The sequence below is a fragment of the Bacteroidota bacterium genome (assembly GCA_016713925.1).
GTDB lineage: Bacteria > Bacteroidota > Bacteroidia > AKYH767-A > OLB10 > JAJTFW01.
In genome coordinates this window covers 1,038,085-1,153,427 of sequence record JADJOH010000002.1, presented here as the reverse complement: position 1 = coordinate 1,153,427, position 115,343 = coordinate 1,038,085, and the positions used below count along the sequence as shown (strand labels likewise).

Sequence of the window (115,343 nt, the reverse complement as noted above, 5' to 3'; positions counted from 1 at the left end):
TAAGTTCTCCGTTATTAAAGTTGGTAATGCATATTGTCAATCAAACGCGGACCTTCCGTAAGTACCGCAATACATCCTTGTATCTCTTTTACACCCTCCCAATGCGCTATCGGTTGAAGAGTATCAGGATCTACGAGATCGAAATACTGTACCTCTAAAAATTTACTCTGATTGATAAAGCGCGTGACCAGCTCTTGTACAGCGGCTGGTGAATGATGAGGAATGAATGTGTTTACCATCTGAAGGCCCTTATAAATCAAGGGAGCCGCCTTACGTTGTTCCGGGCTAAGAAGCATGTTTCTGGAACTCATCGCCAATCCATCGGCTTCACGAAGGGTTTCACAACCAATAACGGTGATGGGTAGCCTAAGTAAAGCGGTCATTTTCCGTACGATGGCGAGCTGCTGAAAATCCTTCTCGCCGAAATAAGCACGGTCCGGCTGTACAATCTCAAATAACCGGTGAACCACGGTTGCCATTCCTTTAAAATGTCCCGGGCGGTAGGCGCCTTCCATCACACTTTCCAGTGTCCCGAAATCCAGATCGAGAAGGGTCGGCCCGGCAGGGTAAATTTCTTTTACAGAAGGTAAGAAAACATAATCGCAATGCACACTATCCAATAATTGAATATCCTGCTCCGGCATTCTCGGATACTTTTCGAGGTCCTTCGCATCGTTGAACTGGGTGGGATTTACAAAAATGCTGCACACTACCTTATCATTCTCTGCCTTCGCTCTATGCAGCAGAGAAAGGTGTCCTTCATGCAAGGCTCCCATGGTGGGGACAAAGCCGATGCTTTTTCCGGAGGATTTGTCTTCGTGCAGTTGTTCCCGAAGTGAATCAACAGTAGTGTAAGGTGGTACCAACGTGATGGAGATTTAGAGGAAAAGGGTAACTAACGGATAGGCATAGCTGTATTCCGCTATTTATAATTCATCTTTTCCCGATACCATTCATTGAATGATTTCTCTTTTACAGCTGTGGGCATTTTGCGCAAACCGTTTTGTGATTTATACAAACCCTCCAATACATGTTTGCGTGCACTGATACCTGTCCAGCTCATGATTTCCCGTTTGAGCATCGCTTTCTTCCAGGCAAAATAAAACCAACGCTCCGTTCTGGTGGAATCTCCCTTTTCAACAAAATATCTTCTGTTTTCCAGAAGGAGTCGGGGGATATCAATTTTTACCGGACACACATCCTTACATGCACCGCAAAGTGTTGAAGCCTGACTGAGATGTTTATGATCTGTGCCCATCAATGGCAATGTTACAGCGGCAATAGGAGAAGGAAATTCCGCTACACCGGCCGTGCGATATACCGGACAAACGGATTGACAGGCTCCACATTTAATACAGGTCATCGCCTGACGCTGCTGTTCATGGCCCAGGACTTCACTGCGTCCATTATCGAGTAAAATCACATAGAGTTCATCCGGTCCGTCATGTTCCTCCTGCTGACGCGGACCGCTGATGATGCTGTTGTAGGTGGTCAGTTGCTGACCTGTTCCGTAAGTACTTAACAGTGGAAGGAACAAATCGAGATCTCCTAATGTAGGAAGCATCTTATCAATGCCGGCAAGTACGATATGTGTTTTAGGCAGGGAAGAGGTTAATTGTGCATTCCCTTCATTTTCTACAATAACAATCGCACCCGGATCAGCAACCAGAAAGTTGCAACCTGTTATACCGGCACCGGCATTACGAAAAGCCGGCCGAAGGTGATCACGGATAAGTCCTACCAGTTGCTCTGCTTCTGCATTTGCAGGAACATTCAATTTTTCATTTAATACCCGGGCAATTTCTTTAGAAGATTTATGCAAAGCAGGCATCACCATATGCGAGCCATCTTCTCCCGCAGCCTGTACGATGAAGTCACCGGTATCGGTCTCTTTGTATTGAATGCCCTGACTTTCGAGAAAAGCACTTAAGCCGATTTCAGTAGCGGTATTCGTTTTTGACTTGATGACTTCTTTAACATTTGTCTTCTTGAGAATCTCAAGTATCGCTTCAAGGGCATCACTTGTATCTTGCGCCCAGATCACTTTCCCGCCGGACTTTATAAAATTGGATTCAAATTCGATCAGGTATTTATCGAGGTTTTCAATCGTTTTCCATCTCGTGAAGGCCGCCCTCTCCCTGGCCAGTTCCAGATTGCTGTATTGCCTCGCCCCTGCATCCAACTGCATTTGTTGCATTTTCGCAGCCGATACCGCCCTTTCAGACCACGTATCTCCCTGAATGCCAGTCGTATCAGTTTTTGGGTTTTCCAAAATCAGCTCCATCATAGTTTCATACAAACCTACAGTAGTACGGGCATAGAAACAAGGAGAAAATAGGTTCATTTCTTAATCTTATCGCCCGTTTTATGTGAATAATATAGAATTATGGATTTCGTAAACGAAGTGACGCCATTGTAATACCGATGTTGTTCTGAAACCAATCCAACTAACTTACTTTAGTTCACCTGGAACCAGGATAAATTAAATCACTTCTTTATAGGTTGTGTAATCCTTTTTTCTAATTTCATTAAATCATGATGCCGGCGATTCTAATCATTATCCTACTATTTATTGCCTTTGCCGGATCTGACCTTTTGGCTTATTTCAGACAGATATGGCTAAATAAGGAATCCGGTGAAATACGGAAACTTTTACTCCGCCCTCCTTCTGTATTTGAAGAGAAGAGACGTTTAATGGAGCCGGTACTATTGAAGCATATTGATTTTTACCGACACCTTTCTCCCGTTGCAAAAGTAAAATTCTTGTACCGTTGCGCAGCGTTTATGCAGCGAAAGCGATTTATCGGCAAGGAGGAACTGGAGATTACAGAAGAGATGAAGGTATTGATTTCCGCAGCGGCTGTTCAACTCACTTTTGGACTCCGTGAATTTCAGTTGCAGCATTTTAATACGATAATCGTTTATCCGGGCGTATATACATCACCGTTAACCGGTGCAAATCATTTAGGGGAAACCAGTATTAAAGGGGTGATTGTACTCTCCTGGCAACATTTTCTCGAGGGCTATCAAAGCAACAGCGATAAAATTAATCTCGGACTTCATGAGATGGCACATGCGCTGGATCTGAGCCGGATGGTGAAGGCCTCAGATCCTTTCTTTCATGCATACTTCGTTAAATGGCATGCGGTGGCAGGAGATACTTTTAATGAAGTGAATCAGGAAGAAGAACATTTTTTACGCAAATATTCCGGTACAAATGACCGGGAATTTTTTGCCGTAAGTGTTGAACATTTTTTTGAGGATCCACAGGAATTCAAAAAAAATCTTCCGCATCTGTATCGTCATTTATCCATTTTACTTCGACAAGATCCTGTAGCATTAGGGCTGTCTCAACATACCCTGCTATCCTGGGTATCCAACCAACCTACATGGAATAAACAAGATGATCACGTGATGAAACATTTCCAAAGTGATTTTCCCTTTTGGTACGCTACAAAATGGATGATGTTGCCTTTGGGTTTTTTCATACTTATTTCGGCAGTGAATTCCGGTGAAGATCTTCGGTTCGCCACACTACTTTTAACAAGTAGATTCTTCATTGGGGTCATTCAGTTCTTCTTTCGCTCCAGAATAGTGGAGGTGATCAATAATTTTGTGGTAGTGCGTTCTGCTGTTTTCCCTTTTATGACGAAAAGTTTTGCCATGGAGAACATAATCAGCATTCGCTATGATCTGCATCGCAAAGGGTCGGTTCATCTCGTTTACTTGCAGGAGGGAGAAGTACATTCGGCGGTATATCCGATTGGACTAAGTAGGGAGGATTATGAATCTTTTAAAAATGCCATGAGCAATAAAGATGTAAGTATGAGCTATTGATCTAACCGAAATAGGGGATTTTAACTACCAGCGCTTTTTTTCGCGTGCTCCTCGCCTTATCTTTCACAAATGAAATCTATCCGAACAGCCATGACTCGAAAATTGTATATAATAATTGGAATCATCTTCCTTCTTTTCTCCCAACAATCAAAGGCACAATCGCCTTCCTTTACCTATGAAGCAGTATATATTATAGAAGAAGCGAAGACCGCCCTGATTTTGAAGAAAAAGGGTGCAGGATTCATAGGGTATTTCGCGAACGAAACAGAAGCAAAGAAAATCACCGGCGCATTTCAGGACGATGTGCTTACTTTGATTTTGGCAGAGGGCGAAGATAAAACTGCAAGTTATGCGGCATTGGATGAAGGAGGGAATTTGCTGATTACAGACGATAACCTTAACATGGCCTATTTTACCAGAACAGATGCCAATGTGGATGAAGTCATTGCAGGAATAGAGAAAAAAAATACTGCCACGGAATCTAATTCTAATTCAAATACCATCTCTACATCCCCTGTTGAGGAGCAACCGGCTGCTCATGAAACATCGACTGCGGCTAAACCCGCTAAAGGAAAAGTCTCCACCAAATATGCCAATAAAAAATTCCTGCATATGTATACCGGGAATGGTTTATCGGAAAAGTGGGCCTATTATTTATATGAGGATGGTCGTTTTTACTATAAGAACTTCACTACATATATGAGCAATGATTCCTATTCCAACTTCAGCTCTGTGATGAAATCGGACGATGCCGGTTACTGGGCAGTGGAACTAATCAATGGTGTGGAATACCTGAACCTGAACTGGAACGATGGAAAAGTTGGTCAACTAAAAATTCAAAAGATGGAAGTTGGTTATATGTTAAATAATAATAAATATTTTCTCGTCGGACATTCTGAATATGAATAAACTTTTTGCTTCCGGCTTCCGGCCACCGGCTTTCGGCTTCCGACCTTGGGCTGAGGGGTAAGGGTGGGGAGGCTTCCATTTCCATCAATTGAATTCTCATTCATTTATAAACATTCATCCTTCCGAGGTTTCGGGACAATTTTCATCAACTCATTCGCGAGGCTTTGCTCGCGATCACGAGCCAAGGCTCACGACAATTCATTCCAAACCATTCCTCACTTAAATCCCAAACTTTCAAACCCACCTTCATTAAAAAACACTCATCAATTCAACCATTCAACAACTCAACAATTCCATTTTGGTCACTACAAGTTAGATGTAACAACTATTCTACTTCTACGACCAAATCTTCTGACTCCACCAGACTTCCTTCTTTCAATAATGAGATGTCGTACTTTAAGATCCATAATCCTATTATTAGTGCCTTCCATTAAAATAATTTAAAACCCTCCTTCACTAAAAAACACTCATCAATTCATCAATTCAACAACTCATCAATTCCATTTTGGTCACTACAAGTTAGATGTAACAACTATTCTACTTCCACCACCAAATCTTCTGACTCCACCAGCGTTCCTTCTTTCAGGGAGATGTGACGAATTTTTAAATCCCGGGTTGCAGTAATCGTGGTTTCCATCTTCATAGCTTCGATGGTAAACAAGGGTGCATTTTTCTTTACGGTTTGTCCGGGTGCAACAAATATTTTACTCAATAATCCTTGCAGAGGCGTCCCAATTTGTTTTTCGCCGGAAGCCTTTGTATGATGTACTTTCAGAACAATAGCCTTTTTATCGGGCACATCAATCGCTCTGGTCTGGCCGTTCAACCGGAAGTATACGGTACGATGTCCGTTTTCATCAGCATCACCTACATAGAGTAGCCGTATAAGAATATTTTTTCCTTTGCCTATTTCAACCAGAATTTCCTGATTGTTTTTCATTCCGTAAAAGAAGGCCGGTGTAGGAAGATTACTGACATCGCCAAATTCTTTTCTGAAATTAAAATATTCTTCAAATACTTTCGGATAGAACTTCCACGAAAGGAAATCAGTGAAACTAACGGTGTCGCCGAACCGAATTTTAAAATCCTTAAATGCTTTTTCAAAATTGACCGGTTCCAGATGGGCATTGGGTAAGTCGGTATAAGGCACATCATCTTTTAAAATGATGCGTTGCAGTACTGCCGGAAAGCCTCCGGGAGGTTGTCCGAGGTCACCTTTAAAGAAGCTTTTTACACTTTCAGGAAAGCTTAATGTCTCTCCACGTTGCATCACATCCGCCGGACTCAAATTATTACTCACCATATACAGCGCCATATCGCCAACTACTTTCGAACTGGGTGTCACTTTAACAATATCACCGAAAAGTTGATTGACATCGGCATAAGCCTGTTTGATTTCTGTCATCTTATCTCCAAGTCCGAGCGAAACAGCTTGCGGCCGCAGGTTGGAATATTGACCTCCCGGAATTTCATGGTCGTATACTTCGGCAGTCCCGGCCATCAATCCACTCTCAAAAGGATAATACCATTCGCGAATGGTTTCCCAGTAATTGCTGTGTTCATTAAGATGTTTACTGTCAAAAGCAACTTCATGCCGTGTGTTTCTCAATACTTCCACCATACTATTAAAGTTAGGTTGCGAGGTGAGCCCGCTCATGGACGCAAGTGCCACATCAATCACATCTACTCCGGCTTCAATGGCTTTTAAATAGGAGGATGATTGAACCGATGAAGTATCATGTGTATGAAAGTGAATGGGGATATTGATGACCTTCTTGAGTTCAGTGATGAGAAGTTCCGCAGCATAGGGCTTGATAAGACCTGCCATATCTTTGATGCCAAGGATATGTGCACCTTTATCTTCCAATTCTCTGGCTAAATCCAAATAGTAGTTTAAATTGTATTTTGATTTTTTCGGATCGAGAATATCTCCTGTATAGCTGATACACGCCTCCGCGATACCACCTGTTCTTTCCCGAACGGCTCTGATACTGACTTCCATTGATTTTGTCCAGTTCAGCGAATCGAAAATCCTGAAAATATCAATTCCGTTTTTCGAACTTTCTTCGATAAATCGTTCGACCAGATTATCCGGATAGGCGGCATAGCCAATGGCATTATTTCCGCGAATGAGCATCTGCAGACATATATTCGGAATAGCTTCACGTAACAATTGCAGACGTTTCCATGGACATTCATGCAGGAAGCGCAAAGCAACGTCAAAGGTGGCACCACCCCATACTTCCATGCTGAAGGTTTGTGGATGATGCAAGGCATAATTATGTGCGACTTTGAGAAAGTCCATCGTACGGACGCGGGTAGCCAACAGGGATTGATGCGCATCACGATAGGTCGTATCCGTAAATTTTACTTTCTTCTCCTGCTTCAGCCATTCCGCAAATTTTTCCGGTCCCTGTTCAAGAAGCCGTTGACGTGTGCCTGGTGGCGGTGTTCCCTGTAGCCTTGTAGAGGGCATACGTGGAGCATCAATAGTCCGGTGGGGATCAATACGGCTGACATCAGGATTGCCGTTCACTATAACGTGAGCGATATACCGAAGAACACGTGTGCCGCTGTCTTGCTTTTTTCTGAAGACAAACAGCTCCGGATATTTCTCAATGAACTTCACCGTGGCTTTTCCATTCTGGAAGATCGGATGGTTGATTACATTTTCCAAAAAGGGAATATTGGTTTTCACTCCACGTATTCTGAATTCCATCAAGGTGCGGTACATCCTTCTGCTGGCTCCTGTGAGTGTACGTCCCTGCGCAGTTACTTTCACCAGCATCGAATCGAAGAACGGAGAGATTTTTACACCCTGATAAGAAGAGCCCTCATCTATACGAATACCATAACCGCCTGCATTGCGATAAGCGATCAATGTACCGTAATCCGGTTTAAAATCATTCTCGGGATCTTCTGTGGTGATACGGCATTGAATCGCAAATCCCCTGCATTGTACATCTTCCTGCCTGACGATATTGATCATAGGCGAGGACAAAGGATCTCCATCAGCAATCAGTATTTGTGAGCGAACGATATCAATACCGGTCACCTGCTCCGTCACGGTATGCTCCACCTGAATTCTGGGATTTACTTCTATGAAATAGATATTCTCCTCATCGTCGAGCAAAAATTCCACTGTACCCGCATTATCGTATTTTACTGCTCTTGCAATTTTAAGCGCATAGGCGTAGAGATTATCTTTTGTATCCTGACGTAAACTCGGTGCGGGTGCTACTTCCACTACCTTTTGAAATCGACGCTGCACGGAGCAATCTCTTTCAAAAAGATGCACGAGGTTGCCATGATGATCTCCCAGCAGTTGGACTTCTATATGTTTGGGGTCATCAATAAATTTCTCAATGAAAATGGTATCATCACCAAACGCATTTCCCGCCTCGCGCCGCGCTTCGCTGAACGCTTTTTCTAACTCCCCCTCGGCGCGAATTATTCGCATTCCCCTGCCACCACCACCTGCGCTGGCTTTGAATATAACGGGGAAGCCTATCCGCTTCGCTTCCTGCAATGCAATGGCCGGCGAGGTGAGGACTATAGTATTGTCTTCAATTACCGGAACTCCTGCGGCTCTGGCTACCCTTTTACTGGCAACTTTATCTCCCAGTTGCTCCATGGCTTCAGGAGAAGGTCCGATGAAAATGATTCCTTCCTCCCTACAGCGCTTCGCAAAGCCAACATTTTCAGAAAGGAATCCATAGCCGGGATGAATGGCATCAACACCGTTTTCTTTTGCGGTGCAGATGATTTCTTCTATGTCCAGATAAGGTTTTAAGGGTTCATTGTCCTTTCCGATTTGATAGGATTCATCTGCTTTGTAACGGTGCAACGAATAGCGGTCTTCATAGGTGTAAACGGCTACTGTTCGTATGCCCAGTTCAGCTGCAGCGCGAAGGGCCCTTATTGCAATCTCTCCGCGATTAGCTACCAGGAGTTTATGAATTCGACGCATAGGAAGGTGTTTTATCAGGATGTGGTGAGGTTACCGTTTCGGCAGTGCTCGTTATAAATTCTTAGAATGAATGTTGAATTGGTCTGGCTTGAATTAATTAATATTGAATATTTTACGTATTAAATTGGGATTCGTTTCAGGTAGTTCAACTTCAACGCTTAAAATTAGGCTAAAACAGTATTTCGATGTAAGTAAATTATAAACAGGTGTGATTTGATAATTCCAAAATTTATTTGGTGAACAAAGTAATTTGTGGGGTTAAATCAGCTATATTGCATATATAAATTAGGCGATACTGACTCAATTGACGGTATCTTTGCCTCACGTAAAAAAATGTAATGAAAAAGTTATCCATTTTCCTCTTATGCCTGTTCTTCTCTGTTGTTTTACAGGCCGGCAATTTCGACTGGTATCGTTTGGTTCAATTCAGTCAACGTAGTCATTTTGCTAATGGTATATCCACCGACGCAAACCGTAATGTTAATGTGACAGGCAGTTATTATCCCTGTCTGGTGTGCAATGCCGTCGGTTTTGTTGCCAGTTATGATTCACTTTCAGCGCCGAGATGGTCGGTAGTGGCCAGCACATTTGGAATTATAAATATTGAATTTTCCAGACCGTTTAATGACAACGACGGGAATATTTATACTTCGATATATATTCCGCAAGGTGCTTTAAGTGGACCTCAATTGAGCGTAAATTCAGTCTGGATCGGCGGTCCCGATACTTCCGGTTACGTGGTCATATTCCGTTTTTCAACCTTAGGAAATTTGGATTGGTACCGGGTGATTCCTACGTCTAATCCTGTTGTCCATTATGCGGATGAACCCGGGAACACGTATTTCAGTAACGGAGATACGACCTGGAAGTATAGTCCCGGTGGTATTTTATCCTGGAGGAATACTGGAAAGGGAGGAAGTTTCCTTTCTGTTGGCGGGTCAGATGTATATGTGGGTAACGGAACCACTGTAGAACGTTTGTCAGCGGCAACGGGTATATTTAAATCAACATGGACACTCCCAACCTACAGTGATATTGAAGCCGGTAGCGGAGGAGTGATTTTTGGAACCGGTAATCAGGGTACATTTAAAGTGCAGAATGGAGCTGTTATTTATCAAAATGCAGGTGTTAAGGGAACCGGTATCAGTAAACGAAGTTCCGATATGTGGGTAGTTGAAAATTTTCCTGCATTGAGCGGATTAGCCGGAACAATGACATTAAAGCGTTTGTCCGCATCTAACGGTGCCGTCCTTGAAACACAAAATATCAATGATGTGGAGCCCAGTGGTAGCCGTGGAAATATAGCGATTGATGCATCAGGTTCTGTGCATGTCTCCTTCCGTGGATATGATGGAGCAGCTTATTCTTATTTAAAATTATTTCCATTTGTCGTCTGGAGGGATTATCAGAATTACGAATCTCTTTTTCTTGCCAAGTTCAGAACGAAGTTTCTTAGTCCGGTACTCGGATTCACCAACTCCGTATGGACCAACGGGGAGTTCGGCGTAGATAAATGGAATGAAAGCGATATCGGAGCGAAAAAACCGTGTTCAGGTGTGAATGGATTTAATGTTGGCTATTCACTCAGGAATACCACCTTTTTAACCGGCAATAGTGTAAACGTAGAGATTTCTGATTCGGTCGGCGATTTTACAAATCCAACAGTTATTGGTACCAAACAAACTACATTGGCAACGGATTCCGTGTACTGTGATATCCCTTTTAATCTTCCTAACGGCCCTAACTACCGCCTTCGTCTTCGTACGACTAATCCTGCCCTCTACAGTATTCAGGAAGGCAATCCGGTTGGAATTTATGCCCCAAAATCTACGCTGTCCAGCAATGGCCCGCTATCATTTTGTAAAAATTCGCAAGGTGCTGAAATCATTTGTGTGAATGATAAAGCATCTAACACTATTTTATGGGAGAGAAATGGCATTATCAACGGGGATTTGATTGGTGCAAATATTTTACCTGTTAAAAGCGGTATTTACAATGCACTTGTTGCTGATGTAGACGGTTGTGCGCGTCGGTCCGATAATATTATTCCTATAACAGTTTGGCCTATACCCAAAGCCCAATTGAATCTTGTCGGAAGTAATATTATATGCAAGGACTCCTCTCTTCAACTTCAGGTCAATGCACCGACCGCAGTCAGCTACCAATGGTTACGGAATAATATTCCACTCTCCGGTGTAAATGATAGTGGCTACACTACCGGTTTGGGAGGTACGTATAAAGTGCAGGTTACAGATGTAAATGGTTGCACAAAAACGTCACTGAATGCAAAGGTGATCGTTTACAGGGCCGAGATTAATGCTGAAAGTTCACTTTCATTTTGTGTCGGGGATAGTGTTATTCTTATCGGACCCGTTACCAATACAACGACGTATCAATGGAGAAAAAACGGAATTGAAATTCCAGGTGCAAATAGTATCAATTACACTGCCAAGGATCCCGGAAGTTATACTGTTGTTACTACAGGAACCACAGGCTGCACTGCCCTTTCTCCTGCAAAAATTGTCACTGTCAATTGCAGAGAGGGCAATGTAAATGCCAGAGCATGGAACGTTTATCCGAATCCTGCAGCTGATCTCCTTTTTGTAGAATGGGGCACTTCTTCCGGCAATGGAATATTGGAACTTACAGACATCAGCGGGCGCGTATTGCATAGGGAGAGTTGCTCCTCCACGATCCCGCTTCTTAGTATTAATCTCAAATCATTTACCTCCGGACTTTATATGGTACGTTTTATAGGAGATGATGGTTATTCTGAAACCAGGAAGATTGTAAAAAATTGATAGGGTTGATGGAGTAATTACTAATGAAGTTTCCGGAATTATTGTGAAATTCTTGACGCCAGTCTCGTCAGAATTAAATCGTCTCGTCATTACTCATCTCCTCACAGACGAGAAGTAGCAAGACGAGACGAATTAAGAATGACGAGACATTCCCCCCGGCGAAGCTTTCCTTTTACAAGCACTCTGATTTATTGTGCAGTTTTAAGATTTGTTTTGTCAAAATTTTGTCATTCATCTCCGGCTCATACGGTCTTCACTAAGCTTTCATGGGGTACTTCTCAACTTTGTCATGTCGCTCATGCGATGAATTAAACGTTCTTATCTCAGATAGTTTTCAATCAATAGGGTTGTTGATTGGTTAGGTTAGAGAGCTCCCGGAAACGGGGGCTTTCTTTTTGTCTGATAGTTTTTCACCGAATTAGGTGATTGGTTAAGAAGTGATGTTAGGGTATTTTTGGTACTCTTATTTTACATAAAGTCGATATAACTAATCTCAAATATTCCCATGAAAAAAGTACTCTTCGTGATCATTCTGTTCTTAGTATCATCCTATGCATCAAAGGCAGCCGTCAGTCGTGTGTTTGTAGCACTCTCAAATGAAGCTTTGTCTACAGTTCCGGTGCAAGGAAATTTAACCTGGTCAACGTATCTCGGCACTTCAAAACTTGCCTTTGCAAAGGGGTATACTTACTTAATAAAGATTGAATTTTCAAGTGGTTCTCTCGGTACATTTAAATCCACTTCAACGCAAGCCACCATTTCCGGGTTGGTGAAGTCTGGAACAACCTATCAATTCAATTTGACTATATCACCCACTGCCACCAGACTTGCCACATTTAATATAGGATTAGAATCGCTGAATCCGCTCCTGACATCTAATTTGATTCCTTGCGAAATTGTTGAAATTGGCAAATTTTATTCATTAATTCTCCGCGATACATCTAATACTATGCGCAGTCTTGCCACAAAGTCTCCCGGCATGCCTACCATTGTATTTAAAAATTTGACAGGGAAGAAGTCAATGAAATTTAGTGGTTCAACTTTGACTAATGCAAAATTCAGTAGTTCCGGCAATTCATATATTTCCAGTGGATTAACCGTGAATCCTGCGAGCCTAAGTAATATAAGTTCCACTAGTTTTAGTATTGAATTTTCAGCAACCTCCATCAATTCCACAACAAGTGCCATCAAGGATGTACTCTTGTCGCGAGTAGTTGATGCGGCCGCTGACAAAGCTTACCCATGGGTTTCCTATAAATATGCGTTGATGATACCACCAAGCGGACAAACACCCCCGCCGGTAACCAGTACGGGTGGATCAGGGATCTTGACCGGTTCAACTGTTAATTTCGAAATCTTACCCGGGAAATGGCAGGTGTTGGACCAGTACTCTGTTGGTTATAATATTTTCCTTGACGGAAGATATATGGTAGATTAAGTTTCTAAATGGAGTGCCGATGGAATCGTTTGAACATTTAGCAGCACTCCATGAAATTTATTAGTATAAGTTGTAATCGATTTTGAAAACTTAAATTAGTACGCAGGAAGTTTGCTATTTGTGGTAATGGGTACTTTTATAATTTGTGCGGAATGGCATCTCCCCGAATTAGGTGATGAATTGTACTTCCATCTTTGGAAGAGGATTTAGAACAAATTAGCAAATGGTGATGAAGATAGAATATGTTAGTTTTTAAAATGGGTGAAATTATTTAAGGAAGTTTAGCAGTGAACCCACTATTTTTATGGAGGAGATGAAGAATGTTGATCATAACCTTTAAGAATCTTTTGACTAAGTATATTCTAAATTCATACTGACAGCCTTTTTGAATGATACCACCGTTTTCGGGCATTTTTTCCGCAAAACCGAAAGCTACTTTTGCCGGTAGTAATTCAAAAGTATACATGAACTTCTTCCCCTTAATCAATATGAAACGTATCCTTATCCTGATGCTGTTGAGCATTGCATCACATCAAATGAATGCAGCTATAAGCAAAGTCTTTGTAGCTGTGGCTAATGAAAATTTTAGTTCCACTCCTGTTAATGGGAACTTGAATTGGTCAACTTATATTGGACTCTCTAAACTGTCTTTTGCGAGAGGGTATTCGTATAAAGTTAAAATTGAATATACAAGCGGATCGGCTGGTGGAATACGTTCTACCTCCACAAATGCCCTCATCTCCGGAATAGTAAAGACAGGTGATACCTATGATTTCAAGTTGGATATCCCTTCGTCTGTACCACGATTGTCGACGTTTAGAATGGGTCTTCAAACATTGAACGCGAGCCCGGTACTTAATTCAGATATGATCTCATGTGAAGTTGTAGAGATAGGTAGATTTTATTCGATGATCATCAGTGACTCTTCTGCCACGACACGCTATACCCGCGGCACACAAAATATGGAAGTGACCACCATTACATGGAAGAAGGGAACAGGTCCAAAGTATTTTCGATTCGCGGGTGGTGGTTTTACCAATGCGAAGTTTCTACCTGCTACTACCGCTTATTCAATGAGTGGTATTACGATTGATCCGTTCAAAATTACACGTGCAGATATCAATTATATAGAATTTATGCTTAAACCGACAACGATTAACAGTTCGCCTGCTTCACTAAAGGAAGTTATTCTGGCTAAGATCTTTGATGCAGCGGTTGACAAACCCTACCCCTGGGTATCCTATAAATATGCCGAAATGTATTCACCATCGGGATTTCCTAACCAAGGTTTTAATCCAAAAGACAGAACCATTGAACATATGTATGGGCTTATATATACACTAGGGGTATATGAAGAGGGCTTTAATATTTTTCTCAATAGTAATTTCGTAGTGGATTAATGGTAGCGAAATTTATTGAATTGGATTCCCTTGTTGGTAATTGAATAGTTGGAAGAAATTTGATAGCTCCATCTCCACCCGATTTCGAGTGTGAAATAACACTACCGGAATGGAGATGAAGACTATTCCATTACTTCACAATTTTAAACTGAAACATGGGTGTTCCCATTGCTGCATAAAGTCGTACCCAAACCGGGAGTATTTGCTCGGTGCCACGGGCTGTAGTAATATCACCGAGATCGATAAGGTGGTTTGCACCCCAGCCGAAGGTTTGTAGTAAGGCACTTACTTTTTCTTTTGCCTCCTTGCTGTTTCCGCTCAGGAAGATATCATGATCACCGTTGTTGACCAATTGCGGATTGACCATGAGGTTCGCCGTTAACGTGTTTAATGTTTTTACAACATAGGTGTCCGGTACGAGTTTTTGAATTTCCTCACCCAGCGAATTGTCATTGACGATGAGTAACGTAGGAGGCATGCCTTTGCTGAAGTCGAGCGGGTTCGAAATATCAATGAGGATTTTTCCTTTCAGGTTTTCATTGCCGGCAAGTCGAATCACTTCCAATGCTACTTCTCCTTTGGTGCAGTTGAAGATTATTTCTCCTGCAGCTGAGGCTTCCGCGAAGGTGCCCTGGGATGCGGATGGACCGTTTTTGCTGATCCATTCGGTTGCTTTTTCGTTATGGCCTGACCGTGAGCCCATTTTTACTTCATGACCAAGTTGGATGAGTTTGGTGGCGATGGTTTGTCCTACCATGCCTGTACCAAGAACAGCTGTTTTCATTATAGTATTTATTTATATTTAGGATTCTGATATTGAACGCAGATAAAACGGATATTCCGGATTGTCCGATAGCTATCGGACGCGGATGAATGGTTTGTTGTTTATTTATTAGTTAGACTGATAAACCGGTTGGAAGACGTTTGTTGTAAATTCTTCGATGGTTGTGGGTGTGGTAGAGGTATTGTCTCTTTTCTCCAGATTGAAGACTCCATGATTGATTCCATCACTTAATCCGATGTAGGCATCAGCGAAGCTTTCGTTCAAACCCATTTGCATCATGCCTTGCTTTGCCTGATCAAAGGGAAACTGCACGTAGGGTAAATTCGGCTGCCCGATAGCGTTAGAGAGCACGGAGGTCACTTCATTCATCGTATAATCTTTGGGTCCCAATAGTGGCTGAACTGATTTCCCGCTCCAGGTGGCTGAATCCAGCTGTTCCGCTGCAGCACGTGCCACATCTGCGGTAGCGATAATAGGGAAGGCACGGTCAGCAGCAATGGGTGAACCATTCACATGCATATTTTTAATGATGGGAATATTTCCTAAAAGATTTTCCATGAAATAGCTCGGGCGCAGATGAAGGACATCTACATCCGTCAACTCATTGAGTCGTTTTTCCTGGCGCGCCAGACCTGCTACAATTCCGGTTTTCTCCTCGGTATGTCCCCCGACTGAACTGAGGTTGAGTACTTTTTTCACACCACTTTTCTTAATCGCATCAATGATCGCAAGACCGAGTTTATCCTGATATGCTCCGATGTTTACCGCGGTGAAGTCTGCCGGCATCATCAGGAATACCACATCAGATCCTTTCATAACCCGGGAAAGGAAGTCGCTGTCTGTAGCTGTTCCCGAATGGATTTCTACACCTGATTCATTTTTAAAAGCAGAAAGTTTTTCTGCTCCTCTTGCGATTAAACGAAGCGTATGGCCCTTGCCTAATAAGTGTTTTACAGTTTTGCTGCCAACATTTCCTGTGGCACCAAGAATGGTGATAATTTTTGTCATGTTCTTTTGAATTTATTTAAATGATTTAAATGATTTTAATACGATATAATTTTTCTGTCACGGTAGAATTTACCGCTCTCGGGAGCAGGTGTTTCAGTAGCCAGCCACACAGCGGTATCCGCGCCTTGCTCAACAGTCCGGGGAGCAGCAGATCCACCCATTTCTGTTTTCACCCAACCGGGACACATGCTATATACCTTCACCGGACTACCGTCCAAATCTCGGGCAAGCATTTGCGTAAAATTGTTGAGACCTGCTTTTGACAGACGGTAACCTGCATAACTTCCATCTAATTCTTCGCGTGCACCCATTCCTGAACTGATATTGATGATTCGGGCATCCGGTGATTTTTGCAGAAGAGGCAGTAGTGCCCGAGTGACTTCCAGAGGACCAAAGAAATTGGTGCCCATGACCGATCGGATTTCTTCAATTTCCGAAACACTGATGGAGGTGGAAGAACTGATGATGCCGGCGTTGTTAATGAGAACATCTAGCACTGCGTATTGTGTACGAAGAAAATTCTCCAACATATAAATGCTTTCCACATTCGTCACATCCAGTTGAAAAAGTTGAGTTTTCTTTTGCCATCATCAAGTTGTTTAAGTGCTTCAAGGCCTTTTCGCTCATCACGCGCAGTCAGTATAACCGTAAAACCTTCATCTGCCAGGTTACGGGCAATTTGATATCCTATTCCTCTATTGGCACCGGTGATGACAGCAATGCGATCCATACTTGTATATGCAAATAATAATGTAAATTTTTTTTAGAGCTTATCGGTAATGGTATTCATATCAGAAACTAATCTTGAGCTATTTTCTTTTCCCAGAATAGTGGAATAGGACTCATAGAAATTTTTCAGGCAGGTGTTCAGCAATTCCTGCATCGCTTTTCCTTTTGGCGTGGGGTAGATATTGGTGAGTTTGCCTTCGTTTGTTCGGATCATCAATTTCTTTTCTTCGAGCTTTTCTACGAGGCGGGTGATGGTAGATGGGGTGAGTTGCAACTGTTCTGCTGCAAGTGTAGGTTGAATCCCCGGTTCACGCAGAACGAGTAGCAATAGATACGCATGACTTGGAGAAAGTCCGGTCGGCTTCCAACTCTCTATCGCCAGTTTTTCTACCTTACGGGCCAAAGCCTGAGAGGAGAAATACAAACATTTACAATACGTACTATCGCAACTTTTCATGAACGGTTCAAAGATAATGTAATCATGTTTGTATATGCAAGTATAAAACATGAAAGTAGGTTAACGTTCTGAAATTCAACAATTAAAATTTCGTGAGCAGAAGGGCTGGAGAATAATACTGAAAGCAGGGGCCGGATTACCTACTGCCTTTTCCTATCTTTCGGCAAATATTGAATCCATGGAAAAGGAAAGTGCTGTTCGTCTCAATAAGTTTATCAGCGAGAGTGGTTTATGTTCCAGAAGGGAAGCCGACAGATACATTGAGGCCGGTAATGTATTTATCAACGGTAAGAGAGCTTCCGTTGGTGATCAGGTTCATCCCGGAGATAAGGTGCGTGTAAATGGCAATGAGTTGGAGCCCTTGCTGGAGGAAGATGTCGTTTTTATTGCATTGAACAAACCTGTTGGTGTTACATCTACCACAGAAGAAGGCGTGCGGGACAATATTATTCAGTTTGTGAATCATAGTACGCGCATTTTTCCCATCGGTCGTTTGGATAAGGATTCTCAGGGATTAATATTTTTAACGAATAAGGGCGATCTCGTTAATAAAATTCTGCGTGCGGGTAATAAGCATGAGAAGGAATATATAGTCACCGTGAATAAACCTTTGACAGACGATGTAATTTTTGGTCTGGGAAATGGTGTGCCCATGATGGGAGTGATGACGAAGAAATGTAAAGTGACACAAGAAGGAGCTCAGACGTTTCGTATCGTTTTAGTGCAGGGCTTGAACAGGCAAATCCGGAGAATGTGCGAGTACTTCGGATACGATGTCACCAAACTGGAGCGTGTCCGCATCATGAACATCAGCTTGAAAGGCTTGCCGGTGGGCGATTGGCGGGACTTGACAGAGGAGGAGATGAGCAGTTTGTACAGAATGATAGAAAATTCATCTTCAGAAGAGAGGAAGGGACCGAAGAAAATGACCGGCATGAAAACCGGATCCCCATCCGGAAAATCGGCTCGTCCCGCTGCTAAGAAATCTCCGGGTAAAAACGCTTCTTTTTCAGGAAAACCTTATCAAAGCAAATCCGGGAAGCAGGGAGGCGGAAATAAGAATACTAAAAGAAGTGGTGGTACCAGTGGAGGACGAGGAAATACCGGAGGAAGAAGAAGCGGCAGATAGTTAAGTGTGCCGTGGATTGTTTATGCTGCAGCTATTCATTGACGTTTTTTATAAATGAAAACATAATCTGCATTTCATTCCGTTTATACATGAGTACTTAAAAACTGATTCCGGCCGACGCACCGGCGTAAAAAACAAACTTATTATTGTAGAAGGGAGTGATTGCCACACGAAGCATCAAACCTCCATCCATAGGCTGATAGCGATAACCGATAGATCCTATGCCAATAAGCTCATCCGATCGTTTTTTGACTACCTCATTACCACTGAAAAGAGAAAAGATACCTGAGTTAACAAATGTGAGTTTAGCCGGCATAATTCCCGCGCCGATTTCAAGGTGGTGGTCATCTTTTCCGCTTAAATAAATGATCGTTACAGGAAAGGCGGTCATACGTAACTCACCAAAGAAAGCGGAATTAAAACCCCAGTGACTAAAACCCACATGTAAAGCCGCATGACGATGGAATCGAAAATCGTAGTTTACAGAATAGAGTAGGCCATGACCAAATATTTCCGCATGAAAGGTGTGCCGTGTAAATGGTAGCGAATCATTTTGAGCACGCAGAGGTGTAAATCCCGTCATTAGAACGAGGAGGGCACCAAAGAAATACTTGGGTAGTACAGATTTGTTATACATATATGGCAAATCGTTGTATGCCGGCAAGGCAACGTTGCTTTAAACGATCATTGACCTCTCCGCTTCAGGATTATATTTTTTGTCTTCACAGGTTAGAGAAGCAATGCCCCCCATTCTCAACTGCTTGCCTTCAAGTATAAATAGATTTCACACGATTATAGTGGATTTGCATCATGACGACCGATGATATACTATATCCGGATCTATCATCAGGAACCGGTTTGTCTATTTTATTGCTGGTAAATACATGATATTTCTATGTTTTCTTCATAAAAAGGTGTACAACCCGTTTGAAATTAAAAATTAATGATCAGAAAATCAGAATATTATGAATTTCTACAATACCCAACAGAACAATACATAAGAATCCAATGTATATTTGCGTTAGTTAATTATTCAAAAGACATGATCTACTCTTCCGAACTCATAAAAGGCACATTAAAAACCATCATACTAAAACTCCTGAAAGACAATCAGCGCATGTACGGATATGAAATCACACAACGCGTAAAGGATCTCACCGCAGGTAAAATTCAATTGACGGAAGGTGCGCTGTATCCCTCCTTGCATGCATTGGAAGCGGAAGGGATACTCACCACCGAGACGGAGTATATCGGCAAGCGTGTACGAAAATATTATTCATTGAGTCCGCAGGGTAAAACGGTCTCGAATGAAAAAATCAGTGAGTTCACTGACTTTATGAATACCATGAAATTTCTGCTCGACATTAAAACCGATCTGGCATAAATGTATACTCTGAGTGATCAGCAAATAACGTTCATACTCGACGACATTAGACGTAATGGCGTGGAGCTGGAGGACCTGCAGTCAAATCTCCTGGATCATATCTGCTGTATCATCGAGGAAAATCTCGAAGAAAACGGAGACTTCGAACACTTCTATTCCACCACAGTAAAGAAATTCTACAAAAAGGAATTGCGTGAAATAGAAGAGGAAACCATCTCTCTGCTAACGTACAAAAACTATTACGAAATGAAAAAGACAATGATGGTAAGCGGAATCGTTTCCGTATCCCTCTTAAGTATAGGAATTATATTAAAGTTTCTTCATATGCCCGGCGCGTCTGTTGGTATCGTATTGGGCATCGGAATATTGAGTTTACTCTTTCTACCGTTGTTATTTCTTTTGAAAATTAAAGAGAAGAGCGAAACGAAAGACAAAGTACTGATTGGCCTCGGTGCCTTGAGCGCGATTCTGCTCAGCATGGGCATCCTTTTCAAAATCATGTTCTGGCCCGGAGCAAATATGATGGCCATGATCTCCATGATGCTCCTGTTGATCGTCTTCCTTCCGGTTTATTTCTTCACAGGTATCCGTAATCCCGAAACGAAAGTAAACACGACCATTTCTTCTCTCCTGATCATCACCGGCTGTGGATTATTTCTTACGCTGGTACGTAGTCCGCATGGCTCACGAATGATGGGTATACAGGCCACCAGGGACTATATCCGTAATGAAAGGATACTGGACAATGAAGAGCGCCTGTTGCAGCAATCTCTGAGTAAGGACACCCATCAACTATCAACCGTGATCAGCACGCATGTAAGGACAGGTCGTGACGTGTCTTTACTCTGCGAAGACATTAAAACCAACATCATCCAATGGGAAACCGGCCTGAATACCATTGGCGAAGATTTTGAAAGCAAGGATATCTGGCTCGGCGACGGACGCATCGACAAATACATGAATGAAGATGCCACCATGCAACAGAAAATAACCGCACTTCGTGAAAGTGTGGCCCGCTACAACGAAGAGAATAAATCCGTCATCGGAGATAAACTTTTACCTCTTCAATCCAGTGTCATCGACATGTACCAGCTTACTTCCACCGACGCTCTCAACGGCCTCATCCAGATCCAGATGTGTCTGTTGCAAAATGAGCGGGCTCTGCTGGCGGGGGGATGATGTAATGACAGGTCGCGACCTGTCACCATCATCACATCATCGCGGTCACATCGTTGTAATGACAGGTCGCGACCTGTCATTACGATACACCATGTCCCATGATTTTGTTATTTAGGAAATAATCGTACATTTGATTGACCTAAATTTTAATTATCATGAAACCTGTATTCGGACTTTTTTTAATCATATGCCAATTTTTAACTGCAAGTGTTTCTGCGCAGGAGATAGTGTGGCAGAAAAGATATGGTACGTCTACTTCGGAGCTGATTAAAGATGTCGGTTGTGATCAATTAGGCAATTGGATTTTAGGGTGTACAGGAACATCAGCTATTATTGGTGACAAGACTGTTGGAGGTTATGGAAGTTTTGATTATTGGATTATTAAAATAGATTCGGCAGGTAATATTTTATGGCAAAAGGATTTTGGCGGCATTGATGTCGACATACTTGAAAAAGTGAGTATAGCAAATGATGGAAGTATTTTTTGTGGTGGTTCAAGTAAATCATCTATTGGCGGGTCGAAGTTTACAGTTAATTATGGAGGACAAGATATGTGGGTGGTTAAACTTGACTCCGCAGGTAACTTTTTATGGGATCAGACTTTGGGTGGTAGTAGTGATGAAGAACTATATGCAATTTCAGCAACAAGTGACGGGGGGTGTATTTGTGGTGGTTATACTTTTTCAGGCATTTCTGGAAATAAATCAGAAAATGTATTTGGATTTAATGATGGCTGGGTGGTTAAACTTTCTTCAGTTGGAATTATAGAATGGCAGATTGATCTTGGAACAACATCATGGGATTATTTATTTGAACTTATTGAATTACCAGATGGTAATATCCTTTGTGGGTTAACTGGTGGTGGTGGTGCTTCAGGAAATAAAACTTTATCGGGAAACGGAGGACCTGATTTTTGGATTGTAAAATTAGATTCATTGGGAAGTATTATTGACCAATATGTATATGGCGGTTCAGGTTCAGATGAATTATACGATATGATACTTACCAAAGATAATGGACTAATTTGTGGCGGACTGAGTAATTCTCCTATCTCATTTGATAGAACAAGCCCATTTTATGGTTCACGGGATACTTGGATTATTAAGTTGGACTCCAATTTTAATGTTGTTTGGGACCAATCAATCGGCGGAGCTAATGTGGATAATTTAAAAAGCCTGGATTTGACTCAAAATGGTGATATAATTTGTGGAATTTATTCCGATTCTCCTTTATCTGGAAACAAATATGAAAGCTCATATGGAGCACGAGATTTTTGGGTGGTGCGATTGGATTCTGTAGGAGAAATTATTTGGCAAAACATTATTGGTGGAGATCAGCACGATGAACTTTATTCTGTAAAGGTGAGTAAGAATGGCAATATTTTTTGCGCGGGAACAAGTTGGTCTTCTGTTTCTGGAGATGTTTCATTACCGTTAAAAGGATGGACTGATCTTTGGTTAATTGAAATTGAAGGAGGCGATGCAAGTAGAGTAAATGGTACTATGTTCGTTGATAATAATTTGAATAGTTTATTGGATTCAAATGAAATGGTTGTTCAGAATCAAAAATTAGTAAAGAGCTGTGACAATAGAGCATTCTACACAAATTCAAATGGATATTTTAATTTTTATATGATTACTCCTGATTCTTGCAATTTTTTTCCTGTTGTGATTACCTTATTTTTTAATTTGGCTCCACCTTCACATAAAGCAACTTTTTATTTACCCAATCTAGTCGATTCATTAAACGATTTTGCAATAAGTACAGCTGGTATATTCGACGACCTCTGTATGTCCATCACTCCAATAGGACAATTCCGCCCCGGCTTCAATGGAAGCTATATGTTGAATTACGAAAATGTTGGAACCACTACTCAAAATCCTACTATCGTTTTTCACCTCTACCCGAACGTTAGTTTTGTTTCAGCGAGTGTCCCACCTTCAGCAGTGTATCCTGATTCTGTGGTGTGGAATCTTGGTGCTTTAAGTCCTTTTAAACAGGGTCAGATAATGGTTACAGTGAATCTTAGCCCTTCCACTTCTATTGGAAGTATTCTGAATTCCTACGCCCAAATTCGTCCGATAGACAATGATTTCAATCCAAGTTGTAACAACGCTACCTGGGAAGTCACCGTCTCTGGCAGTATGGACCCCAATGATATCTTAGTGGATCAGGATACCTTATTCTCCACCGTTATTCCAAATCCTCCATTTCTGGAGTATCTCATTCGCTTTCAAAACACCGGTACCGACACCGCCTTCACCGTAAAAATCCTGAACCCAATAGATACTTTTAAACTGGACTTGAATACACTCGAATTTGTTGCGGCATCCCATCCCATGGATATGCGTTTCATCTACCACGAACGCAATATGGAATTTTTGTTCAATAACATTTTACTTCCCGATAGCAATGTGAATGAACCGGCTAGTCACGGGTTCGTACGGTATCGCATCAAACCGAAATCGAATTTACAGTCGGGTGATACCATTAAAAACTTCGCCGCCATCTATTTTGATTTTAATGAACCGGTGATAACGAATACAGCGATGACGAAGATTGTGACTCCGACAGGAATTAATTTTATAGAGAAGAACACGGAGATTAAATTATATCCCAACCCCGCCACCAATGAACTCTTTGTTGAAATAGTTGGTCCTGCCGGAAAGAGTTTCAGCATTGATTTATTTAACCTTTACGGTCAAAAGACAAGATCACTTTATTATGACCGTATCGGAAATGCCATCTGGAAAGGAAAATTTGATCTCACCGGATTGAATGCCGGGATGTATTTATTGCAGTATAACGTGGATGGAGTAACGAAGAGTGTGAAGTTTGTTAAAATGTAAATTTTATTAATTACTGATATCATGGTAGATCGATTTTGTTTTAAGTTGATAGTTGTATGTTGGTTTATTGTTTCTTCTGCCGGTGCACAAGAGATTGTGTGGCAGAATACTATGCATGCGCTTATATTGATGAATTAAAACTATAGAACTCACTTTAAAAGTGGAGATGTAATTGCGGGGGGTATTCTAGATTCAAAGATTAGTAGTCTCTGAAAATTCTTGGGAACTGGGATTATAGGATAGTTAGATTAGATTCCATAGGTAATTTTAAGTGGGAGAAAACGATTGGGGGTAATTCTGATGATTACTTAACCACTGTTCTTGAAACAAATGACAACGGAGTGTTATGTGGCGGGTATTCTGATTCTGATAGTTCCGGCGACAAGAATGAAAATTGTAAGAATGCATCGTATGATTATTGGATCGTAAAACTGGACTCCCTTGGTAATATTTTATGGCAAAATACTATTGGTGGTAGTGGTTATGATAGAATGTAGGACCTTAACTAAAACTGGAGGATGGTGTTTTTTGCTGGAAGATCTAATTCAAGATTAGATGGTGATAAGTTGGATAGTTGCAAAGGTGGTTTTGATTACTGGATCCTTGAACTTGATACCTTGGGTAATATAGTTTGGCAAAAAACCATTGGAGGTGGTTTAGACGATCACTTAACCTCAATTTCATAATGGAAATGTTGCTTGATAATTTTGGAAACTCTTAAGATCACATACTTCTGGCGACAAAATTGAAATGGCATTGGGATGGGATTATTGGGTTTTAAAACTCGATTTACAAGGAAATATTCTATGGCAAAACACAATAGGCGGGAATTCGGTGGATAATTTAGCTAGTATTGAACAAACAAATGATGGCGGTTATATTTGTGCCGGTTTTTCAATTTCAAATATTTCTGGTACTAAAACAGAAAATTGTAGAGGCCATTATGATTACTGGATCGTTAAACTTAGTCAGAATGGAAATATTCAATGGCAAAGAACAATTGGTGGTCAAGATTATGATGAACTTAATTCTATCGTACAAACACCGGATGGAGGTTTTATTTGTGGCGGATTTTCTGTATCCGAGATTTCAGGTGATAAGACTGAAATGAACTACGGGTATGGTGATTTTTGGGTGATCAAGATTGACTCAGTCGGGAATACCATATGGCAAAATACAATCGGTGGAACAAACTATGACAAACTTACAGCGCAGTTGATTAAAAATGATGGTTCTGTTGTAATTGGAGGAAAAAGTGGTTCCGAATATTCCGGAGATAAGACAAGCCCTAGTTTGGGTTTAGGAGATAACTGGATTTTAAAGATAAATGCCAACAGTAATCTTATCAATGGAAAAGTTTTTACTGATATCAATTTAGATAGTGCTTATACCGCAGGAGAGAATACCATCGACGGTCTTAAAATTACCGAATCAACTACCGGACGAATTTCCTTTACCAATTTCTCCGGCAATTATTCACTTGCAATTTTTGATACCGGACAGTATCATATCAGTCCCAGCTAATTACATTCCGTATTATTACCCAAATCCATTAGTACACACTGCAAACTTTACCGTTATTTTGCAAACTGATTCCCTAAATGATTTCGCCTACCAGCCGGCAGGGAATTTCGACGACCTTTGTATGAACATTTCTCCGCTTGGTCCATTTCGTCCCGGCTTCAACGGAAGCTATATGCTGAATTGTGAAAATGTGGGAACCACTACTCAAAACCCTACTATCGTTTTTCACCTCTACCCGAATGTTAGTTTCGTTTCAGCCAGTGTTCCACCCTCAGCAGTGTATCCGGATTCTGTAGTTTGGAATCAAGTGAATTTCACTCCTTTTCAACAGACACAAATTTTAGTAACAGTTAACCTTAGCCCTTCCATTCCTATTGGAAGTATTCTTAATTCATATGCTCAAATTCGTCCGATAGACAATGATTTCAATCCAAGCTGTAATAACGCCACCTGGGAAGTTACGGTAACCGGAAGTTTTGATCCCAATGATATTTTGGTCGATCAGGATACTTTATTCTCCACCGTTTTTCCAAATCCTCCTTATCTGGAGTATCTCATCCGCTTTCAAAACACCGGTACTGACACTGCCTTTACTGTAAAAATTCTGAACCCAATAGATACTTTTAAACTGGATTTGAATACACTTGAATTTGTTGCAACATCCCATCCCATGGATATGCGTTTCATTTATCACGAGCGCAACATGGAATTTTTGTTCAACAACATTTTCCTTCCCGATAGCAATGTGAATGAACCGGCAAGTCACGGGTTCGTACGGTATCGCATCAAACCGAAATCGAATTTACAGCCGGGGGATACCATTAAAAACTTCGCCGCCATATATTTTGATTTTAACGAACCGGTGATTACGAATGCGGTAGAAACGAAAATTGTTACACCGACAGGGATTAATTATGTAGAAAAGAACACGGAGATTAAATTATATCCCAACCCCGCCACCAATGAGCTCTTTGTTGAAATAGTTGGTCCTGCCGGTAAGAGTATCATTGTCGATTTATTTAACCTTTACGGTCAAAAGACAAGAGCACTTTATCATGACCGAATCGGAAATGCCATCTGGAAAGGAAAATTTGATCTCACCGGATTGAATGCCGGGATGTATTTATTGCAGTATAACGTGGATGGAGTAACGAAGAGTGTGAAGTTTGTTAAAATGTAAATTGAATGTTATCATGAAGAAGCGAATTTGTTTTAAGTTGTTATTATTTTATATATTGATTGTTTCGTCTGTTTCTGCTCAGGAGATAGAGTGGCAGAGAACGATTGGAGGTTTTGAGTCGGATAGATTAAGATCAATAATTATAACACCTGATGGAGGCTATCTATTAGGTGGGAATTCCAGTTCTAATATTGGTGGAGAAAAAACAGAAATAAGAGTTGGAGGAAGTGATTATTGGGTCATTAAACTAGACAGCACAGGTCTGATACAATGGCAGAACACTATAGGTGGATTTGGAGATGATAGTTTAACATCTATTTTAAATACACCTGATGGTGGATTTATATGTAGCGGACATTCTGTTTCAGACGGATCAGGGGATAAATCGGAGAACAGTATAGGACTGAGTGATTATTGGGTCTTAAAACTTGATAATATTGGTAATATTGAATGGCAGCATACAATTGGCGGAACTAATGTTGATAAATTATATTCAATAGCATTAACATTAGACGGAGGATATATTTGTGGAGGCGTCTCTCTTTCGAATATTTCCGGAGATAAATCAGAAAACTGCAAAGGAAGTTATGATTACTGGCTTGTGAAAATGGATAGTACCGGAGATATACTTTGGGATAAAACGATTGGAGGTACCGGACTCGATGTTTTGGTTTCATTGGCTACTACTTCAGATGGTGGGTATATTTGTGGTGGTTATTCTACATCTAATGTGGGTGGTGATAAATCCGAGATTTGTTTTGGCGATGAGGATTATTGGATAGTTAAATTAGATAGTATAGGAGGTATTCAATGGCAAAATACTATTGGGGGCTCAAATTCAGATAAGTTAATTTCTTTTATAGCATTGCCATCCGGAGGATTCATTTGTGGGGGATCATCACTTTCAGATATTTCTTTTGATAAAAATGAAGATACAAATGGCTCGAGTGACGGCTGGATTGTAAAACTTGATAGTCTTGGAGGCATTGAATGGCAAGAAACTATTGGAGGTATTTTTGATGATTATTTCGGAGCAATGGCTTTGGCACCGAATGGTGGTTACTTTTGTGGTCTTTCTTCCAATTCCATCCCTAGCGGTGATAAGACTGAAAATAGTTATGGTTCTTTCGATTATTGGGTTTTAAAATTGGATAGTGTAGGAAATGTAATATGGCAAAACACTTTACTAGGGAATCTATTGGATGAGAACACAGTGATTTCTGGATTACCTGATGGATCTTTTCTATGCGGTGGCAATTCAAATTCGAATATTTTTGGTGATAAAACAGAGAATTGTAGAGGACAGTTTGATTTATGGGTTGTCAAATTGACAGAAAACTTCAATCATGTAACAGGAAAGGCGTATATTGATTTAAATGGAAATCAAATTAAGGATTCCCTCGAAACAGCATTGAACTTTTTGAAGGTAAGTGGAATAAATACCTCCTATTTTACTTATACAGGCGCGGATGGTAAATATTCATTACCGATTTTTGATAGCGGCAGTTATGTTATTTCGCCGGCCATTTTGAACTATTATTCCCCATTTCCCCTCTCGTACAATGTGAATCTTGCGCAATTTCAGCAAATAGATTCACTCAAGGATTTCGCATTTCAGCCCATCAGTACTACCGATGATTTACGAATAAGTATTACTCCTCAAACGCCATTTCGTCCGGGCTTTAATGGAAGTTATATGATCAATTATGAAAATGTCGGAACTACTGTTCTAACTCCTAACATCGTGTTTCATTTATTTCCCTTTGTTAATTATATATCCTCAAGCATTACACCGGCAACTATTTATAACGATTCCATTGTGTGGAATCTTCCTGCCTTATCTCCTTTTCAAAAAGGGCAGATATCAGTTGTGGTAAATCTTTCCACAACTATTCCTCTTGGAACTATTTTAAACTCTTACGTTCAAATATCACCGCTGTCAAACGATGCAGACCCCAGTAATAACAATGCTACCTGGGAAGTCACAGTGACCGGAAGTTATGACCCGAATGATATATTAGTGGATAAGGATACGCTGCTCTCCACGCTGTTTCCAAATACTCCTTTTTTGGAATACCTCATCCGGTTCCAAAATACAGGAACCGATACCGCATTTACAGTGAAAATTATTAATCCCATTGATACACTTGATTTTTACCTGAATACCTTCGATATGATTTCATCGTCACACCCTGTGATAGTAAATTATGTTGCTTATGGAAAAGCAATTGAGTTTAGACATGAAAACATCTTGCTTGCCGACAGCAATACCAATGAACCGGCGAGTCATGGCTTCGTAAGGTATAAAATTTTACCCAAGGAGAAATTGTGGACGACCAACTATGTCCGAAACATGGCATTGATTTATTTTGATTTCAATGAAGCTGTCGTTACAAATACGATTTATACACGAGTGGTGACTCCCACCGGAATAGAGGATAGCTCTCCACAAATAAATTTAGGTGTTTTCCCAAATCCCGTAACGCAGGAATTAATTGTGGAAACAATGAATGTAGGAAATGAGACACTCAAACTTGAACTTTATAATCTATATGGTAAGAAACTGAAGGATCTTTATCATGGGAAATGTTTCAAGCAATTCAAATTCGATGTTGGTGATTTGAATTCAGGTGTGTATTTCATACGATATAACGTTAATGGAGTAACGAATAGTGTGAAATTTGTTAAAATGTAAGTAGTGACCGGTCGCGACCTGTCACCATCATCGCGGTCACCATCATCCCATCATCGCGATCACCATCATCACATCATCGCGGTCACCATCATCACATCATCGCGGTCAACATCATCGTGGTCGTATCATGGTGACAGGTCGCGACCTGTCACTACAACATCGCCCGAATCGTCTTCCACCGCATGGCTGCTTCCCACGTGGTTGCAGAGGACTTGTCCAGCAGGATTCGTTTGGCTAACGGATAGGACTTACCGAAAACCTCCAGTCCTTTCTGAATACCCGTTTTCTCGCCGCTTTTTACTTCAATGGCCGTTAACCGTTCGCCCATAGCCGATACAAAATCTACTTCGTTGCCTCCTTCGCGCCAATAATGCAAGGTTGCCTGTTCATCGCGGTGAAGACGCAGCAAGTGTGTTCCGACTGCAGACTCCGTGATGCGTCCCCAGAGCGAGCGATCCGCCTTGGCTTCTTCAAACGTATAGGGAAGTAAAGCGGTCATCAATGCGTTGTCATGGACCTGTAACTTAGGCGGCGACGATCGTTTTCGAATCGCGTTACCGGCATATTTCTGTAAACCGGTGATGAAACCTGCATCCGACAACAGCTCCAGATACCAGGCTACCGTAGTAACATTTCCGGCATCCTGTAATTGTCCGGCTAGTTTTTGAAGGGAAATAATTTGTCCGCTATGCATGCAGGATAATTCAAAGACCTGAGCCATTAAAGCAGGTTTATCAATGCGGGTGACGGAGAGTATATCCTGCTGTAGTGCGGTACGAATAATCGATTCACGGATATATTGTTTCCAGCGGTTTTCGTCGTGAATCAGCGCCGCGCCTCCCGGATATCCGCCATACCAGAGGTACTCATCTACTGTGAAACCGAAGGCGTCCTGCATCTCCTGCAGCGACCATTGCGGAACGTAAATCCGCTCAAAGCGTCCGGCGAGTGAATCCGTAAGTCCTTTCTGTACCAGCATCTGCGCCGAACCCAATAGTATTACTTTAACCGGTGTTTGCTGATGCGTATCTCTATCCCAATGCTTCTTCACCTGACCACTCCAATCCGGAATTTTATGCACCTCGTCAATGATCAGCAAACCCTCGTCTGCACCGCTCTTGGCAATCTCTGATCGGATAGCTTCCCATTGCTGGTCGAGCCAAAGACCCGGCTGATATCCCGGAGCCTCATCTCCCGAACAATACAAACAGGGGAAATCCAGAATGGTGGAGAGCTTGCGTACCAGCGTGGTTTTACCCACTTGTCTTGGACCTGCCAAAACCTGAATAAATCTGCGCGGCTCTTCCACCCTGTTTTTCAGGGTATTTAAAAGTGTCCGGAGATATTCCATGTAGCAAATATACGATGATTTTTAAAAATTAGTTCAGTTTAATATAATAAATAAAGTACTATAATATAATAAATACTTTATTAAATTGAGATAATTATTAATTGTAGATAAAAATAATTGAAAAACAGATTATTATGAATTTTGAATAAGGTAATTTATGCTGCGTTTATGCTTATTATATTTAATGAAATCGATTTGTTTTTGGTGGTATCCAATTCAACAAGGAATGGCGAGAAATCCCCAACTTCTGACTGATATTTCATCTCTCCTGTTTCAGATATTCCGTTTTTATCTACCTTTGCGACCTCAATAACCCATAGGTGCGCCTATCATGTTGAAAAACAAACGTTTAGCTATATTCTCGGTCCTGACCTTTTTGGTGTTCACATTGATCTTCTCGATAAATGTTGCCCAGGACTCTACCCATAATCAACTTCCTGAAAATGAACATCACAGTGCCGCGGTGGTAGCCGGTGCAGATGGTCATGTTGCTGAAGCTCATGTGGATGCAAGTCATGGGGAAGAAAAACTGAATGCCGGAAAGATCATCATGGAACACGTGGCCGATGCCCATGGGTGGCATCTTTGGGGTCATACTGAAATTCCGCTTCCTATAATTCTTTATTCTTCTGAACGCGGTTTCGCGATGTTTAGCAGTTCACGTTTTGATCACGGGCATAAAACCTATAATGGTTATATGTTGAAAGGCCAGAAAGTGGTTGCTGTAGATGAGATGGGAGAGATAGATGCACACCATGCTACAATCAATGATGCAGTGACGGCAACGATATTTGATATTTCCATAACCAAGAATGTGGCCTCAATATTTATTTGCTGTGCATTGATGTTGTTGATCTTTACCAATATCGCGGGTGCTTATACGCGTAAGCGCAAAGGTCTTGCTCCAACAGGATTGCAAAATGCGATGGAGCCCATCATCATGTTTGTCAGAGATGATTTGATTAAGCCGAGTATTGGTCATAAGTACGAGAAATATTTACCCTACTTGTTAACCGTATTCTTCTTCATTTGGATTGCCAACTTGATGGGATTGATTCCGGTATTTCCATTCGGAGCGAACTTAACGGGAAGCATCAGTGTAGCATTGACCTTAGCGGTTTTTACTTTTATCATTGTAACAGTGAATGCCAACAAGAATTACTGGGAGCACGTATTCATGATGCCCGGTGTGCCAAAAGGAGTGTTGGTGTTATTGACACCTATTGAAATTCTCGGAGTATTCTTACGTCCCTTTGTATTGATGATTCGACTTTTTGCGAACATTACTGCAGGACATATCATCGCACTGGCCTTCTTCAGTTTGATCTTCATCTTTGGACAAAATGGAGTCGGAGTAGGATTTGCAGTTTCTCCTCTCACATTAGTCTTCACCGTATTCATGACGGTATTGGAATTACTGGTGGCCTTCTTACAAGCCTATGTATTCACCATGTTAAGTGCGGTGTACATTGGAGCTGCTATAGAAGACCATCATCATTAACTGAAAATTAATTACTTACCTTAAATACAAATCACAATGTTATCAAACATCTTACTTCAGGCAGCTGCCGAAAACATCGGAATGGGCTACGGTCTTGCTGCTGTTGGAGCTGGTCTTGCTGCCATCGGCGCCGGTATCGGTATCGGCCGTATCGGTGGTTCCGCACTTGAATCTATCGCACGTCAACCTGAAGCTTCAGGCGACATCCGCGGAAACATGATTCTTGCTGCTGCACTCGTTGAAGGAGCTGCCTTCTTCGCGATGGTAATCGGCCTGCTTGCAATCCTTACCAAATAAGCGATTGTAAAAACAACAAAAACCGGCAGAGCGACGCTTGGTCGAGTGCCGGTTTAATTCAAAAATTATTCATCAATATAAAGGGGATCTCCCCAACGATTATTACGAAATACTATGGAACTCGTAAAACCCGAATTCGGTCTAATATTCTGGATGTCCATCTCCTTCCTGATTGTCGTATTCCTGATGCGCAAATTCGCCTGGGGTCCGATTCTTTCTTCTTTAAAAGAGCGGGAGACTTCTATTGAAGAAGCACTCAATGCGGCAAAGAAAGCGAAGGAAGATGTAGCCAATCTCAAAGCAGAGAATGAACGCATTTTGCAAGAAGCACGCAATGAAAGAGATTTGATTTTGAAAGAAGCGCGCGAGACAAAAGATATGATCGTGAACGAAGCCCGTTCCAAAGCACAAACGGAAGGCGATCGCATGATTACTATCGCTCGTGAAGCCATCACCAATGAGAAACTGGCGGCCATCACCGAATTGAAAAATCAGGTGGCGACTCTTTCCATTGAAATTGCAGAGAAAGTAATCCGTCAGCAACTCAGTAACGACGATAAGCAAAAAGCGTTGGTGCAGGAGATGTTGAAGGATGTAAAGATGAACTAGGGGGTTACGAAATACGAAAATATCCCGCGTTGCGGGATTACGAAAATACGAATTACGAATTGACTAATCAACGAATTAGACGAATGTACGAATTGAATTAGGAATGTACGAATTGGGAGTTGAGTGAGAGATAGAATAATTTCGAAAGGAAGTTAATAGTTATTTAAAAATTAAAAGTACGAAGCGAGAAAATCCGATTGAAGTACTAACGAATAAAGATCAAGGAAAATAAATGGCAGATTCTAAAGTAGCCCGCCGGTACGCAAAATCCCTTTTGGGACTGGCGCAGGAGCGTAAAATTGCTGACAAGGTTTATGAGGATATGCAACTGATTACTGCTACCTGTGATTCCAGCCGTGATCTGTTTACCCTTTTGCGAAATCCTATCGTCAATACGGATAAAAAGGATGCGATCATCAAGGCCATCTTTGGAGCCAGAATTGATGCGTTAAGTCTTGCTTTTATCAATATCATCACGCGCAAGGGTCGTGAATTTTACTTGTATGATATCGCAGCGGAGTTTATACAATTGTATAAAAATTCAAAGGGAATACTTACGGTGCATGTTACCACAGCTACTAAAATAGATGCTGCACTCCGCGATCAGATTCTTGCGAAAGTGAACCTGAATAAAGATCAATCAATAGAAATCGTAGAAAAGCTGGATCCCTCACTGATCGGTGGATTTATTCTGCGTGTTGGAGATAAACAGTTTGATACGAGTGTGAGTAAGAAATTGAAGCAACTGAAGAATGAGTTTGATGATAACCTCTATGTGAAAGAATTTTAAAGGGGGTTACGAAATTACGAATATCCCGCGTTGCGGGATTACGAAAATACGAAATACGAATAGACGAATTTGCGAATAGACGAATGTACGAATAGACGAATGTACGAAGGAATACGAATTATAGATAGTACGAAACGAACAACGATTACTAACAATAAATAATACAATCACAATGGTAGATGTAAGACCCGATGAAGTCTCAGCGATACTCCGCCAGCAATTGGCCGGCTTTAAGTCAGCCTCTGAACTCGAAGAAGTAGGAACCGTTCTCCAGGTAGGTGACGGAATTGCCCGTATTTATGGTTTAACCAAGGTGCAATCGGGTGAGCTGATTGAATTTGAAAACGGCCTATTGGGTATCGTTTTGAACCTTGAAGAAGATAATATCGGTGCAGTGACACTGGGATCTTCTAATAATATTAAAGAAGGTGACACTGTAAAGCGTACCGGCAAAATTGCATCTATTAAAGTAGGTGAAGGTATGCTGGGTCGCGTGGTGGACACACTCGGAAATCCAATTGATGGTAAAGGCCCGCTGACCGGTGAACTGTTTGAAATGCCACTCGAGCGTAAAGCACCGGGTGTAATTTTCCGTCAGCCGGTAAATGAGCCTCTGCAAACGGGTATCAAAGCGATCGACGCGATGATTCCGATTGGTCGTGGTCAGCGTGAGTTGATCATCGGCGATCGTCAGACAGGTAAAACGGCTGTGGCGCTGGATGCAATTATCAACCAGCGTGAATTTTATGATAAAGGGGAACCTGTGTTTTGTATCTACGTTGCCGTGGGTCAGAAAGGTTCTACTGTTGCTAACGTTGTTAAAGTACTCGAAGAGCGTGGTGCAATGCCTTATACCGTTGTGGTGGCGGCTTCTGCTTCTGACTCTGCTCCGATGCAGTTCTATGCGCCAATGGCAGGTGCTGCAATAGGTGAGTTCTTCCGTGATACTGGTCGTCCGGCACTTGTGGTGTATGATGATTTATCGAAACAGGCTGTTGCTTACCGTGAAGTATCTCTGTTGCTCCGTCGTCCTCCGGGTCGTGAAGCTTATCCCGGTGATGTATTCTATTTACATAGTCGTCTGCTCGAGCGTGCCGCGAAAGTGATTAAGTCTGACAGCATCGCTGCCAAGATGAATGACCTTCCTGATACCTTGAAGAGTAAAGTTAAAGGTGGCGGTTCATTAACCGCATTGCCAATTATCGAAACGCAAGCCGGTGACGTATCTGCCTATATTCCTACTAACGTTATCTCCATCACCGACGGACAGATCTTCCTTGAAGCGAATTTATTCAACTCGGGGGTGCGTCCTGCAATCAACGTAGGTATTTCGGTATCACGTGTGGGTGGTAATGCGCAGATTAAATCCATGAAGAAAGTAGCAGGTACATTGAAGCTCGACCAGGCACAATACCGTGAATTGGAGGCCTTCTCTAAATTCGGATCTGATCTGGATGCAGCAACGAAAGCGGTGCTTGATAAAGGTTCCCGTAACGTGGAAATCCTGAAGCAGGGTCAGTATTCTCCTTACAGAGTAGAAGATCAGGTGGCTATCATTTATCTTGGTACCAAAGGACTTCTCCAAGCCGTTCCCGTTAGAAAGGTAAGAGAGTTTGAAACCGACTTCCTGAATATTCTTCGTGCCCAACATAAAAATGTGCTCGACCAACTCGCGAAAGGTGTGATCAATGATGAAATCACCAACGAATTGGAGAAAGTTGCAAAAGACCTGGCAAAGAAATACTCTGTTTAATTAAGAATTCAGAATTAAGAATTCAGAATTGCTGCGCGGAGAGGGGGAGGTTGAAGGAGATAGTGGGTTTTAATTCAGAATTCAGAATTTCTGCGCGGAGAGGGGAAATTTGGGAGAGATTAGTTGATCAGAGTTTCGAAGCGAGAAGTCAGAAAATTTAAGTACCATTAAATAGTAATCGATAGAAAAAATACAATCCTAAAATAAACAATAAAAATAATTCTGAATTCTGAATTCTGAATTCTGAATTAAACCTGTGATCGGACAATAGAGCAAAACCCTTGCTAAAAACCAATCACTATGAAGAAAAACAACGTCGTTCTGAACAAATCGTTCTTATTTGCTGCTGAAATCCTGGACTTAAACGAAAAGGTAATTGAAAAAAGGCAATACCAGTTAGCTAACCAGTTAATCCGTAGTGGAACAAGTATCAGTGCAAATGTGAGGGAATCTCAAAGAGCAGTAAGCACGGCGGACTTTATAAATAAACTGGGAATTGCATTAAAGGAAGCAGAGGAAACTGATTATTGGCTCGATCTTATTGATCTTAAAATCACAAAGGTTGACCCGAAATTGAAAATGGAGCTGGATGAATTAATGAGACTTTTAGTAAGTATAATTAATTCAACGAAGAGGAATAGTAAAAAGTAATTCAGAATTCAGAATTCAGAATTCAGAATTGCTGCGCGGAGAGGAGGATGTTTGAGAAAGATGGTTTTAATTCAGAACCTGTCTGCCGGCAGTCAGGTTGGCTATGCGGAGAGGAAGGTTTAGGATAGACAGTTTTAATTCTTAACACAGAATTAAAATCATAAATCAAATTTGAACAGTAGTAACGTATTGTACAAAGCATAAAAATTATTCAATAAAAAAAAGTAATTCTGAATTCTGAATTCATTCTGAATTAAAATCATAAATCGAATGGGAACAATAGTAACATATTGTTCAAAGCATAAAAATTATTCAATCAAAAAAACTAATTCTGAATTCTGAATTCTTAATTCTGAATTAATACCATGGCCAATCTCAAAGAAGTCCGCCTCCGGATTACCTCCGTTAACAGCACCCAGCAAATCACCAAAGCAATGAAAATGGTGAGTGCGGCGAAATTGCGCAGGGCACAAAATGCCATTACACAATTACGCCCTTATGCCAATAAACTGCGCGATATGCTGGAGAATCTTTCTTCCTCATCTGAAGATAGTGATGGAGGTCAGTATGCTGTTGTACGTCCCGTAAAGAATGTGTTAATTATTGCGGTAAGTTCTAACCGTGGACTTGCCGGAGCTTTCAATTCCAATATCATGCGTACCGTTAATAGGTTGTTAGCGGATGAGTACAAAGAGCAGGTGAAAGCCGGAGGAGTAAAAGTGCTGGCTATCGGTAAGAAAGTGTCAGATTTCTATTCTAAAAATAAAAGTATTTATGCAGGTCATCACAATGACATTTATGCCGACCTGACCTTCGTGAATGTTTCTGCTATTGCAGAGAAAATAATGAAGGACTTTTCCGATGCGAAGTATGATCGTGTGATTGTGGTGTACAATCAGTTTAAGAATGCTGCGGTGCAATATGTCATGAATGAGCAGCTCATGCCCATCCAACCTCCTGCTAAAAAGGAAAGTAAGATGGTCAGTGATTATATTTTTGAGCCTTCGAAATCAGAGATCGTTTTGGAACTTATTCCAAAGTCCATCAAGACCCAGTTGTACAAAGCGATACTTGATTCGCATGCTTCCGAACATGGTGCGCGTATGACAGCCATGAACAAAGCGACGGAGAATGCCGGTGAAATGCTAAAAGAACTGCGTCTTACTTATAACAAAGCTCGTCAAGCCTCTATCACCAATGAAATTCTCGAGATCGTTGCAGGTGCGGAAGCGTTGAACGGATAAATTCTTGAACGCGGATGACACCGATTTAAGGGATTTACACGGATTTTAAAGCCGGCGACCTGGTAAGATTGTCTTTTGATTTGGGATTTCATCTAACGTATCATTTAAGAGGAAACGCGGATTACACTGATTTAAGGGATTTATGCGGATTGTTTAGCCGGAGATCTGTAAAGATTATCTTTTGATTTTGTATTTCATCTACCGGATCACTCAAGACGTATTTAGGTGCGGAAACGATGAACGGATAAATGAAAGAAGTCAGAACGGGAAAACGGCAGCCACTGGTTTTTGACGCTTTTTATTATTATTAAGGTGGTTAGGTGGTTTCCCATAATATATTCGTAAATTCGTTTTTAATCAATCTACAGTTCATGAAAAAATTTTTTCTTGTCAGCATAATTCTCTTCTTTTCTTTTTTAGGAAAGGCTCAAACATCCATCTATCATCCCTTTCCTGATTCATCAGCCAATTGGAATTTTACCGGGGACAATATTTGTTGGGGAATCTTTGGTAATTCCACCATATCGTATCAGATGACTATTAAGTTCGGAGCCGATACCTTGATTAACTCTGTTTCTTACCATACATTAAATATACCAGCCTATATTTACGATGCAGGTCCTAATTGTTTGAACCCACCTCCCGGTATATCAGTTTTACCGGGTAAGTACTGTGCTGCCATTCGTAATGATCATGGTGCAAAAAAAGTATTTATAATTCCGGAAAACGATTCCACCGAGCAATTGCTTTATGATTTTAACTGGCAGGTAGGAGATTCCATCAAAGGATATCTGGCGGCAATGATAAATACAAATTTTATTTGTGATACAGTTATTTCAATAGATAGTGTTATAGTGGGAGGTAGCTACAGGAAGCGTTGGTACCTAAATAGCCAATACAATGTATATTTAATTGAAGGAATCGGTTCAACTTATGGGTTGATTTCACCGGTGCCGGCAGGAATGGTGGATTTGGATAACATTGTTTTAGATTGCTTCCTGCAGGATAATATTCCATTGTATCCATCTGGTGTTATCGGTTGCCCTGTATTAACTCAACTTTCAGAGGCGGAAACTTTAAGTGAATCCTTAACGATAGTTCCTAATCCGGTAAGAGATCAATTGAGGGTAGAGTTACCAGGTGGGTATGATTCGAAAAAGTGCACTATGGAATGGTGTGAAATTAGTGGACGATGTATTTTAAGTACAACAGTATATACGGATGCTCAAAACTGTATTTATTGGTCTCCGAAAAATATATCAGAAGGCGCCTATTTAATTAGGATTATAACAGACAAGATGATTTTCCATTCACGCATATATAAGTTGTAATAAGAAAATAAATTCATAGGTTATTTTCTCAATAAGAATTTAGATTTTCTCTTCAGCCAAAGGCATGCAGAAAATAAAAAGCTGTTTTCAAAAATGGTCATCCGGTAAATTGAATGAATAGTATTGAAAAGGTAGTTTGATAGTTCGATATGGTATTAATGTCATTTTTATAATTGATATTTTTCATTTCCTATAGTATATTTTTAATACTGGTTTAATAAGTAATTCCCGGATTTGAAGTGTTAAGTGTTAAAAAGCGGGTGAATTGTCTGTTGTTTGGGGTGAATATTTAGTTTTGTTAGGTCTGTTTTTAGTATGTTTCTTATTTTTTCAATATCTTGCATATGCAATTTTGAAATTACTAAATGATCCGAATTCTACTCCTCCTGTTACTGCCCTCTGTTCTATGCGCGCAAGGACTCTGGACTCAAAAGCCCTCTATTGGAAATTCTGATTATGTAGAGCGCACGCTGGCGACAGGTTTCGAATTGAACGGAGAAGGGTATATTGCCGGGGGACTTGGAGTAGGTCGTCAGAATTTTCGCAACTCTTTGAATGATGTTTACAAATACAACCCCGGAAGCAGTACCTGGTCCAGAGTAGCGGATTGCGGTGTAAGCGGCAGGGCAGGAGCAACGTCTTTTTCAGTGAATGGAAAGGCATATGTTGGAATGGGCTATATACAGACCAACAGTAGCACGTTAATTTATTTAAAGGACCTATGGGAATATAATCCGTTGACCAATAGCTGGACGCAAAAGGCAGATATGGGGTCCTCCGGCCGACATAGTCCTTTTAGTTTTGTTATTGGTAATTATGGATATGTCGGATCAGGTAGCTCGGATAATGCTCCGTTGATTCGTTTTGATTTTTGGAGATATAACCCTTCCACAAACACATGGAATCAAATGGCGCAGCTTACCAGCACGCAAGCCCGTTACGGTGCCAGTGGTTTTAGTATTGGCGGAAAAGGGTATGTGGCCTGTGGGTATAAAAGCGCTTTGAATGGTCCTTCGAAGGATGTATTGGAGTATGATACTACAGCGAATGTTTGGGTCGCTAAAGCATCGCTTCCGGTAGCAGCTCCCGGACGCATTTTTGCGAAAGGATTTACATTAAATGGTAAAGGATATGTTGTAGGTGGAAATGACAATGGCCCTACGACCTATTACAGCGATTGTTATGAATACAACAATGTAACCGACACCTGGACACAAAAGGCATCGGCACCTTATCCAATGAGTCTCTCTGCCTCTTTTGTTATTGCCAATGAGGGATACATTCTGACAGGCTTGAAACACGGCAATGCGATTGATAATTCGATGATCAAGTACAATGCAGTCACGAATAGCTGGACACCATTGACACCTCCAAATGCCACTGCAAGAACGCGGATGTGCGCCACCGTTATCAATGGAAAATTATTTATTGGTCCGGGAGTGTATGGAGATTATAATTATTTAAATGTAAGTACACTGTTCGGGATCTTTCGTAAGGCCACCTGGTTATATGACCCGGCAACGGAATCCTGGACACAGAAAGACTCGTTTCCGGTCAATCGTCATAGTGCAGGTTCCTTTACGGTGGATAGTTTAGTGTATGTTGTTGGAGGAGCAGATAACCTTTTAGCAGTTCAGAATGGTTGCTGGTCGTATGATCCTAACGGCGGTGTATGGACGCAAAAGGCGAATTTCTCAGGACCTGCCCGGCAGGGTGGTACAGGACTTACACTGAATAACCGCGGATATTATGGATTTGGTGTGGCCCCTATCAGTAATTATTACAATGACTGGTACGAATACCTTCCTCTTTCTAATACATGGGTGGTTCGTGCACCGGCTTCTGCCATTCAAGGCAGGTTTAATCTCGGTTCATTTGCGATCAATGGAAAGGGATATATAGTGGCCGGTTCAACATTGGGTTCAGATCCGGCCCGTTGTTATGAATACAACCCCTTGAATGATACCTGGACGTTTAAAGCAGATCTCAATGTAAATACAAGAAACGGAGGCGCTGCTTTTGCAATAGGGAATAAAGGGTACTATGCCTGTGGTTATAATCAGCAAGGCTATCTGGATGCAAATAATTTGCTAAAGGAACTCTGGGAATTTAATCCTGCCGCGAATACATGGGTGCAAAAAGCATCGTTACCATTTGCCGGAGGACGCGAGGGATGCGTTGGGGCCGGTATTAACGGTTACGGCTATGTGTGTGGAGGAATGCAGGTGACAACTGCCGCCAATGGAACCGATGAAGTAATTACCTATAAATCGGATTTATGGCAATATACACCGGATAGTATTGTTTCTTCAGTTTCCGGAGGTAATACTACTTTTTGTGCCGGAGCTTCGTTTACGGTAAATTATCGCACGGTGGCATTGACATTAAACGCCGGAAATATTTTTACGGTTCAATTGAGTAATGCCAGTGGATCGTTTACGTCACCAACAACTATTGGCACGCTGTCAAGTACGTCGACTAACGGATCTATCATTGTAACAATTCCTGCAGGCCAGTCAGCCGGTATAGGATACAGGATCAGAATAGTGAGCTCAAATTTTGCAGATATAGGTGATGATAATGGAGTGAATTTAACCATTTCTATCTCACCACTCAGTATTAGTTCATTTACTCCGTCAAATGGTTTGCCGGGAGATAGCATTATTATCAATGGCGCTAATTTTATAGGGACAACAGCAGTCAATTTTAATGGAGTTGCGACGGGCTTTAGGGTGGTGAGTGCAACGCAAATTAAAGCAGCTGTTCCTCCATTATGCGCAACCGGAAAAATTAATGTGGTGACCGCTTGTAACAGCGTGCTCTCTGTAAATAATTTCATTGTGAATCCCTTTAATCTCACTATAAAATTATTTTTAGAAGGGATGTATACAGGCGCAGGGCAAATGTTACCGGCTTTGTATCAGCAGGCATTGAGCACTGATACTGCTGCTACAGATACTGTATTCCTGAAATTACATCTTCCTGTAACTCCATTTACGAGCAGTTATAGTGGAAGTGCGGTATTGAAGAAGACCGGATTTTGCACCTTTGCTATACCGGGTGGGTTTTACAACAGCAGTTATTTTATAGAGGTGAAATCGAGAAATACACTGGAAACTTGGAGTAAAGTACCCATGCAAATTAATCAGTTGGTACCGTTGGATTTGACACAATAGGAGAGTTTATTTATTCTTGGGGGATTTTTAGGTTGCTAAGTGGGAACGTTTCGATTTTATATGGAAATAATCATTATAATAAATCCATCAGAGGACGATTGTTTTTTTAGATATAGAATTAGCGACTTTCATTAGTGGTGGTGAGCTCTTCAGTGTTTTCATTTATGCTGTAGATAGATGCAACTAATTGATTGGAGTTTTCGTCTGGTTAGTAAAGGGTAACTGATGAGACTGATTATAGCATGGATATTTATTTGGATGACATTGTGTCCGGCAAGTACGAATGCTTCCGGAATAAAAGGTGCAACCATTTCTTGTAGAACAATAGGAATACCCAATCATTTAGTTGTCCATGTAGAGCTATTAATAGACTACCCAGGTCCTTTGGCACCCACCTCCATACAAATATCTGCGCTTGATAGTGGTACCACAACAAATACCCTAGTCAGGTATAATAATATTCCTAAAATTTCTTTTTCACCCGCAACTTTACCAAGTTGTAATGTTTTAACTTTTCAGGATGAAGTGCATGTCTACGAGGACACTATTATTTTACCCTATGCAAGTCTGAAATGGATTATCTTTTTGGAAATTCAATTCAGTGTTCAATCGCTCTGGTGGGGGTCAGGTTCTTTGAGCCCTTTTCTAACATGTAAAACAGTAATTGATAATTTTTCCAATGTTACAAATCATAGCCCTGTTTTTACTTCTCCTCCGGATTATATTCATTGCCTGATGATTCCTAAAACGATGTATAATTCTGCAATGGATATTGATGGAGACTCTTTAGCTTTTAGATTAATGCCGGCACAAAAATTTGATTCAATCAATGGATTTATTGATCTCTATTACCCTGCCCCATTTACACCGATAAATTTCGTAAATTCACTTACACCGATTGTTTTTGATTCCAGTAATGGTGATTTTTCCTATATGCCTTACATTCTTTCGCATTACACAATGTTTTTAGTTGTTGAAGAATATAGAAATGGTTTATTAATTGGGTCCTCTTCCCGATTATTAACAATTACAAACCTCAATGGCCCTGTGTCATCTGATTTTGGTTCTATATTACAGGGAGTTGAAATTCTTGCTTATCCCAATCCAGTATCTGATATTCTTTATTTCACGCTGGGAATGAAATTGCAAAACGTTCTGCTTTCCCTCCTTGATATAAATGGTGTCTCACGTTGGTCGAATAAAATGGATTTTATTGAAGGAGAGGTAAATATTCTAATGCCGGCTATTTGCGCAGGGAATTATTTTCTCGTGATTCAAGCGGAAAATAGTCGCTTTGTTATTCCGGTAGTAAAACATTAGTTTGATTTGATTAGATGTAATATCATTGGAGCCGCAACAAAATAGTTTTGGCCTGACTTTAAAAGTACAACACAATGTTTATTGCAATTGTTTAACCAAAGTATAACACAAATCCACTTAAATAAGGTGATTCATGAAACAACTAATGTGGTAACAAATCAATTTTTCACATTTTTCGGCAAGTTTTGTTTAATGCAAAATTTACGGGAGACTCTATACAAAAGCAAATATAGTTTGCTATCATTACCTCGAAGAATATTTCCCGCTTTTTGAAGTATAAATCATTCTTCTTTTACCAATTTTTGCATCAGCTGAATGCCATTCACCTTTAGCAGAACAGAATACATTCCTGTAGGATAACCACTGAATTTAAAGTTATATATTCCTTTAGGTTTTAGTTCATTCTTACAATATTGCTCCAGCACTCTTCCCGACACATCAATCACTGCCAAATCAATGGTAGCGGATTTGGTAAGTTCAAAACCTATCTCGGATTGATTTCTGAAAGGATTAGGGTGAACGGTAAAACTGCCTTGCATGATAAATTCACTCAAAGCAGTAGGAGTTATATATACCGTGTCTATCACTGTCATAGTACAACTTGTACTGGTTAAGGTAAGCGTTACAATATAGGTTCCCGGAGTTGCATATGCATGTGTTGCTGTAGATAAGGAAGATGTAGCGCCATCTCCAAAATCCCAAAATCTTGTATAAATCGACTGACTCAGATTTGTTGTGAATATGAGTGCATTTCCAACAACAGGTGCACCGTTAACATTTAGTACAGGAAGGAGAAGGGTAACCGAACAGTTTTTAATAATGGTATCCGTTCCAAATGCATTGGTAGTAATAAAAGTTACTGTTTTAACACCGGCAGATGAATACGTATGTATTGGACTTTGAAGAAGGGAAGAATCTCCATCACCAAAAAACCATTTCCATGAAGTACCCGGATTATAAGTTAAATCTGTAAAAGACATAGTGCCATTACAAGCAGTGGTATTAAAAAACGTAAAATCTGCGCAAGGATTATACCCTATTTGAAATTGAGAGAATACCGTATCATTTTCAACGACGGAACTATTGCCATTGATAACAATGGGAAGAGAATACTGTCCACCCGGTAATCCATTTAAAGTACTGTTTATTGTTATGTAAACAGAATCTCCCGGGGCAACAGTGCCGCTATCGGGAAATAATTGAATGCCTTTCGGGAATTTGCCCCGGTATATATTTTTTACTGTACTGGCAATGATTTTTTGGATATCAGGATTGAATGTGTCATAATCAAAGCCAATATAGATCGCATTGCCTTTCCCATATTTACGCACTGAAACCACCTCTTTACCGGAACTGGTAACAAGTGTTAGCTTGTCGGTATTAGTGATTTTTTGCAAATATGTAGTACTGATTGCAGGGAAGGTCTGATTTATATTTTCAGTATAAAAATCAGTTGTATCACTCACCAAACATGTCCCGGAAATAATATCCGCCGTATCACTACCGGTAAACATATTCATCTGATAGATGAGTGGAAGAAGTCCAAGATTGGTGTGAAAATCCGAACCAAGGAAAATGGCATTTCCTCCTCCATTCACAAACTGCTGAATAGTAGATCGTACACCATTAACATAATTTGTTCCGGTTTCTTGTTTAGGAAAGAGAACAATATCTTTATTCGCAAGTTTTGCAGAAATAGATGAAGTGGTGAAAATGGTAGTGTCTACGATAATATTATTATAATATTGTTGTATGCTGGCTATTGTGTTTTGATATTCATTTTGCATATCAACACCAAACACCATCGATAAAATTTTTCTTGGTATACTGTCATTAATTCCTGACAATGTATAATGCAGGTAGTTGCCTCCTGTATTGTATAACCAGAATCCACTACTTGCCGAATCACCGCATGCATTATGACTGATAGCAAGAGAAGTAGTTGACAATGCTATTGCAGGAGCCGTAACACCTGTACCTCTAACACAGTGTTTTATTAGTCCAATATTGGAATAAAAATAAATAGTATCTGTAAAGTTACCTAATGCCTGTGGGTTGAATTGTACAGGTAAACTGTAACTGGAGCTGTACTCCATCGTTATACTATTCGGACTGGTAGTCATCACAGTGCTACCTGTAATGATTGAATCAATCACAAGCGTATCACATCCGGAATTTTCAAGTATAACATATTGTGTACTGCTATCTCCCAGGGTCACTATTCCAAAATCAAAGCAGGTGTCGGCAAAACTAAGTATCGGAAGTCCCGTAACATTTATTTTTATAACAATGGTATGAACGGAATCAACGGGGTCATTACTGTTAAAATTGATATATGCATAATGAAGACCCGGCTTTAACTTTATCGGTTTGATAACAAAGTTGGCAATCGTTGAATCTCCTGGATGAATGGTATCTATTTCAGGGAGTACATTTAACCAATCCGGCCAGCGATATTGTCCCATTTTTATACAATTAGACATAACTCGCTTTACCTCGTCCGGTGAATTGCTTTTCACACTAAATCCCATATGGACAGCCTTCCCCTTTCCATAATAGCGATAGGTAAGAATATCATCTCCATTGTTGGAAATTAGCATCTTCTTATTTCTATTTGAAATGGTGAATGGAAAACAACGGTTGACTACCTGGGGAAATATATAAGGAATCTGATCAGTAAGAATGTCGGTGGTATCACTGGTATTAAAACTGCTGGAAAATCTGGAATCAAGATATTTGGCTCTTAATAAGCTCATATCATTAAGTCGAGGGTCACTGGTAGTATTTGCGCCACCGCAGACTACTACATTTCCACCCTTTCTAAGATAATCAAGTACGATTTCCGGATAATAACTGTACATAGTATCCGGATCATTACCTCTTTCCGGAAAAAGTAATACCTGTTTATCCACTAATGCAATCTTTAGTTGATTGGTATCATTTGAATTATATTTCGTTATTGTGAATTTATTAAAATATTGTGCAACTGCGTTTACAATTGGATTAACCATTGTAGTCGTATCACTGTGATTTATATAGGCAAGAACGTGAACTGTGTCCTCCATATCCGTATAGCCATTCTCTGAAATTAAAAGATCACCTAATCCGATGTTATAAACATTAACCGGAAGTGTAATCGAGTCACCACATGTAATCGTTAAATCAATAGTGTCAGTTGGAACTAAAATGGCTGGTGCTTCTTGTACGGTAATGGTCTGACTTAAAGTATCAGCTCCAAGGCAATTCATAGCTATTAAAGTGATGGTATAAGTTCCCGGAATACTGTATTCATGAACGGTGGGAAAGTTGGTGGAGGAGGTTCCATCACCAAAATCCCAGTTATAACTTAAGTCCTCTCCAAGGCTGGAGTCTATAAAACGAACCGGTGTATTTATAGGTGGATTGAAATTATCCGGGATGAATGCTGCAACAGGTACCTGTGTATTTATGAGTGCGGATGTCCAGTTAGCGGCAAACCCGGCAACTGATCCGGTATTGGATTTTGCAAAACGTACCAACATTTTACCACCGGTTGCGGTGATGGGTGGTGGCATAAAATTACCCGTGCCGGTATATAATAAAGTACTACCCGTTGGAATATTTGGCCCTCTATTAAATATGTATAGGTAGTTGCCACTTCCAATCGAAAACATAGAAAAACTAAGGGTGATGGAAGAAGCACAACCGGGATCAATTAAAAAATCACAGTTATAATTGCCTGAAGAATTCCCATTCACTCCTCCCGGATCATAAAGATTTCCGGTCGATAAAAACACCTCATCAAAATTGCCGCACATATTAAAGGCATCCAATACTGATATATAATCAATACGGGTGATGCTATCCGTTCCTATAGCGTTCGTACAAACAAGTTTCACTGCATAAGTACCCGGACTATTATATATTACCTTTTGGAATCTGTTTGTGGAAGTAGATGGTGTGCCACCCGGAAAATACCAAATTAAAGTGCCGGAATTGACAGTGAGGTCAGAGAATAGTATACTGTCACCAAGGATGATGGTCGTCTTTGAAGCATCAAAATCAACCAATGGGGCAGAGGTGGAGGGAGAAAATATGACAGAATAATCCTCTGCTTGTCCACTGGAAAGTGTGATGCAAGGACCGGTGATTGCGGAATAATTTGGATCATCCATTATTCTTAACCGAAGAGGTGTATTTAATACAGGTTGAGTATCTGTTGCAATAATACTCGTATGATGACCCAGGATATTGTTAGAGGTCATAACCAATTCAGAAGTAGCAAAAACACCATCATTATTATAGTCCATCCACGCTTTAACATTCTCATTTAAATTGGAGGAAGTTAATACATCAAGTTTTACATTATCCCCGGGATGGATGACTGTATTGGTTTCACAAGTAAAATCACGATAGCCTTCACTGTAAGCCGAGGAGGAGTTATTGTTTATGCTGCGTAGTGTAACATTATAAATTCCAATATCTGAATTCGTAGAAAGATTACCGGGTTGACAAGAGGCAGGTACAAGGTTAGGTTGTGGATTTACATCAATCAGATTATTAAAAACTACTGTGTCTGTATTGCTACAAACTCCATTTCCATTTGCTATAAGCGTTATCGTATAGTTGCCGGTAGTAGAATAGGTATGCGATGGATTGGCTAAAGTGGACACATTTCCGTCTCCAAAGTCCCATTCATAGGAAGTGGCATTCATGCTCAAATTAACAGGATTTATACTGCCATTGCTGCAAAGTACCGTACTTGGGAATAAGGCGGCGGCAAATACTCCCCCTGAATAGTTGGTTCCAATTCCAACAGCATACCAGGCTTTGGTCACTTCTTCTTCCTGGCTTGAACATGTACCAAATAAGTCAATAGCTGCCTGAATGGATGCGGTCCTTGCATTATTGTAGGTAGCAGTAGGAGTAAGGTACAGGGTAAGCGCCCGATACACTATTGCTGCTGCATCAGTCATTCCTATTTTCTTAATGTGATAAGAATTACCCAGGTCATTAATTCCTGATCCTCCTTCCGAAAGCAGATAAAACCAATAATTTTGTACACTTCCCCTTCCTGTTGTAGTTGTTGTACCCCAATAAGTACCTAAATAAGTATTTGGCATTGAATACTGCGAAGGTTGGGCCATGTTGCGGAAAGCTTTACCATTCGAGGTGCATTTTTCACCTATCAAATAGTTTGCAGTAGTTGGATTGATCATATGGTCAATGACTACTCCGAATATATCGGAAAAGGATTCATTTAACGCTCCCGGTTCTCCGTTTGTTCCGAGATTAGCTGTATATAGATTTATCCCATGCGTATATTCATGGGCAACTATTTCCAGTGATGTTGCCGGAAGAATAGTGCTGTCTTGTTGTTTACCAAAAACAAATCCATTTGTATTGAAAAGTGAAACACCGGAGTTACTATAATTTATAAATCCATTTAATTTTAATCCTGCATTATCAATGGAATTTCTGCCAAATTGTTGCAAAAAATAATCATAAGAAGATTCAAGTCCGAATAGAACATCAATACCATGCTGCTGAGTAGGAAGAATGTTCCATGCAGAACTCTGACTGGTAATATCCGTTGCGGTTGCGTAATTACCGCCATTATTCATATTTCTGATTTCAATACCTCCCCCTCTTCCTGTTTCCCTAAGGATGAAGAGTGTGGTATTAACACTATCACAAACTATTGGAACCGTACCATTATATACACTAGGTGCATTCACAGGATGATCAATGTACTGAAAGCGGTCTTCTTCAAATAAGTAATTACCGGTCATTGCATCAATATAAGCAAAGACTCTTTTCTCTGTTGGGCTTATCGTATAAACATCAAACTTCCAAGCCAAATGATAATTATTCTCAATAGGTAAAATAACCAGATTTCCACCGGCCTTCATCGTGCTCAGTCCTCCACTGAACTGTTGTTCGTAATCTATACCACCAATTTTTTGAAGAGCAGCATGGAATGCTTCATCACGCGATATGTTATTTCCTTGTTGAAGCATTGTCACAGGAAAATAATCTCCATTGGCTGAGACAACTCTTCCATTTTTTGTATGAACGATGTATATACCATTTTGTACCGGATATCCCATGTAATATTGCTGATACTTATAGTGCTTAAATTGCTTATCGTCTTTTTCTTCACGGATAAGTTTAAAATCAAATTGGGCTGCTACATGCAATACCTCATTTTTTAACCATTCCAGATGTCTCTGTTCATCTATAAATGAATCAGGATGACAACGTATAAACGCGATGGTTCCATTTTGTTCATTTTTTTGAAGGAAGGATGTACCGGCTACGCCTGCAAGAGCTTCCTGATCGAGAAAGGTTTCACCATTTACAGGATGGAAGAATAGCAATGATGTTGTAATTATAAGCGTGGGAATTAAGAGTAGGTGTTTCATAAAATTTGTAGTTTCAATCCGGAATGTATTATTAAATGAATAGTATTTTACTGTTTGTTAAAAGGAATAAATAATAAAACCTGAGCTTTTTAATATCAAGTAAAAGTAATAGTATTTATATTAAAATCAACATTCCGGGGAAATAACTGATCGGCAGTCGCCTGTATATTTTTACCTTTTCCCGTAATAGATTATTTAATACAATTAAAAGCAGGAGTAAACCGCTAATACGTTAGATATGAGGGCTATAATTATTGTTGAAATGTTAGACTATCCCAAATGCGAATTCCAGAGAGGTAACATTAGTATTACGTTTTCTATGAAAATGATCGTAATTTTATATTCAAGTGCTAAAGGATGCTGAGCTGTTTAATACTTCATCAACCGTATCACTTCCGCCTCATGCTTTAAAAAGTATATTCCTGAAGGAAGTGTACTCAAATCAATGTTGATACCATTGCTGCCTTTTTGAAGTTGTATTGTATTTGAAAATACCAGCTTCCCGGCAGGATCAAAAATGTTCAATACGGTATCGTTGGCTTTATCAGAGGGAATCAGCAACCACGCCTGATCTCTTATCGGGTTGGGATATATTTGAAGTCCACTAACGCCATCGCCTATACGTACCGGTACTACCGGACTAAAATCAGATTGTCCGTCATAATCTACCTGAAGCAAACGGTAATAGCTGGTGCCCTCATAGGGCATGTAATCCGTGAATTTATAAGCACTGATCGTACTGGTAGTACCGTTGCCCTGCACTTGCCCGATGGTTTCGAAATGAATTCCATCACTACTCCGTTCTACGCGAAAGAAATCGTTATTCGTTTCCGTAGCCGTGCGCCAGTGGAGGACCACATTTTTATCTTCAGGTGTAGCAATGAAGGAAAGCCATTCGACCGGAAGTGGTGCATTACCAAAGCCAATAGCAAAATCTCCCCAGAAGGTGGTGGTAGTTATTCCCGTTCTTATTGCTGTCGCAGTGCCGCCGATTTCAGTTTGTGTGGCATTGCTATGTACACCTACGGGCGTTCCGAGCCAATCATTCAGTTCATCGTCACGACGGATGATTCCATATCTCGTTGCAGGAGCCACGGAATTCGTATGCCCTCGTTCCTTAAGTGTTAAACTGAGATTCATCGCAGAAGGAATAGCATTCGGCGTAAGGGTCCAGTTTCCTGCGTTGAGCATTCCGTTTATCGGGCTGCCATTGATAAAACATAAAGCAGGATTTGGTAATGCTCCCGGCGAAGGTGCTTTGAAACTGCTGATGATATTTGAAATACCTACCTGGCTTGCAATATTCAGATTTGCCAATTCATATTCACCGGTATATCCTATAGGGAAATCGTAGTTGCCACTTATAGCAATTTGTCGCCGCAAGTTACCATTGATATAACGGGTTAATCCATAACCAATGAGGGACGTAGTGGCAGTGGGTGTGACGTATACTTCGTTGGAACCGGTGTTGACCAGACCATTTAATAAATTCAACTGGTTTTGTATTTGAATGGTAGTGCCTGCATTAATTCCTGCGGCATTGTTCACATCCAGTTGCCAGAATACTTCCCTCACCGGAGTGTTCACCGGTTGGAGTGATGATCCTTCCAGTATCACCTTGCTGTTTCCTTCCCTGAAAGCGGTTTCATTGAAATTGGTCCAGTTCCCTCTGAGATAGATTACACCATCCTTCGTATTGGGATTGTTATCACTAAAGTCAAGTTCTCCGCCGTTGATGGTGAGGTTTCCTAAAATGCGGAGTACCCTTACATTGGTATCAGCTCCATTCACTTCGTAGCCATCAATGGTCATATCGCGGCAATAATGCGTGGAATCTAATTTGAGACGGCAGTTGAAAGTAACTCCTGTCGGAGGTACCCAAACGTTAGTTGTACTGTCCGGGATAACAAAATCTTCCCAGTTGTCGCAGGTGAACCAGTCGGTACTCTTGGAGCCTATCCATTTTCCACGCGTATATCCTCCGGCAATAATAACTAAAGTATCATCGGTAGTTACATAGCGTGGATTCGCAGCATTGTAATTCGTACAGCTAGTATGTCGCACCCATTTGGTGATATCGTTGATACTGTCTACCCAGTTCCGTTGCGTCTTTGGATTCAGGGAGGCGGGGTACGAGCCGGTGAACTTAATCCAATCGGAACCGGTTGTAGGTGTAATGGTATAGCAATCTAAACTAGGATAAGGTCCACTCTGCTGCGTAGAAAGTCCAAAATTGATCCAGGCGGTATTCGTATTAAAGCCAAAAAGAACAGTCCCCGTATATTGTGCATCATGTGCTGCAGCAGCCCCGGGAATCCAGTTTCCACCTTGCATGAAGAAAAACTGATCACCCCCGTCATTAAGGTTGAATTGATTTCCACCGTTTAGGTTCACAAAAGACCATGCGCCATCCGGAGCAATACTGCTTCCACTGCCTATGCCATTAAAGCGAATAGTAATTACGGTTCCGGCAGCAATGTTTCCACCCCATCTTGTCATACGGACTGTCCCTTCGGTATTACCCCAGCGGTTGGCTACAGCACGTTGCCAGCCATTGTCTGTTATGTCAATTGTTGTTCCGGTTGAAATATCACGGAAACAAACAAAACTAATTTCATCTGCACCAGTGGGTTGACCACATGCAGTATTGTTGGCATTAACCCCCAATACCATGAAATCTCCCCTTTTCAGCAAAGTACCGCCGCCCGGTGTACAGAATACTTCTTCCCCGCTACTCCATTCATTCCCATATCGGACCCAAATCTTAAAGTAGTAAAGGGTGTTGTTGGTGAGTCCGGTCACCGTGACATTGCTTCCTGCTCCTTTATACACGACGAACCCGGTACCAAAAGCAGTCCCAAATCCATAGGCAGGGTTGGGCGTATAGGCACTGCCGTTACCTGTTGGAGAACCGGCAATGGGGACTAACGGCTGAGCCACTACCAGAATTTCGTTGTAGCATCCGAGTGGAAGAGACCAGGAAATGATGGATGATCCGTTCTGGCAATTGGCGGCAGGAATGGAAACATCAAATGGCGAAAGACGAATTGTAATATCTGTTCCGTTATCATTTCCAACAACAATTGGTACATCACTCACTACACGAATGCGGTAAGATGTTCCTGTTCCCAGCCCCGGTGGTAAAGTGGCTGCAATACTTTGAGCCCCGGTTCCATTGGATGCAACAGTGCCAATTATAGTGGGTGTGGTAAATTGTCCCGCTGAATTACTCAACTCTGCTGTAAATGTACATGTGCCGGGCACAAAATTAGCAGCGGGAATATAATTAAAGGGAACTGTGAGTGTATTTCCCGTTGTAGGCGAAACACAAAATGGAGAACCAACAATGACACCGGTTGCAATATTATTGCCCGAGTTGGGTATGCTGGAGATATTTATTTCGTCAAGTCCAATAGTATTACTGCTCGCAGAAAAACCACTTACATAATAATACTTCCAGCGCAACTGCATGTTTGCCCGGTTATCCACTGCATTGGCGGTGGCGGTAGATAGATTAACAGAAATAGTTTGAGTGTTGGGAAAAACTCCCGTATAAACATATTCAATCGGACCGGGGACATCTAACCAGGGAGAAACCGTAGAAATCCGGTATTGCAATCGAAGGTTATAAGCATTCCCGGTTGCCCATGTCCTCGACTCAAAACTTACCAAAATATTGGTCCGGCCCGTTGTATTTAATCCAATGACCACCGCTCCAACTGATGAAGGAGTCTTCGTCTTATTAAACATGCTTAATCCGGATGCCGCCAGTCCGGTAAACCTATTGCCGGTTCCGGAATTATATACACCTGTATAATCTCCGGTTGTAGGATCCCCCAATGATGGATTAGAGTCAGCACTACAGGTATGTAAAAACATGTTGGCCGGATAGGTACCTGCCGCACTTGAACTAGACCAACTATTGAATAAATAGTTCCCTCCTCCTAAATTAAAAGGCGCCGGATTACTCTGCCCTGAAACCTTTAAACCCGTCAGGAGCAGGGCAAAAATCAAAAGGACATACTTATTCCATTTTAACATAGCTTGCAAAGGTACGGGTTAAGGCTGAAATACACTATTAATGAATGATTAATTTTACATAAAGTCTTTTACTGCGCCATGACCGTCAAGTAGTGTAATCTAAAGTTGAAAGTCCCTTCAAAAATGAGGTTAAGGATGGAGGAAAGTAGACCCTTCCTTTTAAAAATAACAATAAGCGCCTTTCCGGTTAACACTTTTATACCTGTCAGACGTGCATTATTGTTAAAATTTCGTTTAAATAATACCTGAAAATGGGGCTAATCTGTTAATTTTCTAACTTCGCCGGATTGTTAATTCATAATATGCAGAACTATCGGTTTATCAATAATTTATGTGGCTGGATTATTTTTGCCATTTCGGCCTTCGTGTACATCAGTACCATAGAGCCAACAGGAAGCTTCTGGGATTGCGGCGAGTTTATCGCTTCCTCCTTTAAATTGCAGGTAGGTCACCCTCCCGGAGCGCCCTTGTTTATGATGATGGGTCGAATCATGAGCCTTTTTGCCGGAGATGATCTCACGAAGGTGTCGGTGATGATTAATATTATGAGTGCCCTGATGAGCGCCGGAACGATTTTATTTCTATTCTGGACCATCACCATTCTTACAAAGAAAATTGTAGCTCCTTCTGAAGCGTCGGATGCAGGGAGCATTATCGCCATCATGGGTGCCGGTTTTGTGGGAGCACTGGCCTATACCTTCAGCGATTCTTTCTGGTTTTCAGCAGTAGAAGGAGAGGTTTATGCGACATCATCATTCTTTACCGCTATCGTTTTTTGGGCGATGTTTAAATGGGAAGCAGTAGCAGAGGAAAAGCATGGCAACAGATGGATTATTCTGATTGCTTACCTGATGGGTCTCTCCATCGGAATTCACTTATTGAACTTGTTGACCATTCCTGCCTTGGCTTTCATTTATTATTTCCGCAAGAACAAGCCGAGTACGATGGGTGTGATAAAAACTGCTGTCGCCGGTGTTGCTATTCTGGGTATCGTTCAGTATGGAATTATTTCCGGTTTCGTGAAACTGGCTTCTAAGTTTGAACTGATGTTTGTGAATGGTTTCGGATTGCCTTTCTGGTCCGGATTTATTTTCTTCTTCCTGCTGATAATCGGTGGTATCGTTTACGGATTGAACTATACCCACAAGCGAAATATGCCTTTGTGGAATCTCTCCTTACTCTGCATGGTATTTATTCTGCTCGGCTATTCATCGTATGCCATGATCGTGATTCGCTCTAATGCCAATCCACCCATGGATGAAAATGATCCGGAGCATGCTTTCAACCTGTTGGGATATATCAACCGTGAACAGTACGGTGATCGTCCCCTGTTTTATGGTCAGTACTACAATGCCCGTCAAACCGATCTGGAAGAAGGTGCGATGCAGTATACCAAGGGAGAAGATAAGTACATCGAGACCACACGTAAAGTAAGCCCGATCTATGACCCTGCGTACAGCACGATTTTTCCGAGAATGTACAGTGCTCAGGAAAGTCATATCGGTGCCTATAAAGAATGGGCCGGCATCAAAGGGGATCAAAAACCCACTTTTGCGCAAAACTTAAAGTTCTTCTGGAATTATCAGGTGATCCATATGTACTGGAGATATTTCATGTGGAATTTTGCCGGACGTCAGAATGATATTCAGGGTCACGGTGGTATTTTAAAAGGAAACTGGATCAGCGGAATTAAGGGGATAGATGAAATGAGACTCGGTCCGCAGGATCAGCTGGCCAATGGAATGAAGGACAATAAAGCAAGAAATACTTTTTATTTCCTTCCATTGATTTTAGGTATTGTCGGGATGATCTGGCATTATCGACGCGATAAGCACGATGCCTGGACCGTGATGTTGCTCTTCTTCTTCACCGGACTTGCTATTGTTTTATACCTGAACCAATATCCCTATCAGCCCCGCGAAAGGGATTATGCTTATGCTGCCTCTTTCTATACGTTTGCCATTTGGATTGGTCTGGGTGTGGCTGCCATAGCTGAAAAACTGAAGCAGAAAAAAGTTCCCTACGCCGTAGCAGGGGCTTTAACATCTGTGGCATGTCTGGTAGCTGTTCCGGGTATTATGGCGAAAGAAGGGTGGGATGACCATGATCGCTCACATCGATTGACCTCTCGTGATATCGCCTGGAATTACCTGCAGAGCACCGCCCCTAATGCCATCATTTTTACCAATGGAGATAATGATACCTTCCCGCTATGGTATGCACAGGATGTGGAGAACGTGCGGACAGATGTGCGTGTCGTCAATTTAAGTCTTTTGAATACCGACTGGTACATTGACCAGATGAAACGCAAGGCGTATCAGAGTGATGCGGTTCCTTTTAGTCTGACTCATGATAAGTATGTGCAGGGCACTCGTGATTACGTTCCTTTCTACGACAGGTCGGTGCCGGGTTATACCAATGTGAAAGATGTGATGAACTTCATTTCCAGTGAAAACCCTGATGCAAAAGTCAGGACTCAGGGCGGTTCGGAATTAAATTATTTTCCAACGAAAAAGTTCTTCATTAAAGTAGACAAGGAAGCGGTGTTGAAGAATGGTGTGGTGAAGCCGGAAGATGCAGATAAGATCGTGGATACCATCTTCTGGGATGTAGATCGCAGCTATCTGATGAAGGCGGATCTGATGATTCTGGATCTGATCGCCAACAACGACTGGACACGACCCATCTACTTCGCCGTAACAGTGGGTGGAGATAGCTACCTGAATCTGGAACCTTATTTCCAGCTCGAAGGATTAGCGTATCGCTTTGTGCCAATCCGTACGAATCCTGACGCTTCCGGACAAACCGGAAGAGTGGGAGTGAAGCAGATGTACGATAACATGATGAATAAATTCCTGTGGGGAAATATGAGTCGTGAAGAGGTGTATCTGGATCAGAACAATCTGAACATGACCATGAATTTCAGGAATAATTTCTCTCGTCTTGCAGAAGGTTTATATGCCGAAGGAAAGCTCGATTCAACGCTGGCGGTTCTTGACAAGATGAACCAGGAGATTCCGGATAAGACGGTTCCGTATAATGTGATGATGCTTCGCCCGCTGGAAATTTATTACAACGCCGCAAAAGGTCTTCAGGCGCCGGTTATTGATCCTTCCGGAATGATGACCAGCAACACCATTGAACTGCCCGAAGCCCGTAAGAAGCATGCTATGGATATGGCGCGCTCTATAACGGTGCGTATGGCCGACATTTACGAAAACGAGCTGAACTATTATTTCTCCCTCAAAGGAACAGAATATCTGAAGTATGTGGACCGTGAAATGAATCAGGCCATGGCCATCTTTGGTGAACTGATTCGTATTGCCAAAGCCAACAATCAGGAAGATATTGTCAAGCAACTGGAGCCAAGGTTTAAGAAGCTGGAAGAGCGGTACACGAAATAACCTGCCTGCCGGCAGGCAGGTTCTGAATTCAGAATGCAGAATTCAGAATTCAGAATTCCCCCCTCCCCCCCTGGGTAGAGAATTGAATCGGTGTAATATTCAGTACCTGCCAGGAGGGCTCAAAATTTCATCGCAATGGAGGATCGGCAAATTCAAAACAAGGGTGGAGGAATTCAAAATTTTGAACCCCTCCCATGTTTTGAATCCTTAAAACTACATACTTAACAATTAATTCTGAATTCTGAATTCTGCATTCTGAATTAAAACATGGTTTCCCCGCCCTTCTTCCTCCGCCTCGCCTATCCCGGTGTCACCTGGCAAATGTCACGGAAGGAAAAAGTGCTTTATCTCACTTTTGACGATGGTCCGCAGCCCGAAATAACTAATAAGGTACTGGATTTGCTGAAGGAGTACAATGCCAAAGCCACATTTTTTTGCATCGGTGAAAATGTCCGGAAACACCCCGATCTCTACAAACGCATCCTGACAGAAGGGCATAGGGTAGGGAACCATTCCAATACCCATCCCAATAGCTGGAAGATTTCAGCAAATCATTTCATCAGAGATGTGGAGGAGGCAGGTCGTGTAATTTCCTCTGACCTCTTTCGCCCTCCATACGGTAAACTGACACCACGCACCCTCTTTGCGTTGCGAAAGAAATACCGCATCATCATGTGGGATGTGATTACCGGTGATTTTGACGAAAAGGTATCAGCAGCCCAGGTGGAGAAAAATGTATTGGACAATGCGAAAAATGGTTCTATTATCGTTTTCCACGACAGCGTGAAAGCTGCGCCAAGGCTGCTGGAAGTGTTGCCGAAAGTGCTGCGATTCTACAGTGAAGGTGGGTATCAATTTGGGTGTATTGAGAATTAGTTTTTGCTTATCGTATATTTATTTCTTTATTTCATATCCGGTATTACCTCTTATAGTAGCATTTGGAAATGATCTTTTAAGTTCATATTTTTAACGTCATGACATCGTTGATAAGTTAAGATTAGCTTAATCACAGACTGTTGACTTTATGAAGATTTTATTACTTTTTTTTCTTGTGTGTTTTGTACAGATGAGTGCATTGGCTCATACTGAAGACTCACTCATTTTAGATAATCCACCCGGTGCTGAAGTGAAAGTATTTTATTTCACCGGTGAAAATGTAATTGCAGTCTCTGAAATCACAACAGTAGCAAATAGCGAATGGAAGCCCTTTATTAACAAGAAATCTTCTTTGAAGCCCTCTGACAAGAAGGTAACGTGGTTTAAAATTGTTATAAACAATAGAGACACAGGTACCACAAAGTTATTGCTGGTCATACCTGCCTTTACGAGAAGCGATCTATGGTATAGCGATACTGCTGTTTGGGTGCCGGCTTATGAGGGAGGAATCTTACAGGGGAATTCCGAAAAGAAAATCCGTCCGGAATATGAAGAAATAATCCCACTGGTTGTCCAACCCGGTGAGAACACGTATTTGCTTCGGGCTAAGTTCAATTTGCTTCGATTTAATCCTCTTCTATTTCAGGTTTTTTCTCCCGAAAAGGGACTTGAGGCAACACTTCTATATGATACAGGCGGCGAGTATGACAAAGTGTTTCAGTTTGCTTTTTTTATTGTACTGTTGTTCCAGCTTCTATTTATCATCACACAGTCTTTTTTTATTCGACGTATCGAGTATTTATATTATATCACCTACATCATCTTCCTTGGTTTTTACTTCTTGAGCAAAGGGGAGTTTTTAATGAGAGCAGAAGTGTTTTATCAGCGGTTTCCTCCATCTTTCATTTATCTGGATCATGCGGTATCCTGGTTTTCTGCATTCATCTATTATAGATTTGCCAGATCGTTTATTAATTTACCGGAGAGAGACCCCCGATTGAATAAGCAGGTAATAATTGTTGAATATATCATATTATGCTTCTCGTTATTTTCATTCTTCTTCAGTATAGGGAGTGAGAATTATGTTGTCCGCGAGAATATTTATGTGGTGTTTTCAGGATTAATGACGCTGGCAACATTGGCCATCATTTACCGTTTTTTAAGACGAAGAGAAGTCTTGTATAATTTTGCTATTGTAGGTAGTTTATTAATTACGCTGGGATCCTTTTTGAGTATTCTGGCCTATAATTCCGGTGGGATACATATTGCCGGTATCAGTTTACACCCCATCAGCATTTTTCAACTTACTGTGGTCTTGGAGTTATTGTGTTTTACAACGGGTCTTGCTTTTAAGTCAAGGTTGGATGCACGTGAAAAAATTATCTCACAGCAGGAGTTAATTTTCAGGATGACGGAGAATCAGAACCTGCAATTGAAATTGAATACGATTCGTGACGACATCGCCCGTGATCTTCATGATGAAGTGGGCTCTACGTTGAGCAGCATAAGTATGTACAGTGAGGCCATGCAAAACTCTCTTACTGATGGTGAGTACAAAAAGGTCCATGATATGATCGGTCAGGTCGGTCAAAATAGCAGAGAGACCATGGAAAATATGAAAGAGATCATTTGGGCGATCAATACGAAAAATGATAAACTGAATAATCTGCAGGACCGTATGCATGCACATGCAGCTTCCGTTTTTTCTGCTCAGGGAATAGTATTTAATTTTATTTCTGAGAAGGAGTTTAACAGCTTGACGTTATCCATTGATTTCAGAAAGAACATATTGTTATTGTTTAAAGAATGTATCAATAATATTTCGAAACATAGCAATGCCGGCGAGGTAGAAATTCGTTTAGATATTATCAACAATAAATTGCGGCTGTTGATTAAAGACAATGGAAGAGGATTTGATACCACCAGGGTTTTTGACGGGAATGGCCTGCAATCGATGAAGGATAGGGCTAATGAGATGAATGGATGGGTGGTCATTTCATCAAATCCCGGCTCGGGAACATGTATTGAATTTCTTTCAGGGGAGGTATTTGGTGACTTATCCGGCGAAAAGCAACACGCTGTTGCGAGCGAGCAGAGAAAAAAGAAGAGGGATGCCAGGTATCGGCATCACCATTTTTGGGGATAAGCACTTATTGTTTTTATGATTTCATTTGAACTGAATATATGAAGGAGAAAATAAGGATTGCACTTTTTGATGATAACAAGAAGATACGTACTTCTTTTACAGCCATGCTGGAAGGAATTTATACTTTCGAATTGACCGGTGTTTTTTCCGATTGTTCCGAATTGAAGGAGAAGATTGAAAAATCAAATCCACACGTTATCTTAATGGATATTGAAATGCCCGGAATTGATGGCATTGAAGCGGTGAAGCAATTGCAATTGTATTTTCCCGACATTAAAATTTTAATGCAAACTGCATTTGCCGACGATGATAAAATTTTCAGAGCCGTATGTGCCGGCGCCAGTGGTTATATTTTAAAGAGTACGTTACCTTCTCAAATCATTGACGCTATTATTGATGTTTATCACGGCGGCTCACCCATGAGTCCAACAGTAGCGCGGAAAGTAATGTCACTCCTTCAGCAATTCGGCCGGGTGGAAGAAGCTACACCCGCAGTGGACTATAAATTAACACTCCGCGAAAAAGATGTGCTTGGTTGCCTGGTAAAGGGAATGAGTTATAAGATGATTGCAGATGCCTTAGGTATCACTTTTGAAACGGTTCGGACACATATGCGGCGCATTTATGAAAAGCTGCATGTAGCCAGTATGACCGAGGCCGTTGCGCTGGCTATTCAGCAGAAGTTGGTTTGAGGGGCGAATTTCGCTATTGGAAGTAGGAATTTTTTAGCAAGCATCCCCCTTTTGGAGTATTGTCCGAAGATTTCCTTCAGCTTAAGTTTGACTTGTTATTAACTACTAATTGCTGATACTTCGCAAACTGGTGTTTATTTAATGTCCTTACTTGAAGAAGGTTGGCTTTTGTAGTTAGGTGGTAACAATGTTCAATCGTATAAATGATAATACTAAAGATATATAATTTATGAATAAAGTGTTCTTCATTTTAGCGCTATTAATTGGCGCGCTCTCAGTCCAAGTAATTGGACAAGTGAAGCCAAAAATACAGGGGAAAAACATGACAAGAGCATTCCAACAATTTAATCATTTGAAAACCGGAAAGCCTATCAAACCTACGGAAAGCATTAAATCTAAAACTCCAATTGCACAAACTGAAGTTATTTTAAATACTGGTGATCCAGTAATGATCCCTAAGCAGCCCCGCTTAATAAGTGAAACTCCTAAAAATATAAATAATTTTAACTGCACTGAAAGGACATATAGTTTTGAAAGCATGCCTGTTTGGGCATTTAATCCTTTAGATAAGGTTCTGTTTGAGTCTATTTATCCGGGTCAAATAATCGATGCAGCAGATTTACTTAAATCAAAAGCACCAAGTGATTTTCCATTGCCGGCTAAATATACTCGCAAACCATATCAATTAGAATATGTTGGATTTGATAAGTTAAATGGTAAAGCGTTCACCGTTCCGATTGTAAAAGCTGACAATGACCATTTCCCTGCAACAATTCAGAAAATGGATTGGAAAGTTGCCCATGACAATTTTTTTGTGCAAATCGGCAATACAAAACCAACAGTAAATTCATATATAGAATACAAAGAAATTCATTCATTACAACAAATTGAAACTGAGCTTGGGGTTTCAATAAGTATTGGAATATCACCAGATGCGATGACATTTTTATCTGGTATACCGGTAGGAATCGATGCTAACGTTGATATAAATAACAAAATCATATCAAACAAAAAGAAAACTCGAATTTTAGCTCGAATAGTTACTGAATTTTATCAGGTTAATGCTGCGCCTGAAGGCAGTTATAAAAATTTCATCACCACCACTTATTCTCCAGATTTGCCGAGTTCATTAGCATATGTTAAATCAATAACGTACGGTACTGTAAGATACATCATGTTTGAATCAACAAAGGTTTTAGAAGAATTGAAACGAGATATTGATGTTGGATTAGATATTGAGGTAGGATCAGAAATACTTGATATAGATGGTGGAGGTGTAAGTGTTGGAATTGACTCAGAGTTTCTCAGTAAAATAGAGAAAGAGGAAATAACAGTAAAAGCTTTTGGAATTGGACTAAATGGAGAAAAATATCAGACACTAAAGACCCAAGATGATATCTTAAACTGGTTTATGCGATTTGACCCATTTGGTAATGGAAATACCGGCAAGCCAATCCGATTTGATGTTAAATACCTGAAAGATGATGCCATTGCTTCAATTACCTACATTGGCAAAATAGCTAATGTAGAATGTGAAGAAAGGGTGGAAAACTCAAAATACGATGTTAAACTAAGATTATATAAGATACAAGGTGTAAAAATTGATGAAGGAGTTGGAGGCGATGATAGTGAAGATGTTCATGGTAAGGTTTATTTACAAAAATCACAAGTAGGAAATCAAATAAAAGAAACCAAGATTATTCCACCAAATCCTTCAAAAGGAAGATTTAATGTTGAAATTGATTATGCGTATATGTTTTTTAAGGTAAATGAATCTAGGCCTTTTCAATTAAGGAAAGATGACATTGAGTGGAAGGAAGATGGAAAGTTCAATGAAATTATAATCGCTAGAGATGTTACAAAGAGAGATGTAAGGGAGCTTTCTGTTTTAATAGGAGGTAAGGTATATGACAAGGAGTTAGCCTTTAATGTTGATTATTTTTGTTCTGATGGTTGCGATTCAGAAGAAAAGTTCAAAATTAAATTGAGCAGCATGGGTGCAAATGCTTTGGATTCTTTAGGATTTGATAATGAATTTCATAGAATACCAGCAGGAGAACATGAATTCTATAAAATGAATTTTTATGAGAAGAACAAAAGCAAAAATGATGCATCCCACATCCGCTTTTGGTTTGAGCTATTAGTCAAAGCAAAATGATATAAATTAAATATATATAAATGAAAAAACTAATATTCATCGCATTGTTGATTTGTATTAAGTCAATTGCAAATGCCCAACAACTTTCAATATCAAACCCTAATGCACCGGATCGTGTAGGTGAAAGAGTATTATCTTTTAGTTGTCCATTAGATGGTATTGCCAAAAAGGATTTAGAGGTATGGGTTTATTATTCTACAAATAAAAGTGATTTGGCAAGCGAAAATTGTCCCCGTGGCAGGGCTTCTTGTAGTAAAATCGCTGGTGATCCTTCAAAAATGTTATGTAAATTTTATTTTCCTCATCAGGATCATGATAAACCAAATATTATTCATCCCGAAGAATTAGGGGGGGCAGAACCACCCACAGAAGATAATATGAGAGATTTTATTTTCCAGCTCCAAAAGAACTCAAGCATAAAGCAAGCTCATACGATCTGTTTTACGGACAAAAGCCCGAAAATTATAAATAGCCCAAGCTTGGTCTATTACAAAGTTGTACGAGAAAGAAAGGCAACTAAAAGAACCAGTGATATTTTTGAATTCACTATGCCGCGTGTATTTGTAATTGGTTATATGGGCGATTCTTATGCATCTGGTGAAGGAGCACCCTATAGCGGCAGTGATAAGTGGGATGATGACTTTTGCCATAGGTCTGAAAAAAGTGGTGGAATGAGAGGAATTAATAAACTCATTGAAAGGAGAAGAGATTTGGTAGTAAGAGTGATTAATACTACTTGCTCGGGAGCCAAAATTGGTCACATAATCCACAATAGGCAGGTAAAGGGAAATTCAAGTAGAAAGCCCCAACTTGAACAAATAGAAGATTGGTGCAAAGCAAATAATAGAGATAACATTGATATAATGTTAATGGGTGTAGGAGGAAATAGTATGGGATTTGTACCATTAGCAAAGGCAGCAATTGTTGGACCGATTGAGAAAGTTGCCACTAAACAAAGTGTTGTGTTTGATTTTGATAAAGAGTCTGGTAATACAGTTAATTTATTAAGAGAATTGCCTGGCAAATATGATACACTAAATTATTTTCTTGAAAATCAGAACTATTCAATTGGGAAAGTATTAATGATGAATTATCCCAATATGCTTCATGGTCAAGGAAATGAGTTATGTAACAATGATTTTATTAATAGCCTATTGAAGGATCCTATAAATTTATTTAGTTGTTTCCCAAAACCGGAAACAAATCTACTCTTTAATCATATTAATTTATTTAAAAGCATTTTAACCGACTTAAATGAGGCGATACGAAATGCTTCCGAACGGCACGGTTGGGAGTTAATTCGTATTTCTGCTATTAACTCGCATGGGCTCTGCAATTGCAAGGAACCTTATTTTAATACTACTATTTCCTCATCAATTACACAAGGAGATTTAGATGGAGCAATACACCCCAATTCAGATGGATATATGGAACTGTATAGAGATAATGTCTACTCTGTCCTTAAAGAAGCAGTATCAGAAGTTCAGCAGAAGGAATATGTAGAGAGAAGAAAAAATGCAATTCAAGATGCTAAAGCTGAAGCGAAAAGAAAAATGGATCTCCAAATAGCAAAAACTGTAGCAAGAAAAAAACTTCAAGAGAGATATAAAGCAGAATTATCTACCAAAGCAGAAACTCAACTAGACACCTTAAAATTTGATTTGCCTAAAAATACTCAACCTGCCAAAGTAAATCTTAAGCACAATGATGATCCAAGACCTAAAAGTAATGTTGATGACAAAGATTAATGATATGTTACAAACCCGTCTCTTGAAAACCCTTAGCATTATTGCCCAGGTAACAATGTTTACTTCCTGCAACTCTACAGCACAAAACAGCAGCGACGGACTATCGTCACAAAAAAAGTATTTCAAAAACATTCAGGCATCCATTCTTTACCCGGAGGGCTTACAGGAAATAGAAACGGATTACAGCTACACCTTTACCGATAATAATGATTATATATACATTGCCTCCGTTTATATGAGCCAAAACCTAATAACACCCCAAAATCAGAGCAATATCAAATAATCAAAGGAGGATCTGATAATTTTTGGCAAATGGATTATTACGAATATGGTGATAATAGAAAATCACATATTAGAATAAGATGGCAATTTTCTTTAATAGTGAAGAATTGATATTATATCTTATAAGCATATGAAAAAAATAGCTCTAGTTGTGATCTTGATTTTAATAAAAACCTTAGCATTTACACAAATCAATATATTAATCCCGCAAATAAGGCAAACCGTACCTATGGAGATTCAGTTACTGAATATTCCAGACACTGGCAATTATTCTTATATTACTTTAATGGGTACAAATTTGGACAAAATTTCTGACCTACGGATTTCTAAAAATAAAGTAATTGAAAAGGGTATAAAGGCAGAGAAATTAAACTTCAAGAAATATTTGAACCCAAAGGATAAGGCTTCATCACAGAGTAGATCACCTGATAAGTATTTAGTAATAAAAATAAATCCAATTAGCAAGTTAACTTATGGTGAATATATACTGGAAGTGTATGCTAATGGCAAATGGATTGATACTAATTGTAAAATTAATGTTAAAGAGCGTCTTGCCGACAAAATAAAACTATCGTCATCAATAAAGTCATCAATTAAAGATAACTTCAAATTTCGGCAAAATGAATTGATTGAAATAAAGAGAGCAATGTCAGCTATTGAAAAGCAGGAAATAAAGATAAACAGTTCCATCATTAAAAAAAGTGAATCAGTTGCTTCAAATATTAAGATCGATACATCATTTATAACAGCTGAAATATTTGACTACTACCCAAAGGAGAAAGCACAGTTAGACGGTTACATTGTCATCATAGGTAAAAACCTTGATAGTATAAAGGAAATGAAAATTGGTGATGTAAGAATTTCAAAACAACCAGAAAAGAAGCTTGTAGAAGGTTCATATCAAAAGTATATTTATTTTACTGGATATTCAGCCCTTAGTGGTAAACTTATTCTAACTATACCTCAAAAAATTGGTTTCAAAGTTGTTTACTACGATCAAACATTAGAAAACAACTATCAATTAGTGGATCGGAACCAAATGAATCCCACTGTGAAACTGGTTAGAGTTTATCCGTGGTATAGCCGTTATAATGATAGGAATACTTATCCTTACCAGATAGTTTCTTTGCATTTAAAAGTAGAAAATGTTCCTGGTAATTATTTTTCAGAAAATGAGGTATCAGTAATTAAATACAATAGATTTATCAATAATGAGATTGCACGATTCGATGTCGATGAAGTGTTTTTGGACACCAACCATCTTTTTTATGGTAACACATTTGATATATATATCATAGAAAAATCTACCTCTGAATCATCATTAAACGTGAGCCTAAAGTTTAAATTTAAAGATACACATAAAAGTGGTTTTGGCTCTTATAAGACTATATCTTATGCTCATCCGCTTGCTCCAAGAGTCATATATACTATTGAGGACACATATTCATTGTTTTCTAAGTTAAACTTTGGGCAAGTATTCAATTTTGGAACGGGCTCCGGTACGTCAGAAGGTCCTAATCCTTTTAGTAGCGATGATGATATTCGAGTAGGCTTGATGGAATTAGATAATGATTTCGCATTTAAAATTGCAAGCGGCCCTTTAGGAACACAAGCTGTATGGAAAAGCGATGCTATTTTATTAAATGATGGCTGGTCTGTTGAAGCCATTACTTTTGATGCAACCAGAGAAAAGCCTGATAATACAATAAAAACATATTTTCCGGGAGGGGCTAATGGTTCATTGCTTTATACGCTGATGGTTGGCCAAACTAATTTAGGACGAGATGTGGACATTCCATTTTTTGCTACTGATAATACATTCGATGACAATCTTATGTTTTCTATTGATAAAACAGTAGAAGCTTGCGATGGAACTATATTGGAGAATGAGCTTGTAAACAGTAGCTCTGATATTTTTCTAAGACCCATTCTTGTTGACCTTAGGGCGGATCAAACAGGATACAATGATCACCGCATAACGGTTAAAATTAAAAGAATTGTTTTAAAGGGGCCACCAAACAGAAATATTAGCGAAGCTTTTTCTCCAAACTACATTGGGTCATATTTTAATTATTGGTTAGGAGGTTGTAGCAATAACACTATAGTTCCGGTGCACTTTTATTGATAGAGCTTATTAAGTCTGTAATAAAAATTAAATTGTATAATATTTGAATTATGTATCTACTACCTATCCAAAAAACCCTTAGCATTATTGCCCTGGCAACAATACTTACTTCCTGCAACACCACTGCACAAAACAGCAGTGAAGGACTATCGTCACAAAAAAAGTATTTCAAAAACATTCAGGCATCCATTCTTTACCCGGAGGGCTTACAGGAAATAGAAACGGATTATAGCTACACTTTTACTGATAATAATGATTATATCTACATTGCCTCTGTTTATGTGAGTCAAAACCTGAATCAGGTAAAACAAACTGTTACTAGCAACCTAAATCAAAATGGTTTTGTTATAACACCAACAACCACCTTTGTTCAAAATTCAAACGGTTTGACATCAGCCGATGTAACGGTAGAGTATGAGGGTAATACATTCCCCGGCCATCTTATCATGAAGCAAATCGGTAACAACACCCACCTGTTTATGGGATGCGCCACCAACGAACAATTGTTTCCGGGGCAAAAGCAGAACCTCATAAAAATGGCATTATCGCTTCAAACCTCTACTACATCACCGGGAGGAGGCCAACAGAAAACTACTGTAAGCAGTACTTCTAATCCAAAATCTGTACAGGAGTATCAAAATCTTTTAATGGACAAAGTATTAATAAACAATAAGCAAAGCAGAGACATAATTAGTACACCCGATTGGCGGGAATCTCATGGATTATGGATGGCTTCCGAAGACGTTGAAAAAACACGGAGGTATTTATTATGTGGTGGAGGCTTTGGATATTTCAGGTTTATTACAACCGGTCATCAAATAACCGGCGATTATGGAACCTATGAATTGGATAAACATTCCGGTTATTGGAAAGTAGTAGCAGATGCGGGCAAAATTGGAATTCTCATGGAAGATGAACGCAATGGTCGTAAGCGCTTTTTTGAAATAAATGCATATAAAGACAATGTCATCATTATTGATAGCAGGCCCTACCAGATTTTTACGCAGGAGCAAGGTGGTAATGAATGCAATAGAGAAGGTGGTATTAAAGTCCCGGAATAGTTTATTCAACGCAATAGGTCGAACAAATAAAAGTCATCTTTTATATGAAAAATGCGATAATAATTAAATTACTAGCCTTTACGTTACTTGCAATAATAATTAATGCTTGTAAGAAAACAGATCCCGATTGCGATACCTGCCCATGCCCGGCTTGTCCACGTATAACAGAAATTCTACCTAATCACGGTCGTCCGGGTGACACTCTTATTTTGAATGGCGAAAATTTTAACGAAGACCGTTTTCTGAACCTGATAACGATTAACGATACGCTGGTACAGGAAATTTTGGAAGGTACCACCACGCAGTTGAAAGTAGTAGTTCCCGAAGGGGCCACCACAGGTCCTGTAAGAATAAGAATTAATGATGACAAAGCATTAAGCAGTGATGAGATTCCGGATTTTAATGAGCCTGTTTTTACTTTTGACCATTATGTGGAGTTGGTGGCCGGAAGACCAGGAGTTCAAGGAACATTAAGTGCAGAACCTCTAAATGCTACTTTTTTTGATCCATATAAAATAGCTATAAATAAGATTAATGACTCTATTTATCTTACTGAACAATTTAATAAAAGGATACGCCTAATTACAAAAGATTCTGCAACTACATTTTATAAAGATGCTTCAGGAAGCCAGTGGGATGATGTGACTCAGGATTTTTCAGGTAAGGTTTATTTTACTGATTATAATTCTTCCCAAACAACTGGTTATAGAGTTAGATTTATAGAAAATGGTCTTGCTTATACATCGGTGTTAAGCATTCCTTTAAGTGATAAAAATTTAACTGGAGATATTTGTATTGATGAAATATCAGGTAATATGTATTTTGTATGGTTAAAACTTAATCAGCCAAATAAAGGGTTTTATTTTGCAAAGAAGAATCTAAACAACGGAGTAGTTGATACTCTCGTTTATTTTGATCCAAACTACCCCGGTACAATACTTGGAGCAATTAAAGATATTGAGCTTCATAATAATGATATATATTTTATCTTAAGTTGGAGTATAATTAAATTAGATTCAAAAAACAGTTATCAACCTGATACGATTTATTCTTCTCCTCTTGGTACACTTTTAGGAGGATTAGCGGTCTCAAAAAATGGAGATGTTTATTTCTCAAAGTTTCACGAAATATTTAAATTATCGAATGGTAACGAAGTTTCAATAGCGGGATCCAGTGTTTCGGGTTATAACACAACGGAAACAGTAGGATCTCAATCTTTATTTAAAAGCATTCAAGATATTGACTTTGACATAAACAACAACCTGTACATAGTTGATGCAGGTAATTATTGCATTCGTAGATTAAAAATTGATTAATATGCATTCAATTTGTATTCTCTCATTACTTTTAATTTTTATAGGACCAACCGCCATTGCTCAAATTGTCGAATTACCAATCATAGATTCTACCGGGCATCAACAAGAAACATCATCCTTTCTAGGGCAGGCAGGAATGGGTGTTAATCCGGACCCATTAATGCCTCCACGTTTAAACGTGAAGACCTATAAATTAAGCGCGGAAATTGCAAATACCTGGTGGGATTTCTATGTGCTCAATACTGTACCCACATTTAATATTAACGAAGAAGACAGCATTAGGTCATTTAGTAATGAAGTCCTGAATCAAACAGGCGGTATATTTAATGCTTCCCTATCAAAAGTTGGGTATTTTGCCAATGGCAAGGATGATTTGAATAAGGATGTAAAAGGGGCGCAAGTTGATTTCAGGGCGGGCACGAAATTACTTGACCCTCCAACGCGATCTTATTCAGAGTTCTTAGTGCCCACATTTCAAACCTCACTCGACTTGAGATATTTAATTCCATTGGCCGGAGCTAAGGTGAAAGATAGGTCTGATTTAAAAAAAGAAATAATTGGAAATTTATCCTTTCGGGTCTATAGTACATGGCAAAAGATTTTTGCGAATAAAACGTATGATGCCTACTTCATCTCACGTAAAGGGAATCCTCCTCCCAATAGTATTTTAACCTATAGTTATGAAATCAACCTGTTTATCACGAATGAATTTTTTATTAGTTTCGGACAAACATACAGTAACCTCATCACCATGCCCAATAGAACGATCATTTCATTGAGTTACTCTAATTCTTCTAAATAGAAAGTGATGTCTAATTACTCTGCATTCCGACTTATTATTCTTGTAATATTTTCATTGGGGGCATCAGTAGTTGTAGGCCAGACCAATTTTATAACCCAACAAAAGAGATTTAACAGAGTTAATACTGCTTACATTGAAAAAAATGATTTGATTAAGGAAACAGTAGAGAAACAGGATATTTCAATTGATAAATTGAACATCATCATTGTAGCTTTTAAAGAGGAACAAGTTTTAGAAATTTTTGCAAAGGAAAATAATGGCACTTCTTACTCCCTCTTAACGGAATACCCTATTTGTTCAAGCTCCGGTCAATTGGGCCCAAAGCGGATGTCGGGTGATGGTCAGGTGCCTGAAGGCTTTTATCATATTAATCGCTTCAATCCATCCAGTAGTTTCTACTTATCTCTCGGACTCAATTATCCTAATGATTCCGATCTTCGAAAAAGTACTGCAACAGATCCCGGCAGCGACATATTTATTCATGGGTCCTGCGTCACTATTGGTTGCCTTCCAATGACAGACGACTATATTAAGGAAATCTACTTATATGCTGCTTATGCCCGGCAAGCAGGTCAGCGAAAAATACCTGTTTACGTTTTTCCGTTCAAGATGAATGATGAAAATATGCAAAAGCATGTCATGGAAAATATGGAGAATGCACTTTTAAATTTTTGGCGTAATCTAAAGTCTGGTTATGATCTGTTCTTCTCCGGGAAAAAGAAATTGAATATTCGGGTTGACAAGGAAGGTCATTATTTGTTTTTATAGCAGATTCACCATTCGGAGTGCTACCATTATCGGCAACACCTACTACATCGTCATCCGTCACCGCAATGCGATTGAAGTATGGAGTAAATTCCCCGTGTTGTTTAACAGCAATGCCGTTAATTTTGATTTTTCTGCGCCTTAAGATTAAAAGTATTAGGAATTAAGTGTAGCAGTCAGTTTTCATAAGTTCTAAGAAAATTAAACACTAAGCTATACATTGAAGTCCCGGTTTTTTAGGTAGTTTGAAGTTGCTAAAACAATGGCACGATGGGTTAGAAAGATGTTTGTAAAATTTCCAGATAATGCTTCAAAGTGGAAATTTTCAAGGCAAATCCCACCAAATTATGGGCGAATCTTACACCCTGTAAATAATTCCCAATTTCATAAAATCATTATAATCGCTGATAATCAATGCCATAATATTTTACTGGACATGATTTTTGTCAAAAACAAAATAAACCTTGCAGGATATCTATTAGATTTTTAACTTGCAACTCCTTTCTGATAAATCGGTTTATGATCACTGGAATCTTTCTGTTGATTTTATTTCGGTTTTCAGATAGGAACAACTTTTACTAACTCACAAAACATATTGCCTTTAAGCGATTTTTATATGGATATCATAAATATGAATTTCTCATTCGAGAGAAAGTCGGACTTCTTTATTTTTTTGATTTTAATTATTATTCATTTGCTACAACATCAATCGTATATACCAAATAACCTTTATACCTATGAAACAACAACTACAGCCTCAATTCATTGAGTCGAAATCTCTCCTCCGCCATTGGTGGACGATGAAAAAGATGATGTTCTTTTGTTTAATCTCTTTAAGGGAGGTGACAAATACTTTTTCTTTTTCAATTAAACGATGGTCATTACTTCTGGCTTTCATTGGTCTGTCTGCAGGTCAGATGAACGCTCAGATTTATGTGAATGACAATAGTACGGTTGGTGATGTCTTTACAACTGCAGTTGGTAATGACGCCAATGCAGGAACTGCGGCAGCCCCTTATGCGACTATTAACTTCGCGATCTCTCAGGCCGTCGGTGGAGAAACCATCTATATCGATAACGGTTCATACAATGAACGTGTCGTAGTTGATAAATCGTTAACCCTCGAAGGAGCAGGCGAAGCAATCGCCATCCTTGATGGAACCGGACTTGTAGGAACAGGAAAAGGTATCACGATCAACAATGGTATTACCAATGTAACGATCAAGAAACTGACGGTACAGGATTATGCAGGCGCAAGCGGTAATGCTGACGCAGGTATCTATGGTATCGGTGGTAATAATAATTTAACGGTACAAAATGTATCGCTTCTTAATAACGCAGGAGGTAGTGGATTTTATGCCAACGGTCCTGTGAATACAGTGCTGATCGACTCGGTGACCTCAACAGGTCATACCGTAGGAGCGCGAGGTATTGTGATCTGGAACGGACTGAAAGAAAATATCACGATCATGGATTGCCATGTATATGGTAACAACTGTTGTGGTATCGAACTTCAGGATGGAACAGCTTCCGGTGTTTCAATGACCAATAACAATGTACACGATAACGGCGATAACGGAATCGGAATCGTTGGATTACAGGGTCCGGGTGAGAACGTAGTAAGTGGCAACACAGTCCTGAACAACGGTCGCTTTGGCATGGAGATCAAAAATCCAAATGGATCAGGAGCAGCCACCGGCGCAGGTCGTGTAGTCATCGAGAATAATAATGTAAGCAGAACTTTACCAATTGTAGATGCACGTGATATCGTAGGTATCGCGATATTCCTGAGAGGTGTATTAGCAGGTAATGTAGATGTTCCTTATGGAGCAGTGGTACAGAATAACACAGTAAGTGGTTATGTACAAACCAGCACGAGCGAAGGATTTGGTATCGTAGCGGAAGGAATCAATCATACAGTAAGCGGTAATAACGTAAGCGGATGTGATGTAGGTATCCAGCGTCAGTCAGGTCATACACCTTATCCGGGTGATGGTAACCAGAATGATATAGCGGATACCTATTTCGGACGTGGTAACTCTCCTGTAACATGTGGAGTGACCGTCACCGGAAATACATTAAGCAATACCATCGATACGAGAGATGTCCCTGCAAGTGTAGCAGGTGGCGCAGTACAGAATCAGAATACAGGCAACTGGTATTGCAGCATTCAGAGTGCGATCAACGCGGCAACAGCAGGTGATGTCCTGAATGTGAGTAGCGGAACATATAACGAGCAGGTACTGGTAAACAAGCAGGTGACATTGAATGGTGGCACACCCAAGCCGGTGATTAACTTCACAGGAACAGTGAGTGGAAAGCCTACTTTGTTTGATGTATCAGTAGCCGGAGTGACCATAGATAATTTCAACTTCAAGGTGGATATGACCAAGCTGAACAGCGCGATCATCGCCAGTGCGACTACCATGAATAATCTGACCATAACAGATAATGATATCGAAGCGATCGGCTCAAGTGCAGCGGCGACTTTCGGATCTTATGGAAACAGAAACGCGATCAGCATTAACTATGGCGGTCCAACGAATTACAGAATCGCATCAGGTGGTGTGAACAATGTACTGGTTACCGGCAACACGGTGAGTGGCGTAGTGAACGATGGCTTCGGTCAGGCGCGCTTCTTCCGTGCAGCAGTAGCCACAGATGAGTCAGGAGGAACATACAGTGGTAACACTTTCCAGACCATCAACCATGATGTGGTAGTTCGCTTTGGCAACAATGGCAATGTAGATATTACCAACAATAACTTTAACGGAGGCGGAGTAGAAATATCCGATATGAATGCAGGAGCGGGTGTGATCACCATCTCCGGCAATACATTCGATGCGACTTTCGCGAACTCCTCAGCTCCTGGTACAGCAGTATTGCGTCTGAAGAATAACTATAACTTCATAACAACAGCAGTAACAGGCAATACTTTCAGCAATCATCAGTGGGCGGTAAGCCAGGAGAACTACAATACAGTTACTGTAGATAACAACGGATTTACACCATTGGCCGGTTCAACGACCTATCATCATATCGCAGTAAATACGAAGTCGATCAGTTCGAACTCGAACACGATCGTTCAGGTACAGAACAACGGTGTGATTACCAACAATACTTTTAACGGATCAGGCACACCGGGCGGAACAGCATTGTCCTTCCATAACCACGACAGTGACGCTGCAACTTTTGGTACATATACTATAGGCGGCGCAGGTAACGAGAATGACTTCAATGCAGGTATCGGTACGTTCATCCGTTTAGATGATCAGACGGGCACCTCTACAGGCTCTACTTTCCCGGTTTATCCCGGTACAGGCGGCTGGCCAACAACAATGGCTTGCTGGACCCTAAATCTTTCGGTACATAACAATACGTTTGATGTAGGTTCCGGTTTGCAGCTTCCTTCTGCAATGTCAGTTCCTCAACTGACTTCTCTGGAAGCAGCTTTACACCATATTCCTGATAATGGATGTCTGGGTAGTATTGTTTATTCTGATCCTGTTCATAACCTGACACAAAACACTTTTTATCTGACGATCAGTAGCGCAATTGCTGCTGCGAATGCAGGTGATGTTATCCAGGTTTCTGCAGGTACTTACAACGAGCGCGTAGTGATCGACAAATCACTGACACTGCAAGGTGTGAGTGAGTCAGGAGTTATCCTCGACGGAACAGGCCTTGTTGGAACAGGAAAAGGAATCACGATCAACAATGGTATCACCAATGTTACGATCAAGAAACTGACGGTACAGGATTATGCAGGCGCAAGCGGAAATGCTGACGCTGGTATCTATGGTATCGGTGGTAATAATAACTTAACGGTACAAAATGTATCGCTTTTAAATAACGTAGGCGGAAGCGGATTTTATGCGAACGGTCCTGTGAATACGGTGCTGATTGACTCGGTGACTTCAACAGGTCATACCGTAGGCGCGCGAGGAATCGTAATCTGGAACGGACTGAAAGAGAACATCACGATCATGGATTGCCATGTATATGGTAACAACTGTTGTGGTATCGAACTTCAGGATGGTCAAGCCTCCGGTGTAACCATGACCAATAACAATGTACACGATAACGGAGATAACGGAATCGGAATCGTTGGTATGCAAGGTCCGGGTGAGAACGTTGTAAGTGGCAACACATTAGTGAACAACGGTCGCTTTGGCATGGAGATCAAAAATCCAAATGGATCAGGAGCAGCTACCGGCGCAGGTCGTGTAGTAATCGAGAATAACAATGTAAGCAGAACCCTTCCAATAGTAGATGCACGTGATATCGTAGGTATCGCAGTATTCCGCAGAGGTGTTTTAGCGGGTAATGTAGATGTTCCTTACGGAGCAGTAGTACAGAACAACACGATAAGCGGATATGTACAAACCAGCACGAGCGAAGGTTTTGGTATCGTAGCGGAAGGAATCAATCATACAGTAAGCGGAAACAATGTAAGCGGATGTGATGTAGGTATCCAGCGTCAGTCAGGTCACCTTCCTTATCCTGGAGATGGCGATCAGTCGAATTTGGCTGATACGTATTTCGGACGTGGTAACTCTCCTGTAACATGCGGAGTAACCGTAACAGGAAATACATTAAGTAATACAATCGATACAAGAGATGTCCCTGCAATTGCGGGTTCCGGTTTAGTAACGAATCTTAATACAAGTAATACTTACTGCACTATTCAGGCTGCTGTAAATGCTGCCACTGCCGGAGATGTTTTGGAAGCAGGTAATGGTACTTACAACGAGCGTGTAGTGATTGACAAATCTTTAACCCTTCAGGGAGCGAGTGAGTCAGGAACGATCCTCGACGGAACAGGTCTTGTAGGAACAGGAAAAGGTATCACGATCAACAATGGTATCACCAATGTAACGATCAAGAAACTGACGGTACAGGATTATGCAGGCGCAAGCGGAAATGCTGACGCAGGTATCTATGGTATCGGTGGTAATAATAATTTAACGGTACAGAATGTATCGATATTGAATAACGTAGGTGGTAGCGGATTTTATGCGAACGGTCCTGTGAATACCGTACTGATCGACTCGGTGACATCAACAGGTCATACCGTAGGCGCGCGAGGAATCGTGATCTGGAACGGACTGAAAGAGAATATCACGATCATGGATTGCCATGTATATGGTAACAACTGTTGTGGTATCGAACTTCAGGATGGAACAGCATCCGGTGTAACCATGACCAATAACAATGTACACGATAACGGAGATAACGGAATCGGAATCGTTGGAATGCAAGGTCCGGGTGAGAACGTTGTAAGTGGCAACACATTAGTGAACAACGGTCGCTTTGGCATGGAGATCAAAAATCCAAATGGATCAGGAGCAGCAACCGGCGCAGGTCGTGTAGTGATCGAGAATAACAATGTAAGCAGAACTTTACCAATAGTAGATGTACGTGATATCGTAGGTATCGCGGTATTCCGCAGAGGTGTATTAGCAGGTAATGTAGATGTTCCTTACGGAGCAGTAGTACAGAACAACACGATAAGCGGATATGTACAAACCAGCACGAGCGAAGGTTTTGGTATCGTAGCGGAAGGAATCAATCATACAGTAAGCGGTAACAACGTAAGCGGATGTGATGTAGGTATCCAGCGTCAGTCAGGTCACCTTCCTTATCCTGGAGATGGCGATCAGTCGAATTTGGCAGATACCTATTTCGGACGTGGTAACTCACCTGTAACATGCGGAGTGACCGTAACCGGAAATACTTTAAGTAATACGATTGATACCAGAGATGTCCCTGCAAGTGTTGCGGGTGGCGCAGTACAGAATCAGAATACAGGCAACTGGTATTGCAGCATTCAGAGTGCGATCAACGCGGCAACAGCAGGTGATGTCCTGAATGTGAGCAGCGGAACATATAACGAACAGGTGCTTGTAAACAAACTGGTGACTCTGAACGGAGGCACTCCCAAGCCGGTGATTAACTTCACAGGAACAGTGAGTGGAAAGCCTACTTTGTTTGATGTATCAGTAGCCGGAGTGACCATAGATAATTTCAACTTCAAGGTGGATATGACCAAGCTGAACAGCGCGATCATCGCCAGTGCGACCACCATGAACAATCTGACCATAACAGATAATGATATCGAAGCAATCGGCAGCAGTGGTGCTGCTACTTTCGGATCTTATGGAAACAGAAACGCGATCAGCATTAACTATGGCGGTCCAACGAATTACAGAATTGCATCAGGTGGTGTGAACAATGTACTGGTTACCGGCAACACAGTGAGTGGCGTAGTGAACGATGGCTTCGGTCAGGCGCGCTTCTTCCGTGCAGCCGTAGCCACAGATGAGTCAGGAGGAACATACAGTGGTAACACTTTCCAGACCATCAACCACGATGTGGTAGTTCGCTTTGGCAACAATGGCAATGTAGATATTACCAACAATAACTTTAACGGAGGTGGCGTAGAGATATCCGATATGAATGCAGGAGCAGGTGTAATCACCATCTCCGGCAATACATTCGATGCAACTTTCGCGAACTCCTCAGCTCCTGGTACAGCAGTATTGCGTCTGAAGAATAATTATAACTTCAAGACTACAGCTGTAACAGGCAATACTTTCAGCAACCATCAGTGGGCGATAAGCCAGGAGAACTACAATACAGTTACTGTAGATAACAACGGATTTACACCATTGGCCGGTTCAACGACCTATCATCATATCGCAGTAAATACGAAGTCGATCAGTACGAATTCAAATGCCATCGTACAGGTGCAAATCAACGGTGTGATCACCAACAATACCTTCAATGGATCAGGCACACCGGGTGGCACAGGGTTATCTTTCCATAACCATGACAACGATGCGGCTAACATCGGAACATTTACAATCGGTGGATCGGGCAATGAGAATGACTTCAATGCAGGAATCGGCACCTTCATCCGATTGGATGATCAAACCGGTACTTCATCAGGATCAACATTCCCGGCATACACTTCATTGATAGGTGCAGGAGCAGGTGCATTAACAACGATGGCTTGCTGGACACTTGATGTGGATATTCAGGAAAACAACTTTGATGTAGGCTCGGGCTTACAGCTTCCTTCAGCCATGAGCGGAGCAGGTCGTACTACACTTGAAACAGCTTTGCACCATAAGCCTGATAATGCTTGTCTCGGTAATTTGATCTACTTCTACCCTGTACATAATATTACACAGAACACATATTACCTGACCATCAACAGCGCTATCGCTGCAGCAAATGCGAATGATGTGATAGAAGCAGCTGATGGCAGTTACAACGAAAGAGTGGTCATTGATAAATCACTTACCCTTCAGGGAGCCAGTGAGTCAGGAGTTATCCTCGATGGAACCGGTCTTGTAGGAACAGGAAAAGGTATCACGATCAACAATGGCATCACCAATGTAACGATCAAGAAACTGACAGTACAGGATTATGCAGGATCAAATGGTAATGCTGACGCAGGTATATATGGTATCGGTGGTAATAATAATTTAACGGTACAAAATGTATCGCTTCTTAATAACGTAGGCGGTAGCGGATTTTATGCGAACGGTCCTGTGAATACGGTGCTGATTGACTCGGTGACATCAACAGGTCATACCGTAGGAGCGAGAGGAATCGTGATCTGGAACGGACTGAAAGAAAACATCACGATCATGGATTGCCATGTATATGGTAACAACTGTTGTGGTATCGAACTTCAGGATGGACAAGCCTCCGGTGTAACCATGACCAATAACAATGTACACGATAACGGAGATAACGGAATCGGTATCGTTGGAATGCAGGGTCCGGGTGAGAACGTTGTAAGTGGTAACACATTAGTGAACAACGGTCGCTTTGGCATGGAGATCAAAAATCCAAACGGATCTGGGGCAGCCACCGGCGCAGGTCGTGTAGTCATCGAGAATAATAATGTAAGCAGAACTTTACCAATTGTAGATGCACGTGATATCGTAGGTATCGCGGTATTCCGCAGAGGTGTATTAGCAGGTAATGTAGATGTTCCATACGGAGCAGTAGTACAGAACAACACGATAAGCGGATATGTACAAACCAGCACGAGCGAAGGATTTGGTATCGTAGCGGAAGGAATTAACCACACGGTAAGCGGAAACAACGTAAGCGGATGTGATGTAGGTATCCAGCGCCAGGCAGGTCACCTTCCTTATCCCGGAGATGGCGATCAGTCGAATCTTGCGGATACGTATTTTGGACGTGGTAACTCTCCTGTAACATGTGGAGTGACCGTAACCGGAAATACATTAAGCAATACCATTGATACCAGAGATGTAGGAACCAGTAATAATGCAGGAACTGTTACCAATACTACCTCATTGGAAGTCTTCTGCAGTATTCAGGCAGCGATCAATGATGCACAAACATTAAATGGTCATACTTTAACAGTAAGTGCAGGAACATATGCAGAAAATGTTATTGTCAATAAATCATTAAGCATACTTGGACCTAATGCGGCGATTGATGCCTGTTCAGGCTCACGTGTGGCAGAAGCAACAGTAGTTTCGGCGGTAGCAGATATCGATTTTGCTGAGATATTCCATGTTGCTGCATCTAATGTAACCATCTCAGGATTTACAATAGATGGAGATAATACGACATTAACTTCAGGTTTCACCAGTACAAACGGAGCTGATATCGACGCGGCTGAAGGTGTTACAGTGTATGAAACAGGCATTAATAATTTAACGGTTTCGAACAACATCATTCAGAATCTTTCCTATTTCGGAGTGACTTTGTATGATTATCCTGCAGGTGTTCCTTCCAGCGGACATGTAATAACAAATAATAAAATTCAGAACTTAGGTACTTATGATATCGCTTCAGGTATAGATTACTGGGGAGGTGGTGTATTATTGTACAACAACCAATACACAGCCATCACCAATAACTGTATGAGCAATGTGCGTTTAGGTGTTCAAACCGGTAACTTCTCGCAAGCCAATCCGGGAGCTCCCGCATCACAGGTCATCAGTGGTAATACAATCGAAGCCCGCAGAACAGGTATATTCCATAACCTGCATTATTCTTCAGCGTCACCAATGACGTTCTCAGGCAACACCATTGAAGCACTTGCGAATGCAAATGAAACAAGATGGGATGGTATTGCGCTTTCTTCATTAGCTGTTCCTTCTATCTCAACCAATAATACAATTGATGGAAATGGTATTACAGCTTCTAACCTTTCAAAAGGATATGAAATCTGGAATGTCGCAGCACCAATCACTAACAGCACCATCACCGGTGGAAGTGTAAGCGGAGTGGATATTGGCGTATTTGCCAATAACTATGACGGTTATTCATCTGATGCACCGGACGGTTCTTATGCTACTATCAGCGGCGTAACCATCACACCAAACATAACCGGTGTTGGTGTTCGCATCTATGATAATGCCTTAGCTACTTCACATGCTCCTGTACGATTGAATCTTTCCGGTTGTACTATTTCAGGAGGACTTGAAGGCGTTAAGTTTGAAGAAACACAAGCTGGTACTGTTGGTGGAACAATTAACAACAATAATATCTCAGCTTCCGGTATTGGAGTGAATGTAAACAGTATGGTTACTTCAGTTTCCAATGTGTTCAGTGTGACAAATAATACAATCAATATTACAGGACAAACTGCCGGAGGAAATCCAACCTCTGCCGTCTTCCTTCGTCAACTGACCGGAACTACAGCGGCTGCAATAAGCGGTAATACGATAACAGGACCATTCTATGGTTACCTTGCTTATAACTTAAATACATCTCCGGCAACAGATATTGATGGTGGTACTATTTCAGGCGTATTGCAGGGAGTAGCTTTCATCAATATTGATCCGATAACATTCACTGCTTATGCACCAAGTACTGCAACAGTGAAGAATGTTACAATGAGTGGATTCACAGGAAACCATCCTTCCTTACCAAACAACAACTTCCATGCAGGAGTTTATACATTCACATCCGGCAGCAATACTGCAGCTACACTGAATGTAACACTTCGTGATTTGAATATTGATGGTACCGGAAAAACAAGTACTGCCAGTGCAGGTATTTATCCTGCCGACTTCTCAACAGGTGCAGGTGTACGTCAAACGATTATTGTTGATAGCTGTATCATCAGCAATAACCTGAACCGTGGTATCAGTGCCAGAGGAAGTAATGCCGTTGTAGATGTAAATAACTGTACACTTACCAACAATGGTGGTGATCCGTTCGGAGCCGGTGGTAACGATGGATTTGGTGTATTCTCTGCACAGAATGCTGTCTTGACAATAGACAATAGCTATGTCACTAACCCTGCATCAGTAACTGCACCTTATAGTGTATTTGCTCTTGCAACAGGTCTTGGTACACCGACCCTGACAGCAACAAATAATAGTTTGAATAATAACGGAAATGCCAATGGGCTTCTTGCTAATAATTTTTCAGGAACCTTAACTGCCACTTGTAATTGGTGGGGAACCGGTAGTTTGGCAACCATAGCGACATTGGTTTCCGGAGCGGTAACGTATCAGCCGATATTAATTAGCGGTACTGATGCCGACGCCACAATGGAAGGTTTCCAACCTGGTGTTGGTACTTGTCAAACAGTTTTAGTTGTTGTTAATGGTGTAGTAACCGATGAAACATGTACTAATCTGAATAATGGGGCTATCGATATTACTGCATCAGGTGGCATAAGCCCTTATACCTATGCATGGAGTAATGGTAGCTTCAGTGAAGATCAAACAGGTCTGGATGCCGGTACTTATACTGTTACAGTAACAGATTTCTATGGCAACTCCGGCACGAATAGCTTTGTAGTTAATCCGGGTGTAACAGCGACTTCATGGTATGCTGATACAGATCTGGATACGTATGGTGATCCAATGTCAACCGTTCTTGCATGTGTTCAACCTGTAGGATATGTTGCTGATAATACAGATTGTAACGATGGAAGTGCTGCGGTAAATCCGGGTGCAACGGAAATCTGTAACGGTATTGATGATGATTGCGACGGCTTGACTGACGATGCAGATCCATCCATCACCGGTCAGTCTACATGGTATGCAGATGCTGATGGTGATTCATATGGTAATTTATCAGTAACAACGCTCGCATGTACTCAGCCAATAGGTTATGTAGCCAACAGCACAGATTGTAATGACGGAAACCCTGCGGTGAATCCGGGTGCAACAGAAATATGCAATACCATTGATGATGATTGCGACGGTTTAACAGACGATGCAGATCCTTCTATCAGCGGTCAGTCTACCTGGTATGCTGATGCGGATGGAGATTCTTATGGTAATGCAGCAGTAACTACACTTTCCTGTACACAGCCTGTTGGGTATGTGTTCGATAACTCTGATTGTAACGATGCCAGTGCAGCGGTTAACCCTGGTGCTACTGAAGTTTGTAATGGTATCGATGATGATTGTGATGGTGATACAGATGATGATGACCAGAATGTCACCGGCCAGGCTACCTGGTATGCAGATGCTGACGGAGATACTTACGGAGATGTCAATGTTTCGCAATTGAGTTGTAACCAGCCATTAGGTTATGTTGCGAATAGCACGGACTGTGATGATGCAAATGCAGCTGTGAATCCGGGCGCAACAGAATCTTGTAACGGAATTGATGATGATTGTAATGGATTAACAGATGATAATCTGGTGTTCACTACTTATTACAATGATTTCGATGGTGATGGTTATGGTACAGGCGCAGGTATTTCACTTTGCAGTAATCCCGGAGCCGGCTATGCTACTCTTAACGGTGATTGTAACGACGGAAACGCAGCAATTAATCCCGGAGCTACTGAAGTATGTAACGGTATTGATGATGATTGCGACGGCTTAACTGACGATGCAGATCCATCTATCACCGGTCAGGCTACCTGGTATGCGGATGCTGACGGAGATACCTACGGTAATAATGCAGTATCTGTTCTTGCTTGCTTACAGCCTATGGGTTATGTAGCGAACAATACAGATTGTAACGACGGTAACATTGCGGTGAATCCGGGTGCTACTGAAGTATGTAATACAATCGATGATGATTGCGACGGCTTAATTGACGATGCAGATCCATCGATCACCGGACAGGCTACCTGGTATGCAGATGCTGACGGAGATACTTATGGTAATAATGCAGTATCAGTCCTTGCTTGCTTCCAGCCGGTAGGTTATGTAGCAAACAATACAGATTGTAACGACGGAAACATTGCGGTGAATCCGGGTGCTACTGAAGTATGTAATACGATTGATGATGATTGTGACGGCTTAATTGACGATGCAGATCCATCGATCACCGGACAGGCTACCTGGTATGCAGATGCTGACGGAGATACTTACGGTAACAATGCAGTATCAGTACTTGCTTGCTTCCAGCCTATGGGTTATGTAGCAAACAATACAGATTGTAACGACGGAAACATTGCGGTGAATCCGGGTGCTACTGAAATTTGTAACGGTATCGATGATGATTGCGACGGTTTAACAGACGATGCAGATCCATCGATCACCGGTCAGGCTACCTGGTATGCAGATGCGGACGGAGATACCTACGGTAATAATGCAGTATCTGTTCTTGCTTGCTTACAGCCTATGGGTTATGTAGCGAACAATACAGATTGTAACGACGGTAACATTGCGGTGAATCCGGGTGCTACTGAAGTATGTAATACAATCGATGATGATTGCGACGGCTTAATTGACGATGCAGATCCATCTATCACCGGTCAGGCTACCTGGTACGCAGATGCTGACGGAGATACTTACGGAAATAATGCAGTATCAGTTCTTGCTTGCTTCCAGCCTGTAGGTTATGTAGCAAACAATACAGATTGTAACGACGGAAACGCAGCGGTGAATCCGGGTGCTACCGAAGTATGTAATACAATAGATGATGATTGTGACGGCTTAATTGACGATGCAGATCCATCTATCACCGGACAGGCTACCTGGTATGCGGATGCTGACGGAGATACCTACGGTAATAATGCAGTATCTGTTCTTGCTTGCTTACAGCCTATGGGTTATGTAGCAAACAATACAGATTGTAACGACGGAAACATTGCGGTGAATCCGGGTGCTACTGAAGTATGTAATACAATTGATGATGATTGTGACGGCTTAATTGACGATGCAGATCCATCTATCACCGGACAGGCTACCTGGTATGCAGATGCTGACGGAGATACTTACGGTAACAATGCAGTATCTGTTCTTGCTTGCTTCCAGCCTATGGGTTATGTAGCAAACAATACAGATTGTAACGACGGTAACATTGCGGTGAATCCGGGTGCTACTGAAGTATGTAATACAATCGATGATGATTGCGACGGTTTAATTGACGATGCAGATCCATCGATCACCGGACAGGCTACCTGGTATGCAGATGCTGACGGAGATACTTACGGTAATAATGCAGTATCTGTTCTTGCTTGCTTCCAGCCTATGGGTTATGTAGCAAACAATACGGATTGTAACGACGGAAACATTGCGGTGAATCCGGGTGCTACTGAAATTTGTAACGGTATCGATGATGATTGCGATGGCTTAACAGACGATGCAGATCCATCAGTTGTTGGTCAGGGTACTTATTATACTGACGGAGATAACGACGGTTACGGAGCAGGTGCACCAATTGTAACTTGTTTCCAACCGGGCGGAACATCTTTAACGAATGATGATTGTAACGATGGAAACCCTGCGGTAAATCCGGGTGCTACAGAAATATGTAACAGTATTGATGATGATTGCGACGGTTTAACAGACGATGCAGATCCATCTATCACCGGACAGCCTTCCTGGTATACAGATGCTGATGGTGACAATTACGGTACGGGTGCAGCGATTCTTGCTTGTATTCAGCCGATAGGTACAGTGGCTCTCAATGGTGATTGTAACGATGCAGACCCTGCCATCAATCCGGGCGCAACAGAGTTGTGTAACGGTATTGATGATAACTGTAACGGTTTAACAGATGATAACGTGGCTCCATTACCGACTCCGGGTGCTATCACTGGAATTGCTTCTGCTTGCGTACCTGCAACGTTCGGTTCAACTACATTTAGTATTGCACCTGTTCCGGGAGCTACCGGATATGCATGGACCGTACCTGCAGGATTTACTATTCTGTTTGGACAAGGAACCACAACAATTACTGTTCAATGGACTAATATTAATATTCATAACGGTATTGCAGGACCGCTCTGTGTTATCGCCACCGGACCTTGCACACCAAGTGCTCCTTCCTGTATCGGCGTTGGCTATCAGATCGCAACTCCTGTTACTCCTCCTTCTATCTCCGGTCCCGGAAAAGTTTGTCCGGGTGATGTAGCCGTGTATTCAATTTCTCCTGTATTCCGTGCGATGTCCTATACATGGACAGTACCAGCAGGTATGACTATTAATTCCGGTCAGGGAACCAATGTGATCAATGTATCTGTGAATGGAGGTTATACCGGAGGTTCTATGACTGTAACTGCATCTAATGCTTGCGGAACAAGTCCGGCTCGTTCAAAAGCGATGAGTCTGAATAATCCGCTTACTCCGGGTGCTATCAGCGGTCAGAAATTCGGATTGTGTAATACAACAGGCGTTGTCTTCTCTATCGCTCCTGTAGTTGGTGCCACCAGTTATACCTGGACAGCAAGTAGTGGTATTGCCATTACAGGCGGACAAGGTACCACGAGTATTACTGTAGATGTGGCATTGCTCACAGGAACAGGAACATTGACGGTAGTAGCAGTGAACAATTGCGGAAACAGTCCGATACGTTCAGTGAATATCTTCGGAATTCCTGATCGTCCACAGCCTATCACGGGTGCAACTGCGGTTTGTACTAACGCACTTGAGCCTTATAGTGTACCAACAGTGGCAGGAACATCAGTGTACACATGGACCATGTCTTCTGCAGGATTTGTTGCTTCAGGACAAGGAACCAAGAACATCGATGTGCAGTGGGGAGCCTTCCCTGCAGCGGGTCAGACCTTAACGGTTATCGCTTCCAATGCTTGTGGAAACAGCGCGGCAAGATCAGTAACCGGTATCGTAGTAAGTACCTGTCCACGTTTGGGTGACAACACTACTTCTGCTACCAACCTGGTTGTGTTCCCGAATCCGGCAACAGATCGTATCACGGTACAGTTCAATTCTACAGACGAAAGCAACTATCGCCTACGCCTTACCGATGTTGCAGGTCGTGAAGTATTTGTTTCCGAAGGAAAATCTTCTATCGGAATCAATACACAACTTATCGGTCTGGATCAGTTAAGCGGCGGAGTTTATTTTGTGGAAATCCAAAATCAGGAAGGTTCACAGTCTATCCGTTTAATGGTAGAATAAAAAACAATCAAATACCGAAGAGCTTTATCATCCGATGAAGCTCTTCGGTTTATAACATAACAATCAGAAATTAATAACCCGAAATACTTTACACATGAAAAACAATTACAATTCAGGCTTCACGATGTTGGTTCATCGAACCTGTTTACAACTCATAGTGTCTGGAAAGCACTCCGGAAAGAATTCGCTCTTTTCCGGAATACTTTTCTTGTTACTACTCTCCGGTGGACTTTCAAATAGCGCATTCGCACAGCTTACCGGAGCGAAATCTATTCCCGGAGATTATCCAAGTATCGCGGCGGCGGTAACTGATCTGAATGCAGTTGGTGTAGGAGTAGGCGGAGTTACTTTTAATGTGGCTGCCGGATATACTGAAAACACAACAGCTGCAATTACTATCACTACAGCAGGTTCTGCAGGAAATCTGATTGTTTTCCAGAAAAGTGGTGCAGGGGTTAATCCAAAAGTCACCAGAACAGATGCAGGAACAAATACAACATCAACATTTGGTGCTTTGGGAGATGCGGTGATTCGAATTGACGGTACTGACTATATCTCCTTTGATGGTATAGATGTAGCAGCTTCTCTGCAGGGAATAGAATATGGATATTTTACTTATAAACCATCCGTTTCCAATGGTTGCCAGAATTTAACCATTCAAAATTGTTCAGTTACGATGACAAAGGGCACCAGCGCTTTCGTTATTGGAATTTACATTAGTAATGGAGCCTTAACTGTTTCTTCTGCGACAGGTGTTGTTGTAAACGTAAATAGCGGCAGAAATGAAAATATTAATGTTACCGGTAATACCGTTCAGAATGTGCATGCAGGGATAATTTGTCGTGGTCAGAATACGTTAGCTTTTTATGATCAGAATATTACAGTAATTGGTAATACGATACAGAATTTTGGCGGAGGTTCCGCTACAACAACCTATGGCGTTTATTTTATCTACACGAATAATCCAACAGTAATAGGAAATACTATCAATAATGCAGGAGGCGGTGGTTCTGCACATGCATCTACATTCTATGGGGTGTTTTATTCTACTGTATCAGGGGTTGTCATTGGTTCTTCCAATACTATTACTATGAACACCTCCGGTACCGCAGCAGTACAGGGTATTTATAATGGTAATGTCGTTACTTCAAATACCTTTAGCGCTAATACTTTCTCCGGATCCGTTGCTGCTACTTCTACTTCTTACTTGATTTATGCAAGTAGTACCACACCTGATGTAACAATTTCCGGTAACCAAATCAGCGGTTCTTTTACAAAAACCGGTGCCAGCGGGATATTTTATTGTTATTATAATTTAGGTAGTCCTACTGCAGGAACGGAAACCATCACAAATAATAATTTTTCAAATTTAACTACAACAGGAACAGGAGCTACAAATGGTATTTATTCGAATACAGCTGTTGGTCAAAACAGGGTATGTCATTCCAATACCATCAGCAACTGGACTACAGGAAGTACATCAACAAGTTATGGGATGTATTGCTTGAGTGCTTTGAGTAATCAGGTGTATAATAATTCCATAAGTGGTATTTCCTGTTCAGGTTCGGGTGGCTTGATTGGATTGTATTTTACCGGTACTAATCCAGTGGTTTATGGTAATACCATTTCCGGTTTAACCAGTGCTACGGCTACCACCATGTATGGTATTCAATGCGCCGGAACTGCTACTGTGAATTTATATGGAAACAAAGTATACGGATTAACAAATAATAATTCTGCATCCACATCGGCCAACTTGCTTTCCGGTATTCACGTTTCTACCAATGGGACTAATACAAATATTTATAACAACCTTATAGGAGACTTGAATGCACCTAATAGTATTTCGACGGAAGCTATCAGAGGTATAAGTATGACGGCGACTACTGCTACTACAACGCTTAATTTAAGTTTTAATACTATCTATCTTAATGCCTCCTCTTCAGGAGTTAATTTTGGTACTTCCGGTATTTTTCATTCGACTTCAGTTACTACAACTTCCGGAAATTTAACATTACGTAATAATATTATTTACAATAATAGTACTGCTGCCGGTACAGGAGTCGTAGCTGCATTCAGAAGAAGTAATGCAACAACGTCTAATTACAATGCGAACTCCGATAAAAACATTTATTACGGTGGATCTGCAGCTCCAAATCAGGTAATCTTTACTGACGGCATAGCATTCAATGAGTCGATCGGAGATTATCAGTCATACATGACTGGTGTAGGAGCTGATCAAAACAGCTATGAAGAAAACGTAACGTTCGTTTCTACTTCCGGTGTAAGTGCTGATTTCCTCAAATTTGATCCGTCTGCTCCAAGCCTTGCAGAGAGTGGTGCATCGAATGTCGCCGGTATTACTACTGACTATGCTGCAACGATTCGTCAGGGTAACCCCGGATATACAGGAACAGGCTCTGCACCCGACGTAGGTGCATGGGAGTTAGAAGGTACTGCAACCGGTGGTTGCTCCGGAGCTCCTGCCTTAGCCAATACACAATCCACTACTATCACTCCATGTTCGGGAGTTAATTTCACTTTATCTTTGGATATATTATTTGGAGTAGGTCACTCTTTTCAATGGGAAGAATCGACAGTTAGTGCAGGTGGACCTTATACCACCATTGGTGGCGCCACCAATGCTACTTATGTAGCTAATACAACGGTTAATAAATGGTATCGTTGTATTGTAACTTGTATTGCAAGTACTCAGAGTACAACCTCTAATGAAGTAATGATTACTATCGCTCCTGCATTGAATGGAACTTATTTAATTGACAACACCGGAGCAGGTGACTATATCAGTTTTGCAGACGCAATTACAGACCTTAACTGTAAAGGAATCAGTGGCCCGGTTACATTCAATGTTACAGCAGGACAAACCTTTCTTGAAACGGTAGATTTAAATTTAACCTTCACCGGCTCATCAGTGAATACAATTACTTTCCAACGTACCGGTGCAGGAGCTAATCCTGTGATTCAGAAACTTGGAACAGCAGGAACGACGGATTACATCTTGAAATTAACCGGTGTCGATTACTATACATTTAATGGCATCGATTTCGAACAAACAGGAACCTCTGCTACCGATTGGGTAGAATTTGGTGTATGGATTACCAATGCTTCTGTTATTGAAGGAGCCAAGAATAATACATTTAAAAATGGTGTTATCACCTTGAGTAATGCGAATGTCAATGCAAGAGGTGTCTGGATCAGCTCCAGTCCAACCCCAACTGCATTTAGTGGTACGCAAAGTAATAACCGCTTCCTCAATATGACGGTTCAAAATGCATGGGAAGGCTATCGCATTACGGGAGCAACTACAACTTTCCCGGATGATGCCAATGAAATCGGTACAGAAGGCGGTGGAACAAGTACTATTCAAACCATTGGAGATGGAGTAACTTCCGGTAGTGTCTATGGTGTCTTCGCTTCTTATCAAACCAATTTTAAATTACAAAACACCAATGTAACATCAGTGCAGGCCGGTGGTACTTCATTGGTGTATGGTATTACCATGCAAACTTCACCATCTAATTCTGCAACCATTTCAGGAAATACTTTTAGTGGTATTACCGGTGGTGGTACACTTTATGGTATTTATTTCTCCTCTGCGGATACTGCTGATATTTATAACAATGAAATTTATGGGTTAACTTCTACAGGGGCTTCAAGTTCTGTTCGCGGTATTTATCTTACTGCAACCGGATTGAATGCCAATGTTTATAATAACAGGATATATAATATCAATGCGAATGGTATAACAACAACTACTGCTGCAGGAATAGATGTAGGAACCGGACTTGTTTATAACATTGTAAACAATATGATTTCTGACATCAAAGCCCCTGCGTCTACTCAAACAGCAGCAGGTACCCGTGGTATCAGCGTTACAGGAGGTTCAACCGGTGGTGTGGTGAATATCATTCACAATACAGTGGTACTGTCGGATGTAAGGACTGTTGCAGCATATACGTCTGCGGCACTTCATAACAGCAGTGTAACTCCAACATTGGATATCAGAAACAATGTCTTTATAAATAATTCTGACATCACGATTGGTACACGTGTAGTTGCATTCTGGAAAACAGCTACAACTGATAATATCAGCAACACCAGTAATAATAATATTTATTTTGCCGGTGCTCCGGATGCTACTCATTTGATTTATTACGATGGTACTAATTCTGCACAAACTATGCTGGCGTTTCAGGGCTTGGCAGCAGTTTCACCCGCTGAAATTGCTTCCTTCACAGAGAACACAGTTTTCCAACCCATCACTAACGGAATTATTCGTCCTGATTTAAGCAACCCTACCTATATCGAAAGTGGTGGTCAGGCCATTGCAGAAGTTCCTCAGGATTTTGAAGGCGATGTACGTAATATCACCAGTCCGGATATGGGTGCTGATGAAGGAACCTTCGTTATTCAATTGCCTCCTTTGCCTGATTGTGTAACTTACTTGACTCCTGCAGATCTTGCAAATGACATTTGTTCTTATTCATCTGCTCAGCTGACATGGTCCGCTGCAATAACCGGCGGAGCTCCATCACTGGGATATGACGTTTATTTCGGAACCAGTCCTGCTCCATCCTTTGTTGCAAATGTGAATACATTGAATTATACACTACCGGCATTGCTTCCGAATACTACGTATTACTGGCAGATTGTTCCAAAAAATAATACAGGTGATGCTTCCGGTTGTGCCATTTATTCCTTTACAACTATCGATGCGGAAGTTACAGGTACATCAGGCGATACACGTTGTGGTCCGGGTACAGTGAATTTATCAGCGAGTGGTAGTGGTACCTTTAATTGGTATACTGCTTCCTCCGGTGGAAGTCCGATTTTTACCGGCGCCGCTTATAGTCCTTCTATAGCCGCCACAACTGATTACTGGGTTGCTACTAGCAATGGAGGAGTAAATGCAAATGTTGGTCCTGTAAGCCCGGCTTCAGTGGGTGCTATTTCTTCCTCTACTATTGCTGTCACAACGCAGTATCTTAAATTTAACGTGATTGCTCCTTCAGTTACGATTGTTTCATTAGATGTTTACCCTACTTCTACTATTGGTTCAACATTTAATATTTCTATTAGAAATTCTTCTGGAACAGAAATTTTCAATTCGGGATCAATGACTACTACCGTTACTGGTGGTGCTACTCCTCAAACGGTAACTTTAAATGCTACACTTCCTTCAGGCACTGATTATCGCCTTGGATTAGGTGTAAATCCCGGAATGCAAAGAAATACTACCGGAGCTACTTATCCGTATACAGTGCCCGGTGTGATTAGCTTCACCGGAAATAGTTTCGATCCTGCTTATTGGTATTTCACTTATAATATCAATGTTTCCAGCGGCTGCGAAAGCCCTCGTACCATGGTTACCGGTACAGTGTTACCAACGACTACTTATTACACAGATGCTGACGCAGACACCTACGGTGATCCTTCTTCCCCGGTGATCTCCTGCTCCGGTGCTCCAATGGGTACTGTAGCGGATAATACCGATTGTAACGATGGCAGTGCTGCAGTAAATCCAGCTGCAGTTGAAGTTTGCAATGGAATTGATGATGATTGCGATGGTACAACTGATGAAGGTTGTTCGTTACTGACATTCTATGCAGATACCGATGGGGACTCTTATGGTAACCCCGCCAGTTTCATTACGCAAACTAATCCTGTTCCTCCTTTCGGTTACGTAAGTGATAATACCGATTGTAACGATGGTAGTGCCGCTGTCAATCCTGCTGCTACCGAAGTATGTAATTTAATTGATGACGATTGCGACGGAACAACTGACGAAGGATTTGATGTCGATAATGACGGATATACTTCCTGCAACGGCGATTGTGACGATAATAACAATGCCGTTAATCCTCTTGCATCTGAAATCTGCAACGGCATCGATGATAACTGTAACGGTCTTACCGATGATAACGTTCCTGCCTTACCGAATCCCGGTGCGGTGAGTGGTACTGCTGCTGCATGTTTACCGGGTATAGCTGGTTCAACTTCCTATAGTATCGCTCCTGTTGTTGGGGCAACCAGTTATGTATGGTCAGTGCCTGCAGGATTTGTGATCTCTGCGGGACAGGGAACTACTTCCATTACCGTTACTTGGACTAACCTTGCAATCCAAACCGGTATCAGCGGTCAACTTTGTGTATATGCCGCAGATGCTTGTGTTTCTTCTAATACAAGTTGCCTCGCGATTGATTATCAGGTGGCTGCCCCTGTAACTCCTCCTTCTATCTCCGGTCCCGGCAAAGTTTGCCCCGGCGATGTTGTGGTCTACTCCATTGCAAATGTAGCCCGCGCTACGGCTTATACCTGGACAGTTCCCGGTACGATGTCGATCCAAAGCGGTCAGGGTACTAACGTGATTACTGTACAAGTGAATCCCGGATATACCGGTGGTACAATGAGCGTAATTGCTTCAAACGTTTGTGGTAACAGTGCCGCACGTACGAAAACACTTACAGTGAATTTACCCGGAACTCCAACTGCAATACAGGGACAAAAAGAAGGGTTGTGTAATACAACCGGAAATATCTTCTCTATACCTGCTGTTGTGAATGCTACCAGTTATATCTGGAATGTTACCGGCGGAACCATCATGGGCGGTCAGGGTACTACTTCTATTACTGTAGATGTAGCTACATTAATCGGAAGTGGTTCAATCACTGTGCAAGCTGTGAACGGTTGCGGAACAAGTTTAACGCGTTCATTAGTGATCAAAGGTTCTCCTGCTCGTCCTGAGCCTATTTCCGGAAGCGTTTCTGTATGTGACAATACGAACGAGGCTTATAGTGTGGCTACCGTTCCCGGAGCAGCATTGTACACCTGGTCGGTAACTGCCAATGGTTCCGTTTCAACAGGACAAGGTACCAAGAACATTACCATCGACTGGCTCGCACCTGCTGGCGGACAAAGTATGTCAGTGGTAACATCCAATGCTTGCGGAACAAGTCTTACCCGTACGCTGAACGGCATTACAGTTAACAACTGCATACGTTTAAGTAGTGTTGAATCTGATGTGTTTAACATAAGCGCTTATCCGAATCCGGCAACTGATCGTGTGACCATTGAGTTTACAGCTGTCGAGAGCAACGACTACCGCTTACGCATAGCCGATATGACAGGCAGAACGCTCCAGGTGGAAAATGGAACATCAGCCGCAGGTTTAAATACCAAAGTGCTTCCTTTGAATGGACTGGCATCAGGTGTTTATATGGTCAGCATTGAAATGAACAATAAACAACAGCAGATAAAACTGATCGTTGAATAATAATTAAACCATTTAGTGAAAAGCCCCGGGGAGAGATCTTCGGGGCTTTTTATTTCCTGCCTTGTCCACTTTAGTACGGAATGTCTAATACAAGGAGCTCTAACATCGATGGATCATTGCCGGACCCAATTGTTTTTACGACCTGATATTTATCATGACTTTTATCAAATACCTGAACACTTGCTACCCCGGATTTATTGGGTCTGTTGCGGCCAAACATGCCAAATAGTACGAATTATCACCCTTGGTACACGCTAAGACAACCCGTGCTCTTAAAGCATCAGGCGTGTTTACCATTACAAGTAAAACCAACTTTTTTTCTGCTGAACTCAATAGAAGACTGAGTTTTCTATTTGAATTCAATCACCGGCACTTGACTGATAATTATTTTTTCAGTAAGTTTGCGAATTATATTTATTCAATTTGTGATTTGAATTATAGTGAGATTGTGGTTTGAAGTGGTCATATGAGGGTCGCTTGTGTTACAAGGTGGTTTTATTAATTGTTAAATGCTGTTTAATTTAAACTTCGCCGAATGCAGTATTATTTTTATATGCCGGTTAGGGTTATGGGGTTGCTTCTTGCCGCGCCCTATGCCTCCTCTTTTTTCCTGTCGCTGACAGTCATGATACTTTTCTTCTGTTTTGGAGGTGGTGCCCGCGCTTTTTATGCTTTTTCAACCGGCCCCGTGTTTATACAAGTTCTGCCGGTTATGCTTTTTCGTACAACCGGGATTGAAAAAATATTTAATGCAATACCCTTTAAGGACGGATTTAGTTTCCGCCACACCCTGCATTCGAAACCTTATAACCTATCACCATGAAACTTGTATTATTAAAACGTCTGGCACTGCTGTGCCTGTTCTTCTCTTTCGCTGACCTGCCTGCTCAAAGCTGGCTGCCCCTGGGGCCTGATGATGACAACTGGCCCTCGAGCGGAAGTGCTCTTTATTCTTCTCTCAAACTGGATGCCTTGGGCAACCCCGTGGTGGCGTATCATGATGGTGCCAATGGTAACAAGACCACGGTGATGCGCTGGAACGGCAGCGTCTGGAGCGCTGTAGGCGGCGTGGGTATCTCCGCGGGATATACCCAGTACCAAAGCCTGGCCCTTGACGCCTTAGGCAACCCCGTTGTGGCGTATCGTGATGCTGCCAATGGTTACAAGACCACGGTTCTGCGCTGGGACGGCAGCGTCTGGAGCGCCGTGGGTGGTGTGGGCATCTCCGCAGGACAAGCCTCTGACCAAAGCCTGGCCCTTGACGCTTCGGGCAACCCCGTAGTGGCGTATAGTGATGCTGCCAATGGTGGCAAGACTTCGGTGCTGCGCTGGGACGGCAGCGTCTGGAGCGCCGTGGGTGGCGCGGGTATCTCCGCGGGATATGCCGATTTCCAAAGCCTGGCCCTTGACGCCTTAGGCAACCCCGTGGTGGCGTATCGTGATGAAGCCAATGGTTACAAGACGACGGTGCTGCGCTGGGACGGCAGTGCCTGGAGCGCTGTGGGCGGCGCAGGCATCTCCGCAGGACAAGCCTCTGACCAAAGTCTGGCCCTTGACGCTTCGGGCAACCCCGTGGTGGCGTATAGCGATGATGCCAATGGTTACAAGACCACGGTGCTGCGCTGGAACGGCAGCGCCTGGAGTGCTGTGGGCGGCGTAGGTATCTCCGCGGGAAGTGCCTCTCACCAAAGCCTGTCCCTTGACGCTTCTGGCAACCCCGTAGTGGCGTATCAGGATAATGCCAATGGTCTCAAGACCACGGTGCTGCGCTGGAACGGCAGCGCCTGGAGTGCTGTGGGTGGTGCGGGTATCTCCGCGGGAATTGCCAATTTACAAAGCCTGGCCCTTGACGCCTTGGGCAACCCCGTAGTGGCGTATAGTGAACAAGGCAACGCTTACAAGACCACGGTGCTGCGCTGGGACGGCAGCGCCTGGAGCGCCGTAGGTGTCGCGGGCATCTCCGCGGGATATACCAATTACCAAAGCCTGGCTCTTGACGCTTCGGGCAACCCCATGGTGGCGTATCAGGATCAAGCCAACGGTAACAAGACCACGGTGCTGCGCTGGAACGGCAGCACCTGGAGCACCGTGGGCGGCGCGGGCATCTCTGCGGGAGTTGCCAATTACCAAAGCCTGGCCCTTGACGCTTCGGGCAACCCCGTGGTGGCGTATAAGGATCAAGCCAACGGTAACAAGACCACGGTGCTGCGCTGGAACGGCAGCACCTGGAGCGCCGTGGGCGGTGTGGGCATCTCCGCGGGAAGTGTCGAATACCAAAGCCTGGCCCTTGACACCTTGGGCAACCCCGTGGTGGCGTATCGTGATGATGCCAACGGTGCTAAGACTACGGTGCTGCGCTGGAACGGCAGCGCCTGGAGCGCCGTGGGCGGTGCGGGCATCTCCGCGGGAGTTGCCTATTTCCAAAGCCTTGCCCTTGACGCCTTGGGCAACCCCGTGGTGGCGTATAAGGATCAAGCCAATGGTAGCAAGACTACGGTGATGCGCTGGAACGGGAGCGCCTGGAGCGCCGTGGGCGGTGCGGGCATCTCTGCGGGAGTTGCCAATTTCCAAAGCCTGGCCCTTGACGCTTCGGGCAACCCCGTGGTGGCGTATCGTGATGATGCCAATGGTGAAAAGACCACGGTGCTGCGCTGGAACGGCAGCGTCTGGAGCGCTGTGGGCGGTGCGGGTATCTCCGCGGGAGGTGCCAATTACCAAAGCCTGACCCTTGACGCCTTGGGCAACCCCGTGGTGGCGTATCATGATGGTGTCAATGGAAACAAGACAACGGTGATGCGCTGGAACGGCAGCGCTCGAATGTGGTGGGCACTGCCGGTTTTACCGCCGGCCTTACATCCTCTAGTAATAGTTGGTTAAAGCTTGATGCATCCGGCACACCCACGATAGCCTATTGCAGCGGGTATTTATTTGCGAAGCGATATACTGCAATTTCCATTCTTACAGGGGTCATTTCCCCGGCTGTACTCTGTGCCGGTTTTACCCTATCAGTGCCTTATACCATTTCAGGTACCTTTAACCCCGGCAACATCTTTACCGCCCAACTCAGCGATGCCAATGGCAGCTTTGCTTCTCCGGTGAACATCGGCTCGGTAGTTTCAACTACTTCCGGTACTATTCCGGTAATTATTCCTAACGGAACTCCCCTTGGTACGTCCTACAGGATCCGGGTGATCAGCAACAATCCGGCTATACAAGGGACCGACAACGGCAGCAATATTTCCATCGGGACCGGTTCTTTCACTCAATATTATCTTGACTTCGATAACGACAGTTACGGAGATCCTACTAGCAGTCAGTCTTCGTGTACAATGCCTTTCGGATATGTTGTTGACAACACAGATTGCAATGACGCAAACGCCGCGGTGAATCCTGCAGCAACAGAAATATGTAACACCATTGATGATGATTGCGACGGCTTGGTTGACGATGCGGATCCATCGATCACCGGTCAGTCTACCTGGTATGCGGAAGGGGATGGAGATACTTATGGAAATGCAGGCTCAAGTGTTTTAGCTTGCGTACAGCCGGTAGGATATGTTGCGAACAATACAGATTGCAACGACGGAAACGCCGCGGTGAATCCTGCAGCAACAGAAGTATGTAATACTATTGATGACGATTGCGACGGCTTAGTTGACGATGCGGATCCATCTATCACCGGTCAGGCTATCTGGTATGCGGATGTTGACAATGATGGTTATGGTGATGCTAACGGAACCGGAGTTTACTCTTGTAATCCGATCAATGGTTCTGTACCCAACAATGGTGATTGCAACGATGGTAATGCTTCGATTAATCCTGCAGCAGTTGAGTTGTGTAATGGTATTGATGATAACTGTAATGGTTTGGTGGACGATAACGTTCCCGCCTTACCGAATGTTGGTGCAATTGGTGGAACTGCCGCTGCTTGTTTACCGGGCGTTGCCGGATCTGCATCGTATAGTATTGCTGCGGTTGTGGGCGCTACCATGTATGTATGGTCGGTGCCTGTCGGCTTTACTATCGCTTCCGGTCAAGGTTCTACTTCAATTACAGTTTCTTGGACAGCAACGGCTATCCAAAACGGAATCACCGGTCAGCTATGTGTATATGCTTCGAATGCATGTGTGAACAGCGCGACCTCCTGCGTGAATATCAATTATCTGATTGCTGCGCCGATTACCCCCGGATCTATCTCCGGTCCTGGCAAAGCTTGTCCGGGTGCTGTAGTAATGTATTCTATCGCAACAGTGGTTCGTGCTACCTCTTACACCTGGAGTGTTCCGACCGGTATGACCATTCAAAGCGGACAAGGTACCAACGTGGTGAATGTACAGGTGAATGCCGGTTTTGTTGGCGGCAGTATCTCAGTTACCGCTTCAAACGTTTGCGGTACAAGTCTTGCCCGCAGCAAGTCAATTGTAAAGAACCTGCCCTCTACACCTTCCGCTATAGCAGGCGCCAAAGATGGGCTTTGCAATACTGTTGGAAACATCTTCTCCATTACTCCTGTCGCCAACGCCACCGGCTATAGCTGGGGTGTAACAGGTACAGGCGTTAGAATTCCTGTGCCCTCAATGGGTACCGGTGTTCAGGTAGATATCGCTCTTCTCACCGGATCAGGTTCTGTAACCGTACAGGCCGTAAATGGCTGTGGTACCAGTCTTGTTCGCTCACGCACCATTACAGGTGCTCCGGCACGTGCAGGTGTGATTACCGGTGCAACATCAGTTTGCGACAATACGAACGAATCCTATAGTGTCGCTACCGTTCCCGGTGCTGCGCTCTATACATGGGCAGTAACTGCCAATGGTTCCGTTTCAACCGGACAAGGTACCAAGAACATCACCATCGACTGGCTTGCACCTGCTGGCGGACAAAGTATGTCAGTGGTAACATCCAATGCTTGTGGTACAAGTCTTACCCGTACGCTGACCGGAATTACAGTTAACAACTGCATACGTTTAGGTAGTGTTGAATCTGATGTGTTTAACATAAACGCTTATCCAAATCCGGCTACTGATCGTGTGACCATTGAGTTTACAGCTGTTGAGAACAATGACTATCGCTTACGCATAGCCGATATGACAGGCAGAACGCTCCAGGTGGAAAATGGAACATCAGCCGCAGGTTTAAATACCAAAGTGCTTCCTTTGAATGGAATCGCAGCTGGTGTTTATATGATTAGTATCGAAATGAATAATGAACAACAACAGATAAAACTGGTGGTTGAATAATAATCAAATTATTTAGTGAGAAGCCCCGGGGAGATATCTTCGGGGCTTTTTTTTGCCATTAATTTACCTGCCCTTGAACAGCCGAAACCCTTCAGTCTTTTGCTATTACACCTTCTGATAATCGCTCTTTGCCAAGTATTTTTGTAAATAAAACCTGTTTTTCATATCTTTCCAATTCCTTATTGCCCGGTTTCATAAGTGATCCCCTGCTTTTCCTGATTAAATACTGAAACATATACTATTATGCATACTTCTATCTTATTGCGCTACCGGCTGATGGTTGGATTCCTTTCAGCTATCATTTTTTCGATGAACATCCAATCAGCCACCGCACAACAACTGCCGGCTATCCAAAAATACCTGAATGAAAATAAGGAGCAGTTCGGTTTAAGTGATAAAGACATTACCGGATGGTTCATCAGTAATCAATATACCGAGGAGCGAACCGGAATCACTTATAATTATCTCCAGCAACATTATAAAAACATCCCCGTTTTTAATGCCATCGCTCCCGTACTCATTCGTAACGGCAAGGCCTATGGGTTAAAACCTCCTTTCGTGGCGGACCTTGAAAATAAAGTAAATTCCGATCAGCCAACTATTAGCCCACAACAAGCCATACAATTTGCATTTCAGCATTTGGAATTGAATACGACTCCAATAGGTCCTTCCGTTAAAGTTGAAAAAAGCGGAAAAAAGTTTTTTTTCAATATGCCCGCGGTTGCTTCTTCTCCCGTCACTGTTGAGCTGATGTATGTTCCGACATTGAAGGGTGTAAAACTCGCATGGAATGTCAACGTAGATCTTAAAAATGGTTCTCATTGGTGGAATGTTCGCGTTGATGCCCTCACAGGTCAGTATCTCGAAAAGAATGATTGGGTGGTTTCCTGTGGATTTGAAGGACCTCATGATCATTCTTCACATGTTGCAGAACCTTCTCCGCAGCCTCAGCCCATGCCCGGTTCCGGTACCGCACAATACAACGTGTTCCCGCTGCCGGTGGAAAGCCCGATTCATGGCCCGCGTCAATTGCTGAATGATCCCTCTGAACCCGTTCCTTCTCCATATGGCTGGCACGATACCAACGGAGCGACAGGAGTAGAGTACAATATCACCAGAGGTAACAATGTTTATGCCTATGAAGATGCCAACAATGATAATTTACCCGGATATTCTCCCGATGGAGGTGCACTGCAAACGTTTAACTATCCTTTTCATCCCGATTCATCCAATGCCTATATCCGCGATGCATCTCTGACCAATTTGTTTTACATGAACAATATGATTCATGATGTTTTATACCAGCATGGTTTTAATGAGGTGGCCGGAAATTTTCAAAGTAACAATTATGGCAATGGCGGCCTTGGTAATGATTATGTTAATGCAGAGGGATTAGATGGCGGGGGAACCAATAATGCCAACTTTGCAACACCCGATGATGGTTCCAATCCACGGATGCAAATGTATTTGTGGTCCAATCCAAATTCGGGCTCTTGTACAAATTCATTGAATGTAAATGCTCCTGTTGCTATTGCCGGTTTAAAGTCAATTGCAATTGCAAGTTATAATCCGGCTTCCGCTTTCAATATTACGGCAGATGTAGTGCTTGCCCAGGATGGAGTAGGAACGAGCTCAGATGGTTGCACTGCTTTTACCAATGCTGCTGCTATAGCAGGCAAAATAGCACTTATTGACCGGGGCACCTGTAGTTACTTTATCAAAACGCAATTTGCCCAGGATGCAGGTGCTATTGGTGTGATTATCGCCAATAATGTTGCGGGATCCACTCCTCCGGGTATGACTGGGGCACCAACACAAACCATAACCATTCCTACTGTTTCAGTTACTCAGACAGTAGGAACCTCTATGAAAACAGAATTAAACAATGCGGTCACCGTTAATGCTACATTAGTCATTTGCCCTGCTCCTAATCAACTGGATGGATCCTTTGATAATGGCATCGTAGCGCATGAGTATGGTCATGGTGTTTCGAATCGATTGACCGGTGGACCTGCCGCTTCCAGTTGTTTGCAAAATGCAGAGCAGGGCGGAGAGGGATGGAGCGATTGGTTGGGATTAATTTTAACCATCGAGCCGGGTGATCTGGGTACGATGGGTCGTGGAATAGGTACCTATGCTTTGGGACAGGCAACTACCGGACAGGGTATACGTCGTTATCGCTATTCGACGGATATGAATATCAATCCACAGACGTATGCAAACCTTGCGACCAGTTCTACGGTTCATCAACGTGGCGAAATCTGGTGTGATGCCATCTGGGATATGACCTGGTTCCTTATTCGTGATTTTGGTTTTAGTACCAATCTTTATACAGGTACTGCAGGAAATAATGTCGCCATGCGTCTGGTGCTGGAGGGTATGAAATTACAACCATGCAGCCCGGGTTATATTGATGCCAGAGATGCGATTCTTCTGGCGGATGATATTCTTTATAATAATGCTCATCGTTGTCAGATTTGGGAAGCTTTCGCCCGCAGAGGAATGGGTTATTTTGCATCACAAGGAAGTTCAGGTGCTGTTGGAGATGAAACCGTCGACTTTACTTATCCCTCCTTCTGTCTTAATATAACACTTCCACCAATCGCTGCATTTACGGCAGTACAAACAACGGCTTCATGTCCTGCAAGTATTAAATTCAATGATACCTCTCTGGATATACCGCAAACATGGTCCTGGGATTTCGGGGATGGCGGTACTTCTTCTCAGCAAAATCCTACACATATATATACTCAGCCCGGACAGTATACAGTAAGGTTGATTGTTAGTAATACACTTGGTGCAGATACTTCAACCGTGGTGAATTACATTACTATTACTTCATTCACACTTCTGGCAACAGCAACACCCGACTCTATCTGTACAGGTGATACAGTTCAACTTTCTGCTCTTCCTTCCGGATCAAATGCCATCACAAATTATAATCTCACTTCCATCCCCTATGCACCGTTGACCGGTACCGGTACTGCGGTTACGCTCACGGATGATGTAGTTTCAACAGCATTGCCAATTGGCTTTACATTTAATTTTTACGGAAATCTCTATACTGATTTCTATATCTCATCAAATGGCTTCATAGGATTTTCTTCCAACATGGCGAATGGCTGTTGTGCGGGCGGTATCCTGCCTTCCGCTTCCAGTCCCAGCAACCTGATTGCTTTCGCGTGGAATGATCTGAACCCGGGGGTGAATGCAAGTGTGGTGGATTATTTTACAACCGGAGTGGCCCCATCACGGAAATTGGTAGTAAGATATAATACCAACCACTTTAACGGTACTGCCTTTCCGATGAGAGGACAGATTGTGCTTTCAGAAGGAAGCAATGAAATTGAAATCCATAGCGAAGTAATATCTTCCGTGAGCGGCGCACCAACTACACAGGGAATTGAGAATGCTGCCGGTAATATGTTTGTAACACCTACAGGTCGAAACTCGGCTATTTTCAGTGCTGCCAATGATGCATGGAGATTTACTCCTTATGCGACCTTTGGTTATAGCTGGTCACCTAATACTTCTATTAGCAATACAACAATTGCCGCTCCGGTAGCCTGGCCGGCTACAACCTCGTCTTACACGGTGCAGGTAACGGACCCTAACGGCTGTATCGTTTCTCAAGCAGTACCTGTGCATGTTTCGCTCTGTTTGAATGTGGCAGCACTCAATTTGCGCACCTTCATTGAAGGATTTAAAAACGGAGCAGGAACGATGAGAGCTGTTTTATTTGACAACGGACAGAGTGCAAATCCCATGGCCTGCGACTCCATTACCGTTTCACTACGAAACACCACTAGTCCGTATGCAATTGCATATTCCGAAAATGTGGAGTTATCTACTACAGGATATGTAACCGTAAATTTCCCGCCTGCAGCACTTGGCAATAGCTACTATATTGTTGTAGAACTTAGAAATGGTCTTGAAACATGGTCTAAACTTCCGGTTACAATGGGAGCCAATACATCCTTTGATTTCACCACACCTTAATGAAAATACTTTTCGAATGAGAATTCATTGTAACAAATGAATGAAATCGCTGTGTGTAAAAGTTGACGGTACCCTTTACTCATCCTGTCGGTACTCCGGGAGATTCACCTTGTGTTTATCGGAGTAGGAAAAATGACATCTGCAAAACTTCGAAAAGAAGGACCTCTCGACTTACCATCTATTAGAAATTTTAGAGATTATATTAATAATTAAAAAACAATGATTTAATCTATTCTAAAAATTGATGTTAGACTTTTGTGTAAATAAAATGGAATGCACTTTATGAATGGTATGAAACCAAATGTTCATTGTACAAAATGTGGAAATGTAATGGACCGTATTAGTCGCAGTCCTTCTGATTTCCGGATCGGGAGCATCTTATTGGGAGTGTATCGGGTAAAACGTTACCTCTGCTATGCCTGCAGACATGAAAAACGGGTGTTTTTTAAAAGCAAAGCGATTAAGTTAAAATTGAATGACGAAGTGGGGTAGTTTTTCTGTTCAATTGGGTGAATTAAAAAAGCCTGCTGTTCACAAGGATCAGCAGGCTTTTTTATAATTTCTACTTTCTATCTGTTCAGGATAATGCGCTTTACACTTTGCCCGTTAGCCGCTTCCACTTTAATAAAGTAAATACCATTCTGATATTCTGATAAGTCAACTTGTCCTTGTTTATTGACGTTTTTCAATGTGATATTTTTTAACTCATTTCCAAGAATGTCTGAAACACGAATTTTAACTTCCCGGTTACTTGTTGCTTTATAATCGATCGTTACGATACCTCTTGATGGATTAGGATATACAGAAATTGCCAATGTAGATTTTGGTGTACTTAATCCCGTTACACAATTTGTACTACTGTTCAAATTCGCATATCCGGGAGTAATACATACCCGGTTGAAATCTGTAGAGTCGTCATTGGTATCATTCCCGTCAGGAAATCTGGAAATGCCTAATAAACGTCCTGCAATGCTATCAGTTTGCAAGGTATCACTCTTGGAAAGAGGAAGGCCATTGCCGGATACATAAGGTGCAATACAACTGCCCTCGTAGCTTACCACGTCAACGATATTCAGCGTTTGATTTTCGCGCAATGCTACAGCATCAGGAGAACCATTTTGAATAATATTTGAAATAGCATTTAAAGTCAAGTCGCAATTTGGAACTTTTCCACCGCCACCGCATATCACAAAGTAATCACCGGCATTTAACGTTTGAGCCGGTAATGGAAAGCTATCATAAATAACATTGCTGGTTGAGTTTCCATTAAAAAGTACTACAGTATAGTCTCCCAGATTAATAGCAGAGCCGCTTGCATTATATAATTCAATGAATTCAGCGCTGTCTACAGAAGGTTGATCGTAATCAATTTCGTTGATAACAAGATTGGATTGAGCACGCGACTGAAGGGTGAAAGCCGCTATGATCAATACTAAAGTAAAGATTTTTTTCATTTTCGATGTATTAATGATTTGTTGGCAAAAGTAGTGAATCTTTAGGCATTAAATAGTAGGAATTACCGGGTTTAACATTTAATAACCTTCCTTTTCATGCAAGCTAACACCCTGTTATACAATATATTATATGGTTGTTTCTACAAATTTATCTCCCGAAAAGGGTATAAATAACAAAGCCCCACAATTTGCAGGGCTTTGAATTGGATAAAGGGTTGACGTCAATATTCCGGAAATAATTCTTTAATTTCTATTAATTTAAGATAAGGATCCATCACTTTGGTGGAGTAGGTGGCCGCTATCTTGTCGATCCTGTTCCGTTTCACATGATACCATAGTTGAATATAGTATCCGTTCATATAATACAGATTGACTCTATATTGTTTGTTTTGTCGGACCATCATAAAGGTGGCGTGATGCCAGACATGCCAGGCTTTTTCATCAAAACTCAAAGCATTGAATTGTTCTACGGAAGGGACGTGTTTTATCATTTGTTTCTGTGCTACGTATGCAAAATAGCCCTTGAAATCTCCTTTTTAACCTATCCTTTTGGCGAATTAAGCGCATTAGCGGGTGAAAATCCTGCTCATTAGCGTGAAAAGGGGGAATGCGGTGAAGCGTTTCCGCAGGATGCGGAATCTGCTTCACCACATGAAGGAATGACTCGTCAGATTCAAATCGTCGAAGACGAATTGCGTAATGACGAGACCTTAAAGCGGAATATTCCCGTGCTTCTTTTTCGGAAGCTTGGCCACTTTATTTTCCAACATACTAAATGAGGTGATAAGCTTAAGTCGCGTTTGCTCCGGAAGAATAACTTCATCGATATAGCCACGCTCTGCCGCACGATACGGATTGGCAAAATGATTGATATACTCCTCTTCCTTTTCTTTCAATTTCGCAGCAGGATCTTTCGCTTTTGCAATTTCGCCTTTAAAAATAATTTCGGCAGCACCCCGCGCTCCCATTACGGCAATCTCGGCAGTAGGCCATGCATAATTCATGTCAGCACCAATATGCTTCGAATTCATTACATCGTATGCTCCGCCATATGCCTTTCGGGTGATGACCGTGATTCGCGGTACCGTCGCTTCGCTGAAGGCGAAAAGTAATTTTGCTCCATTGGTGATAATGCCATTCCATTCCTGATCGGTGCCGGGAAGGAAACCGGGTACATCTTCAAACACAAGTAAGGGGATGTTAAAGCAATCACAAAAGCGTACAAATCGCGCTGCTTTTGTGGAAGAATGAATATCCAATACACCGGCAAGAAAGGCCGGCTGATTGGCAACGATACCAATGGATTTTCCAGCTAATCGCGCGAAACCCACTACAATGTTTTCCGCAAAGTTTTTATGTACTTCAAAAAATCCTTCTCCATCTTCATCGATGACACCGTTGATGACATCGCGAATGTCGTAAGGTTGATTTGGATTTTCCGGGATGATCGCATTTAATGCAGGACGTAACTCATTGCCTGTTTCATAAGGACGGCTCGGTGCGGTTTCTTCGCAATTGGAAGGAACATAGCTCATGAGCCTTTTCAAATAACGTATGCATTCAATTTCATTTGCACAGGAAAAATGCGTGACTCCTGATTTAGTACTATGTGCCGATGCACCCCCCAGATCTTCACTGGTGACTTCTTCATGCGTTACCGTTTTTACCACATTGGGTCCGGTAACAAACATGTAACTGGTGTTTTCTACCATCAGAATAAAATCGGTGATCGCCGGTGAATACACCGCTCCACCCGCACAAGGACCCATGATCGCGCTGAACTGCGGAACAACACCCGATGCCATGGTGTTGCGATAAAAGATATCCGCATAGCCACCAAGTGAGACAACTCCTTCCTGTATCCTTGCTCCTCCCGAATCATTTAACCCGATTACAGGCGCCCCGTTTTGCATGGCTAAATCCATGATCCTGCAAATTTTTCCGGCATGCGATTCAGATAATGAGCCGCCAAAAACCGTAAAATCTTGCGCGAAGACATATACCAGTCTTCCGTCTATTCTTCCATATCCGGTAACCACACCATCCCCGGGATAAATTTCTTTTTCTAAACCAAATTCTGTAGAGCGATGGGTGACAAACATTCCAATTTCCTCGAAACTGCCTTCGTCAAGTAAAAAATGAAGTCGTTCCCTTGCGGTAAGCTTCCCTTTTTTATGTTGTGCCGCTATTCTGTTTTCTCCGCCACCTAGCAGGGCTTGTTCTTTTTTTGTCTCTAAGGATTCTATTTTTTTATTCATAAGAATTACCGGTTCAAGCCTCAAAAGTAAATGAAATGAGCGGAACTTGAAGGGTGTCTGTTATAAACTCCTGTGAAAGTTTTACATGGAAATTAACCGGATAAATGGTGAAAAGTATTTCCCATAAAGTTTGATTCAACAAATACTAAGCAGCTCAGTTGCAGGAATTCACTACCAGCCAAACAAATTAATACCTACCTGGAAGGGATGCAGTGTAGGTCCCCGGCCATCTTTAAATAATCCATTGATGGCATAGGAAGCATACAGCGTATAATGTTCATATCCTATCCGAAAAGTGGCATCATATCGGAAAGGTTCTATGTTGAACTCATCCCTGCGCTTGGATTTTTCTCTGTCTCCATCTTCATTATAAACCAGTTTCAAATGAGAGTTGAATTTGTAAGATAATAATAGACCGGTTGCTATATGAAAGGATTTTTTGAATTGCTGTTTCGTGTTGAATTGAAGCAGTAAGGGTAATGTGATGTAATTAACAGACAATTTATTTTTTTCATAGTTGATTTGCCTTCCGTTTTTATCAGTATCAAAACCGGCAACGACTCTGTTGGTATCCGGAATCAAGGTTTTGTCGGTAGAGAAACGGTAGTTGTTTAACGTTAAGCCAATGCCGGTAGTGAACAGGATGTTACGTTTATAAATCGGAAAATCATGTGCGAAGAAGTTAAGATTCACATTGATAGACTTTCCGGAGTTGAGTTCCAGGTAATCGTATCCTTCCGGTAAAGTAGTACTGAATTTGTCCCGAACCAATAGTTGATTAAAGCCAATTTCAAAACCCGCCCAATGTGATCTCGCTCTTTCCGGTTTACGGAAGATACTGTCACTCTCCCAATGAAAAGAATAGTTGTCATTATCGCTGTTTTGATGTCCGATAACTGTTACTGAATTGCTGTCGCCCTCTCCGTTTGATTTTTGAGAAGTGCTCTCATCACTAAACACTCCATATTTTCCTATTCCACTGATATTGGTGTTCAGTTGTGCCGGTTTGTTTTTATAGTAGAATGAGCCGGATCCGGAAATTCTTAAGTCGAGTGATTCGCTTACATCTGCAAAGCATTTGCCTACACCACTGATATTGGCCTCGCATCTCTTCACTTGAAGAGCAGCGCCTTCTAACTTACCACTACCGCTGATATTTAGATCAAGCTGATCTGCCCTGCCTGAAAGTTCGAGTTTACCGATCCCGCTGATACCCACCTCCAGTTTGTTAACGTCGACGGGCATAGCCACCTTTCCGTTTCCGGAGATGGAAATGCGAAGACGGTTGGTAGAAAACACACTGTCACTGCTTACTTTTCCGATACCTGAAATATTGATACCCGCAAGGTCTGTAAGTGTTATATAAATAGTGGAAGGCGGACCCTGGATGGTTAATGTGTTATCTTCCACATTCGTTTGAATACCATTCAATGGTGTCTTTGCTTCTACTCTTACTTCTTGCGGACTTCCGGTACGGAGAACTACATGCGTATTGTCTTTGATTTTAATGGAGGTGAAGGAGGGGAGAACTCTTATTTCTGATTGCTGCCCGAATCCATAGTGCCCGATAAAGCAATAGGCGGCGATGATAATGAATTGTAGTGTTTTCATAATTTTTTTAATACTGTCGTTTCTATGAATGAGATGTATTGCGTTTTATAAAAGTTACAGTGATGGGAAATTATTTTTCATTCATGTACTTCTTTCCGGTGATTGCGCTTAGGGTGAGATTTTATTTTCGAATTAATTTAGTGGAGAATTTCCTTTAGAAATGTCGGAGATCGTCAGTAATCAAAATTGTTTTTGTATCACTCTCTTTTCTGTCTCTACTTCATAAGCACTCAATTTACCGGTAATGGGATTGAAGGCCGTGCGAACTTTTACTTTGTCTTTGGAAATCTTTCCTACCGCCTTCGCAGCAAACTTTAACAAACGACTTCCGAAAGGTAATTTTGCAGGAGCAGAAGCGGTCCCGATTAATTCCTCCCCTGCAGCTTTGTTTACATTTTTTGCAGCTAGGTCTATCATTTCTTCGCCAATGCGGGCCGGATTTATAATCGCAGCCAATGAAGGAGGTTCGTTCGGATTTTCATAAGAAACAGTTGCCTTTGGAGTATAGCGCCTTTCTGTAAACACAAAAGGTTCTTCAATTTTTATTGCTGGATTTGGTTTGGGAGAAAGAGAAGCTATGGTTTCTGCAAAGATGTTTTCAGCAGGAATACCATTTTCACTGCGATCTTTAGGTAGTTGTATTTTATTTTGTACAATGTTGTTTTTATAGTTATTATTCTCACTATTCAACGTCCCCTCCTTCACAGGCTTATTGTTTTTATCTGCAAATGTTGGTTTGTTTATTTCTGTAGAGTAATTCTTATTTTTTTCAATTAATGAAACACTATCCTTTTTGGATTCAAGTGCGTCTTTTTTTTCAGCAGGATTTTTCTCTGACAGCATGGGTTGAATATTTCTTTCTTCCGGCAATGACTTTACCAGGGTATCTTCAATAGTTGCAAACTGAGGATCGTTACCATTATTTTTTTCAGCTAACCGGAAAATAAATGCAGCACCTATAAGTAATAAGAGGATAGCAGCAATGCGCAATGCTTTCGAAGAATTAAATCCGAAAGATGGAATTCTTTTATACAAAAATTTCTTTCCCGAAAAATGGTCATCAGTACTCAATGGAAGCTTAGTTCGTCGATATAGCTCCCTGTCCTGTTCATATTGTGGATGCTTTTGTAAGAAGGAAAGCAGCAAACTCCTTTGTTGCAAGTTGAGTTCGCCTTCCATTTCTGCGATGAGCCATTCCTGGATGCTCGCTTCAGATAGATCTGCAGTTTTCTTTATCGACTCTTTTCCTTCAAAAGTAATCGAAGGTTCTTCAGTAAGTTTTGTGTTGCGGAAGAGTTCACGTTCATTCATGTAAACCGGATGGGCGGCTAAAAAGTTTTCCAGTAGTACAAGTTTTTCCGGAGACAATTGGTCTTCTACTTCTGCAATGAACCACTCGTGAATATTTTCTGCCGATGGTTTATCTGATTTAATCAAATCGCCTTTTTCAGGATAAGCATCTGCTTCTTCAGAAAAGTCAATTAATGCAATATTTTCAAAAGAACTGAACTCTTCATTTAATTCCGGATGTTGCTCCAGAAAAAGGAACAATTCCGCCACCTCGCCGGCACTGAGATTTCCATCGAAATAATCGATGAACCAGCTTTCGTAATTATGGGTGTTGATGTTCATTTTTTTTGTCAGATGACATTCTCCGGTTTGCCGATGTATTCTTTTAATGCGAGCCGTGCTCTGTAAATGTAAACTTTAACCTGTGATTCCTTTAAACCGGTTATCTCCCCAATTTCTTCGTAGGAATATCCTTCGTAATCTCTTAACATAACCACAGTTCGCTGAATTTCCGGTAAACGATTTAATGCTTTGCGGAGTACTTCTTTTAGTCCACTGTAATTGCCGGAACTATGACTGTATTGCTCTTCATTTACTTCATTCCAATTGCCTTGCTTTTTTAGTCGTCTTAACCGATCCAGCATGGTATGATAAGCAGTGGTAAATAAATAGGATTTGGCCTTTTCACCATTTATCTGTCCAACGTTGATCCACATTTTTTCAACAGCATCTTGTACAATATCTTGCGCAAATTCTTTGTCGCGGGTGTTATGCAGGATGAATCGATATACGCCATCCGCATGTTGATCTACACAAAAATTGTATTCCTGAGTGGTCACGTTTTCTAAATTCGCAAGTTTAGTAATGGGACTAATTAACCTGTCGTAAAGTTACAACTTCAATAAACGTGTGCGTAAGTAGTTGATTGCCAATATTTATATTTAAGGTTAAGGAGGTTTTCTTCTGTTCAATTGATCTTCATGTTCTAGGATTAACTTGCTTAGGATTGGATAGCTTTGAAACATAGTAGCAGTATTAAGAGTATTGGATTATCCACTAACTTCGCAATGAAATGATGAAAAATTATATAATTATTTGCCTGATTCTTTGTTCGGCCCTTGTAAATGGCCAGCAACCCCTACGTAAAAATATTCCGGGAACGAAGTGTACAATGGAGATCAAGGAAGGATTTGTTGCTGCAAAACGTTTTAATGGTTTTGAGAATTTGAAGGGAGGTGCGGCAGTTATTGTTTCCGTTTTGCAGAGTCCAATCGAGAAAAACAAATCCGCTTTTTCGCAGGAGGAGATGAAGAGATTAGGGATGACATTTGTAAGTAACTCGGAGCCGGATTTAGGCGGATTAAAAACAAGTTTGTTTGAGATGACACAAATGAATAAGGGGGTAAAATTCCGGAAGTATATTCTGATTTTCGGAGATACAGCGAAAACGGTTATGATAAATTGTGGAGCTCCTGACAGTAACTCCAGACTTTGCGAGGAAGTGAAGGCAATGGCACTTTCCGTTAAGTATGAACCGTTGGTGGAGGAAGATCTGGAGGCAGGAGTAGATTTTATTGTCGATGCAAAGAGTCAGGGCTTTATGCCGGCAAAATATAGTTTAGGGGGCCTCGTTTATACGCGGGATGGAAAAACTCAAACGGAAAGCGATGATAATGCTTCGTTTTTAGTGGGACCATCTATTAAAAAAGTGAAATCACTGGATAGGAAAGAATTTGCCGTGAAGCGTTTGAACAGTTTGCCCGGATTGGATTCATTGATGAGCTATCAGATCGATTCCATTTTGATTGATGGTCTAAAAGGGTATGAAATTACCGGTAAAGCCTTCAATAAAAAGAAAGAGGAACAAGTAGTGTACGAAGTGATGCTCTTCGTGGATGATGCCAACTATTATGTAATGGCTGGTCAGGCCACAGCGCGTTTCGACGATAACCTGATCCGGTTCCGGAATATGGCGAAGAGTTTTAAGAGAAAGTAATTCAGGATATTTTACTGGTATTTAATCAACTATTTACTTGCTAAAATAGTCCTTCACTTTCGCCTGCAATTGATTTTCACTCATATGATCCGCTGACTCAGAATGGATATTTTTAGATCTGAAATGTGCATCTTCTTTCATAAGATTATACAACTCACTCCTCGCCGGACCGGGACCAAAGAGGTAAATATCATCATATTCAAGTAGCTTTTGCTGTAGTTCTTTGTAGTATTTGTGTAAAGCATCCTGCTCGCGATGTTGTTTGTGATTTTCGTTGTTTGTAGAGCGATAGCCTCCCAATCTAATACTATCACCGCTTTCGCCTTTGTGTCGAACATTAGATTCTAATTCGGATGTCGTTGTTTCCGGTTCATTCGAATTTAAAGTCGGATGAATAAAATGGGCCTCGGCCTGATCTATCCATACCCCTACCTGTTTAATAGCATTTTCTTTTTTCATAGTGGATGATCTTGTGGTTAGATGGTAAAATTAAGGAGGTTTTCCGGTTAAACACGAAAGGTATGTTGTTTTTATTGATGACAATAATCATATATGAGGAATATCGCTTAATTTAGCTGGTCCTACTATACAATTATTATGAAACAGGCGCTGAAATCAGAAATCGTTTCTAATCCCAATTATTTTGACCGGTACATTGCTGTAGTTCCGGAGGATGATTTGTTTGTCGCATTGACGCATTCACTGAATAACTGGATGAAGATGGACTGGGATCGTTTGGCACGTATTGGCGATAAAGTGTATGAGCCTGGAAAATGGACCATAAAGGAAGTCTTACAGCATATCAACGATACCGAACGAATCATGTCCTATCGTGCGCTGCGTTTCGCCCGTAACGATCAAACACTTTTGCCGGGATATGATGAGAATTATTTTGTAGAGCATTCCAATGCCAATGAGAGAAGTCTGGAAGCGTTGAAGGAAGAATTTATTTTATTGCGAAAATCTGCTATTAACATGTATGAGAGTTTCAATGAAGAAAGCTTGTTACGTCGGGCAATATGCTTTAATGTGGACTTGTCGGTGTTGGCATTGGGGTTTATTCTGGCAGGACATCAAATTCATCATATGAAAGTAATGCAGGAAAAATATTATTTTCTTGCCGACAATCAGAAGTAACTGTCGGCTTCCGCTGGATCTTTGTCAGTAAATTCTTTTGCGTTGGTCGTTGTTTTAACGATACTGATCTAAATCATTCTATCTTTTTTTGGAATTGTCTTACTTTTAAAGATGAATGGTTATGATTAAATTAATAACTACAAGATTTATCGGAATTACATCCTTGTTATGCGATGGTATTGATAGGAGAATATTAATCCGGTCGATAGTTGATTCAAATATTTTCAGATTAAAGCAGAAGAAATATTTGTTTTCCGGGTGGATATTGTCATTTTATCATTTGAAGATATTATCATTTTATTTTCTAACCATGGTATCAGTCTGTTTAGGTAGTCCTCCTGAAAAATTTTCATTGGTTTGGAAGTATAATGTACCTCAACCCATCTTTTCTTCAGTGGCTGTTTCATCGGGAAGTGTTTACTTCGGAAGTCTTGATAGTTGTTTTTACGCCCTGGATATCGCTAGTGGTAAACAGTTGTGGAAATTTAAAACAACCGGTGAAATCCGTTCTACTGCATTGGTGGAAAATAAAAAAATATATTTTATCAGCGGAGATGGAAATCTCTATTGCTTGTCAGATTCGGGAAAACTGATTTGGAAATTCCGAACTAAGGGGGAGAAGAAAGTTGATTTTGCAGATTATCATCAATCTGCTGCCGTATTAAAAAACGGACTGCTGTTTTTTGGTTCCGGTGACAGTTGCATATATGCTGTTCATGCCGGCAATGGTAGTTTGAAGTGGGTGTTTAAAACAGGTGATGCAGTACATTCAACGCCTGCAATTGACGATCAGGCTGTCTATTGCGGATCTTTTGACGGGTATTGTTATGCTATAAGTATAGACAATGGTGCTTTGTTGTGGAAGTTTAAAACGGTTGGACACCATTATTTTCCGAAGGGTGAAGTGCAAGGCAGTCCTGCTCAAACAGAGGATCTTGTTTTTTTCGGTGTAAGAGATTATAATGTTTATGCTTTGGATAAAAAAGAGGGGTATTGTCATTGGAATAGATCTTTCAGCAAAGGTTGGGTGTTGTCACTTACTATTCTTGATTCCGTATTGTATATGGCAGGAGCGGATGAACGTATGCTTGCCGCGGTGAACCCTAATACCGGAACCGAATACTGGAAGCGAAGTATGGATTTTTTAGTCTTTGGTAATGTTGTGAAAATGAAGGAGGAATTGCTGATAGGAACTACAATGGGTAAATTGTATGCGATAGACCTTAACACGGGCAGTGATAAATGTGTTTTTTCAACTTCAGGTTATAACAAAAGTCGCCTGAAGTATTTTAAAGAAAATGACGAGTACAGGGATGATATTTATTCGATCATAACATCCAATGAACAATTTTTGGAAGTGGAATGTGAGCTGGGTGGAATTTTTTCAACGCCGGTCTGCTCGGACAATTATGTTGTGTTTTCTAGTGCGGAAGGTGCTGTATATTGTTTGAGCTATCTCTGAAATGGTACTTAAACAGTGTTTTTTATTTAGTGATAAGATCAAAGAAGCGACTATCTTCCTATATATTGGCTTTGGTTGTCTATCTTTGATACGAATTTGCCGACTGGTCGTCATTTCCAATTCATATGAAAATAATCATTATCGGTGGAGGTTTTGCCGGACTCGAGCTGGCGAAGAAACTAAGAAATACCCGGTTTGAGGTATTATTAATAGATCGGCAGAATCATCATCAGTTTCAACCCTTGTTTTATCAGGTAGCCACCGCCGCATTGGAACCCTCCAGCATTTCATTTCCTTTCAGAAAGATATTTCAAAAAGTAAAGAATTTTGATTTTTGTCTGTCAGAGGTTCTTTCCATAGGTCCGGATACTAAACAAGTATTTACCGATGCCGGCACTTTTAATTATGATTTTTTGGTCATCGCTACCGGCTGTAAAACAAATTATTTTGGCAATGAATCCCTCAGTGCCAATACCTTTTCAATGAAAACAACACAAGAAGCCATTGAAATCAGAAATAGTATTTTATTATCTTTTGAAGAAGCTGCTGTCAATGGCATTGATAAACAAAATGGATTAAATAATATCGTCATCGTAGGTGCAGGTCCAACCGGAGTGGAGTTGGCCGGCGCTTTTGCAGAGTGGAAGAGGCATGTTTTACCCCGTGATTATCCGAAGGTAAATTTCAAATTGCTGAATATTATTTTACTGGAAGGTAGTAAGAATACACTCAATGCGTTGAGCGATCAGGCAAAAATCGCATCCCGAAAATACCTGGAAGAATCAGGCGTGGAGGTGCGTACTGAAGTGTATGTGACCTCATATAATGGATATGATGTTGTCTTAAATAATGGGGAAACAATTAAAAGCCAAAATGTGATTTGGGCAGCCGGTGTTACCGGGAATGTGATCAACGGTTTAAAGCCGGAAGCATTGGTTCGAAATCGTTATGTGGTGAATCGTTACAACTTTGGTCGCAGGATATGATACGATTTATGCATTGGGCGATATTGCTTATATGGTGACACCTTCATACCCCAACGGCCATCCTCAGGTAGCGAATGTAGCCATTGGTCAGGCGCGGAATCTAAGCAAAAACTTATTGAATCTGGAAAAGAACAAACCCATGAAGGAATATGAATATAAAGA

At 41.5% G+C, this 115,343-nt stretch carries 63 protein-coding genes and 2 pseudogenes (2 of these 65 only partly in view); 47 read left to right on the top strand and 18 right to left on the bottom strand.

Annotated features, from left to right (window positions below):
- A protein-coding gene (locus IPJ86_04620) for a hypothetical protein (protein MBK7886597.1) crosses the window boundary here: on the top strand, window positions 1-3 show its 3' portion. 528 nt of this gene lie to the left of the window's left edge; the window shows 3 of its 531 coding nt (coding positions 529-531); its start codon lies off the left edge, out of view; the stop codon is at window positions 1-3.
- Between the two features lie 11 nt (window positions 4-14).
- Here IPJ86_04620 and IPJ86_04615 read toward each other — a convergent pair whose 3' ends face one another.
- Complete coding sequence (locus IPJ86_04615; protein MBK7886596.1) at window positions 15-866, bottom strand: pantoate--beta-alanine ligase; 852 nt, start codon at window positions 864-866, stop codon at window positions 15-17.
- A 56-nt stretch (window positions 867-922) separates the two neighbouring features.
- Entirely contained in the window at window positions 923-2,344 is a 1,422-nt protein-coding gene (locus IPJ86_04610) for a lactate utilization protein (GenBank protein ID MBK7886595.1), read from the bottom strand.
- Between the two features lie 191 nt (window positions 2,345-2,535).
- Here IPJ86_04610 and IPJ86_04605 point away from each other — a divergent pair, with 191 nt between their 5' ends.
- Together IPJ86_04605 and IPJ86_04600 are read left to right on the top strand one after the other, a co-directional pair.
- Window positions 2,536-3,837 carry a zinc-dependent peptidase gene (locus tag IPJ86_04605; protein ID MBK7886594.1) on the top strand — a complete coding sequence of 434 codons (1,302 nt, stop codon included), beginning with the start codon at window positions 2,536-2,538 and terminating at the stop codon, window positions 3,835-3,837.
- A gap of 69 nt (window positions 3,838-3,906) precedes the next feature.
- Complete coding sequence (locus tag IPJ86_04600) at window positions 3,907-4,746, top strand: hypothetical protein (GenBank protein MBK7886593.1); 840 nt, start codon at window positions 3,907-3,909, stop codon at window positions 4,744-4,746.
- 532 nt (window positions 4,747-5,278) lie between these two features.
- On the opposite strand, the gene IPJ86_04595 is transcribed toward IPJ86_04600, so the two are convergent.
- Complete coding sequence (locus IPJ86_04595; protein ID MBK7886592.1) at window positions 5,279-8,716, bottom strand: pyruvate carboxylase; 3,438 nt, start codon at window positions 8,714-8,716, stop codon at window positions 5,279-5,281.
- Between the two features lie 338 nt (window positions 8,717-9,054).
- On the opposite strand from IPJ86_04595, the gene IPJ86_04590 reads away from it, so the two are divergent.
- The 3 genes from IPJ86_04590 (at window position 9,055) to IPJ86_04580 (ending at window position 14,355) form a co-directional block, all read left to right on the top strand.
- On the top strand, window positions 9,055-11,517 hold the full coding sequence (locus IPJ86_04590) for a T9SS type A sorting domain-containing protein (protein MBK7886591.1): 2,463 nt from the start codon (window positions 9,055-9,057) through the stop codon (window positions 11,515-11,517).
- Window positions 11,518-12,022: 505 nt separating this feature from the next.
- Window positions 12,023-12,955 (top strand): hypothetical protein, encoded by a 933-nt coding sequence (locus IPJ86_04585; GenBank protein MBK7886590.1) that lies wholly within the window; start codon window positions 12,023-12,025, stop codon window positions 12,953-12,955.
- 488 nt (window positions 12,956-13,443) lie between these two features.
- Window positions 13,444-14,355, top strand: coding sequence for a hypothetical protein (locus IPJ86_04580; protein MBK7886589.1), 912 nt, complete (start codon window positions 13,444-13,446; stop codon window positions 14,353-14,355).
- 130 nt (window positions 14,356-14,485) lie between these two features.
- Here IPJ86_04580 and IPJ86_04575 read toward each other — a convergent pair whose 3' ends face one another.
- From IPJ86_04575 to IPJ86_04560, 4 genes and pseudogenes are all read right to left on the bottom strand, one after another.
- On the bottom strand, window positions 14,486-15,139 hold the full coding sequence (locus tag IPJ86_04575) for an NAD(P)-binding domain-containing protein (GenBank protein ID MBK7886588.1): 654 nt from the start codon (window positions 15,137-15,139) through the stop codon (window positions 14,486-14,488).
- 108 nt (window positions 15,140-15,247) lie between these two features.
- On the bottom strand, window positions 15,248-16,147 hold the full coding sequence (locus IPJ86_04570) for an NAD(P)H-binding protein (GenBank protein MBK7886587.1): 900 nt from the start codon (window positions 16,145-16,147) through the stop codon (window positions 15,248-15,250).
- A 35-nt stretch (window positions 16,148-16,182) separates the two neighbouring features.
- Window positions 16,183-16,877 (bottom strand): annotated as a pseudogene (locus IPJ86_04565) (SDR family oxidoreductase).
- A 33-nt stretch (window positions 16,878-16,910) separates the two neighbouring features.
- A complete protein-coding gene (locus IPJ86_04560; protein MBK7886586.1) occupies window positions 16,911-17,333 on the bottom strand; it encodes a MarR family transcriptional regulator in 423 nt (140 codons plus the stop codon).
- Window positions 17,334-17,511: 178 nt separating this feature from the next.
- Between IPJ86_04560 and rluF the strand changes: the two genes are divergently transcribed.
- Window positions 17,512-18,462: a 23S rRNA pseudouridine(2604) synthase RluF gene (gene rluF / locus IPJ86_04555; GenBank protein MBK7886585.1), complete on the top strand. Its 951-nt coding sequence runs from the start codon at window positions 17,512-17,514 to the stop codon at window positions 18,460-18,462.
- Between the two features lie 97 nt (window positions 18,463-18,559).
- On the opposite strand, the gene IPJ86_04550 is transcribed toward rluF, so the two are convergent.
- The gene (locus tag IPJ86_04550; protein ID MBK7886584.1) at window positions 18,560-19,099 is read right to left on the bottom strand and encodes a hypothetical protein; all 540 of its coding nucleotides are present in this window, start codon (window positions 19,097-19,099) and stop codon (window positions 18,560-18,562) included.
- A gap of 408 nt (window positions 19,100-19,507) precedes the next feature.
- Between IPJ86_04550 and IPJ86_04545 the strand changes: the two genes are divergently transcribed.
- The 7 genes from IPJ86_04545 (at window position 19,508) to IPJ86_04515 (ending at window position 29,273) form a co-directional block, all read left to right on the top strand.
- Window positions 19,508-19,846 carry a helix-turn-helix transcriptional regulator gene (locus IPJ86_04545; protein MBK7886583.1) on the top strand — a complete coding sequence of 113 codons (339 nt, stop codon included), beginning with the start codon at window positions 19,508-19,510 and terminating at the stop codon, window positions 19,844-19,846.
- Complete coding sequence (locus IPJ86_04540) at window positions 19,847-21,025, top strand: hypothetical protein (GenBank protein ID MBK7886582.1); 1,179 nt, start codon at window positions 19,847-19,849, stop codon at window positions 21,023-21,025. It begins immediately after the preceding gene.
- Window positions 21,026-21,180: 155 nt separating this feature from the next.
- Window positions 21,181-23,874 carry a T9SS type A sorting domain-containing protein gene (locus tag IPJ86_04535; protein MBK7886581.1) on the top strand — a complete coding sequence of 898 codons (2,694 nt, stop codon included), beginning with the start codon at window positions 21,181-21,183 and terminating at the stop codon, window positions 23,872-23,874.
- A gap of 341 nt (window positions 23,875-24,215) precedes the next feature.
- Complete coding sequence (locus IPJ86_04530) at window positions 24,216-24,371, top strand: hypothetical protein (GenBank protein ID MBK7886580.1); 156 nt, start codon at window positions 24,216-24,218, stop codon at window positions 24,369-24,371.
- Window positions 24,372-24,624: 253 nt separating this feature from the next.
- Window positions 24,625-25,398, top strand: coding sequence for a hypothetical protein (locus IPJ86_04525; GenBank protein MBK7886579.1), 774 nt, complete (start codon window positions 24,625-24,627; stop codon window positions 25,396-25,398).
- A gap of 58 nt (window positions 25,399-25,456) precedes the next feature.
- Window positions 25,457-26,578, top strand: a complete 1,122-nt coding sequence (locus IPJ86_04520; protein ID MBK7886578.1) for a T9SS type A sorting domain-containing protein — start codon at window positions 25,457-25,459, stop codon at window positions 26,576-26,578.
- A gap of 13 nt (window positions 26,579-26,591) precedes the next feature.
- Complete coding sequence (locus tag IPJ86_04515; GenBank protein ID MBK7886577.1) at window positions 26,592-29,273, top strand: T9SS type A sorting domain-containing protein; 2,682 nt, start codon at window positions 26,592-26,594, stop codon at window positions 29,271-29,273.
- 151 nt (window positions 29,274-29,424) lie between these two features.
- On the opposite strand, the gene IPJ86_04510 is transcribed toward IPJ86_04515, so the two are convergent.
- Complete coding sequence (locus tag IPJ86_04510; GenBank protein ID MBK7886576.1) at window positions 29,425-30,624, bottom strand: ATP-binding protein; 1,200 nt, start codon at window positions 30,622-30,624, stop codon at window positions 29,425-29,427.
- A gap of 331 nt (window positions 30,625-30,955) precedes the next feature.
- Here IPJ86_04510 and atpB point away from each other — a divergent pair, with 331 nt between their 5' ends.
- From atpB to IPJ86_04460, 10 genes are all read left to right on the top strand, one after another.
- Complete coding sequence (gene atpB, locus IPJ86_04505) at window positions 30,956-32,125, top strand: F0F1 ATP synthase subunit A (protein MBK7886575.1); 1,170 nt, start codon at window positions 30,956-30,958, stop codon at window positions 32,123-32,125.
- A 36-nt stretch (window positions 32,126-32,161) separates the two neighbouring features.
- On the top strand, window positions 32,162-32,422 hold the full coding sequence (gene atpE / locus IPJ86_04500; protein ID MBK7886574.1) for an ATP synthase F0 subunit C: 261 nt from the start codon (window positions 32,162-32,164) through the stop codon (window positions 32,420-32,422).
- A 114-nt stretch (window positions 32,423-32,536) separates the two neighbouring features.
- On the top strand, window positions 32,537-33,031 hold the full coding sequence (locus IPJ86_04495; GenBank protein ID MBK7886573.1) for a F0F1 ATP synthase subunit B: 495 nt from the start codon (window positions 32,537-32,539) through the stop codon (window positions 33,029-33,031).
- A gap of 232 nt (window positions 33,032-33,263) precedes the next feature.
- Entirely contained in the window at window positions 33,264-33,821 is a 558-nt protein-coding gene (atpH, locus tag IPJ86_04490; GenBank protein ID MBK7886572.1) for an ATP synthase F1 subunit delta, read from the top strand.
- A 172-nt stretch (window positions 33,822-33,993) separates the two neighbouring features.
- Window positions 33,994-35,574: a F0F1 ATP synthase subunit alpha gene (locus IPJ86_04485; protein ID MBK7886571.1), complete on the top strand. Its 1,581-nt coding sequence runs from the start codon at window positions 33,994-33,996 to the stop codon at window positions 35,572-35,574.
- A gap of 300 nt (window positions 35,575-35,874) precedes the next feature.
- The gene (locus IPJ86_04480; protein MBK7886570.1) at window positions 35,875-36,225 is read left to right on the top strand and encodes a four helix bundle protein; all 351 of its coding nucleotides are present in this window, start codon (window positions 35,875-35,877) and stop codon (window positions 36,223-36,225) included.
- A 365-nt stretch (window positions 36,226-36,590) separates the two neighbouring features.
- Window positions 36,591-37,469: an ATP synthase F1 subunit gamma gene (gene atpG / locus IPJ86_04475; GenBank protein ID MBK7886569.1), complete on the top strand. Its 879-nt coding sequence runs from the start codon at window positions 36,591-36,593 to the stop codon at window positions 37,467-37,469.
- A gap of 371 nt (window positions 37,470-37,840) precedes the next feature.
- Window positions 37,841-38,800 (top strand): hypothetical protein, encoded by a 960-nt coding sequence (locus IPJ86_04470; GenBank protein MBK7886568.1) that lies wholly within the window; start codon window positions 37,841-37,843, stop codon window positions 38,798-38,800.
- 365 nt (window positions 38,801-39,165) lie between these two features.
- A complete protein-coding gene (locus tag IPJ86_04465) occupies window positions 39,166-41,976 on the top strand; it encodes a hypothetical protein (protein ID MBK7886567.1) in 2,811 nt (936 codons plus the stop codon).
- A gap of 225 nt (window positions 41,977-42,201) precedes the next feature.
- On the top strand, window positions 42,202-43,296 hold the full coding sequence (locus IPJ86_04460) for a T9SS type A sorting domain-containing protein (GenBank protein ID MBK7886566.1): 1,095 nt from the start codon (window positions 42,202-42,204) through the stop codon (window positions 43,294-43,296).
- Window positions 43,297-43,577: 281 nt separating this feature from the next.
- Here the strand turns inward: IPJ86_04460 and IPJ86_04455 are convergent, their stop codons facing one another.
- The gene (locus IPJ86_04455) at window positions 43,578-49,700 is read right to left on the bottom strand and encodes a M4 family metallopeptidase (GenBank protein ID MBK7886565.1); all 6,123 of its coding nucleotides are present in this window, start codon (window positions 49,698-49,700) and stop codon (window positions 43,578-43,580) included.
- A gap of 369 nt (window positions 49,701-50,069) precedes the next feature.
- Entirely contained in the window at window positions 50,070-53,741 is a 3,672-nt protein-coding gene (locus IPJ86_04450; protein ID MBK7886564.1) for a T9SS type A sorting domain-containing protein, read from the bottom strand.
- A gap of 302 nt (window positions 53,742-54,043) precedes the next feature.
- Here IPJ86_04450 and IPJ86_04445 point away from each other — a divergent pair, with 302 nt between their 5' ends.
- From IPJ86_04445 to IPJ86_04355, 19 genes are all read left to right on the top strand, one after another.
- Window positions 54,044-57,145: a DUF2723 domain-containing protein gene (locus tag IPJ86_04445; protein ID MBK7886563.1), complete on the top strand. Its 3,102-nt coding sequence runs from the start codon at window positions 54,044-54,046 to the stop codon at window positions 57,143-57,145.
- A 267-nt stretch (window positions 57,146-57,412) separates the two neighbouring features.
- Window positions 57,413-58,021, top strand: coding sequence for a polysaccharide deacetylase family protein (locus IPJ86_04440; GenBank protein MBK7886562.1), 609 nt, complete (start codon window positions 57,413-57,415; stop codon window positions 58,019-58,021).
- 148 nt (window positions 58,022-58,169) lie between these two features.
- Complete coding sequence (locus tag IPJ86_04435) at window positions 58,170-60,167, top strand: hypothetical protein (protein MBK7886561.1); 1,998 nt, start codon at window positions 58,170-58,172, stop codon at window positions 60,165-60,167.
- Between the two features lie 38 nt (window positions 60,168-60,205).
- Window positions 60,206-60,859, top strand: coding sequence for a response regulator transcription factor (locus IPJ86_04430; GenBank protein MBK7886560.1), 654 nt, complete (start codon window positions 60,206-60,208; stop codon window positions 60,857-60,859).
- A 229-nt stretch (window positions 60,860-61,088) separates the two neighbouring features.
- The gene (locus tag IPJ86_04425) at window positions 61,089-63,017 is read left to right on the top strand and encodes a thiol-activated cytolysin family protein (protein MBK7886559.1); all 1,929 of its coding nucleotides are present in this window, start codon (window positions 61,089-61,091) and stop codon (window positions 63,015-63,017) included.
- A gap of 20 nt (window positions 63,018-63,037) precedes the next feature.
- Window positions 63,038-64,765: a hypothetical protein gene (locus IPJ86_04420; GenBank protein MBK7886558.1), complete on the top strand. Its 1,728-nt coding sequence runs from the start codon at window positions 63,038-63,040 to the stop codon at window positions 64,763-64,765.
- A complete protein-coding gene (locus IPJ86_04415) occupies window positions 64,752-65,048 on the top strand; it encodes a hypothetical protein (GenBank protein ID MBK7886557.1) in 297 nt (98 codons plus the stop codon). Before IPJ86_04420 ends, IPJ86_04415 begins: the two co-directional genes overlap by 14 nt.
- A gap of 129 nt (window positions 65,049-65,177) precedes the next feature.
- On the top strand, window positions 65,178-67,172 hold the full coding sequence (locus IPJ86_04410; GenBank protein ID MBK7886556.1) for a hypothetical protein: 1,995 nt from the start codon (window positions 65,178-65,180) through the stop codon (window positions 67,170-67,172).
- Window positions 67,173-67,222: 50 nt separating this feature from the next.
- Window positions 67,223-68,233, top strand: a complete 1,011-nt coding sequence (locus IPJ86_04405) for a hypothetical protein (GenBank protein MBK7886555.1) — start codon at window positions 67,223-67,225, stop codon at window positions 68,231-68,233.
- A gap of 44 nt (window positions 68,234-68,277) precedes the next feature.
- Window positions 68,278-69,549, top strand: a complete 1,272-nt coding sequence (locus IPJ86_04400; protein ID MBK7886554.1) for an IPT/TIG domain-containing protein — start codon at window positions 68,278-68,280, stop codon at window positions 69,547-69,549.
- 1 nt (window position 69,550) lies between these two features.
- Window positions 69,551-70,351 (top strand): hypothetical protein, encoded by an 801-nt coding sequence (locus IPJ86_04395; GenBank protein MBK7886553.1) that lies wholly within the window; start codon window positions 69,551-69,553, stop codon window positions 70,349-70,351.
- Window positions 70,352-70,357: 6 nt separating this feature from the next.
- A complete protein-coding gene (locus IPJ86_04390) occupies window positions 70,358-71,119 on the top strand; it encodes a L,D-transpeptidase family protein (protein MBK7886552.1) in 762 nt (253 codons plus the stop codon).
- Window positions 71,088-71,261: a hypothetical protein gene (locus IPJ86_04385; GenBank protein MBK7886551.1), complete on the top strand. Its 174-nt coding sequence runs from the start codon at window positions 71,088-71,090 to the stop codon at window positions 71,259-71,261. The genes IPJ86_04390 and IPJ86_04385 overlap by 32 nt, the downstream gene beginning before the upstream one ends.
- 592 nt (window positions 71,262-71,853) lie before the next feature.
- Complete coding sequence (locus IPJ86_04380) at window positions 71,854-86,457, top strand: right-handed parallel beta-helix repeat-containing protein (protein MBK7886550.1); 14,604 nt, start codon at window positions 71,854-71,856, stop codon at window positions 86,455-86,457.
- Between the two features lie 94 nt (window positions 86,458-86,551).
- Window positions 86,552-93,751 (top strand): T9SS type A sorting domain-containing protein, encoded by a 7,200-nt coding sequence (locus IPJ86_04375; GenBank protein MBK7886549.1) that lies wholly within the window; start codon window positions 86,552-86,554, stop codon window positions 93,749-93,751.
- Between the two features lie 535 nt (window positions 93,752-94,286).
- The gene (locus IPJ86_04370) at window positions 94,287-94,574 is read left to right on the top strand and encodes a hypothetical protein (GenBank protein MBK7886548.1); all 288 of its coding nucleotides are present in this window, start codon (window positions 94,287-94,289) and stop codon (window positions 94,572-94,574) included.
- Window positions 94,571-96,628 (top strand): hypothetical protein, encoded by a 2,058-nt coding sequence (locus tag IPJ86_04365; GenBank protein MBK7886547.1) that lies wholly within the window; start codon window positions 94,571-94,573, stop codon window positions 96,626-96,628. The genes IPJ86_04370 and IPJ86_04365 overlap by 4 nt, the downstream gene beginning before the upstream one ends.
- Window positions 96,571-98,988 carry a T9SS type A sorting domain-containing protein gene (locus tag IPJ86_04360; protein MBK7886546.1) on the top strand — a complete coding sequence of 806 codons (2,418 nt, stop codon included), beginning with the start codon at window positions 96,571-96,573 and terminating at the stop codon, window positions 98,986-98,988. The genes IPJ86_04365 and IPJ86_04360 overlap by 58 nt, the downstream gene beginning before the upstream one ends.
- A 243-nt stretch (window positions 98,989-99,231) precedes the next feature.
- Window positions 99,232-102,987, top strand: coding sequence for a T9SS-dependent M36 family metallopeptidase (locus IPJ86_04355; protein ID MBK7886545.1), 3,756 nt, complete (start codon window positions 99,232-99,234; stop codon window positions 102,985-102,987).
- 569 nt (window positions 102,988-103,556) lie between these two features.
- On the opposite strand, the gene IPJ86_04350 is transcribed toward IPJ86_04355, so the two are convergent.
- The 6 genes from IPJ86_04350 to IPJ86_04325 form a co-directional block, all read right to left on the bottom strand.
- Window positions 103,557-104,441, bottom strand: coding sequence for a lamin tail domain-containing protein (locus IPJ86_04350; protein MBK7886544.1), 885 nt, complete (start codon window positions 104,439-104,441; stop codon window positions 103,557-103,559).
- A 221-nt stretch (window positions 104,442-104,662) separates the two neighbouring features.
- Window positions 104,663-104,932: a hypothetical protein gene (locus IPJ86_04345; GenBank protein ID MBK7886543.1), complete on the bottom strand. Its 270-nt coding sequence runs from the start codon at window positions 104,930-104,932 to the stop codon at window positions 104,663-104,665.
- A 219-nt stretch (window positions 104,933-105,151) separates the two neighbouring features.
- Window positions 105,152-106,699 carry an acyl-CoA carboxylase subunit beta gene (locus IPJ86_04340; protein ID MBK7886542.1) on the bottom strand — a complete coding sequence of 516 codons (1,548 nt, stop codon included), beginning with the start codon at window positions 106,697-106,699 and terminating at the stop codon, window positions 105,152-105,154.
- Window positions 106,700-106,870: 171 nt separating this feature from the next.
- Entirely contained in the window at window positions 106,871-108,310 is a 1,440-nt protein-coding gene (locus IPJ86_04335) for a DUF2807 domain-containing protein (protein MBK7886541.1), read from the bottom strand.
- Window positions 108,311-108,490: 180 nt separating this feature from the next.
- A complete protein-coding gene (locus IPJ86_04330) occupies window positions 108,491-109,942 on the bottom strand; it encodes a hypothetical protein (GenBank protein ID MBK7886540.1) in 1,452 nt (483 codons plus the stop codon).
- 8 nt (window positions 109,943-109,950) lie between these two features.
- Complete coding sequence (locus IPJ86_04325) at window positions 109,951-110,439, bottom strand: RNA polymerase sigma factor (GenBank protein ID MBK7886539.1); 489 nt, start codon at window positions 110,437-110,439, stop codon at window positions 109,951-109,953.
- Window positions 110,440-110,672: 233 nt separating this feature from the next.
- Here IPJ86_04325 and IPJ86_04320 point away from each other — a divergent pair, with 233 nt between their 5' ends.
- The gene (locus IPJ86_04320; protein ID MBK7886538.1) at window positions 110,673-111,596 is read left to right on the top strand and encodes a hypothetical protein; all 924 of its coding nucleotides are present in this window, start codon (window positions 110,673-110,675) and stop codon (window positions 111,594-111,596) included.
- A gap of 33 nt (window positions 111,597-111,629) precedes the next feature.
- Here IPJ86_04320 and IPJ86_04315 read toward each other — a convergent pair whose 3' ends face one another.
- Window positions 111,630-112,055, bottom strand: coding sequence for a hypothetical protein (locus IPJ86_04315; protein MBK7886537.1), 426 nt, complete (start codon window positions 112,053-112,055; stop codon window positions 111,630-111,632).
- Between the two features lie 138 nt (window positions 112,056-112,193).
- Here IPJ86_04315 and IPJ86_04310 point away from each other — a divergent pair, with 138 nt between their 5' ends.
- From IPJ86_04310 to IPJ86_04300, 3 genes and pseudogenes are all read left to right on the top strand, one after another.
- Window positions 112,194-112,733, top strand: a complete 540-nt coding sequence (locus IPJ86_04310) for a DinB family protein (GenBank protein MBK7886536.1) — start codon at window positions 112,194-112,196, stop codon at window positions 112,731-112,733.
- 310 nt (window positions 112,734-113,043) lie between these two features.
- Window positions 113,044-114,195, top strand: a complete 1,152-nt coding sequence (locus IPJ86_04305) for a PQQ-binding-like beta-propeller repeat protein (GenBank protein ID MBK7886535.1) — start codon at window positions 113,044-113,046, stop codon at window positions 114,193-114,195.
- Window positions 114,196-114,320: 125 nt separating this feature from the next.
- Window positions 114,321-115,343, top strand: a pseudogene (locus IPJ86_04300) (NAD(P)/FAD-dependent oxidoreductase); it runs 235 nt beyond the window's last position.

Bases quoted from the DNA above. Each gene is read 5' to 3' on its own strand.
- IPJ86_04320 (MBK7886538.1), top strand. From the start codon at position 110,673: ATGATGAAAAATTATATAATTATTTGCCTGATTCTTTGTTCGGCCCTT.
- IPJ86_04480 (MBK7886570.1), top strand. From the start codon at position 35,875: ATGAAGAAAAACAACGTCGTTCTGAACAAATCGTTCTTATTTGCTGCT.
- IPJ86_04345 (MBK7886543.1), bottom strand. From the start codon at position 104,932: ATGATAAAACACGTCCCTTCCGTAGAACAATTCAATGCTTTGAGTTTT.
- atpG (MBK7886569.1), top strand. From the start codon at position 36,591: ATGGCCAATCTCAAAGAAGTCCGCCTCCGGATTACCTCCGTTAACAGC.
- IPJ86_04485 (MBK7886571.1), top strand. From the start codon at position 33,994: ATGGTAGATGTAAGACCCGATGAAGTCTCAGCGATACTCCGCCAGCAA.
- rluF (MBK7886585.1), top strand. From the start codon at position 17,512: ATGGAAAAGGAAAGTGCTGTTCGTCTCAATAAGTTTATCAGCGAGAGT.
- IPJ86_04445 (MBK7886563.1), top strand. From the start codon at position 54,044: ATGCAGAACTATCGGTTTATCAATAATTTATGTGGCTGGATTATTTTT.
- IPJ86_04330 (MBK7886540.1), bottom strand. From the start codon at position 109,942: ATGAACATCAACACCCATAATTACGAAAGCTGGTTCATCGATTATTTC.
- IPJ86_04570 (MBK7886587.1), bottom strand. From the start codon at position 16,147: ATGACAAAAATTATCACCATTCTTGGTGCCACAGGAAATGTTGGCAGC.
- IPJ86_04370 (MBK7886548.1), top strand. From the start codon at position 94,287: ATGCAGTATTATTTTTATATGCCGGTTAGGGTTATGGGGTTGCTTCTT.
- IPJ86_04605 (MBK7886594.1), top strand. From the start codon at position 2,536: ATGATGCCGGCGATTCTAATCATTATCCTACTATTTATTGCCTTTGCC.
- IPJ86_04425 (MBK7886559.1), top strand. From the start codon at position 61,089: ATGAATAAAGTGTTCTTCATTTTAGCGCTATTAATTGGCGCGCTCTCA.
- atpH (MBK7886572.1), top strand. From the start codon at position 33,264: ATGGCAGATTCTAAAGTAGCCCGCCGGTACGCAAAATCCCTTTTGGGA.
- atpE (MBK7886574.1), top strand. From the start codon at position 32,162: ATGTTATCAAACATCTTACTTCAGGCAGCTGCCGAAAACATCGGAATG.
- IPJ86_04535 (MBK7886581.1), top strand. From the start codon at position 21,181: ATGAAACCTGTATTCGGACTTTTTTTAATCATATGCCAATTTTTAACT.
- IPJ86_04600 (MBK7886593.1), top strand. From the start codon at position 3,907: ATGAAATCTATCCGAACAGCCATGACTCGAAAATTGTATATAATAATT.
- IPJ86_04420 (MBK7886558.1), top strand. From the start codon at position 63,038: ATGAAAAAACTAATATTCATCGCATTGTTGATTTGTATTAAGTCAATT.
- IPJ86_04375 (MBK7886549.1), top strand. From the start codon at position 86,552: ATGAAAAACAATTACAATTCAGGCTTCACGATGTTGGTTCATCGAACC.
- IPJ86_04380 (MBK7886550.1), top strand. From the start codon at position 71,854: ATGAAACAACAACTACAGCCTCAATTCATTGAGTCGAAATCTCTCCTC.
- IPJ86_04410 (MBK7886556.1), top strand. From the start codon at position 65,178: ATGAAAAAAATAGCTCTAGTTGTGATCTTGATTTTAATAAAAACCTTA.
- atpB (MBK7886575.1), top strand. From the start codon at position 30,956: ATGTTGAAAAACAAACGTTTAGCTATATTCTCGGTCCTGACCTTTTTG.
- IPJ86_04355 (MBK7886545.1), top strand. From the start codon at position 99,232: ATGCATACTTCTATCTTATTGCGCTACCGGCTGATGGTTGGATTCCTT.
- IPJ86_04455 (MBK7886565.1), bottom strand. From the start codon at position 49,700: ATGAAACACCTACTCTTAATTCCCACGCTTATAATTACAACATCATTG.
- IPJ86_04340 (MBK7886542.1), bottom strand. From the start codon at position 106,699: ATGAATAAAAAAATAGAATCCTTAGAGACAAAAAAAGAACAAGCCCTG.
- IPJ86_04450 (MBK7886564.1), bottom strand. From the start codon at position 53,741: ATGTTAAAATGGAATAAGTATGTCCTTTTGATTTTTGCCCTGCTCCTG.
- IPJ86_04315 (MBK7886537.1), bottom strand. From the start codon at position 112,055: ATGAAAAAAGAAAATGCTATTAAACAGGTAGGGGTATGGATAGATCAG.
- IPJ86_04495 (MBK7886573.1), top strand. From the start codon at position 32,537: ATGGAACTCGTAAAACCCGAATTCGGTCTAATATTCTGGATGTCCATC.
- IPJ86_04510 (MBK7886576.1), bottom strand. From the start codon at position 30,624: ATGGAATATCTCCGGACACTTTTAAATACCCTGAAAAACAGGGTGGAA.
- IPJ86_04405 (MBK7886555.1), top strand. From the start codon at position 67,223: ATGTATCTACTACCTATCCAAAAAACCCTTAGCATTATTGCCCTGGCA.
- IPJ86_04365 (MBK7886547.1), top strand. From the start codon at position 94,571: ATGAAACTTGTATTATTAAAACGTCTGGCACTGCTGTGCCTGTTCTTC.
- IPJ86_04430 (MBK7886560.1), top strand. From the start codon at position 60,206: ATGAAGGAGAAAATAAGGATTGCACTTTTTGATGATAACAAGAAGATA.
- IPJ86_04585 (MBK7886590.1), top strand. From the start codon at position 12,023: ATGAAAAAAGTACTCTTCGTGATCATTCTGTTCTTAGTATCATCCTAT.
- IPJ86_04610 (MBK7886595.1), bottom strand. From the start codon at position 2,344: ATGAACCTATTTTCTCCTTGTTTCTATGCCCGTACTACTGTAGGTTTG.
- IPJ86_04435 (MBK7886561.1), top strand. From the start codon at position 58,170: ATGAAGATTTTATTACTTTTTTTTCTTGTGTGTTTTGTACAGATGAGT.
- IPJ86_04400 (MBK7886554.1), top strand. From the start codon at position 68,278: ATGAAAAATGCGATAATAATTAAATTACTAGCCTTTACGTTACTTGCA.
- IPJ86_04460 (MBK7886566.1), top strand. From the start codon at position 42,202: ATGAGACTGATTATAGCATGGATATTTATTTGGATGACATTGTGTCCG.
- IPJ86_04540 (MBK7886582.1), top strand. From the start codon at position 19,847: ATGTATACTCTGAGTGATCAGCAAATAACGTTCATACTCGACGACATT.
- IPJ86_04440 (MBK7886562.1), top strand. From the start codon at position 57,413: ATGGTTTCCCCGCCCTTCTTCCTCCGCCTCGCCTATCCCGGTGTCACC.
- IPJ86_04595 (MBK7886592.1), bottom strand. From the start codon at position 8,716: ATGCGTCGAATTCATAAACTCCTGGTAGCTAATCGCGGAGAGATTGCA.
- IPJ86_04515 (MBK7886577.1), top strand. From the start codon at position 26,592: ATGAAGAAGCGAATTTGTTTTAAGTTGTTATTATTTTATATATTGATT.
- IPJ86_04395 (MBK7886553.1), top strand. From the start codon at position 69,551: ATGCATTCAATTTGTATTCTCTCATTACTTTTAATTTTTATAGGACCA.
- IPJ86_04335 (MBK7886541.1), bottom strand. From the start codon at position 108,310: ATGAAAACACTACAATTCATTATCATCGCCGCCTATTGCTTTATCGGG.
- IPJ86_04310 (MBK7886536.1), top strand. From the start codon at position 112,194: ATGAAACAGGCGCTGAAATCAGAAATCGTTTCTAATCCCAATTATTTT.
- IPJ86_04415 (MBK7886557.1), top strand. From the start codon at position 64,752: ATGACAAAGATTAATGATATGTTACAAACCCGTCTCTTGAAAACCCTT.
- IPJ86_04590 (MBK7886591.1), top strand. From the start codon at position 9,055: ATGAAAAAGTTATCCATTTTCCTCTTATGCCTGTTCTTCTCTGTTGTT.
- IPJ86_04350 (MBK7886544.1), bottom strand. From the start codon at position 104,441: ATGAAAAAAATCTTTACTTTAGTATTGATCATAGCGGCTTTCACCCTT.
- IPJ86_04575 (MBK7886588.1), bottom strand. From the start codon at position 15,139: ATGAAAACAGCTGTTCTTGGTACAGGCATGGTAGGACAAACCATCGCC.
- IPJ86_04305 (MBK7886535.1), top strand. From the start codon at position 113,044: ATGGTATCAGTCTGTTTAGGTAGTCCTCCTGAAAAATTTTCATTGGTT.
- IPJ86_04580 (MBK7886589.1), top strand. From the start codon at position 13,444: ATGAAACGTATCCTTATCCTGATGCTGTTGAGCATTGCATCACATCAA.
- IPJ86_04470 (MBK7886568.1), top strand. From the start codon at position 37,841: ATGAAAAAATTTTTTCTTGTCAGCATAATTCTCTTCTTTTCTTTTTTA.
- IPJ86_04525 (MBK7886579.1), top strand. From the start codon at position 24,625: ATGGCATTGGGATGGGATTATTGGGTTTTAAAACTCGATTTACAAGGA.
- IPJ86_04465 (MBK7886567.1), top strand. From the start codon at position 39,166: ATGATCCGAATTCTACTCCTCCTGTTACTGCCCTCTGTTCTATGCGCG.
- IPJ86_04550 (MBK7886584.1), bottom strand. From the start codon at position 19,099: ATGTATAACAAATCTGTACTACCCAAGTATTTCTTTGGTGCCCTCCTC.
- IPJ86_04390 (MBK7886552.1), top strand. From the start codon at position 70,358: ATGTCTAATTACTCTGCATTCCGACTTATTATTCTTGTAATATTTTCA.
- IPJ86_04560 (MBK7886586.1), bottom strand. From the start codon at position 17,333: ATGAAAAGTTGCGATAGTACGTATTGTAAATGTTTGTATTTCTCCTCT.